The organism is Pseudoxanthomonas sp. J31 (assembly GCF_000510725.1).
Lineage (GTDB): Bacteria > Pseudomonadota > Gammaproteobacteria > Xanthomonadales > Xanthomonadaceae > Pseudoxanthomonas.
In genome coordinates this window covers 1-111,000 of sequence record NZ_AZNZ01000009.1, presented here as the reverse complement: position 1 = coordinate 111,000, position 111,000 = coordinate 1, and the positions used below count along the sequence as shown (strand labels likewise).

The following is a 111,000-nucleotide window of genomic DNA, read 5'->3' as shown; positions in this document are numbered from 1 at the left end:
CTCATCAACGGCGAGGCCGAGGACGCGCGCACGGTGCTGGGCCAGGTGCTGGCCAAGCGCTACACCCGCCCGGATCCGGCCCTGGACGTGGCCCACTACGCCGCCCTGCTGGAGCGCGAACACGCCCTGCGCCGCCAGGCCGAGCCGGCGCCGGACACCCGCGCGCGGCGCCCGGCCACGCGCCGCGAGGCCGCGGCGTTGCTCGGGATCTGGCGCGATCCGTGGTTCGGCGAGGTGGCGCTGTGCCCGCGCGCCGACGGCATCGGCTTCGCCTCGGTGCGCTCGCCACGCATGCGCGGGCGGCTGATGCGGGTGGGCGAGCGCTGGCTGCTGGACTGGGACGACGACGGCATCGACGCGGAGGCCTGGCTGCACCCGCCGGAGGCGGGCGGGGGTACCCTGCGCCTGTCCAAGGTCGATCCGGAAGCGGACTTCAGCTATGACTACCAGGACCTCCGTTTCGTGCGCGAGCGCGACTGCCCCTGAGCGCCTGTGCGCGCTGCTGGCGGCGCTGCTGCTGGCGCCGGCGGTGGCCGGCGGCGAACCGGTGCGGGTGTCGCCGGCACGCGACGCCGCCGCGGCCGGCCTGGTCGAGGTCCGCACCCTGGCCCCCGGCATCCGCGTGGAGGCGCGCTATGCCGGACCGGACAACTTCACCGGTGCGCCGGTACCCGGCTACGAAGGCAACGCCTGCCTGCTGCTGCGGCCGGTGGCCGAGGCCCTGGCCCGGGTGCAGCAGGACCTGCAGGCCGAGGGCCTGGGCCTGCTGGTCTACGACTGCTACCGCCCGGTGCGTGCGGTGCAGGCCTTCATGCACTGGGCGCGCGCCGACGACGACCCGGGACAGAAGGCACGTTGGTACCCGCGGGTGGACAAGGACGCGCTGGTGCCGGAGTACATCGCCGACAGTTCCGGCCACAGCCGCGGCGCCACCGTCGACCTGACCCTGGTGCGCTGCGACGGCGACGGCCGCTGCGAGCCGCTGGACATGGGCACCCCGTTCGACTTCTTCGACCCGTCCGCGCACACCGACGCCCCGGTGGCGCCGGCGCAGCAGGCCAACCGCCAGCGCCTGCGCGCGGCGATGGTGGCCGGCGGCTTCCGCAACTACACGCGGGAGTGGTGGCATTACACCCTGGACCCGGAACCGGATCCGACCCTCGCCTACGACGTCCCGGTGCGCTGACGGAGGTGCGCTGATGGAAGAGTGGCTGACCGTGCAATGCCCCTGGTGCGGGGAGAGCTTCGAGACCCCGGTGGATCCCAGTGGCGGCAACCAGCAGTACGTGGAGGACTGCCAGGTCTGCTGCCAGCCGATCCTGCTGGACGTGACGGTGGACGCGGACGGCCAGGTGGCGCTGGCCGCCCGCCGCGAGGGCGAGGACTGAGGCGACCGGCCCGGCTAGACTTGTCGGCCCGTTTGCCCAGGTCCCGCCCGCCCGATGAACCTTCCGCTGCACACCGGCCTGCTTGGCTGCCTCGAAGCCGGACTGATCGCCTTCCTCGTCGGCGTGCTGGTGTACGCCGGATGGGCCTGGCTCGGGCGACGCACCGGCATGCAGATCGGGCACGTGGTTGGCTGGGGCGCGGTCATCGCCACCGCCATCGCCGCGGGGCTGGATGCCTGGAACCTGTTCTACATCGGCATGGTGAAGCTGGAGTCGCCGCTGTACGCGCGCCTGGCCCTGGCCGGCATCCACGACGCCGACAACCTGGGCACCCGGGTCCTGCTGGAAGTGATCGGCGCCACCTCCGGCAGCGTGCTGGGCTGGTGGCTGTTCAGCCACCGGCGTGCCCCCGGCGGGAACTCCACCGGGCCCGACGAGGCCCGCTAAAGCGGTTACATGGCGTCCTTGAAGACGCCCCTAACCTGGCGTCCACGCGCCGCTAACCAGCGGCTACAACGCAGCGCGGACGCTGTGGTTAACGCCGCGTTCGCGGCGCGGCCGCGGCCCAAATCCGGTTCATCCGCGACGTTGCAAGGTGCGACCCGTGTTCTGCAAAGCAAGCAGTCACGTCCTTCCACCCGACGGAGTACGCCAATGAACAAGCACCACACCCGCACCCCGACCGGCCTGCTGTTCCTGGGCATGATTGCCGCCGCGCCGCTGGCGTTCGCGCAGAGCACCACGCCCACCGAGCAGCAGACCCCGACCCAGGCCCAGGCCCAGGCCGGCGCGGCACAGCAGTCGCAGGCCGGCGCCAGCGGCCAGGGCCAGAGCTGGGCCGACCTGGACACCGACGGCAACGGCAGCATCAGCCGCAGCGAGGCCCAGGCCCACTCCGCGCTGTCCAGCGTGTTCGCCACGGCCGACGCCGACGGCGATGGCGAACTGACCCCCGAGGAGTACCGCACCTTCATCCACAACCAGCAGCAGGGCGGCGCGCCGCAGGAGTAACGCGGCACCCCATGCATGACGGAAGCGGGCCCCGGCCCGCTTCCTTTCTCCCCGGGGCCGTCCCCGCTGCTATCCTGCACGTCCGCCGTGATGGCGCCCGCGTTCCGGATACCCCCATGCACGACATCCGCCTGGTCGGCTTCGATGGCGACGACACCCTGTGGCGCAGCGAGGACTACTACCGCGCCGCGGAGAAGCGCTACGAGGAAATCATCGGCCGCTACATCGACCTGCACGACGCCGGCACCCTGCGCCACCTGCTGGAGGTGGAGCGCCGCAACCTCAAGGTGTTCGGCTACGGCGTCAAGGGCATGACCCTGTCGATGATCGAGGCGGCGATCGAACTGACCGAAGCGCGCATCAGCGCCCGCGACCTGCAGCAGGTGGTCGACATCGGCCGCGACACCCTGGCCCACCCGGTGGAGCTGCTGGACGGCATCCGCGACGCGGTGGAGGCGGTGGCCGCGCGCTGGCAGGTGGTACTGGTGACCAAGGGCGACCTGTTCCACCAGGAGGACAAGATCGCCCGTTCCGGCCTGGCCGACCTGTTCCCGCGCATCGAGATCGTGTCCGAGAAGGACCCGCCGACCTATGCGCGGGTGCTGGCCGAGTTCGGCATCGCGCCGGAGCAGTTCGTGATGGTTGGCAACTCGTTGCGCTCGGACATCGAGCCGGTGGTGCGGCTGGGCGGCTGGGGCGTGCACATCCCCTACGCGCTCACCTGGGCCCACGAGGCCGACCATGGCCTGGCCGAGGCGCATCCGCGGGTGCGCACCGTGGCCAGCGCGGCGGAGCTGCCGGAAGCCATCACCCGGATCGCCGCCGGCACCGCCGCCTGATCCCGCACACGGCCCGCCGGCGGGAGCTGCGCGCGCCGCGCCCGCGGCCGCGGCACAATGCCGCCATGGCCCGCTTCCGCTTCCCGCACGCGACGTACCGCCGGATCCTGTTCGTAACCCTGTGCCTGGCCGCCTGCGGTGCGGGCATCCCGCTGCCGCTGGCGGCGCAGGCCCGCGCCACGGCCACCGCAACGCCGGAGCCCGGACCCCGTTACGACACGGGCGATGCCTGGATCGACGGCCGCCTGGCCGACATCGACCGCTACGCCCGCGCCTATCCGGAGAGCTTCGCCGCCGAGGTCGAGCGCTATGCCGGCGCCTCGCGCGCCTATGTGCGCGGACTGCTGGCGCAGCCGGGCTGGAATCCCGGCGACGCCTGGTATGCCTGCTTCCTGGCGCGCGCGCTGGACACCGACTGCCGCAGCGTGGTGCGCGCCCGCGCGCGCCTGGGCCGCGCCGGCAGCTGGGCCCAGGCGACCTCCGCGCTGCGCGGCGAGGACAAGCCGGATCCATATCCCGCGCTGCGCCTGGCCCTGGCCGACAGCTACCGCCGCTGGGATCGCTCCCTGCAACCGGACGCCGCCCTGCGCCGCGCCCTGCAGCAACGCCAGCGGGCGGCCGGCGAAGGGCGCTAGCCGGCGGTGCGTTGGCGGACTGGCGCCTAGCGGCTGTCCGGCTGCCCGGGCTTGCGTGCCGACAGCCTGCGCATCAGCGGATCGCGCTCGCCGTTGAGCGCGAAACGCCCGAACATCCAGGTGCCGCAGGCGGCGCCGGCCAGCACCGCGTATTCCAGTGCCGAGGCCTGTGCATCGCCCTGCACCAGCTGGATGAGCCGGGAGACCAGGACCACGACGCCGGCGAGGGACAGCATCGCGGCGAGGATGCGGATCACGACGCTTTTCATTGGCGGTCCCTCCTGGGGCCTGACGGGGCAATGCGACGGCCGGGAGCCACACCGCCGCGCATGCCGGCAACGGCGTACACCAGGTCGAAGGCCAGCTCGGCCAGCAGTATGCCCGGAAGCGCATAACCGCCGAACAGCAGGACCGCGCCGGCAAAGCCAAGCCACAGTACCAGCCGGATGCGGCGGGCATCCTTGCGGAAGACGGCAGGCAGGCGCCCGGCCAGATCGAGCAAGCCCAGGCCTGCGAACAGGACGCATAGGAAGACGTTGTCGAACCCGTCCATGGCGGTGGCCAGGGCGAGACGGGCTGCGGGGGAGTGCAGCGCGAGCGCCAGCACCAAGGCGGCCGAGGAAACGACGAGGAGATCCGCAATGCTCCTGCGGGTACCTGGGGCTGGTTGGCCGTGTGCAGTCATCGGTCTCGATGCCCCGCGCGCTTGCGCGCGCGGGGCCAGTGGCTCAGTTCAGCAGCCAATCCAATCCGGCCTGGATCTCATCGTCATAGGTCCGGTAGATGGCAGAGCCTATCGCCCAGCCGAGTGCGGCCGAGCCGGCCACCGCCCGTGCCGGCAGGCTTACCTGCCAGATGGTGCCGAGCACGGAAGCACCGCCATTCACGTCATGGAGCTCACGACAGGTCAGTTCGCGCATTTGCGTGTCCTCACTTGGTGATGTACTCGACGTACTTGAAGCCGGCGCGGGCGAACGTCACCCCGAGCATGGCGCTGCCAACCGGACCGCCCGCAGCGCCAAGGAGGGCGCCAACCATTCCCGCGGCACCCGCCATGATCAGGCCGGCGGCAAGTTCGCCGCCGGTGTCGATAACGCCGCCGGACGCAACCGCAACTTCGTTAGTGCTCAGTTCGCGCATATCAACCTTCCTTAGTGGACGCAGTGCCCCTGCGTTTGGGGCCAGATCACCCTGGCGGATGCATGAAGGCCCACACCTCGCGCGGGAGCGGGGATTCCGCGTCCGGTTCCCGTCCCGGGAGCTCGCCACGCAGTTGCGCGCCATCTCCCGCATTGCCCCCGCTAGAGAGCGACGACGATCGTGCGGCTGCCCGGATTGCATGGCGAGGTTTGCATTTGCGGTGAGGCGATTCAATGCCAAAACCACTTGCATCACGCGCGCTGATGTCAGGCCAGGTTGCGCAGGGTGTTCGCGCAAGTCCAACTGACTGGTCGACGCGTCGCATGACTGGGGCTGTGAGGCTGCGCGTGTCGCGTGAGGGACGCGGTCGTCCATTCGGCCACGACCTGCTGGCCGGGTCGGCCGTGGCCATGCAGCGGAGGCCGCCGCTCATTTCCTTTGGAGCAATCGTCATCAGTTCCGGGGTGTTGGCCTCTGGATTGCGCCGGCGGGCGCTGCCTACAGTCCATGAGCCGCCAGCGCAGCGCATCGACGGATGCAAGCCGGCGGAACCTTCCTCCGCCACGGGAACCGACATGAGGCATGCATACCGCTCCATCCTCCGCCACGGACTGGCCCTGCTGCTGGCGCTGTGCGCCGCGCATGCGCTGGCCGGCACGGTCGCGCCCGCCGAGGGCCTGTGGCGCGGCGAGTTCACCGTCAACGGCGAGGCGCTGCCGTTCAACTTCGAGTTGGCCGGGCTGGAAGGCGCGCAACCGCGCCTGGTGCTGCTCAACGGCAGCCGCCGCGACGAGTTCGAGGTCGAGAAGCTGGCCGGTGGCGGCATCCGCGCGGTGATGAACACCTACGACGCCGCGCTCGAGGCCACGGTGGAGGAGGGTTCCGGCGGCAAGCGCCTGGTCGGGCACTACCGCGACCTGGTCCCGAAGCGCAACGGCGCCAACGACCTGCCGTTCACCGCCGAGCATGGCCAGGCCTGGCGCTTCGTGCCGCCGGAGCGGGATGCCGGCAGCGCCGCCAACCTCGACGGCAAGTGGGCCATCCTCAACCGCGACCGCAGCGCCGGGCCCAACCAGGTCGCGCTGCTGCGGCAGGAAGGCACGCGCCTGACCGGGGTGTTCATGACCGTCGTGGGCGATACCCGCGAGCTGGAAGGCGTGGTCCAGGGCGACCGCTTCTGGCTGTCGCACTTCAGCGGGCCCAGCCCGGTGCTGGTCCGCGGCACCATCGAGGACGGCCAGATCCAGGGTGCGATCAGCTTCGGCATCTACAACGTGGCCAGGTTCGAGGGCCACCGCAGCGACGAGGTGGAACTGCCTGATCCTTACCGCCTCACCTACCTCAAGGATGGCCGCCGCAGCATCGACTTCAGCTTCCCCGACCTGGAGGGGCGGCCGGTGTCGCTGCGGGATGACAAGTACCGCGGCAAGGTGGTGATCGTCGAGGTGATCGGCACCTGGTGCCCCAACTGCACCGACCAGACCCGGTTCCTCGCGCCCTGGTTCCGCGAGAACCGGCAGCGCGGGGTGGAGGCCATCGCCGTGGCCTTCGAGCAGGAGGACAGCTTCGAGTACTTCCAGCAGCGCCTGCGCAAGTTCCGCGACTTTTTCGACATCCGCTACGACATCGTCCACGGCGGCGTGGCCGACAAGAAGCTGGCCACCGAGAAGCTGCAGGGCCTGAACTACATGGCCGCGTTCCCGACCACCATCGTGATCGACCGCCGCGGCGAGGTGCGCGAGATCTATACCGGCTTCACCGGCCCGGTCACCGGCGGCTACTACGAGGAGTACGTGGCCCGCTTCAACGCGTTGATGGACGAGCTGCTGGCCGAGCCGGATCCCTACGCGGCCACCGCGGGGCAGTGATGAGCCGCTGCCCGCCGCCGCCCTGCCGCCCCGCGCGATGTAGCCGCGCCGCGCGCGCGGCCTGACCCGGCGCCACCCCGGTCCCGCCAGGGCTGCCGTTCGCGGCGGCCATGGCCCCGCCTTGCCTGATGAAACCCCACAGGAATGTCCATGTCCGCATTGCATCCGCGCTCCACGCTCCCGCTTCCCCGTCCCATCGCCGCCCTGGCCCTGGCGCTGGCGCTTGCCGCCTGCGGCGGCCGCGATGCCGCCGCCGGGGCCGGTACTGCCGCCGCTCCCGCGCCGGAGCCCGCCGCCGACCCGGCCGCCGTCCACCAGGAGATCCTGGTGCTGGACGGGCACGCCGACGTGCTGCTGCCCGACACGCCGAAGCGCTACTGGCTGCCGGACGGCGGCAAGCGCACCAGTTTCGAGCGGGTGCGCCAAGGCGGGGTGGACGCGATCGTGTTCTCGATCGCGGTCGGCCCGGGCCCGGAGGACGCGCAGGGCCTGGCCAAGGCCCGCCAGGACGCCGAGGCCAAGCTGGCGGCGGTGCAGGAATGGATCGCCGGCAGCGGCGGCCAGGCGGAACTGGCGCGTAGCGCCGACGACATCGAGCGCCTGCACCGCGAGGGCAAGGTGGCGGTGCTGCTCGGCTTCCAGAACGCACGCATCCTCGGCACCGACCTGGCCGCGTTCGACCGCTTCCACCAGGCCGGCGTGCGCGTGGCCGGGCTCGCCCACGCCGGGCACAACGCGTTTGCCGACTCCTCGCGGCCGCAGGACGGCGTGGCCGAGCGCCACGGCGGGCTCAGCGAGCTGGGCCGCCGGGCGGTGGCGCGCTTCAACGACCTGGGCGTGCTGATCGACGTATCCCAGCTGACCCCGGCGGCGCTGAAGCAGACCGTGGAGCTGAGCCGGGTGCCGGTAGTGGCCACCCATTCCAACGCCCGCGCCCTGGTCGACAACAGCCGCAACCTCAGCGACGGGGAACTGGACCTGATCAAGGCCAAGAGCGGCGTGGTCCTGGTGACCCCGTTCAAGCCCTACCTGCGCGCGCCGGACGACGCCTGGCGCGCGAAGATCGCCCGCCTGCGCGCGGAGTTCGGCCTGCCGGAGCAGTTCGCGGTGGCCAACGAGGGCAGCGACGCGCTGGATGCGCCGACCCGCGAGCGCTTCCACGACGCGCTCAAGCAGAACGAGCAGCCGGCCACCCTCTCCGACCTGGTCGACCACCTGGACTACATCGCCAGGCGCATCGGCGTGGAGCACGTCGGGATCGGCAGCGACTTCGACCACGGCGCCGGCGTCACCGGCTTCGACAGCGAGGCCGACGCGGCCAACGTCACCGCCGAGCTGCTGCGCCGCGGCTACACGCGCGAGCAGGTCGCCGCGATTTGGGGCGGCAACTTCCTGCGGGTGGTGCGTGCCGCCGAAGCCGGCCGCCGCCAGGGCTGATCCCCTTCCCGGGCGGCCGCCGCGGCCCGCGCGGCGCCGCCCCCTGCCGAGGAATTCCCCCGCATGAGCAATTCCCCGCGGGCCAGCGTGCTGGCCCTTTCCATCAGCCTGCTCCTCGCCATCCCCGACCTGCACGCGGCCGGGGGCGGCGAACCGGCGCCCGGCGGCAGCGGCGCCGCCACCACCCTGGACCGGGTGACCGTCACTGGCGCCCGTGCCGCCGGCCGCACCATCGGCAACAGCCCCGCGCCGATCGACGTGATCAGCGCGCAGGAACTGGAGAGCACCACCCGCACCGACCTGTTCGAGGCGCTCAACGCCACCCTGCCGGCCTGGAACACGCCGGTGCGCGCCAACGCCACCGACCTGGGCAGCATGGTCCGCGTCGGCCAGCTGCGCGGCCTCAGCCCCAACCACACCCTGGTGCTGGTCAACGGCAAGCGCTGGCACACCACCGCCCTGTTCGGCGCCGGCGGCCTGACCGGGCAGGCGCCGGTGGACCTGGCCACCTTCCCGACCGGCGCGATCCAGCGGATCGAGGTCCTGCGCGACGGTGCCTCGGCGCTGTACGGCTCGGACGCCATCGCCGGCGTGGTCAACATCATCACCAGCCGCCAGGCCGAGGGCGGCGAGGTGGCCTACCGCTACGGGGTCAACGACGGCGGCGAGGGCGGGCTGCACACCCTCACCGCCAGGGCCGGGTTCGGCCTGGGCCGGGAGGGCTACATCAACTTCGCCCTCCAGTACGACGACCAGGACCCGACCATCACCAGCAGTCCGGTGCCGCTGGACTATCCGCTGTTCTTCCTGCGCGACGCCGACGGCAACCCGGTCGTGCCCGGCGGCTCGGTGTGGCGGCCGCAGATCCCCGCAGGCGCCAGCCTCGACCCGCGCGAGTACGAGGTCGACCGCGGCAAATGGCGCTGGCCGATCAATGGCCGCCGCAAGTCCCGGCTGCGCGGCTTCACCGCCAGTGCCGGCACCCCGCTGGGCGAGTCGCTGGAACTGTTCGCCTTCCTCAGCCATGCCGGCCGCCAGGCCTGGGCACCGCAGTTCTACCGGCCGGTGTGGCGCGACGAAGTGGTGCGCGCGATCCATCCGGACGGCTTCCAGCCGAAGGAGGAGATCAGGGAGCAGAGCGTGGGCGCCACCCTCGGCCTGCGCGGCACGCTGGCCGCGGACTGGGAATGGGAAGCCAGCGTCACCAACGGCCACGACGCGATCCGCGCCTACATCCACGACTCGATCAACCCGACCTTCGGCCTGGACAGCCAGACCAGCTTCTACCTGGGCAAGGTGCGCTACGAGGCCACCACCTGGAACCTGGACCTGCGCCGCGGCTTCGAGGTGGGCCTGGCCGGGCCGCTGGAACTGTCGCTGGGCGCCGAGGCGCGCCGGGAGTCCTACCGCAAGTGGGCCGGCGATCCGCAGTCCTACACCCATGGCGGCGCGGTGATCCTGGACGGCCCCAACGCCGGCAAGCCCTTCAGCCGCGCGGTGGGCTACTCGCAGGCGCTGGCCGGGTTCAGCCCGGAAGACGCGGTGCAGGTCGAGCGCGACAACTGGGCGGTGTACGCCGGCCTGTCGCTCAACCCGGTGCGGCGCTGGACCGTGGACCTGGCCGCGCGCCACGAGGACTACGAGGACTTCGGCACCGCCTCCACCTGGCGCGTTTCCTCGCGCGTGGAGCTGGGCCGGCGCTGGGCCGTGCGCGGCACCGCCAGCACCGGGTTCCAGGCGCCGGCGCTGGCCGCACAGGCGCACAAGTTCACCCAGAACTCGCCGGCCGGCGTGACCTACACCCTGCAGGTCGGTTCGCCGCAGGCGCAGGCCCTGGGCGCGCGCCCGCTGCGGCCGGAGGAATCGGAGAACTACAGCCTGGGCATCGTGTTCCAGCCCTGGGACGGCGCCACCGCGGCGGTGGACGTCTACCGCATCGACGTGGACAACCGCATCGCCACCTCCACCTCGATCTCCGGCGACAGCTACCCGGGCGCGCTGCCGTTGCTGCAGTCGCTCGGCTACGGCCCGGCCGACGCGGTGTCCTACCTGCTCAACGCCGCGCATACCCGCAACGAGGGCGTGGAAGCCACGTTCGAGGCCGCCAGCGACTTCGGCCGCTTCGGCAGCGTGCGCTGGACCGCGGCGGGCAACTGGACCCGCGGCGAGCTGCGCGGCGTGGCGCCCACCCCGGACGTGCTGGCCGACTACGGCGTGCCGGTGTTCAGCCGCAGCAACGCCAACCTCCTGCTGCTGCTGTCGCCGAAGAGCAAGCAGGTGCTCAGCGCCGACTGGCGCCTGGGACGCTGGAGCGCGCTGCTGCGCCTGACCCGCTACGGCTCGCTGGAGCGCTACGGCGTCCCGGTCGGGCGCCCGGCCTCGGAGGAGGTGGCGTACACCATCGACCCGATCTGGCTGACCGACCTGGACCTGGGCTTCCAGGCCAGCGAACGCCTGCGCCTGTCGCTGACCGCCAACAACCTGTTCAACCGCCTGCCGGAAAAACTGCCGCAGGCCCTGGTCCAGCCGGGCCAGTACTACGCGTACCCGGTCAACGGCCCGGTGTCCGGCGACGGCGGGTTCTATTCGGCCAGCGTGGAGTACCGCTGGTAGCGGCGGGTGCGCGGCGCCCCGCACCCGGCCGGCGGTTCCGTGGGGCGGCCGGGTGCGGCGGCGACCCGCCGTTCAGCCGGGCGGTTAGAACTGCCGCGGGCGATCGGGGACAATTCCCGCTCCCCACCGGTCCCCGCCATGCCTGCCGTTCCCGCTTCCTACGCCGCTTCCGCCCGCCTCTCCGTCGCCCCGATGATGGACTGGACCGACCGCCACTGCCGGGTGTTCCACCGCCTGCTGGCGCCGCATGCGCGGCTGTACACCGAGATGGTGCACGCCAACGCGGTGGTGCTCGGCGACCGCGGGCGACTGCTGGGCTTCGACCCGGCCGAGCACCCGGTGGCGCTGCAGCTGGGCGGCAGCGAGCCGGAGGTACTGGCGCAGGCCACCCGGATCGGCGTGGAGTGGGGCTACGACGAGGTCAACCTCAACTGCGGCTGCCCCTCCGACCGGGTCCAGGCCGGCCGCTTCGGTGCCTGCCTGATGCGCGAGCCGGGGCTGGTGGCCGAGTGCGTGGCGGCCATGATCGAGGGTGCCCGCGCCGACGGCCGCGAGGTGCCGGTAACGGTGAAGTGCCGGCTGGGCGTGGACGAGGACCACGAGTACGAGCGCTTCGCGGCCTTCGTCGAAGCGGTGGCCGCGGCCGGTTGCCGCACCTTCGTGGTGCATGCGCGCAATGCCTGGCTGCAGGGGCTGTCGCCCAGGGAGAACCGCGAGGTGCCGCCGCTGCGCTACGAATGGGCCTGGCGGCTCAAGCGCGAGCGTCCGGACCTGGAGGTGCTGGTCAACGGCGGCATCGCCTCCGAGCCACAGGTCCAGGAGCAGCTGGCGCACGTGGACGGGGTGATGCTGGGCCGCGCCGCCTACCACGATCCCTACCTGCTGCACCGGCTGGACGTGGCCCTGTACGGCGGCGAGCTGGCCGGACGCGCCACCCTGCTGCGCCGCCTGCGCCCCTACGTGGAGCGGCAGCTGGCCTCGGGCCTGCCGCTCAAGCACGTGGTGCGGCATGTCCTTGGCCTGTTCCATGGCCAGCCCGGCGGCCGCCTGTTCCGCCAGGTCCTCAGCGAGGGCGCGCACCGTCCTGGTGCAGGCTGGGAGCTGGTGGAGCAGGCGCTGGATGCCACCGCCGGCGCGACCGCGGTGGCCTGAGCGGATCCCGCGCGAACCGCCGGGAAAATGGCGGCTTGTTGCGCTGAACGGCCGCCGGTGGCATGTGGATAAGTTCAGACCGGATTCACTGCATTCTCACGAACATGCCTTTCCAGCCAAGGGTCTGGCCTCCACGCATGTTTTCGTGCGTGGAAGCCGTATCAAAGACCCACGCCGTTAGTTAGGATTGCAACGATGTTCGCTCCGCGCCGCCTCGTCACCGCCCTGCTGCTGGCCGGCCTGCCCCTCGTGGCGGCGGCCCGGCCGCCCGTGGTCGGGCCGGAGGCCGGCGCGCGCGCCGGCGGGCCGCCCCGTGCCGAGCGCCCGCAGCGGGACGCGCAGGAAGCCGGCGCCGCCGAGCTGCGGGCATCGCGCCGCTCGCTCTCGGAGGCAGTACGCTTCGTGCAGCGCTCCACCGGCGGCCAGATCCTGGGCGCCGAGCTGGTGCCCTACGAGGGGCGCAACATCACCCGCGTGAAGTACATGGACGATCGCGGCCGGGTCCGCTATATGGATGACCCGGGCCCCGGCGAGCGGGGCCGCCGCGCATCGCGACGCGACGATCACGAAACCCGCTAGACGATGGGGCCCCGGCCAAAGGCCGGTCCCACACTGCAACTCAGGGAGAGTGCATGCGAATCCTTCTGGTCGAAGACGAGGCCCCGCTGCGGGAGACCCTGGCCGCGCGCCTCAAGCGCGAGGGCTTCGCGGTGGATGCCGCGCAGGACGGCGAGGAAGGCCTGTACATGGGGCGCGAGGTCCCGTTCGACGTGGCCATCATTGACCTGGGCCTGCCCAAGATGTCGGGCATGGAACTGATCAAGGCGCTGCGCGACGAGGGCAAGAACTTCCCGGTGCTGATCCTGACCGCGCGCTCGAGCTGGCAGGACAAGGTCGAGGGCCTCAAGCAGGGCGCCGATGACTACCTGGTCAAGCCGTTCCACGTCGAGGAGCTGCTGGCGCGCCTCAACGCGCTGGTGCGCCGCGCCGCCGGCTGGAGCAAGCCGGTGCTGGAGTGCGGCCCGGTGGCGCTGGACCTGGCCGCGCAGACGGTCACCGTGCACGGCAGCAACGTCGACCTCACCAGCTACGAGTACAAGGTGCTGGAGTACCTGATGATGCACGCCGGGGAGCTGGTCTCGAAGGCCGACCTCACCGAGCACATCTACCAGCAGGACTTCGACCGCGACTCCAACGTGCTGGAAGTCTTCATCGGCCGCCTGCGCAAGAAGCTCGACCCGGAAGGCGAGCTGAAGCCGATCGAGACCGTGCGCGGCCGCGGCTACCGTTTCGCGATCCCGCGCAACGAAGGCTGAGCCGCGGTAGCCGGGTCTCGTGGAAGGGAGCACCAGGCCCCGGTTCCGCCCCTGGCGGCCGCGTTCGCTCAAGGCCCGCCAGCTCATGGCGGCCAGCATCGGCCTGGTCGCCTTCCTGATGCTGGCCGGCGTGGCCCTGGACCGATCCTTCGCCGAGACCGCCCAGAACAACCTGCGCCAGCGGCTGAAGAGCTACGCCATGGCGTACGCGGACAACATCGACTTCGGCCGCGACGGTTCGCTGTACACGCCCGAGGTCGGACCCGATCCGCGCTTCCACCGTCCCGGCAGCGGCCTGTACGCCGAAGTGGTGCTGCCCGACGGGCGCTGGGCCTCGATGTCGGCCGAAGGTCCGCTGCTGCCGGACCCGGGCGACATCCTCGAGCCGCGCGAGGAGCGCTTCGACGGCCCGCTGCAGGTGACCCAGATCGACGGCACCGCCGGCGAGGTCTACCGCTACGGCATCGGCCTGGTCTGGGGCGAGCGCGGGCCCGAGGCCGAGTTCCCGTACACCATCTACGTCATGGAGGACACGCAGACCCTGGATGCCCAGGTGCGCGTGTTCCGCGGCGCGCTGTGGATGAACCTCGGCAGCGCCGGCCTGATCCTGCTGCTGCTGCAGGCGCTGATCCTGCAGTGGAGCCTGCGCCCGCTGCAGCGGGTGATCGCCGAGCTGACCAAGGTCCAGCGCGGCCAGCTGCAGCGCATGAGCGAGCACCACCCGCGCGAGCTGGAGCCGCTGACCGAGAGCATCAACGCGCTGATCGACTCCGAGCGCGAGAACCTGGAGCGCCAGCGCAACACCCTGGCCGACCTGGCGCACAGCCTGAAGACGCCGCTGGCGGTGCTGCGCACCCAGCTGGATTCCGGCGGCCCGGAGGAGACCCTGCGCCAGGAACTGGACGTGCAGCTGCGGCGCATGAACGACCTGGTCTCCTACCAGCTGGCGCGCGCCGCCTCCAGCGGCCACAAGCTGTTCTCCGCGCCGGTGCCGATCGAGTCCACCGCCGAGGAGATCGTGCGCGGCCTGGAGAAGGTCTACGCGCGCAAGGGCGTGCTGTGCGAGTTCGACATCGCCCCGGACGCGCGTTTCTACGGCGAGGCCGGCGACCTGCAGGAACTGCTCGGCAACTTGCTGGAGAACGCGTTCAAGTGGGCCAACCGCCGCGTGGTGCTGACCGCGCGCCCGGGCCCGACCGCGCCCAACCGCCGCGCCGGCCTGCTGCTGGCGGTGGACGACGACGGCCCCGGCATCGCCCCGGAGGACGTGGCCAAGGTGCTGCAGCGCGGCGTGCGCGGCGACGAGCGCGTGCAGGGCCACGGCATCGGCCTGTCGATCGTGCAGGACCTGGTGCGCGACTACCGCGGCGAACTGCAGGTCACCCGTTCCCAGGAGCTGGGCGGGGCGCGCTTCGAGGTCACCTTGCCGCCGGGGCTTTGAGAGCCGGGATTCGGGATTGGTGATTCGGGATTCGCAAGGGCGTAGCCCGATGCGCTTCGCTTGTCCGGGCTACGCGGTGCGCAGGGGCGAGGGGCCGTAGAAGCGGGCCAGGTGCGCGGCCACTTCCGGCATCTCCTGCTCCAGCACTGCTGGTGCGGAGAAGTGGTACTCGGTGGCCACCGCGAAGAATTCCTCCGGTGCCTCGGCCGCGTACGGGTCGATCGCGGTCTCCGCGCCGGCGTCGACCTCGGCGCAGAAGCCGTCGTACGCGCGCTGGAAATCGCGCGCCCATTGCCGGTGCCAGGCGGCGGGCAGGGGCGGGGTGCCGTCCAGCTCGCCGTCCAGCACGTCCAGCTTGTGCGCCATCTCGTGCACGGCCACGCAGTAGCCGGTGTCAGGCTCCTCCAGATCGGCCTGCACGTCGGCCCAGGACAGCACCAGCGGGCCATGGTCCCAGGCCTCGCCGGCCAGTTCGTCGTCCCATTCGTGCAGTACGCCGGCCGCGTCGACATGGCTGCGGCGCACCCGGAACGCATCCGGGTAGACCAGCAGTTGCGACCAGCCACGCAGCCCGCCGGCGCCGAACTCCAGCAGCGGCAGGCAGCACAGCGCCGCCAGCAGCACCCGTTCGGCGGGCGCCAGCTCCAGCCCGCCCAGCGGGGTGATGGTCTTCTCGTGCAGGAAGCGGGTCGCCAGCGCGCGCAGGCATTCGCGGCGCTGCGGGTCCAGCCCGCGCGCCCACGGCAGGGCCTGGCAGGCGTGCTGCCAGAGGTCCTCGTCGATGGGTGCCGCGCCCAGGCGCAGCCAGCGCGAAAGCCTGCGGATCAGCGGAACATTCCCGGGAGGAAGCTGTGCCAGCGGCCGCCGCGGGCGCGCGGCATGACCGCGTCCGAATCGCCGCCGCCGCCACCAGTGCTGGCGCGCGGGGTGGTGCGTGCCGCCGCAGGCACCGTTGGCCGCGCCTGCGGCGCCTCGTCCCCGGCGGTTGCGGCCGCGGTGGTGTCCGGACGGGCATAGACGCAGGCACCGTGCTTCTGTTCCGGCCCCGGCAGCTCGGGGCTGGCCCAGCACAGGCTCGGGATGGTCAGCAGCAGGAGCGGGGCGAATCGGCGCATGGGTCGGTCCGGTTGGCCGGGCAAGATCCCGAATATAGCGCGGATCGGGACCGTGCGCCGGACGCGGGGGCGGCCGATGCCGGATAATCGCCCGCTACGCAGTATTCACGGAGCAGGGTGTGGACGATCGGGAGCTGCTGCGGCGGCTGGCCGCCGGCGGAAGTTCGGGCGACGTGCTGGCACGCGACGCCGGCATCACCCGCGCGGCGGTGTGGAAGCGCATCGAAGGCCTGCGGGCGGCCGGGGCGCGGATCGAGGCCCGGCCCGGGCGCGGTTACGTGCTCGACAGCCCGCTGGAGCTGCTGGATGCGGCGCGCCTGCGCGCCGGGCTGGCGCCGCGGGCCGCCGCTTCGCTGCACGCACTGGACGTGGCCTGGAGCCTGGATTCGACCAATACCGAACTGCTGCGGCGGCCGCCGCGTCCCGGGGTGGAGGTGCTGCTGGCCGAGCGCCAGAACGCCGGCCGCGGCCGGCTGGGCCGGCGCTGGGTGTCGCCGCTGGGTGGGCAGGTCTGCATGTCGGTGCGGCGTGGCTTCCAGGGCGGCCTGGCCCGCCTCGGCGGGCTGAGCCTGGTGGCCGGGGTGGCGGTGGCCGAGGCCCTGCGTGGCTGCGGCCATGCCGAGGTCGGACTGAAGTGGCCCAACGACCTGGTGGCCGACGGCCGCAAGCTGGGCGGCCTGCTGGTCGAGGGCGGCGGCGAGCACGGCGGTCCGGTGCACGCGGTGGTCGGGATCGGCATCAACGTCGACCTCGGGCCGGCCGACGGCATTGACCAGCCGTGGACCGACCTGGCCCGGCTTGGCGGCAGGGTACCGTCGCGCAATGCGGTGGCCATCGCCGTGCTGGACGCGTTGCTGCCGGCGCTGGAACTGTTCGACGAGGAGGGCCTGGCGCCGTTCCTGGACCGCTACGCCGCGCTGGACGTGCTGGCCGGGCATCCGGTGCGGGTGCTGGACAGCCGCGGCGACTTCGAGGGCCAGGCCCTGGGCCTGGCCGCGGATGGGGCCCTGCGGGTGGCCACCAGCGCCGGCGAGCGCCGCGTGCACGCCGGCGAGGTCAGCGTGAGAAGGCAATGAGCGACTGGCTGTTCGACCTGGGCAACACGCGCTTCAAGGCCGCCCCCTGGGACGGCGGCGCGCCGGGCGAGGCCCAGGCCTGGCCGCATGGCGAGGACCTGCACCGCGCCCCGGTCCCGCGCGGACGCCGGGCCTGGGTGGCCAGCGTCGCCGGTCCGGCCATGACCGCGGCGGTGCTGGAACGCCTGCACGCGGCCTTCGACGAGGTGCACCTGGCCCGCACCCAGGCCGAATGCGCCGGGGTGCGGGTGGCCTATCCGAACCCGGAGCGGTTTGGCGTGGACCGTTTCCTGGCGCTGCTGGCCGCGCACCGGGACGGCGGCGACGTGCTGCTGGCCGGGGTCGGCACCGCGCTGACCATCGATCTGCTTGACGCCGGCGGGCGCCACCACGGTGGCCGCATCGCGCCCTCGCCGACCCTGATGCGCGAGATGCTGCACGCGCGCGCGGCGCAGCTTCCGGCCAGCGGCGGTGCCTATGCCGAGTTCGCCGACGATACCGCCGACGCGCTGGCCTCCGGCTGCGACGGCGCCGCGGTGGCCCTGGTGCTGCGCTCGCTGGAGCAGGCGCGCCTGCGCCTGGGGCGCGAGCCGGCGCTGCTGCTGCATGGCGGCGGTGCCGGGGCGCTGGCGCCGCTGCTGCCGCAGGCACGGCTGCGGCCGGCGCTGGTGATCGAAGGCCTGGCGATCTGGGCGCGAGCGCAGCTGGACGCGGCGGCATCCTCCTGACCGCCGGCGGCCACCGCGCTGCGGTGCTCCCCTAGAATCGGGGCATGATCGCCCGCGCCCTCATCGTCGTCCTGGCCGTCCTCAACCTCGGCGTGGCCGCCTGGTGGCTGCTGCGCCCCGAACCAGCGCCGGCCTCGGCGCCGGCCACGCCGCCGGGCATCGCCCCGCTGGAAATCGTGCGCACCCTCGATGTCGCCGCGGCCGCGGCGCCTGCGCTGCAGCCGGCCGCGCCCGCACACACCTGCCTGCGCGCCGGCCCGTTCCGCAGCCGCGCCGCGGCCAACGGCATCAGCGCGCGGCTGCAGCCGCTGTTGCTGGGCCTGCAGGTCGAGGAGGAACCGGGCGATGCGGAGATGTACCGGGTGCTGTTGCCCCCGGTCCCCAGCCGCGAGGAGGCCGAAGCCACGGTGCGCCGCCTGCGGGGTGCCGGCTTCGACGACGTGCTGGTGCTGCACCAGGGCGGCGAGGCCAACGCGGTGGCGCTGGGCACCTTCCGCAACCGCGACATGGCCGAGCGCCGGGTCGCGGCCATGCGCCAGCTTGGCTTTCCGGCCGAGCTGCGCACTGCCGGCCGGGCTACGCCTCCGCGCTGGTGGCTGCTGCTGGCCACCGCACGGCCGGAGGAAGTGCGCGCCCAGGCGGGCGAAGCGCGCCAGATCGATTGCAGCCGCATCCCCGGCCTGGCGGACGATGGGCGGACGCCTGCGCTAGAATCGCCGGCCGCGCCGCTTTAGCTCAGCTGGTAGAGCAACCGCCTTGTAAGCGGTAGGTCGTCCGTTCGATCCGGACAAGCGGCACCACTTTCCGCTCCCGGCCGCTGCCGGGACGACGCTCAGGGCACCAGCCCGCAGGTCCGGTGCAACGGCGCCGGGACCGGCAACCGCACGCCATCCGGCAAGCCCGGCGGCCATGGCCGGTAGCCGGCCTGCCAGGCCACCACCTGCCACTGCCCGCTGGCTGGCAGGTCGTAGGCATACCAGGCCTCGCCGTCGTGGAACCCGTGGAAGATCTCGCTGCGGCCGTTGGCTTCGGCCAGTACGGTCAGGGGCACGTTGAACGGCGGCGGTTCGTCCGCGGTGGCCATGGCCGGCAGGAAACTGGCCGGCAGGGGTGGGGACGAAGGAGCGACGGGAGGCGTCAGGGTGGTCGGCATGTCCCTTCAATAGCACCGTGGGCGTGAATCCGGCGTCTGCTGCAGCGCGGCGCGTGTCCGTACGGTCACCCGGCTAGACTCGGGAAAGGTTTCAACGGATACCGTCATGGCCCGCAGTTATCCCCCTGTTTCCCTCATCGGCGTTCCCACCGACATCGGCGCCGGGCACCGCGGCGCGTCGCTTGGCCCGGATGCGCTGCGCATCGCCGGTATCGGCCAGGCCTTGGCCGCGCGCGGCGTGGACGTGCTCGACACCGGCAACCTCGCCGGCCCGCCCAACCCCTGGCAGCCACCGGTGGGCGGCTACCGCCACCTGGAGCAGGTGGTGGAATGGAACCGCGCGCTGATGCAGGCCACCCTGGCCGAGCTGCGGCGCGGACGCATGCCGGTGATGCTCGGCGGCGACCACTGCCTGGCGATCGGCTCGATCGCCGCGGTCGCCCAGCACTGCCGCCAGGCCGGGAAGAAGCTGCGGGTGCTGTGGCTGGACGCGCACGCGGACTTCAACACCAGCGAGGTCACCCCTTCGGGCAACGTGCACGGCATGCCGGTGGCCTGCCTGTGCGGCATCGGCCCGGACGCGCTCACCCGCCTCGGTGGCGAGGGCCCGGCCATCACCCCGGCGCAGGTGCGGCAGATCGGCATCCGCTCGGTGGATCCGGAGGAAAAGCGCCTGGTCAAGCAGCATGGCCTGGACATCTACGACATGCGCTACATCGACGAGGTCGGGATGAAGGCGGTGATGCAGCAGGCGCTGGAAGGCGTGGACGCGGACACCCACCTGCACGTGAGCTTCGACGTGGACTTCCTCGACCCGGGCATCGCCCCGGGCGTGGGCACCACCGTGCCCGGCGGGGTGAACTACCGCGAGGCGCAGCTGGTGATGGAAATGATCGCCGACACCGGGCGCATGGGTTCGCTGGACATCGTCGAGCTCAACCCGGTGCTGGACAACCGCAACGCCACCGCCGAGCTGGCGGTGGACCTGGTCGAGAGCCTGTTCGGCAAGTCCACGCTGATGCGCGACTGAGCACCAGTCGCGTCCGTCGCCGCGCGGTTTCACGCCGGTTCGACGGCGTTCCCGGAAAAGTGGGGCCCATCCCGTGCGTGGCGCGCGGGACCGAAAAGGGAGCCCACCATGAAGCGCATCGTTGCCCTGACCCTGCTGAGCCTGTTCTCGATTTCCGCGCTGACCGCGTGCAACACCATGGCCGGCGCGGGCAAGGACATCCAGCGGGGCGGGGAAAAGCTCGAGGACAAGGCCCAGGACTGCAAGGACGGCAAGTGCTGAGCGGGAAGCTCGAACGGATGCGGTGAGCGCAGGACGCGCCCGGCACAGGACGTGCGCAGATGGAGTTGCAGGCGGGGCCGCAAGGCCCCGCCTTTTTGTCTGCCTGAATGCTCCGCCGCGCGTGGCGCCGCGTAACCGCGCACTCACGGCGGCTGGACCGCCGGGAAACGCGCAACCGGCGATGCTGGCCCCAACCCGGCGACCGCCGGGTCCCGACCCCCAAACAAGGAGCACGCATGAACCGCGACATCATCGCCGGCAACTGGAAGCAGCTGAAGGGCCAGATGAAGGCCAAGTGGGGCGACCTCACCGACGACGTGTTCGACGTGGCCGAGGGCAATGCCGAGTACCTGGCCGGCAAGTTGCAGGAGCGCTATGGCTGGGAGAAGGACCGCGCCGAGCGCGAGGTCCGCGACTTCGAGACCACCCTGGACCAGCGCTACCGCCACTAAGGCCGGTGCCTTGGGCCCGGGCGCGGCGATCCGCCGCCCCGGGCCTTTCCGTGTCCGCCCGCCGCAACCGGGGCAGGGGGGTAGAATCGGCGTGTTTCTTCCCCTTGCCTGCACCATGACCGTCCGCGTCCTCACCGGCATCACCACCACCGGCACCCCGCACCTGGGCAACTACGCCGGGGCCATCCGTCCCGCCATCGCCGCCTCGCGCGCACCGGGCACGGAGAGCTTCTTCTTCCTGGCCGACTACCACGCCCTGATCAAGGCCGACGATCCGCAGCGGGTGGCACGCTCGCGCCTGGAGATCGCCGCGACCTGGCTGGCCTGCGGCCTGGATCCGCAGAAGGTCGTGTTCTACCGGCAGTCGGACATCCCCGAGATCCCGCAGCTGACCTGGCTGCTGACCTGCGTCACTGCCAAGGGCCTGCTCAACCGCGCCCATGCCTACAAGGCGGCGGTGGACAAGAACAACGAGGCGGGCGAGGACCCGGATGCCGGCGTCACCGCCGGCCTGTACATGTACCCGGTGCTGATGGCGGCCGACATCCTCGCCTTCGGCGCGCACCGCGTGCCGGTGGGCCGCGACCAGATCCAGCACATCGAAATGGCGCGCGACATCGGCCAGCGCTTCAACCACCTCTACGGCGAGGCCTGGCGCCAGGCCACCGGCCAGTCCGGCGAGCCGCTGGTGCTGCCGGAGGTGCAGATCGACGAGAACGTGGCCACCCTGCCGGGCCTGGATGGCCGCAAGATGTCCAAGAGCTACGACAACACCATCCCGCTGTTCGCACCGCCGGCCGAACTCAAGCGCCTGGTGATGTCGATCGTCACCGACTCGCGCGCGCCTGGCGAGCCCAAGGACACCGAGGGCTCGGCCCTGTTCCAGCTGTACCAGGCCTTCTCCACCCCGGAACAGGCCGAGGAGATGCGCCACGCCTTCGCCGAGGGCATCGGCTGGGGCGACGCCAAGCAGCGCCTGGTGCTGCGCATCGAGGAAGCGGTGGCGCCGCTGCGCGAGCAGTACGCGCAGCTGATCGCCAGGCCGGCGCAGCTGGAGGAGATCCTGCAGGAGGGCGCGCGCAAGGCGCGCGAGACCACCGTGCCGCTGCTCGACGGCCTGCAGCGCGCGGTCGGCCTGGGCGGCTTCCAGGCGGCGGCCGCCGCCGGCTCCGGCAAGCCGAAGAAGAAGCCGGCGGCGCGCCTGCCGCAGTTCAAGCAATACCGCGAGGCCGACGGCCGCTTCCACTTCAAGCTGGTCGACGCCGACGGCCGCGTGCTGCTGCAGGGTGATGGCTCCGAGTCCCCGCGCGAGGCCGGCGAGCGCATCGCCCGGCTGCGCCGCGAGGGCATCAATGCCCTGCACGCGCTGGAGCAGGGCGCGGTCGGGCTGATGGGCGAGCGCGTGGGCACCCTGGGCGCCGACGTGGCCGGGGTGGACGCGGTGGTCGAGGCCCTGCGCCAGCTGGCCGAGGCGGAGGCCGGCTGATGGCCTGGCTCTCGCTGCTGCTGTTCCTGCCCTGGTTCGCCGTGCTGGGCGGTCTTTACTGGTTCTTCCCGCGCACGCCGCGCCCGCGCGCGCGGCGTGCGTTCGACGCCATCGTGCTGGTCCTGGCGCTGGTGCTGAGCATCGGCGGCATGCACTGGGGCTACCACGAGGGGATGGCCTACAGCGGCGCCGGCCCGATCTGGCGCCAGGTGCTGGCCGTGCTTTACGCCTACGGCGCGTTCCTGGCGGTGCTGGCACTGGCGATCCCGCTGCGCATGCGCCTGTCCGCGCGCTGGGCGGCGCAGGGCTGAGCCGCGACCAAGGTGAACGGTGGCCTGCCGCCGGCGGCCGTCTACGACCAAAGCCGGATCGTGCGGGCAAGGGGGGCTGACTAGGCTCCCCTGCATCGCCCCCACATCCCCGCTCCCCGATGCAGCAACAGCAGCTGGCGGCCGCGCACGGCATCCATACCCTCGACACCGGCTACGTCCGGCCTGCCTTCGACGCCGCGTACCTGGTGGTCGAGCGGGGCCGGGCGGCGTTCGTCGACTGCGGCACCAACCACAGCGTGCCGGTGCTGATGCAGGCGCTGGCCGACGCCGGGCTCGGCGCCGAGGCGGTGGACTGGGTGGTGCTGACCCATGCCCACCTCGACCACGCCGGCGGCGCGGGCCTGCTGATGCGCCAGCTGCCGAACGCACGCCTGGTCGCGCATCCGCGCGCGGCGCCGCACATGGTCGATCCGCAGCGGCTGGTGGCCGGGGCCATGGCGGTGTACGGCGAGGAGCAGTTCGCGCGCCACTACGGCAGCCTGGAGCCGGTGCCGGAATCGCGCGTGGTGGTGGCCGCCGACGGCCATGCCATCGACCTGGCCGGGCGCATCCTGCGCTGCCTGGATACCCCCGGCCACGCGCGCCACCACATGTGCATCTGGGACGAGCGCAGCCGCGGCTGGTTCACCGGCGACACCTTCGGCCTGTCCTACCGGCAGCTGGACAGCGACGGCCGCGCCTTCGTCCTGCCCACCTCCTCGCCGGTGCAGTTCGAGCCGGAGGCGATGCAGGCCTCGATCCGGCGCATGCTGGAAAGCGCGCCGGAGCGCATGTACCTGACCCACTACGGCCCGGTGGGCGAGGTGCGCCGCCTGGCCGCGGACCTGCACGAGCAGATCGACGCCATGGTCTCGCTGGCCCAGGCCTGCGACGGCGGCCCGGACCGCCACCGCGCGCTGGTGGCGGCGCTGTCGGAGTACTACCTGGAGCGCGCCCAGGCCCACGGCGTGCCGCTGGACGAGGCCGGGGTGCTGGACCTGCTGGGCATGGACATCGAGCTCAACGCCCAGGGCCTGGAAGTGTGGCTGGACCGCAGCCGCCGGCGTGGCTGAGCGGCGGGGTCAATCCCAGGCATTGAGGTGCCGGCCGAAGCGCTCGCGCTGCGGCCGCACCACGCAGAAGCGGTGCCCGGTGGGCGCCTCCATCACCCACCAGCGCTTGACGAAGGCGATCTTGCGCGCGCCCAGGCGCTCGAGGCGGTCGGCCTCGGCGTCGACGTCGTCGCTCTCGATGTCCAGGTGCACGCGCGATTCGTGCGCCACCTTCTGCAGCAGGATGAGCGGCTCGTCCTCCTCGGTGGCCAGCACGCCGTAGCGGCCGTCGCCGTCCTCGTCCGGGTCGGCGATGGGCTTGCCCAGCGCCGCGCTCCAGAACTCCAGCGCGGGGCGCAGGTCATCGACGTTGCAGTCGATCACCAGGGTGCTGAGGCGGCTGTGGTGCGGCATGGCGGCTCTCTCCGGCGGGCATGGAGCCCGACGATAGCGCCGCGCGGGGCTGGTGCGGATGAAGCGGCGGAAGCGCCCGCCGCCTCCTGCCCCCGGCCACGCGCCACGCCCGGCCCCCGCGCATGGGGCGGGGGAGCCCGGGCGGCCGGCCTCAGTTCGGCAGGGCCATGTCGTCCAGCAGCGCGCGCAGGAAGCGCGCGGCCTCGCCGCCGGTGGCGGCGCGGTGGTCGAAGGTCAGCGAGATCGGCAGGCGGCGGTGCACCTCGATCCCGCCCATCACCGCGACCACGTCGTGCGACAGGCGGCCGGCGCCGACGATGGCCACGCACGGTGGCACCACCACCGGGGTGGCGTAGCGGCCGGCGAACATGCCGAAGTTGGACAGCGAGATGGTGTAGCCGGACAGCTCGCTGGCCGGGATGCTGCGGTCCTCCACCTGCGCGCGCAGGCGGTCGATGCCGGCGCGGATGCCGCGCGCGTCGAGCATGTCGGCATTGCGCAGGGCCGGCACGAACAGGCCGTCGTCGGTGTCCACGGCGATGCCCACGTCCACGTGCGGATGGCGGGTGACGCTGAGCGCCTCGCCGTCGAACCAGGCATTGAGCGCCGGTACCGCCTTGCACGCGGCGACGATCGCGCGGACCAGGCGCGCGGTGATGTCCTGCTTGCCGATCCAGGCATGCAGGTCGGCGTCGTCGACCAGTGTGGTCGGCACGACCTTGCTGTGCGCGTCGGCCATCACCCGCGCCATGTTGCGGCGCACGCCCTTGAGCTGCTCGGGCTGGCCGCTGGCGGCCACGCCGGCGTCGGCGCCCGGCGGGCGGGTGCGCATGGGACGGCCGGAGGCGGAGACGGGGGTGCGCTGGTGCACGGCAGGAGCGGGCGCGGAGGCGGCAGCCGCTGCGGTGGGCTGTGCCACCCCGGTGCCTCCCGCGCGGGAGGGGAGGAGACGGGATGGATCGGCCGCGGCCTGCTTCACGTCGGCCAGGGTCACGGTGCCCTCGGGCCCGGTGGGCGCAACGCGGGCCAGGTCCACGCCCAGCTTGCGCGCCAGCGCGCGCACTGCCGGCATCGCCTTGACCCCGCCGACCGCGATCGCACGCTCGGCATGCACGGCGTCGGAGCTCTGCATCGCGCCGACCACGGTGCCGGCGTCGCCACCGCGCGCCTCCGACGGCGCCGGCTGCACCGGCAGCTCGCCGCCGTCGTCGCTGGCGCTGGCCTTGGCCGGCTTCGCCGGTGCGCCGTGGTGGTGGCCGGTGTCCTGGCCCTCGGCGCGCTGCGGCAGGGCGGGATCGGGCTCGAACTCGGCCAGCATCGCGCCGGTGGCGATCACGTCGCCGGCCTTGCCGGCCAGGCGCAGGACCTTGCCGGACACCGGCGAGGGCACTTCCACCACCGCCTTGGCGGTCTCCATCGACACCAGCGGTTCGTCCAGGCGGATGGTGTCGCCTTCCTTGACGAACCACTCGACGATGGTCGCGTCCGGCAGGCCCTCGCCCAGGTCGGGCAGGTGGAAGGTCTTGGTCTGGCTCATCGTGTCGCTCTCTCAATCGGTCGGTCGATCGCGCGGATCGACGGGCGGGAGCGGGCCGCGGCACGCGGCCGCGGCATGCCGTCCCGGGGCATCAAGGTAACGGACCGCGCGCGACGGGGTCGCGCGCGGCACGGTTCAGCCGTGGGCCATCGCGGCGCGCGCGGCGGCGACGATCCGCTCCACGCTGGGCAGGTACTTCATCTCCAGGCGGAACAGCGGGATGTGGGTATCCCAGCCGGTCACGCGCTGCACCGGGGCAACCAGGTCGTACATGGACTCCTCGGCCAGGCGCGCGGCGATCTCCGCGCCGAAGCCGGCGGTGCGCGGGGCCTCCTGCACGATCACGCAACGGCCGGTGCGCGACACCGACTCGGCGATGGTGGCGAAGTCCAGCGGACGCAGGGTGGCCACGTCGATCACCTCGGCGCTGATGCCTTCGGCCGCCAGCGCCTCGGCCGCCTCCAGCGCCTCCTTCACCTGCGCGCCCCAGGCGACCAGGGTCACGTCGGTGCCGTCGCGCAGGACGAAGCACACGTCAAGCGGCAGCGCCTCGCCGTCGTCGGCCACCAGTTCCTTGTACTGGCGGTAGATGCGCTTGGGCTCCATGTAGATCACCGGATCCGGATCGCGGATCGCGGCCAGCAGCAGGCCGTAGGCGCGTTGCGGCGAGGACGGCATCACCACGCGCAGGCCGGGGACGTTGGTGAACATCGCCTCGTTGGCCTCGCTGTGGTGCTCCGGCGCGCGGATGCCGCCGCCCCACGGCACGCGCAGCACCATCGGGCAGTGCAGGCGGCCGCGGGTGCGGTTGCGCAGGCGCGCGGCGTGGCAGACCAGGTGGTCCAGCATCGGATAGACGAAGCCGTCGAACTGGGCCTCGGCCACCGGCTTCATGCCCTGCGCGGCCAGGCCCACCGACAGGCCGGCGATGGTGGTCTCGTCCAGCGGGGTGTCGAGCACGCGCTGCGGGCCGAACTTCTGCTGCAGGCCGGCGGTGGCGCGGAACACGCCGCCGTTGACGCCCACGTCCTCGCCCAGCACCAGCACCGACGGATCGTGCTCCAGTTCCCATGCCAGGGCGCGGGTGATCGCCTCGATCAGGGTGATCGGCGTCGCGGTCGGGGTCTGGCTCATGGGCTGTTCTCCACCACGACTGGCGTGGACGGGCGCCGAATCGCCCACGCCGGCGGCGGCGTGGGCGCCGGCCAGGCTGTTGCTTTCGGCGCGCTGGCTGCGGATGTCATCCATGGCGCTGCTCCAGGGCAATGGCCGCGGCGCGCTGCGCGAGCAGGTCCGGCGGCGGATCGGCGTAGAGGTAGTCGAACATCGCTTCCACCGGCTGCGCGGTGGTGGCCAGGTAGGCGTCGACCTCGGCGTTGACCTGGCGCTCGCACTCGGCCTTCCACTCGGCCTCCTCGGCCTCGCTCCAGGCGCCCTGCGCGGTGAGCCAGGTGCGCAGGCGCGCGATCGGCTCGCGCTGCCAGGCGGCCTTGACCTCGGCGTCGTCGCGGTAGCGGCGCGCGTCGTCGGCGGTGGTGTGGTCGGACAGGCGGTAGGTGAGGAACTCGATCACCGAGCCGCCCTCGCCGGCGCGCGCGCGGTCCATGGCCTGGCGCATCGCGTCGAGCACGGCGACCAGGTCGTTGCCGTCGACCTGCAGCACGTGCAGGCCGCCGGCGATGCCCTTCTGCGCCAGGGTCTGGGCGCCGGTCTGGGCCTTGCGCGGCACCGAGATCGCCCAGCCGTTGTTGATCACCCCCAGCACCAGCGGCAGCTGGTAGGCGCCGGCGGAGTTGAGCGCGGCGTAGAAGTCGGTCTTGGAGGTGCCGCCGTCGCCGCAGGTGGCCACGGCCACGTGCGGCTGCCCGCGCAGCTTGAACGCCAGCGCGGCGCCGGCCGCGTGCAGGCACTGGGTGGAGATCGGCACGCAGATCGGGAAGTCGGCCACCGCGTCGCTGTCGCGCGGGAAGTCGCTGCCGCGCTCGTCGCCGCCCCAGTACATCAGGATGTCGCGCGGGCGCACGCCGCGCTCGAACATGGTGCCGATCTCGCGGTACGACGGCGCGAACACGTCGCCGCGGCGCATCGACGCGCCGATGCCGACATGGGTGGCCTCGTGGCCCAGGCTGGGCGCATAGGTGCCCAGCTTGCCGGTGCGCTGCAGGGCGATGGCCTTGCTGTCGAAGGCGCGCACGAACAGCATGCGCTTGAACAGCGGCAGCAGCACGGCGGGGTCGCGCAGGTCCTGCGGGAAGTCGCGGACCTGGCGCCCGTCGGCGTCGAGGTACTGCAGGTAATGGACTTCAAAGCTGGCGGCGAGTGTCATCGGGGGAGTCACCCTTGCGCGCGATTGCGGACAGGAAAGTTGCACATGGTACGGACTCGGTCGAGAAAACCCGCCGTGCAGCGCAACAACGCTTGCAGTACATGGACTTGGACGCGGTCGTCGAGTTCCCCTGAATGGTGACAGGCTCGGCCGCGTTATCCCTGCTGCGCTGCGGTACGCTTTGCCCCCTTGCGCGCACTCCCGCGCGCGCCAGCCGCGACCGATGACCCTGAACAAGAACCAGCGCCCGCTCGAACCTGGCATCCACACCGACCTGCAGGGCCGCATGACCTATGCGGGCTACCTGCAGCTGGACCGCCTGCTGTCCGCGCAGCGGCCGCTGTCCGAGCCGGCGCACCACGACGAGATGCTGTTCATCATCCAGCACCAGGTCTCGGAACTGTGGCTGAAGCTGCTGATGCACGAGCTGCAGGCCGCGCGCGCGTTCATGCAGCAGGACCAGGTGTGGCAGTGCCGCAAGGTGATGGCGCGCGGCAAGCAGGTGCTGCGCCAGCTGGTGGAGCAGTGGTCGGTGCTGGAGACGATGACGCCGTCGGAGTACATGGGCTTCCGCGACCTGCTGGGCCCGTCCTCCGGCTTCCAGTCGCTGCAGTACCGCGCGATCGAGTTCCTGCTGGGCAACAAGAACGCCGAGATGGTGAAGGTGTTCGCCCACGACCCGGAAGGCCAGGCGGCGCTGCGCGCCGAGCTGGAGCGGCCCAGCCTGTACGAGGAGTTCCTGCTGTACCTGGCGCGCTTCGGCCACGCGGTGCCGGGCGAGTACCTGCGCCCGGGACGCGACTGGACCCAGCCGCACGTCAGCGACCCGGCGCTGCGCCCGGTGTTCGAGCGCATCTACGAGGACACCGACCGCTACTGGCGCGAGTACTCGCTCAGCGAGGACCTGGTGGACCTGGAAACCCAGTTCCAGACCTGGCGCTTCCGCCACATGCGCACGGTCATGCGCATCATCGGCTTCAAGCGCGGCACCGGCGGCTCCAGTGGCGTGGGCTTCCTGCGCGAGGCGCTGGACCTGACCTTCTTCCCGGAGCTGTTCGAGGTCCGCACCAGCATCGGAACCTGAACGGTTCCGGTCCGCCCACCGGACCGCTGCGTGGGCTTCAGCGGCCGTCCAGCCGGTTTCGGCCAGGGCGGCCGTTTCCAATGCAACACCTTGAACAGGAAGGGATTTTTCTTGCGGCTCGGCGGGGTTTGACCGCGGTTGCGCATTGACGGGCAAGGCCCGGTCGGTGATTCTCGCCCGGTTCCGGCGCCCGTGCGCCGTGCAGTCCCGTCCGTTCTTTGCAAGGAAATCCATGAGCGCCGACCTCGTCGAGCCCAAGGTCGCGGCCCCGCCGCACACGCCGTCCCTGCCCCAGTTCCCCCAGACCCTGGGCCATCCGCGTCCCCTGTGGATGCTGTTCATGACCGAGTTCTGGGAGCGCTTCGCCTTCTACGGCATGCGCTGGGCACTGGCGCTGTACATCGTCGCCGAGTTCTACAAGGGCAACCCCGCCGGCGAGGCCCCGGCCAGCGAGCTGTATGGCGCCTACCTGGCCCTGGTGTACGCCGCGGCGATCTTCGGCGGCTATGTCGCCGACCGGCTGATCGGCTACCAGCGCTCGATCCTGGTCGGCGCGGCCTTCATGTCCGCCGGCCTGTTCATGATCATGGTGCCGAGCCAGCCGATGCTGAAGCTGGGCCTGGCCACGGTGATCGTCGGCAACGGCCTGTTCAAGCCGATCATCTCGACCCTGGTCGGCAAGCTCTACGCCCCCGAGGACCAGCGCCGCGACTCGGGCTTCACCATCTTCTACATGGGCATCAACCTCGGCGCCTTCATCGCGCCGATCCTGACCGGCTGGCTGGCCGAGCGCATGTTCGGCGGCAGCCCGGAACTGCCGGCGTACAAGGTGGTGTTCATCGCCTCGGGCATCGGCATGCTGTTCAGCCTGTTCTGGTTCTGGCTGGGCCGCGCCCAGCTCAAGGGCATCGGCGCCGCCCCGGCCGAAGCGCCCGGCCTCGGCCGCGTGGCCATGGTGGTTGCCGGCGCGGTGGTCGCGATCCCGGTGTTCTACTCGCTGCTGACCATCGACGCCGGCCTGCTCAACTGGATCCTGATCGCGCTGTTCATCGCCCCGGCGATCATGCTGCTGGTCGAGGGCATCCGCGAGGGCAAGGTGCAGCGCGACATGGTCATCGCGATGCTGATCATCTTCGGCTTCAACGTGCTGTTCTGGATGTTCTTCGAACAGGCCGGCAGCTCGTTCAACTTCCTGGCCCAGAACATCGTCAACCGCGACTTCGGCGGCTGGATCTTCCCGGTCGGCTGGTTCCAGTCGGTCAACTCGATCGCCATCATCACCCTGGCCCCGGTGCTGGCCTGGCTGTGGGTGGCGATGGGGCGCGCCAATCCGTCGATCCCGCGCAAGTTCGGCCTGGGCCTGATCTTCAACGGCCTGGCCTTCCTGCTGCTGATGTTCGCCCTGTCCAGCCTGGTCGATCCGGAAACCCTGAAGATCCCGTTCTGGACCCTGTTCATGGTCTACGTCATCCAGTCGGTGGGCGAGCTGTGCCTGTCGCCGATCGGCCTGTCGATGACCACCAAGCTGGCCCCGGCCAAGCTGACCGGCCTGGCCATGGGTGGCTGGTTCCTGTCGATCGCCATCGGCAACAACCTGTCGGGCATCTTCGCCTCCAGCGTCAGCGGTGAAGGCGGCATGACCACCGCCTCCGCGCTGGCCGGGTATACCTTTGGCTTCTGGGCGCTGCTGGGTGCCGGCGTGCTGCTGTTCCTGGTCGCGCCGCTGATCCAGAAGCTGATGCACGGAGTGAAGTGAGATGAACGGCGGCCGCGGCGCGTTGCTGGCTTCGGCCCTGGCCCTGTGCGGATGCGGGGTTGATTCCCGGCACCCGGCCGGGCCGCCACAGCCGGTCGACACCACGCCGCAGCAGGCGCCGGCGCCGGACGCCACCGAGCCGGTGGCCTCCGGCAACACCCCGGCGGCGGCGGACGTCGCCGCCCTGGCCGGGTTGCGGGCCGCGTTCGACCCGGCCCGCAACCCCGCCGACGACCTGGAAACCGCCCAGGTCGAGGCGCGCCGCGGCAACCGCCGCATCGTGCTGGAGTTCGGCGAGCCGGACTGCGCGCCCTGCGAGGCGCTGGCCGCCGGGATCGAAGGCGACGCGGCGCTGCGTTCGCGCCGCAATTCGGCGTTCGTGTGGGTGCGGGTGGACCGCCGCGCGCCGGGCAATGCCGGCTTTGTCGCGGCCTACCCGGAAGCGGCCGACGCGCCGGCGCCGTACCTGGTGGTACTGGACGCCGACGCACAGGTCCTGCATGCCGGCCCGGGCGCCGCGTTGCTGCGTGACGACGCCCGCGCCGACGTGGCGCGCATCCGGGAATTCCTCGAGACCTGGGCGCCCCCGGCGCCCTGATCCGGCCCCTGGCCGGCTCCTTCCCCGATTCCAGTCCCCTGCCGCCTGTTCCGCGTTCCCCCGCGGCGGCGTTCAGTGCCCTTCGCGCAGGGCGGTCAGGCCCGGGCCGGCGAGCTTGGTCAGCAGGCGGTCGAGCATCTGCCGTTCGTTCTCGTCCAGCGTGGCCACCAGGCGCGCCTCGGCTGCCAGCGCCATCGGCGCGATCTCGTCGTAGACCGTGTACCCCACCTCCGACAGCGACAGCACCGAGCGGCGGCGGTCGTCGCTGTGGATGTCGCGCTTGATCAGGCTGCGCTCGAGCAGGCGCGCGACCGCGCGGCTGACCGCGACCTTGTCCATCGCCGTGCGTTCGGCGACCTCGTTGGCCGACAGGTCGGGGAAGCGCCCGAGCACGGCCATCACGCGCCATTCGGTGATCGCCAGTCCGAAACGCTTCTGGTACATGTCGGCGATCGTCTGGCTGACCCGGTTGGACAGCACGCTGAGGCGGTAGGGCAGGAAACGCTCGAGTTCGAGCTGGGCGTGGCCGGATGCGTCCTTGGCGGGAACGGACCCGGTGGCGTCTTGGCTGGCAGTAGCAGTCATTGCGGCAGGGTACCTTGCATGTGGTTGCACACGTAACTATAAAGGGTCTAATCCCAGACCCCCGTTCCCCGGCGGGGAGCGATCAGGAAGCCATCATGAGCGTGCAACCGCAAGTCCTTTCGTCCGCCACCGGTCCCGCCGTGGGCATGTCGGTAACGACCTTCGAGAACCCGATGGGCATCGACGGCTTCGAATTCGTCGAGTTCGCCGCGCCCGCCGGCCAGGCCGGACATCTCCACGACTATTTCCGCAAGCTGGGCTTCGTGCGCGTGGCCCGCCACCGCACCCGCCCGATCACCACCTACCGCCAGGGCGACTGCACCTTCCTGGTGAACGAAGACCCGGATTCCTTCGCCGCGCGCTTCGCCGAGAAGCACGGCCCCAGCGCCTGCGGCTTCGCCATCCGGGTGAAGAAGCTGGCCGACTGGGTGCGCACCCAGGCACTGAAGAACGGCGCCGAGGCGTTCGCCGCCGAGGACGAGCTGAGCAAGGCGGTGGCCGCGCCGGTGATCAAGGGCATCGGCGACTGCATGCTGTACCTGGTCGACCGCTACGACGCCAAGGGCACGATCCACGACCCGGACTACGAGTACGAAGCCGGCGTGGAGCTGAAGCCGGCCGGCTTCGGCCTGACCTTCATCGACCACCTGACCCACAACCTCTACCCGGGCAACATGGCCAAGTGGGCGGACTACTACGAGCGGCTGTTCAACTTCCGCGAGATCCGCTACTTCGACATCAAGGGCGCCAAGACCGGCCTGTTCTCCAAGGCGATGACCGCGCCGGACGGCATGGTGCGCATCCCGCTCAACGAATCTGCCGACCCCAAGTCGCAGATCAACGAGTTCCTGGAGGCGTACCACGGCGAAGGCATCCAGCACATTGCCTGCTTCACCGAGGACATCTACGCCACGGTGGAGAAGATGCGCGAGGCCGGGATCGAGTTCCTCGACACCCCGGACACCTACTTCGAGGTGATCGACCAGCGCATCCCGGACCACGGCGAGGACGTGGAGCGGCTGCGCCGCAACCGCATCCTGATCGACGCCGATCCGGAGACCGGCAAGCGCAAGCTGCTGCAGATCTTCACCCAGAACGCGATCGGCCCGATCTTCTTCGAGATCATCCAGCGCAAGGGCAACGAGGGCTTCGGCGAGGGCAACTTCAAGGCCCTGTTCGAGAGCATCGAGCGCGACCAGATGCGCCGCGGGGTCCTCTGACAGCGTGACAGGGAAGCCCCTCCCCGGGACGGGGAGGGGCTCGCAAGGGCGAACGAGGATGAACGCTGTGACTGAACTGCAGTACATGACCGGCTTCGGCAACGAGTTCGCCAGCGAAGCCATTCCCGGGACCCTGCCGGAAGGGCAGAACTCGCCGCAGCGGGTGGCGCACGGGCTCTATGCCGAGCAGATCTCCGGCACCGCGTTCACCACGCCGCGCGCGCACAACCGGCGCAGCTGGCTGTACCGGATCCGCCCGGCGTCGATGCACGGCAGCTTCGCCCCGTTCGCGCAACCGCGCTTCCACAACGACTTCGGCAGCGGCCCGGTGACCCCGGAACAGCTGCGCTGGGACCCGCTGCCGCTGCCGGCGCAGCCCACCGACTTCATCGAAGGCCTGTACACCGTGGCCGGCAACGGCTCGCCGGCGGCGCAGGCGGGCGTGGGCGTGCACCTGTACGCCGCCGACCGCGACATGGCCGGGCGCTACTTCTACGACGCCGACGGCGAGCTGCTGCTGGTGCCGCAGCAGGGCCGGCTGCGCATCGCCACCGAGCTGGGCGTGGTCGAGGTCGAGCCGCAGCAGGTGGCACTGGTGCCGCGCGGCATCCGCTTCCGGGTGGAGCTGCCGGACGGCGCCTCGCGCGGCTACGTGCTGGAGAACTTCGGCGCCCCGCTGCGCCTGCCGGACCTGGGACCGATCGGTTCCAACGGCCTGGCCAGCCCGCGCGACTTCCAGGCGCCGGTGGCCGCGTACGAGGACCTCGAGGGCGATTTCGAGCTGGTGGCCAAGTTCCAGGGCCACCTGTGGCGCGCGCCGATCGACCACAGCCCGCTGGACGTGGTCGCCTGGCACGGCAACCACGTGCCGTGGCGCTACGACCTGCGCCGCTTCAACACCATCGGCTCGATCAGCTTCGACCACCCCGATCCGTCGATCTTCACCGTGCTGACCTCGCCCAGCGACACGCCCGGCACGGCCAACGTCGACTTCGTGATCTTCCCGCCGCGCTGGCTGGTGGCGCAGCACACCTTCCGCCCGCCCTGGTTCCACCGCAACGTGGCCAGCGAGTTCATGGGCCTGGTGCACGGCGCCTACGACGCCAAGGCGGAAGGGTTCGTGCCGGGCGGCTGTTCGCTGCACAACTGCATGAGCGGGCATGGTCCGGACGCGGCCACCTTCGAGAAGGCCTCGGCCGCCGACCTGTCGAAGCCGGACGTGATCACCGGAACCATGGCCTTCATGTTCGAGACCCGCGCCGTGCTGCGTCCGACCGCGCAGGCCATGGACGCGCCGCACCGCCAGCGCGAGTACCTGCAGTGCTGGGCCGGGCTGCGCAAGCATTTCCGCGCCCCGGCCTGAGCCGGGGCCCGGACCCGGGCCCGTCTACCGGCGCTTTCGCCCGGCCTTGACGGGCGCTGGCGCAGCCTCCGGCCATGCGGACGCGTCCCGGGGGAACCATGTCGTCGTCGACCAGGAAGATCGATGCCTGCCTGCTGATGCTGGCGCTGGCCCTGGCCTCGTGCACGCGTCCGCCGGACACGGCGGCGCAGGCGGAGGAGCCGGACTGGGAGCCGATGGCCCGGTCCGCGCAGGACGAGGGCCACGACGGTCCCGAGGGCGCCGACGTGCCGCCGGCCACCGTGCCGCATGCAGCCTCCGCGCTGGCGACGCTGGCCACAAGCTTCGAGGGCTTCGGCCCAGTGCGCTTTGGCGAGGGCGCCGAGTCCCTGCGCGAACTCTGGAAGGGCGGGCTGGAGGGCGATGCCGATCCGCAGGCCTGCTACTACCTGTTCCCGCGGCCACGCCCGCAGCACGGCCATGGCACGGCCTTCATGATCGAGCGCGGCCGCTTCGTGCGGGTGGACGTGGACCAGGCCGGCGCGGTGGCCCCCGGTGGTGGCCGCATCGGCATGGACGCGGAACAGATCCATGCCCTGTACCCGGGGCAGGTGGAGGAAACCCCGCACAAGTACGTCGAGGGCGGGCGCTACCTGCGGGTGGTGGCCGACGGCAGCCCGGCGGTGCTGGTGTTCGAGGTGGATGCCGACGGCCAGGTACGGTCCTGGCGCGTGGGCCTGCCACCGCAGGTGGACTACGTCGAGGGCTGCGGCTGAGCGTCGCCGCGCCCGGCGCGTGCAGGCCCGCGCGCATGGAACCGGCCCGATGCGGGGGGGACTGCGATGGTGGCGACACTGGGGGGATTCGCGCTGGGCCTGCTGCTGCTGGCGCTGGGCGGCGACTCTGCGGTCAAGGGCGTGTCCGGGCTGGGGCAACGACTGGGCCTGCGCCCGTTCGTGGCCGGGGTGCTGCTGCTGGCGTTCGCCACCTCGATCCCGGAACTGGCGGTCAACCTGCGTGCGGTCGCGATCGGGCAGGGCCACCTGGCGCTGGGCAATGCAGTCGGCAGTACCCTGGCCAACCTCGGCCTGACCCTGGGCCTGGCCGCGCTGGCGGCGCCGCTGCTGCTGCACGCGCGCCTGCTGCTGCCGCAGCTGGTGCTGCTGGTGGCGGCGGTGCTGGTGCTGGTGCTGCTGGGCCTGGACGGCTACGTCGGCCGCATCGACGGCCTGGTGCTGGTGGCCGCCTTCATCGTGGCGCTGGCCCATGTCCTGCGCCGCGCCGCCCGCGAGGCGCCGGAGGTGCAACAGGGCATCGCCGGCTACGCCGCCACCCGCACCGTGCCGTGGCTCAACCTGCTGCGCCTGGCCATCGCCATCCCGCTGCTGTGGTTCGGCGCGCGCTGGGTGGTGTCCGCCGGCCTGGACCTGGGCTGGGCCTGGGGCCTGACTCCGCTGCTGGCGGGCCTGCTGCCGGTGGCCATCGGCAGCACCTTGCCGGAGATCGCCGCGGCCATCGCCGCCGCGCGGCGCGGCCAGGGCGACATGGTCGCCGGGCATGTGTTTGGCTCCAGCCTGTGCAACCTGCTGCTGGTCGTCGGCGGCACCGCGGCGGTGCAGCCGCTGGCCCTGCCGGCCTCGTTCGTGCGCCTGGAGCTGCCGGCGCTGCTGGTCCTGGCCGCCCTGGCCTGGCCGATGCTGCGCGGCGACCGCCGGCTGTCGCGCGGCGAGGGCGGCGTCCTGGTGGCGGTGTTCGCTGCCTGGATCGTGCTGGAGCTGGCGCTGCTCTGAACCGCGCTCAGGCGTCCTCGCCGGGCCCGCGACCTTCGCCCACCGGTTCGCTGCCCGGTTGCGCCGGGCGTTCGGCCATATGCAGCGACAGCGCCGCCTTGGCCATCAGGTGCGCGCCGATCGGCGCGGTGATGAACAGGAACGCGGTGATCAGCAGTTCGCGCGGCTGCGGGTCGGTCTCGCCCAGCCAGTGGTAGCCGATCGAGGCGGCCAGCACGCAGCCCACGCCCAGGGTGCTGGCCTTGGTCGGCGCGTGCAGGCGCTTGAAGAATTCCGAGAACTTCACCAGGCCGATCGAGCCGACCAGGATGAAGAAGGCGCCGGCCGCCAGCAGGAGGACCAGCAGGATGGCGATGACCCAGCTCATTCGACGATGTCCCTGCGCAGCACGTACTTGCTCAGCACCACGGTGCTGACGAAGCCGAGCATGGCGATGATCAGCGCGGCCTCGAAGTAGATCGCGGTATTGAGGTGCATGCCCAGCAGGATCAGCTGGGCGATCGCGGCCACCGAGAGGGTGTCCAGGGCCAGGATGCGGTCGGGCACCGAGGGGCCGCGCAGCAGGCGGTACAGCGCCAGCAGCATGGCGAAGGCGGTCACGTGCATGGTGCCGACGATGGCCCAGCCGACCAGTGCCTGCGGGGTCACGGGAAGATCTCCATCAGCGGGGCCTCGTAGCGGGTCTTGATCTCATGGATCACGGCGTCCGCGTCCTTGAGGTTGAGCACGTGCACCAGCAGGTAGCGGCGGTCGTCCGACAGCGCGGCCGACACCGTGCCGGGGGTCAGGGTGATCATGCTGGTCAGCGCGGCGATGCCGTGGATGTTGCCGATGTCCAGCGGCACCCAGATGAAGCCGGGGGTGATCTCCTCCTCCGGCCCCAGCACCTGGCGGGCCACGGTGATGTTGGAGCGGACCACGTCCAGCGCCAGCACGCACAGCATCCGCGGGATGCCGCTGATCCGGCCGATGCGGGCGAACTCGCGGTCCAGGCGCGCGGCGAACGGCGGGATGGCCAGCGCCAGCAGCAGCCCCATCAGCGCATGGCCGACGCTGACTTCCGAGTTCATCAGCAGCCAGAACACGAACACCGTCACCGCCAGCGGCAGCGACGGGACGATGCGGCGCAGCAGCGGCTTGCGCTCCCGGGTGCTCACGGGATCCTCCCTTGCGGCAGCGTCGCCCGCACCTGTTCGACGTAGGCTTCCGGTGCCTGCAGCTGGGTGCCGGTGGCGCGGGTGTATTCCAGCATCGGCGATGCGCCCAGGACCATGGCCACGCCGTAGGCGAGGAGGAGGACCGTGGCGGCCGTCTCCAGCGGGCGGCTCGGCGCCTCGCGCATCTGCTCGCGCGGCACGTATCGGGCGACCTGTTCGGGCGAAGCGTCGGGCCACGGCTCCTGGCGCCAGAACAGGCGGGTGCCGGCGCGCGCCAGTCCCACCAGCATCATGAAGCTGCTGCCCAGCACCAGCAGCCACACCCAGAAGGTACGCGGGCCATCGGGTACCGCCTCCAGCATCACCAGCTTGCCGATGAAGCCCGACAGCGGCGGCAGGCCGGCCAGCGATACCGCGGCCACCAGGTACAGGGCGGCCGGCACGGTGGAGCCGGGCAGGGCGGCGACCACGTCCTTGCGGTCGCTGGCCGCGCCGCGGCGGCGGCGCACCAGGTCGGCCAGCAGGAACAGGGCCGCGCCGGCGAAGGTGCTGTGCACCAGGTAGTAGAGGCCGGCGCCCACCGTGCCGGCGGTGTCCAGGGCGAAGGCGATGAACAGGGTCGCCGCCGAGGACAGCACCAGGTAGGCGGCCAGCGAGCGCAGCCGGCGCGCGGCCAGTACGCCCAGTGCCGCCAGTACCAGGGTGATCGCGCCCAGCACCAGCATCGCCGGCCAGGCGAAACCGGCCAGCGGCCCGGCCAGGCCGAACACCAGGCTGCCGACGCGCAGCACCGCGTACAGGCCGACCTTGGTCATCACCGCGAACAGCGCCGCCACCGCCGCCGGCGCGTGGGTATAGGTCTCGGGCAGCCACAGGTACATCGGCAGCAGCGCTGCCTTGGCGCAGAACACCACCAGCAGCAGGCCGCCGGCGGCCTGGACCAGGGCGCGGTCCTGCGGCGCCACCTCGGCCACGCGCACCGCAAGCTCGGCCATGTTGAGGGTGCCGAGCAGGCCGTACACCAGGCCCAGGGCGATCAGGAACAGGGTCGAGGCGGCGATGTTGAAGGACACGTAGTGCAGGCCGGCGCGCATGCGCTCGCCGCGGCCGCCGCTGAGCATCAGGCCGTAGGAGGCGATCAGCAGGATCTCGAAGAACACGAACAGGTTGAACACGTCGCCGGTGAGGAAGGCGCCGTTGATGCCCATCATCTGGAACTGGAAGAAGGCATGGAAATGCGGCGCGCGGCGGTCCCAGCCGGCGCAGGCGTGCAGCAGGCAGCCGATGCCGAGCAGCGCCGCCACCAGCAGCATCAGTGCCGCCAGCCGGTCCACCATCAGGGCGATGCCCAGCCGCGCCGGCCAGTCGCCGACCAGGTATACGCCGACCTCGCCGCCGGCTGCACCCCGCACCAGCAGCACGGCGAGCACCAGCATCAGGCCCATCGAGGTCCAGGCCACGATCCGCTGCGGCGCCATGCCGAAGCGGCGGTGCTCGAACATCAGTGCCAGGGCGGCGGCCACCAGCGGCACCAGGATCGGCAGCAGCGGCAGGTGCGCGATCATGCGCGGCCCTCGCGGTCGGGCGAGGCCACCGCGCCCTGGGCGGGCACCGATTCATTGCCCGCCACCAGCTCGGCCGCGTGCGCGGCCAGGCGTGCCTCGTCGTGGCGCAACTGCTCGCGGCGCTGGAATTCCGCCTCGGCGCGGCTGCCGTCCACGTGGTCGCTGTGGTTGTCGGCGCGGCTGCGGATGGCCAGCACGATGATCACCGCGGTCATGGCGAAGGCGATCACGATCGCGGTCAGCACCAGGGCCTGGGGCAGGGGATCGGTGTAGTACGCCGGCTCGGCGGGCATGCCCTCGCGCAGCACCGGCGGCTTGTCCGTCACCAGGCGCCCGCTGGAGAAGATCAACAGGTTGGTGGCGTAGGACAGCAGGGTCAGCCCCAGGATCACGTCGAAGCTGCGCGCCCGCAGCAGCAGGTACACGCCCGCGGCGGTGAGGATGCCGATCGCGCTCGCCATCGCCAGTTCCATCAGCCCAGTTCTCCGGTACGGGTCGAACGCTGGCCCGGCTCGATCACGCCCAGCCGCGCCACGGTGGTGCGCGAGGGCCGGATGGTGCCGAGCATCGACAGGATCAGCATGGCGCCGCCGAACACCACCAGGTACACGCCGGTGTCGAAGCCCATGGCGCTGGCCAGTTCCAACGTGCCGACCAGCGGCAGCTCCAGCTCCAGGTGGCCGCTGGTGAGGAACGGCACGCCGAACGTCAGCGAGGCCGCACCGCTGACCGCGGCCACGATCAGGCCCACGCCGATGCAGCGGATGTAGTCGAAGCCGAAGCGCGACTCGACCGAGGCCGCGCCCTGGATCACGTACTGGATCAGCAGCGGCACCGCCAGCACCAGGCCGGCGATGAAGCCACCGCCGGGCGCGTTGTGGCCGCGAAGGAACAGGAACACCGACACCGTCAGGGTCAGCGGGAACAGCAGCTGGGCCAGGTCGGCCGGGACCGGCAGCTTCACCGGGCCGCCGGACATGACCTTTTCCGGTGCCATCCGCGCGCGCCGCAGCAGGGCGTGCACGATCAGCGCGGCCACGCCGAACACGGTGATCTCGCCGAAGGTATCGAAGCCGCGGAAGTCGACCAGGATCACGTTGACCACGTTGCGGCCGTAGGCCTCCGGCAGGGAGCGCGCCAGCATCTCCACGCTGGCCGCGTCGGGGCTCGGGTCGCGGGTCATCATCGCGTACGCCAGCAGCGCAATGCCGAGGCCGGCCGCGGCGGCGATGCCGATGTCCCGGTAGCGGCGCGCGGGGCGGCGTTCCGGCGGCGAGCGCGGCGGCAGGTAGTGCAGGCCCAGCAGCAGCAGGGCCAGGCTGACCATCTCCACCAGCAGCTGGGTCAGGGCCAGGTCCGGGGCGGACAGGAACACGAAGGCCATGCTGACCATCAGGCCGATGCCGCCGACCACCAGCAGGGCCAGCAGGCGCTGGCGGTACAGGCGGATGGTCCAGGCGGTGCAGGCCACCATCACGAACCACAGGAACCAGCCCAGCAGCGGCATCGACGACGGCGCGCGCAGCGCCGGCAGGTCGCCACCGCCCAGCGAATCCACGAACGGGGCGGCGCCGGCGAACAGGGCCGCCAGCACCAGCAGCAGCATGCTGCGCTGGACGCTGCCGTTGGCGATCCGGGTGGTGAAGCGGTTGGCCAGCGCGTACAGCGCTTCCATGTTCCAGCGGAACACGTTGCGGCCGAGCGAGCCGCGCACGATGGCGTGCAGGTCGAACAGGCGGCGCAGGCCGAAGTACAGGGCGATGCCGCCGACGATGCCGCACAGGCTCATCAGCAGCGGCACGTTGAGCCCGTGCCACACCGCCAGGCTGTAGTCGGGCATGTCCGCGCCGAGGATGGCGCCGGCGCCGGCATGCAGCACCGGGGCGATGGTCCAGGCCGGGAACACGCCCACCGCGATGCACAGCACCACCAGCACCTCGACCGGGATCTTCATCCAGCGCGGCGGCTCGTGCGGCTCGCGGTCCAGGTTGCGCGGACCCTTGCCGAAGAAGGTCTCGTAGACGAAGCGCAGGCTGTAGGCCACGCCGAAGATGCCGTACAGCAGGGCGGCGACGGCGATGGCCAGGCGCATGTAGGCGTGGCCGCGGATCTCCAGCGCCTCGGTGAAGAACATCTCCTTGGACAGGAAGCCGTTGAGCAGCGGGATGCCGGCCATCGCCAGCGAGGCGATCACCGCCAGCGCGCTGGTCATCGGCATCGCCTTCCTCAGGTTGCCCAGGCGGCGGATGTCGCGGGTGCCGGTCTCGTGGTCGATGATGCCGGCGGCCATGAACAGCGAGGCCTTGAAGGTGGCGTGGTTGAGGATGTGGAACACGCCGGCGACCACCGCCATCGGCGTGGACAGGCCGAACAGCAGGGTGATCAGGCCCAGGTGGGAAATGGTCGAGTAGGCCAGCAGGCCCTTGAGGTCGTGCTGGAAGATCGCGAACCAGGCACCCAGCAGCAGGGTCGCGGCTCCGATGCCGCTGACCACGTAGAAGAACAGGTCGCTGCCGGCAAGCGCCGGATGCAGCCGCGCCAGCAGGAACACGCCGGCCTTCACCATGGTCGCCGAGTGCAGGTAGGCCGACACCGGGGTGGGCGCGGCCATCGCGTGCGGCAGCCAGAAGTGCAGCGGGAACTGCGCGCTCTTGGTGAACACGCCGGCCAGGACCAGGCCCAGCGCCCAGGGGTAGAGCGCGCTGTTGCGGATCAGCTCGCCGGAAGCCAGCACCGCGTCCAGGTCGTAGCTGCCGACGATGCGGCCGATCAGCAGCACGCCGCCAAGCAGGGCCAGGCCGCCGCCGCCGGTGATGGCCAGGGCCATGCGCGCGCCTTCGCGCGCGTCCTGGCGGTGGGTCCAGAAGCCGATCAGCAGGAACGAGCTGATGCTGGTCAGTTCCCAGAACACCAGCAGCAGGAGCAGGTTGCCGGCCAGCACCACGCCCAGCATCGAGCCCATGAACAGCAGCAGGTAGCTGAAGAAGCGCACCGCGCTGTCGCGCGCGGAGAGGTAGTAGTGCGCGTACAGCACCACCAGCGCGCCGATCGCCAGTACCAGCCCGGCGAACATCCAGGCCAGCCCGTCCAGGCGCAGGTCGAAGTCCAGGCCGATGTGCGGGATCCAGGCGTGTTCGCCGCGGACGATCCAGCCCTGCAGCACCGAAGGAGTCAGCCAGCCCAGCACCGCCAGGCCCAGCAGCGGGGCCGCGCCGGCCACCCACGCGGCGGCGGCCCGCGAACGGTGGCGCAGCAGGGCCAGCAGCGCCGCTGCCAGGAAGGGCAGGGCGAGGAGGACTTCCAGGAACGGGATCATCCGTGCGGTCGTGGGGGCCGTCGTGGTGAACCCGGGAGTTTAGCAGCGGGCGGCGTGCTCTCCGCGTGCTGCGCCGCGGCAGCGCCTAGTAACGCCAGCCCAGCCGGCGGTAGCACTTGGCCATGACCCAGGCCGGGCCGATCAGCAGGTAGACCAGGTCGGTGAGGAAGCTGGGACGCCGGCCCTCGTAGTGGTGGCCGACGAACTGCGCGACCCAGGCGAACACGAATACCGCCGCGGCGGCGGCCAGCAGCACGCCCGGGCCCAGGCGCATCTCGATCAGCCGGCACACGCAACCGCAGAAGAAGAACAGCGCCAGCATGCCCAGGCCCAGCCGCCGCGACAGGCGGTTGTAGAAAGACCAGGCGGCGAACATCGCCAGCGCCGCCCAGATCCCGGTGCGGGTCCAGGTGCCGAACACCGGCACGCACCAGACCAGGGCGACCACCGACCACAGGATGGCCGGCACCGCGACCACGTGGATGCGCTGGTTGAGCGGGTGGCGGTGGTCGGCCGAGTAGCTGGCGAAGTAGCGGTCGATCGCCCGCGTCGGCCCGGAATGCGGGGCTTGGCTCATGGGCTCACCTGCGGTGGGCGTGGCTGGCCCGCGAGCATAGCCATTTATGTGCCGCGCCTCCCGCCGCGTCGCGACACCGCCGGTAGAGTCCGGCCCGGCGCCGCGGCGCTGCGTCCGGGCCGGCGGCGCCTGCATCCGTTGGCAGGCGGCCGCATGTACGCACCCGCCCCGGGCCCGGAAAGCACGAGGCCCGCGGTTGCGGGCCTCGCGGGCGCGGTGCTGGCTTCAGTCCACGCTGATGCCGGCCAGCTTCTGCAGCGCCTCGGCGTAGCGGGCGCGGGTGCGCTCGATCACCTCGGCCGGCAGCTTCGGGCCCGGCGGGGTCTTGTCCCAGTCCAGGGTCTCCAGGTGGTCGCGCACGATCTGCTTGTCGTAGCTGGGCGGGCTGATGCCGACCTGGTACTCGTCCGCCGGCCAGTAGCGCGAGGAATCCGGGGTCAGCATCTCGTCCATGATGTACAGCCGGCCGTCGGCGTCGGTGCCGAACTCGAACTTGGTGTCGGCCAGCAGGATGCCGCGCTCGGCCGCGTAGGCGGCGGCGAACTTGTAGATGCGCAGGGTGGCGTCGCGCACGCGCTCGGCCAGGTCGGCGCCGACCGCGCGCACCATGGCATCGAAGTCGATGTTCTCGTCGTGGTCGCCGACGGCGGCCTTGGTCGAGGGGGTGAAGATCGGCTCGGGCAGCTGCTCGGCCTGGCGCAGGCCCGGGGGCAGGGCGATGCCGCTGACTTTGCCGGTGCGCTGGTAGTCCTTCCAGCCGCTGCCGATCAGGTAGCCGCGGGCGATGGCCTCCACCGGCACCGGCTTGAGCTTGCGGGTCACCACCGCGCGCCGGGCGTACAGCGCCGGGTCCACGCCCTCGGGCAGGACCGCGGCCACGTCGATGCCGGTGAGGTGGTTGGGCATCAGGTGGGCGGTCTTGGCGAACCAGAAGTTGGAGATCTGGCAAAGCATCTCGCCCTTGCCCGGGATCGGGTCGGGCAGGACCACGTCGAACGCCGACAGGCGGTCGGTCGCCACCATCAGCAGGTAGCCGTCGGGCGAGACGGCGCCGGGACCGGCGGCAGCCAGGGCTGCGTCGGGAATGCGTTCGCGGGGCAGGTCGAACACGTCGCGCACCTTGCCGCGGTGGCGCAGCGGCAGGCCGGGGAGGTCGGACTGGAGCAGGGTCGTGGACAACGCAGTCTCCGGGCAGTGCTCAGGTTGACAGGGGCCGCCGCGAACGGTACCCGGCCGGCGGCGGGTCGCACAGTGTACGGCGAGCCGGGGCGGCTGTGCCGTACAATCGCATGCTCCCCAACGTGGACCCCTCCGGGGCGCGCCGCCGCATGAATCGCTGGTACGGAAAACTGCTGGGGCTGGTGGCCGGGGCCCTGCTGTTCCGGCCCAATCCGCTGTTCGGCGCGGTCATCGGCCTGCTGGTCGGCCATGCCTTCGATACCGACTGGTTTGCCCTTCGCCGGCACGGCAACCCCTACGCCGAGCTGGGGCTGGAGCCGGATGCCAGCGACGCCGAGGTCGACCAGGCCTACCGCCGGCTGATGTCCCAGTACCACCCCGACCGCGTTGCCGGGGCCGCGCCGGAGCTGCGCGCCCAGGCCGAGGAGCGCGCCCGCGCCATCAACGCCGCCTACGACCGCATCCGCGCCCTGCGCAAGCGCCGCTGAGCGCCCGGGGCCCCGTCCGCCTTCATCCGCGAGCCGACCATGCAGCCCACCGTCATCGCCCCGTCCATCCTCTCGGCCGATTTCGCCCGCCTGGGCGAGGAGGTCGACAACGTCCTGGCCGCCGGCGCCGACTGGGTGCACTTCGACGTGATGGACAACCATTACGTGCCCAACCTGACGATCGGTCCGATGGTCTGCCAGGCGCTGCGCAAGCACGGGGTGCAGGCCTTCATCGACGTGCACCTGATGGTCGAGCCGGTGGACCGCATCGTCCCGGACTTCGCCGCCGCCGGCGCCAACCTCATCAGCTTCCACCCCGAGGCCAGTCGCCACGTCCACCGCACCATCCAGCTGATCAGGTCGCACGGCTGCCAGGCCGGCCTGGTGCTCAACCCCGCCACCCCGGTGGAGGTGCTGGACTGGGTGCTGGAGGACCTGGACCTGGTGATGCTGATGTCGGTCAACCCGGGCTTCGGCGGCCAGGCCTTCATTCCCTCCAGCCTGGACAAGCTGCGCGCGGTGCGGGCGATGATCGACAAGACCGGCAAGCCGATCCGGCTGGAGATCGACGGCGGGGTCAAGGCCGACAACATCGGCCAGATCGCCGCCGCCGGCGCCGATACCTTCGTCGCCGGCTCGGCGATCTTCGCCGAGCCGCGTACCCGCGCGCACTACGCCGAGGTGATCGGGCGGATGAAGGCCGCGGTGGAGTCCGCGCGCGGCTGAGCCAGGCAGCCGGCCACGCCCTGCCGGCGCCGCCGGCCCGGTTGGGGGGCCATCCCCGCCTGGCCTCCTGCACGGCCGAGCGTGCCCTGCACGCATGACCGGGGCATGACGGCCGCGGCTTCACGCCCGGCGGCGCGCGGTGTTGCTAGCGTGCGCACCTCTCCCACGGGTGTCCGCATGCCTGCAGCCGATCCGCATCCCCCCGCGTTGTGGCTGGTCCTCAACGGCAAGGCCGCCGGCGAGGACGCCGTGCGCGAGGCCGTGGCCGCGCTGCGCGGGCAGGGGCACGCGGTTGCCGTGCGGGTGACCTGGGAGGACGGCGACGCCGCCCGCTACGTGGCCGAGGCGCTGGAGGCCGGCGCCGCCACCCTCGTCGCCGGCGGCGGCGACGGCACCCTCAGCGAGGTCGCCCAGGCCCTGGCCGAACAGGACGCCGGTGCCGATGCCCTGCCGGCGCTGGCGCTGCTGCCGCTGGGCACGGCCAACGACTTCGCCAGCGCAGCCGGCATCCCCGCTGAGGCCGATGCCGCGCTTGACCTGGCCCTGCAGGCACCGGCGGCGAACGTGGACCTGCTCCGGATCGAGGCCGATGGCCGCCGCCACTGGTGCGCCAACCTGGCCAGCGGCGGCTTCGGCACCGAGGTGACGGTGGAAACCGACGAGGGCCTCAAGAGCCTGCTCGGCGGACTGGCCTACCTGGTGACCGGGATCGCGAAGCTGGGCCGGATCGAACCGGTGGAAGTACGCGTGCGCGGCCCGCGGTTCGCCTGGGAGGGCGGGCTGATCGCGCTGGGGCTGGGCAATGGCCGCCAGGCCGGCGGCGGGCGCGAGCTGTGCCCGGAGGCGCGGATCGACGACGGCCTGCTGGAGCTGACCGTGATCCCCGAGCTGTCCGGCGAGCTGGCCTCCACCCTCGGCACCCTGGTCAGGGACGGCCAGCGTGCCGCGCTGGAACGGATCGCGGTGCGCACGCGCCTGCCCTGGGTGGAGCTGGAAGGGCTGGCCGGGCCGTTCACCCTCAACCTCGACGGCGAACCGCTGCAGGCGCGCCGCTTCCGCGTCGAATGCGTGCCCGGGCGCCTGCGCATGCGCCTGCCGCCCGGCAGCCCGTTGCTCTCGCAACCTTCCTGAGCCACGCGCAGGCGCTGCGCGCGCGCGCCGATGCGGGTAAAGTGGGCGGCATGTTCGGCCAGACGATCAGGCTCCACCGCTCCTCCGCGCGCCAGGCTTGGCGATGGCGGCCCCATGCCGTCGTTTGCCATGCCCCGTATTGCCGGAAGGAAGCCTGCCTTGATCACGTCCGAACAGTTCCAGCGCCACGCCGCTGAAGCCCGCTACACCCGCGTTCCCGTCGTCCGCGAGGTCCTGTCCGACCTCGATACCCCGCTTTCTGTCTACCTGAAGCTGGCCGACGCGCCGCATACCTATCTCTTCGAATCGGTCGAGGGCGGCGAACGCTTCGGCCGCTATTCGATCATCGGCCTGCCGGCGCGCCGCACCGTCAGCTTCCGCGGGCACGCCATGGAAGTGCGCGAGGACGGGAAGGTGGTGGACAGCCGCCAGGTCGAGGACCCGTTCGCCGAGGTCGAGGCCCTGCGCAACTCCTACTCGGTGCCGCAGCTGGAAGGCCTGCCCGGTTTCACCGGCGGCCTGGTCGGCTGGTTCGGTTTCGAATGCATCGGCTATATCGAGCCGCGCCTGGCTGGCAACACCGCGCGCGACGAGATCGGCACCCCGGACATCTACCTGATGCTGTCCGAGGAACTGGCGGTGTTCGACAACCTCAAGGGGCGCCTGTACCTGATCGTGCATGCCGATCCGCGCCAGCCCGGTTCCTGGGATGCCGCGCAGGAGCGGCTGGATGCGCTGGTGGCCAAGCTGCGCCAACCCGGCCAGTACCCGGCCCCGATCAGCCGCGACGTGCTGGACGAGAGCCACTTCGTCTCCGGCTTCACCCGCGAAGGCTTCATCGAGGCGGTGGAGAAGTCCAAGGAATACATCCGCGCCGGCGACGTGTTCCAGGTGGTGCTGAGCCAGCGCCTGAGCGTGCCGTTCAACGCCCGTCCGGTGGACGTGTACCGCGCCCTGCGCGCGCTCAACCCGTCGCCGTACATGTATTTCCTCGATACCGGCGAGGTGCAGGTGGTCGGCTCCTCGCCGGAGATCCTGGTGCGGTTGCAGGGCGGGCAGGTCACCGTGCGCCCGATCGCCGGTACCCGCCCGCGCGGGCGCACGCCGGAGGAGGACCTGGCCCTGGAACAGGAGCTGCTGGCCGATCCCAAGGAGCGCGCCGAGCACGTGATGCTGATCGACCTGGGCCGCAACGACGTCGGCCGGGTGTCGGAGCCGGGCAGCGTCGAGGTCGGCGAGCGCTTCGTGATCGAGCGCTACAGCCACGTCATGCACATCGTCAGCGAGGTCACTGGCCGGCTGCTGCCGGGCCTGAGCTACGCCGACGTGCTGCGCGCCACCTTCCCGGCCGGCACCGTCAGCGGCGCGCCCAAGATCCGCGCCCTGGAAGTGATCCGCGAGCTGGAGCCGATCAAGCGCAACGTCTACGCCGGCAGCATCGGCTACATCGGCTGGCACGGCGACGCCGACACCGCCATCGCCATCCGCACCGCCGTGATCAAGGACGGCCGCCTGCACGTGCAGGCCGGCGCGGGCATCGTCTACGACTCCGACCCGCAGAAGGAGTGGGACGAGACCATGAACAAGGGCCGCGCGCTGTTCCGCGCCGTGGCGCAGGCGGCGCAGGGACTCTGAGGAATCCACCATGCTGTTGATGATCGACAACTACGACAGCTTCACCTTCAACCTCGTGCAGTACCTGCAGGCGCTGGGGGCGGAGGTGAAGGTGGTGCGCAACGACGCCATGAGCGTCGACCAGATCCGGAAGCTGGCGCCGGAGCGCATCGTGATCTCGCCCGGTCCGTGCACGCCCAACGAGGCGGGCGTGTCGCTGGAGGTGATCGAAGAGCTGGGCGCGACCACCCCGATCCTGGGCGTGTGCCTGGGCCACCAGAGCATCGGCCAGGCCTACGGCGGCAAGGTGGTGCGCGCCGGCAACATCATGCACGGCAAGACCTCGCCGATCCGGCACCAGGGCAAGGGCGTGTTCGCCGGCCTGCCGGACGGCTACGAGGCCACCCGCTACCACTCGCTGGTGGTGGAGAAGGATTCGCTGCCGGACTGCCTGGAGATCACCGCCTGGACCGAGAACCCGGACGGTTCGATGGAGGAGATCATGGGCCTGCGCCACCGCGAGCATCCGGTGGAGGGCGTGCAGTTCCACCCCGAGTCGATCCTGACCCAGCACGGCCACGCCCTGCTGCGCAACTTCCTCCAGCGCTAGAGGCGCCTCAGCGGTACACCACCCGGCGCAGCAGGAAGAAGGTCACCACCGCCAGGCCGCCCTCGACCACCGGCTTGGCCATCCACGCCCAGCGCAGGCCCAGCTGCTGCTCGACCGTGTTGACCAGCAGAGTGCTGGCGATGGTCATGGTGATCCACAGCAGGCCGAAGCGGCCGAAGCGGCGCCAGCCCAGGCGCGCGCCGTCGCCGCCGGCGAAGGTGTAGCGGCCGTTGAGCCAGAAGCCGAGCATGGCGCCGGTGGTGCGGCCCAGCAGGTTGGCCGGCACCGCATGCAGGCCCAGCGCGGTGGCGGCCACGAACACCGCCCAGTCGACCACCAGTTGCAGCAGTCCGAAGGCGATGTACTGGCTGCCCTGGCGCAGGAGGAGCGTTCGCACGGCGGATCCGGAGGCTGGAGACGGGGCGAAGTCTAAACCGGCGCCCTGCGCGGATCGTGAACCGTGGGGTCGCCGCGCCGCGAGGGATAGAATCATGGCCCTTTCCGCACAGTAGACGCCGCTCCATGACCCAGCCCCTGCACGTGGTGATCCTCGCCGCCGGCGAGGGCAAGCGCATGAAATCGGCCCTGCCCAAGGTGCTGCAGCCGGTAGGCGGGCGGCCGATGCTGGCGCACGTGATCGACACCGCGCGCCGGCTGCAGCCGGCCGGCATCCACGTGGTCTACGGGCACGGCGGCGACGCGGTGCGCGCGGCCTTCGCCGGCCAGGACGACCTGGCCTGGGCCGAGCAGGCCCGCCAGCTGGGCACGGGCCACGCCGTGCAGCAGGCCATGCCCGGCATCCCCGAGCTGGCCGACGTGCTGGTGCTGTACGGCGACGTGCCGCTGACCTCGGCCGACACCCTGCGCCGCCTGCTGCAGGCCGACGGCCTGCTGCGCGTGCTGGTGGCCGAGCCGGCCGACCCGACCGGCTACGGCCGCATCGTGCGCGACCCGCAGGGGCGGGTGGCGAAGATCGTCGAGCACCGCGACGCCAGCGACGAGGAGCGCCGCATCGGCATCGTCAACACCGGCATCATCGCCGCCGAGTCCGACGCGCTGAAGCGCTGGCTGGCGCGGCTGTCCAACGAGAACGCGCAGGGCGAGTACTACCTCACCGACGTGTTCGCCATGGCCGCGGCCGAGTACAACCCGGCGGAGATCGTGCTGGTCGAGGATCCGATCGAGGCCGAGGGCGCCAACGACCCCTGGCAGCTGGCGCAGCTGGAGCGCGCCTACCAGCTGCGGCGCGCGCGCGAACTTTGCCTGGCCGGCGCGCGCCTGCTGGACCCGGCGCGGGTCGAGCAGCGCGGCACGGTGAAGGTGGGGCGCGACGTGGAGATCGACGTCGACGTGGTGCTGGAGGGCGAGGTCGAGCTGGGCGACGGCGTGCGCATCGGTCCGTTCGTGCGCCTGAAGGACGTGCGCCTGGGCCCGGGCACCGAGGTGCTGGCGCACTGCGACCTGGAAGGCGTGGTCACCGAGGGCGCCGTGCACATCGGCCCGTTCGCGCGCCTGCGCCCGGGCACGGTGCTGGCCGACGGCGTGCGCATCGGCAACTTCGTGGAGACCAAGAAGGTGGTGCTGGGCGTGGGCAGCAAGGCCAACCACCTCACCTACCTGGGCGACACCACGGTGGGCGCGGGGGTGAACATCGGCGCCGGCACCATCACCTGCAACTACGACGGGGTGAACAAGTCGGCCACGGTGATCGGCGACGGCGCCTTCATCGGCTCCAATTCGGCCCTGGTGGCGCCGGTGGAGATCGGCGCCGGCGCGACGATCGGCGCCGGTTCGGTGATCACCCGCAACGCCCCGGCCGACGCCCTGACCGTCTCGCGCGCGCGCCAGACCACGGTCGAAGGCTGGAAGCGCCCGGTGAAGAAGCCGAAGGCGTAGAGGATCGCGCTTCAAGGTGGCCGGGCCGTGGCGACGGCCCGGGCCTCGCCACGGTCCAGGGGCGCGGCGGCACGGCCGGAAGCCGCATCCGGGGCCGCGCCCTCACTGCTCCGGCAGCATCACCGCCACGCACAGGCCGCCGTCGGCGCGGTTCTGCAGCGACAGGCGGCCGCCGTGGGCCTCGACGATCTCGCGGGTCAGGGCCAGGCCCAGGCCGGTGCCGTTGCGCTTGGTCGAGTAGAACGGCAGCAGCGCGTTCTGCAGCACCGCCTCGTTCATGCCCGGGCCGCGGTCCAGCACTTCCAGCCGGGTCCAGCCCGGCAACCGGCGCAGGCGCACCTGGACCTGGGTGTTGCCGGCTTCCTCGCCGGCCTCGTGCGCGTTCTTCAGCAGGTTGAGCAGGGCCTGCTCCATCTGCGCCGGATCCACCCGCGCGCGCAGGTCGGCGGCCATGCCGTCCAGCTCGAAACCGATCTGGCGCTGCAGCCGCGCCAGGAAGTCCTCCCAGTCCACCGCCTGCAGCTGCGGCTGCGGCAGCTTGGCGAAGCGCGCGTAGCCACGGATGAAGCCCTCCAGGTGGCGGGCACGGTCCTCGATGGTGGAGAACACCTCGGCCAGGCGCTCGTGGCGGCCGCGCCGCACCAGCTCGGCGCCGGAGTGGGCCAACGAGGCGATCGGCGCCAGCGAGTTGTTGAGCTCGTGGCTGATCACCCGGATCACCTTCTTCCAGGTCTGCACCTCCTGGCGGCGCAGTTCGGGGGTGAGCAGGCGCAGCAGCAGCAGTTCGTGGTGGCGGCCATTGAGGGTGAAGCGGCGGCGCGAGAGGTGGTAGACCTCTTCCCCGGCGTCGTCCTCCGCGCCTTCCGGGCTGACCCCGAACAGGCTGTCGCCGCCGCGCGCCACCGCCTCGCGCAGCTCCGCCGGCAGCCCCTCGAGCACGCTCTCCAGGCGCTGTCCTTCCAGCTTGCGGCCGTCGTTGAGCAGCTTGCGCGCGGCCAGGTTGGCGTAGACCACCCGGGCCACGCCGTCGCCGCCGTCGGCCCACAGCAGCATCGCCACCGGGGTGTTCTGGACCATGGTGTCCAGCAGCAGTTCGCGCTGCACCAGGTCCTGGCGCTGGCGGCGCAGGACCTCGCCCAGCTCGCGGTGGGCACGCACCAGGTTGCCGACCTCGTCGCGGCTGCTCCAGTGCACGCCGAAGTTGAACTCGCCGTCGCGGTAGGTGTTGACGCTGCCGGACAGGGCGCGGAACAGCGCCCGCAGCGGGGACAGGGCGCGGTAAAGGCTCAGCCACATCAGCCCCAGCAGCACGACCACCGACACGCTGGCCAGGACCCAGCCGTGGTCGATCCAGTAGGCCGCGGTCCAGGGCAGGGCGGCGGCCAGCGCCAGCACCGGCAGCAGGCGCAGGAACAGGTGCAGGGTGAGGGTGCGGCGGACCATCCGGATCAGGAACTCTTTAGTCCATGGCGCTCCATGCGCCGGTACAGCGCCTGGCGGCTCATGCCCAGTTCCGCGGCGGCCTGGGCGATCACCCCGCCGGCACGCTGCAGGGCGGCCTCGATCTGCTCGCGTTCCGGCTCCCGCGCCGGCGCCGGGCGCGCGGCCTGCGCGCGTGGCAGGGCCAGGTCGTCCGGCTCGATCCGCGGGCCGGTGGCCAGCAGCTGCGCGCGCTGGATCACGTTGCGCAGCTCGCGCACGTTGCCCGGCCAGGAATGGCGCTGCAGCGCCGCGACCGCCGCCGGCGACAGCGGCTTGCCGCCGGCGCCGAAGTGCTCGGCCAGCGGCAGCACGTCGCCGGGACGCTCGCCCAGCGGCGGCATCGACAGCTCGATGGTGTTGAGCCGGTAGTACAGGTCCTCGCGGAACCCGCCCTCGCGGATCATCGCCGGCAGGTCGGCATTGGTCGCGCTGACCACGCGTACCCGCACCTGGCGTTCGCGGTTGGAGCCGAGCCGGGCGAAGCGGCCGGTCTCCAGCACCCGCAGCAGCTTCATCTGCCCGGCCGGCGGCAGGTTCCCGATCTCGTCCAGGAACAGGGTGCCGCCGTCGGCGGCCTCGAACTTGCCCTCGCGCGCCTTGTTGGCGCCGGTGTAGGCCCCGGCCTCGGCGCCGAACAGCTCGGCCTCGATCAGGTCGGCCGGCAGCGCACCGCAGTTGACGGTCAAGAACGGGCCGTCGCGCACCGCGGAGTTGGCCTGGATGATCTCGGCGATCTTCTCCTTGCCGCTGCCGTTGGGGCCGGTGATCAGCACCGGCAGGTCCGAGCGCGCCACCTGGCAGGCCAGGGCCACCACGCGCTCGCTGGCCGGGTCGGCGAACACCGCCCCGCGCAGGTCGTAGCGGCGGGCCAGGTCCTCGCGCCGGCGGCGCTCGCCGCGGCGGCGCTGGTCCAGCTCGCGGCGGGCCTCGGACAGTTCCAGCAGGTTGTTGACCGTGGCCAGCAGCTTGGCGTCCTGCCAGGGTTTGGCCAGGTAGTCGGCGGCACCGGCCTTGACCAGCTCCACCGCGCTCTCCAGGTGGGTCCAGGCGGTCAGCAGGATCACCGGCAGGTCCGGGTGCCGCTCGCGGATGGCCGCGAACAGCGCCCGGCCCTCGTCGCCGGAGGTGGTATCTGCGGTGAAGTTCATGTCCTGGATCACCAGGTCCACCGGCTCGCGCTCCAGCAGCGCCAGTCCCTCCTCCGGGCCGATGGCGTGCACGGTGGCGATGTCGTGCAGGGAGAACAGCACTTCCAGCGCGGTGGCGACCGCGGGGTTGTCGTCGATGACCAGGATGGCGGACATGGAGGAGGGCGGGAGGGAAAGCGCCGATCGTAGCGCCCGCCGGAGGCCCCGGTGGAGGGCCGCCGGTCGGGAATCAGACGCTGCGGGTGGCGGTGGCCGGCGGGATCGAGGCCGCGCGCTTCGCCGGCGCGTACACCGCCAGCTGGCCCAGGCCCCAAAGCAGCAGCGCGCCCACCGGCAGGTAGTACAGCGGCAGCCGCGCCAGGTCGTACTTACCCATCAGCACCTGGTTGATCGCGAACGCCAGCAGCATGCCCAGGGCGATGCCGATGCTGGCCAGCAGGAAGTTCTCGGTCTGGAAGTAGCGCAGCACCTGGCCGCGGGTGGCGCCAAGCGCGCGGCGGATGCCGATCTGCTTGGTGCGCTGCTGCACCCAGAAGCTGGCCAGGCCGATGATGCCCAGCGCGGTGATCAGCAGCAGGGCCACGCACACCGTGCCCAGCAGCCAGGCCATCGAGCGCGGGCCGCTGTGGAAGTCGCGGCGCATCTCCTCCAGGGTGCGGCTGTTCTCCTCCAGCAGGATGCGGTCGTTGCCGCCGTCGCGCAGGACCTTCTTGGCCGCCTCCAGCACCTCGGCGCGGCGCTCGGGCGAGGTGCGCACCAGGTAGTTGCCGGCGAGGTTGTAGTGCGGGCGCAGCGGGAAGACGATCGAGTACTCGCGGCCGGTGGGGCCGCCCATGGTGTTGGGCCGCACCAGGTGCTCGAGCACGCCGATCACGCGGGTCGGGGATTCGGACCAGGAATAGAACTCCTTGCCGATCGGGTCCTGGCCCGGGAACAGGCGCTCGGCCAGGGCGCGGGTGATGATCGCGACCGGGACGGTGTCGTCGACGGCGCCGCGGTCCAGCAGGTCCACCGCCTCGCGGTACTCGTCGGCGTTGAAGTCGCGGCCGGCCACGAGCTTCAGGCCCAGGGTCTCCATGAACTGGTCCTCGGCCAGGTAGGTGGTGGCGTTGAGCATCGGCCGCTGGTCTTCCCGCTTCAGGCGCACGCCGCTGTTCCAGGACGACCAGCCGTAGGGCACCTGGTTGATCACCGTGGCGTCCTTGACCCCGGGGATGGCGCGCAGCGCGGCCAGGTCGGTGCGGGTGCGGGCCTGCTGGGAGGGGTCGTCGCCGATGCTGACGATCTGCAGCCGCACCAGCTCGTCCTCGGCCAGGCCGCTGACCTCGAACACCTGGCGGATGCGGTCGTTGATCATGAACAGCGAGTTGCAGATGATCGCGCAGGTCAGGGCGATCTCCACCACGATCAGCGCGGCGGCGGTCTTGTGCCGGCGCAGGGTGGACAGGATGGGACGGATTTCCATGGTCTGTCTCCGGGGAGGCCGCGCGGCCTTCCGTCGTGGAAGTGGGGGTTACTGGGACTTGAGCTGGATCGCCGGGGCGACCTGCATCGCGCGCCAGGCGGGCACCACGCCGGCCAGCACGCTGGAGGCGACCGCCAGCACGAAGGTGAGCAGCAGCATCCAGCCGTCCAGGTGGGCGAGGTTGGCGTAGCTGGCCGGCTGCTGGCGCACGCCCCACAGCCCAAGCATGGCCAGGCCCAGGCCCAGCACGCCGCCGAACAGGCCCACGGTGCCGGCCTCGACCAGGCACTGGGCGAAGATCGCCCCGCGCGAGGCGCCCAGGGCGCGGCGCACGCCGATCTCGCTGCCGCGCCGCAGGAACTTGGCCAGGAGCAGGCCGATGGTGTTGACCAGGCACACCAGCAGGAAGCCGAAGCCCAGCCACAGCTGCATCACCACGTCCTGCGGCACGACCCGGTTGTACTCCAGCAGCTCCATCACGTTGCGCAGGCGCACGTTGGTCGGCCGCTCGAAGCGCCCGGCCGCGCGCTGCTGGTCGGAGTAATTGACCAGGTAGTCGCGGTAGGCGGCGGCCTGCGCCGGGGACTCCAGCTCCACCCAGTACTGCATCCAGGCGCAGGGGGCGTTGGGGCCGGTGGAGTCGCCGCCGGTGTCGCCCCAGCAGTCGATGTTGCCCTGGCGGTCCAGGTTGAGGTCGCGCGAGGTGGAGAAGGGCAGGAACACGCCCTCGGTCTCGGCGAAGCGGTCGTTGGTCAGGTCGTAGAAGCGCGGGGTCGGGCGCCACTGGTCGACCACGCCGACCACGGTGAACTCGGTGCGGTCCAGCAGCACCCGCTGGCCGACGCTGTTGCCGCCGCCGAACAGGCGCTCGTTGGTCTCCTTGCCCAGCACCACCACGCGCGCGCGGGCGTCGTCGTCGCCGCTGCTCCAGCCGCTGCCGTACAGCATCGGCACCTCGAACATCGGGAAGAAGTCGGCGCTGGCGAAGCGCGCGGCGCTGGTGAACGGCGCCTGGCCGCTGCGCTCGGGCGTGATCTTGACGAAGCCGCCGGTGGTCAGCGCCTGGCGCGGCGCGCGCTTCTCCCGCAGCAGGGCTTCGGCGTCGTAGCGGGTCAGCTGGTCGTTGGGCTCCTCGCCGGGGGTGTAGCCGTCGCGGCTGGCCGCGTCCAGCTGCACGTAGAACAGCCGGTCGCTCTTGGACGGGATCGGGTCGCCGGACAGCACCCGGAACACGGTCAGGGTGGTCATGCACGCGCCGATGCCCAGGGCGACCGCCAGCACCATCAGCGCGGTCAGCGCCCGGTCGCGGCGGAAGCTGCGCAGGGCCAGGTTGAAGTAGTAGGCGAACATGGCGGTCTCCTCAGGCGACCGCGGCGCGGTGCAGCCGGCCCTGGGCGGGTTCCAGCGACAGGTCGGTGGCCACGCCGTCGACGATGTGCACGTTGCGCTGGGCGCGCGCGGCCAGCTCCGGGTCGTGGGTCACCATCACGATGGTGGTGCCTTCGGCGTTGATCTGCTCCAGCAGCTCCATCACCCCGCGCGCCATCTGCGAGTCCAGGTTGCCGGTCGGCTCGTCGGCCAGCAGCAGGCGCGGCTCGCCGGCCAGGGCGCGGGCGATGGCCACGCGCTGCTGCTGGCCGCCGGACAGCTCCGAGGGGTAGTGGTGCATGCGCGAGGCCAGGCCCACCTGCGACAGCGCCTTCTCGATCCGCTGCCTGCGCTCGGCCGCCGGCAGCCCGCGGTAGCGCAGCGGCACGTCGACGTTGTCGAACAGGTTGAGGTCCGGGATCAGGTTGAAGCCCTGGAAGATGAAGCCGATCTTGCGGTTGCGCAGGCGGCTGCGGGCGTCGTCGGACAGGCCGCGGACGTTCTCGCCGTCCAGCAGGTAGTCGCCGGAGTCGAAGGTCTCCAGCAGCCCGGCGATGTTGAGGAAGGTGGTCTTTCCGGATCCGGAGGGGCCGGTGACCGCGACGAACTCGCCCTCGCGCACGTGCAGGTCGAGCGAGCGCAGGGCATGGGTTTCGACCATCGCGGTGCGGTAGACCTTGGAGACCTGGCGCATTTCCAGCATGGCGTTGTCCTCGTGACTGGTGATTGGTGATTGGTGATTGGTGATTGGTGGTTCGACTGGTGATTCGATTGGTGGCCCGGGTTGGCTGGTGACCGGGTTGCGCCATTGCCTGCGCCCCTTCGAATCACCCGTCACCAATGACGGATCACCGGCCATCAACGGATGGCTACTTTCTCGGCATCGCCGAACTGGTCGGCGCCGGAGACCACGATGCGGTCGCCTTCCCTGGCGCCGGAGACGATCTCCACGTAGCCCAGGCTGCTGACGCCGGTCTGCACCGGGCGGCGTTCGGCGCTGCGGCCGTTGACCACCCAGGCGTAGCCGCCGCCGCCCTGCTCCAGGAACGGGCCGCGCTCGACCATCAGCACGTCCTCGCGGGTGTCCAGCACGATCCGCACCGACAGGCGCTGGTTCTGGCGCAGGCCCGGCGGCTGCTGGCCCTCGTCGAAGCGCAGGCGCGCGGTGACCTCGCCGTTGACCACCTCCGGCGACACCGCCGAAACCTTGGCCGGCCACGGCTTGCCCTGGCTGGTGACCTGCGCCGGCACGCCGATGCCCAGGTCGCGGGCGAAGCTCTCCGGCACCCGGATCTCGACCTCGAACTCGCTCAGGTCCACCACGCTCAGGATCGGCGCGTTGATCGCCACGTTGGTGCCCTGCGCGACCTGCACCTGGCCGACCTGGCCGTCGAACGGGGCGCGCACGGTCAGCAGCTCGACCTGGCGCTGCAGCTCGGCCACCACCGCCTTCTGGCGGTCGGCCAGCAGGCGCTTGTTGCGTGCGTCCAGGGCCGCGGCCTGTTCCTGCAGGCGGGCGTCGCTGCGCGCCGCCTCCAGGCCGATGCGCGCCTTTTCCAGCTCGTCCTGCGCGCGGGCCAGCTCGTTGTTGGACACCGCACCGCCGGCATGGGCGCGCTCGTAGCGCTCCAGGTCGCGCTGGGCGGCGACATGGTCGATCTGCGCCTGGTCGCGCGCCTTGCTCGCGTTGAGGCTGGCGATGCGCGCGTCCAGCTGGGCGCGGCTGGCCTCGGCCTCCATGCCGGCCAGGGTGGATTCCTCCTGGGCCAGGCGGCTGCGCAGCTCGGGGCTGTCGATCACCGCCAGCACCTGGCCCTTCTCGACCACGTCGCCGGCCACCACCTTCAGCGACACGGTGCCGCCGGCCACCGCGTACAGCACCGGGCTGTTGGCGGTGATCACTTTGCCGTCGGCCGACAGGTCGCGGACCAGGTCGCCGCGCTTGACCTCGGCGATGCGGATGCGCGAGGCATCATAGGAACGGGAGCCGGCGCTCCAGCCGGAAACCACCCAGCCGCCGAGCGCGAGCAGGACCAGGGCGCCGGCGCCCGCCGGCAGCCAGCGGCGCAGGGCCGCGGCGCGGCCGGTGTGGGAGAGGGGACGGTCCTGGGCAGAGGTGTCGCGGATCATCGTGTGGTGGCGGATGTGTTGGGTACGCGCTACCAAAGCAGGACGCGTGCCAATCGCAACCCATTGATCCGTAAGCGTGTCTTCGCTGGCGCGGGTGTCCGCTGTGTCCGCCGGACAGCTGTCCGGACACTGCTCCCGGAGCGCGGACACCCGGACGCGCGCCGCGGCCGGAGCGGCACGCGCGGGATCCAGGGCCGGGCCCGGGCTGCCGCGGTCGGCCCCGCGCGGATGCGACCGCCGCCACGGCGCGCACTGCGGGCGCAGGGCCGGCGCGCCAGCGGCAGCCGTGCGCCTTACCGCCGCCTGACTGCGCCCGTGCGCGGCGGACGGGGCCAGCGCCGGCCGGACCGTACGCTCCGGTAGAATCGCGGGCCTGTTTCTGCTTGGAAGAACGGCATGTGCGGCATCGTTGGCGCGATCGCGGATCGCGATGTGGTTCCGGTCCTGGTCGAGGGCCTCAAGCGCCTGGAGTACCGCGGCTATGACTCTTCCGGCATCGCCGTCGCCGATCCGGACAGCGTGCGCCGGGTGCGTCGCACCGGCCGCGTGGCGGAGATGGAGCAGGCGGCCCTCGCCGAGGGCTTCCACGGCGTGCTCGGCATCGGCCACACCCGCTGGGCCACCCACGGCGGGGTGACCGAGGCCAATGCCCACCCGCACATCAGCCACGGCGAGCTGGCGCTGGTCCACAACGGCATCATCGAGAACCACGAGGAACAGCGCGAGCGGCTCAAGGCGCTGGGCTACCAGTTCGAGTCGCAGACCGATACCGAGGTCATCGCCCACCTGATCCACCACCACATGGCCCAGGGCCGCGACCTGCTGGGCGCGCTGCAGGCCGCGGTGAAGGAGCTCACCGGTGCCTACGCCCTGGCCGTGCTCAGCCGCCGCGAGCCGGACCGCCTGGTCGGCGCGCGCATGGGCTGCCCGCTGCTGGTCGGCCTGGGCGAGGGCGAGAACTTCCTGGCCTCGGACGTGTCGGCCATCGTCCAGGCGACCCGCCGGGTGGTCTTCCTGGAGGAGGGCGACACCGCCGAGATCCGCCGCGAGGGCGTGCGCGTGTTCGACGCGGCCGACCGCGAGGTGGCCCGCGAGGTGCACGTGTCCGACGTCTCGCTGGCCTCGCTGGAACTGGGGCCGTACCGGCACTTCATGCAGAAGGAGATCCACGAGCAGCCGCGCGCCATCGCCGACACCGTCGAGGCGGTGATCGACGCCGGCAGCTTCCAGCCGACCCTGTTCGGCGCCAATGCCGAACAGGTGCTGCGCAAGGTCAAGGGCGTGCAGATCCTGGCCTGCGGCACCAGCTACTACGCCGGCCTGACCGCGCGCTACTGGATCGAGGCCATCGCCGGCCTGCCCTGCAACGTGGAGATCGCCAGCGAGTACCGCTACCGCGACGCCTACGCCGACCCGGACTACCTGGTGGTCACCATCTCCCAGTCCGGCGAGACCCTGGACACGATGGAGGCGCTCAAGTACGCCAAGTCGCTGGGCCACCGCCACACGCTGTCGATCTGCAACGTGCCCGAGAGCGCGATCCCGCGCGCCAGCGAGCTGGTCTGCTACACCCGCGCCGGCGCCGAGATCGGCGTGGCCTCGACCAAGGCCTTCACCACCCAGCTGGCGGCGCTGTTCCAGCTGACCGTGGTGCTGGGCAAGCTGCACGGCCGGGTCACCGCCGAACAGGAGGCCGGCTACCTGGAGCAACTGCGCATGCTGCCGGGCAGCGTGCAGCACGCGCTGAACCTGGAGCCGCAGATCCAGGTCTGGGCCGAGCGCTTCGCCGCCAAGCAGAACGCCCTGTTCCTGGGCCGCGGCCTGCACTACCCGATCGCCCTGGAAGGCGCGCTCAAGCTCAAGGAAATCTCCTACATCCACGCCGAGGCCTATCCGGCCGGCGAGCTCAAGCACGGCCCGCTGGCGCTGGTGGACGCGGCCATGCCGGTGGTGGTGATCGCCCCGAACGACCGCCTGCTGGAAAAGGTCAAGTCCAACATGCAGGAAGTGCGCGCCCGCGGCGGCGAGCTGTTCGTGTTCGCCGACCAGGACAGCAACTTCACCGCCTCCGAGGGCGTGCACGTGATCCGCACCCCGCGCCATGCCGGCGTGCTGAGCCCGGTGATCCACACCATCCCGGTGCAGCTGCTGGCCTACCACACCGCCCTGGCCCGCGGCACCGACGTGGACAAGCCGCGCAACCTGGCCAAGTCGGTCACGGTCGAGTAGCCGGCATCGGCCGGGGCGGCGCGGGTGCGCTGCACCGCGCCGGGCGCCATGGCCCCCGGCGCGGCCCGCGGCAGGGTGGCGCGGTGACGCCACCCCGCCGCGTCACCGGGCGGCCGATTCGCGCATGACCATGGCCGCCTCGACCATCCTGCGCAGCGCCAGGTCCGTTTCCTCCCAGCCGCGTGTCTTCAGCCCGCAGTCCGGGTTCACCCACAGCTGGTCCGGCGCCAGCACCTCCCGCGCCTTGCCGAGCAGTTCCACCATCTCGGCGGTGGTGGGGATGCGCGGGGAGTGGATGTCGTACACGCCCGGGCCGATCTGGTTGGGGTAGCGGAACCTGGCGAAGGCATCCAGCAGCTCCATCCGCGAGCGCGAGGTCTCGATCGAGATCACGTCCGCGTCCATCGCCGCCACCGCCTGGATGATGTCGTTGAATTCGGCGTAGCACATGTGGGTGTGGATCTGGGTGGCATCGTCCACCCCGGACGCGCACAGGCGGAAGCATTCGACCGCCCATTCCAGGTAGGCGTCCCAGTGCGCGCGCCGCAGTGGCAGCCCCTCGCGCAGGGCCGGTTCGTCGATCTGGATCACCCGGATGCCGGCCGCCTCCAGGTCCAGGACTTCGTCGCGCAGGGCCAGTGCGATCTGCCTGCAGGTGTCCGCGCGCGGCTGGTCGTCGCGCACGAACGACCACTGCATCAGGGTCACCGGGCCGGTGAGCATGCCCTTGACCGGGCGCGAGGTCAGCGACTGGGCGTACCGCGCCCAGCGCACCGTCATCGGCGCCGGCCGCGCCACGTCACCGAAGATCACCGGGGGTTTCACGCAACGGCTGCCGTAGCTCTGCACCCAGCCCCGCCTGGTGAACGCGAAGCCGTCCAGCTGTTCGCCGAAATACTCGACCATGTCGTTGCGCTCGAACTCGCCGTGGACCAGGACGTCGATCCCGACCTGCTCCTGGAAGCGCACGCACTGTTCGGTCTGCGCCTCCAGGAACGCCTCATAGGCCGCCCCCTCCAGCTTGCCCGACTTGAACTTCGCCCGCGCCTCGCGCACCTGGCGGGTCTGCGGGAAGGAGCCGATGGTCGTGGTCGGGTACGGCGGCAATGCCAGGGCCGCCTGCTGGGCCTGGCGGCGCGCCGGGTAGGGCGAGCCACGTTGTGCCAGGGCCGGGCTGATCGTGGCCAGGCGCTGCGCCACCTCCGGCCGGTGCACGCGCGTGGAGGCGCGGCGCGAGGCGTGGCGCAGGCGTGCGTCCTCCAGCGCGGCCTCGGCACCGGGGTGGCCATCCAGGGCATCGGCCAGCACCCGGATCTCGCCGAGCTTCTGCTTGGCGAAGGACAGCCAGGAGCGCAGTTCCGGATCCAGGCCGTTCTCGGCGTCCAGGTCCACCGGCACGTGCAGCAGCGAACACGACGGCGCCAGGCACACGTTGTCCGCGCCGAGCCGGGTGCGCGCGTACCGCGCCAGCAGCAGCGCGTTGTCCAGGCGCGTGCGCCATACGTTGCGCCCGTCCACCAGGCCCAGCGACAGCATGCGCCCGGGCGGCAGCGCATCCAGCGCCGCTTCCAGCTGCTCGGGGGCGCGGACCAGGTCCAGGTGCAGGCCGTCCACCGGCAGCGATGCGGCCAGCTGCAGGTTGTCGCCGAGCGCGCCGAAGTAGGAGGCGAGCATCAGTTTCGGCCGGGGGCCGGCTGCCAGAGCCGCATAGGCCCGGCGGCAGGCGTCGCGAACCGGCTCCGGCAGGTCCAGCACCAGGGCCGGCTCGTCGACCTGGACCCAGCCCGCGCCCGCCGCGTGCAGTTTCTCCAGCAGCTGCACATAGGCCGGGACCAGCCGGTCCAGCAGCGCGAAGCGGTCGCTGCCGTCGACCGTCTTGGACAGCCACAGGAAGGTGACCGGCCCGATCAGGACCGGCCGGGTCTCGATGCCGAGCCTGCGCGCCTCCAGGTACTGCGCCACCGGCGTGTCGCCGCGCAGGGCGAAGTCCTGGCCGGCCTCCAGCTCGGGCACGAGGTAGTGGTAGTTGGTGTCGAACCACTTGGTCATCTCCAGCGCGTGCAGGTCGATGCCCGGGCGCTGCAGTCCGCGCGCCATGGCGAAGTAGCCGGCCAGCGGTGCCGCCTCGACCACGGCGCGGTAGCGCCGGGGGATCGCGTCGAACAGCAACGCCGTGTCCAGGACCTGGTCGTACAGCGAGAAGTCGTTGGAGGGCGGCAGGTCGATGCCGGCCTCCCGTTGCAGCCGCCAGTGGCGGGCGCGCAGCTCCCGCGCGGTGTCGAGCAGTTGCGTGGCGGGCAGCTCGCCGCGCCAGTGGGCTTCCAGGGCCTGCTTCAGTTCGCGGCGTGGCCCGATGCGGGGAAAGCCGAGGTTGGTGGTCAGTGTCATCGATGTGATTCCTCATGCGTGGACGATGAGGAACGAAGGACCGGCGGCGTGCGCGGCTGGACACCGCGCACGCCGCCATGGCGACCTTCGCCCCCGCGGGCGAGCCGGAGCAGCCAGGGGGACGGGCGCGGGAACACTGCGTGGCCACGGCCACGCGATGCCTCCGGCCACCTCCCCGCGGAGGCTCCAGGTCAGGCGGAAGACGGACGCGTCTTCCGGCCGGGGCAGGTCTTCGGGCTCATGGACGGGCGGCCGGGGCCGCGTGCCTACTGTCCGCCGCTTCCCGGCCGGTGGGCCAGTGCGATGGCGGGGTTCGTTTCCAATTACCGCTGCGGGGCAGCGCCGGAATTGTCCTGCAGGGCAGGACGCACCGGACTTCCCTTTTAATTCATCGCTACATCTGGATGAAGCGATGAAACCTCCGGCGCGGAGAAGGTAGCCGGTCCACCGGCGACCGGTCAACCGCCGCCGCCTGCGCGGGCATGGCGCCGATCTGGGAAAATGGCGGCCGATCCGGGCCTGGCGCCCGGCAGGATTCCCGCTTGAGCAGTACCGCGTTCCCGTCCCTGTTCGCGCACGTGCCGGCCGGCGCCTTCGGGCCGCTGGCCTCGCCCAACCGCGAGCGCTACTGGCGCCTGCTGTGCCGGCTGTTCGACGAGTACTTCGGCCCGGACGCGCCGCTGCCGCCCAGCCACGGCTTCGCCCGGCGCGAGATCGTCGCCGCGCTGGAGCGCTACCTGCTAGCCGAGGAAACCTGGGAGGACGAGGGCGAGACCCCGCTCCAGGGCGGCCTGGCCGCGCGCGCGGCGGCGGTGTACGAGCGCCTGCGCCAAGCCGGCTGGCTGCGCCAGGACAAGCTCGGCGCGCGCGAGATGGTGCTGATGCCGCCGGCCCTGGCCCAGCTGCTGGGCACCCTGGTGGAGTTCGCCGACCGCGGTCCCACTTTCGTTTCGGCCAAGATCCGTTCGATCGAGCTGCAGCTGCAGCAGGTGGCCGACGGCCGCGCCGGCGGCGAGGCGCTGGACGAGGCCGCCGAGCAGGCGCGCCGGCTGCTGTCCTCGCTGGCCTCGATGAGCCTGCAGGTGCGCGACCTGATGCCCGAGCTGGTGCGCTCGGAGACCACCGCCCAGTTCGCGCGGCAGTGGTTCGAGCGCTACGTGGCCCAGTTCTTCATCCGCGACTACGCCGACCTGCACCGCGCCGACCACCCGCTGGCGCGGCGCGCGCAGATCCTGCTGATGGTGCAGGAGATCGAGAACGGCCCGCTGCGCGAGGACATCGCCGCCTGGTACCGCGAGCACGTGGCCGAGGGCGACGATGCCCGTGCCCGCCAGCTGCTGCAGCGCAGCCTGATGCGCCTGCGCGAGCTGGAGCGCATCGATGAGTACCTCGCACGCCTGGACGAGGACATGCGCCAGGCCAACCGCCGCGCGCTGGCCTTCCTCGACTACCGCCTGCGCGCGCCGGACCGCCTGGACGTGCTGCTGCACCGCGCCGCCAGGGGTGCGCTGGCCGCCGACGAGAACGCGCTGCGCATGCCGGTCGGTCCGGGTGGGCTGATGGACGAGACCCAGCTGCGTGCGCCGCGCCGCCGTCCGCAGCCGATCCCGCGCAGCGCAAACAGCAATGCCCAGCCCAGCGCCGAGCAGATCGCGCGGCTGAGCCTGCTGCGGCGGATGAAGCGGGTGCGCCTGGTCACCGCCGAGGACATGGCCTCCTACGTCGGCCGCCAGCTGCCGCCCGGCGGCAGCGTGGATTCCGGCGCGCTGGAGATCTCCAGCATCCAGGACCTGCGCGCCTACCAGACCCTGCTGACCCTGGCCCTGCGTGGCAGCCGCCCCGGCGGCCTGCGTCGCGACGACCCGCTGGGCCGCTTGTTGCGCGGCTTCCGGGTCGAACTGGTCGACCGCGGCGAACCGGGCGACAACGGCTGGCTGCGCGCCCCGCGCTTCGTCGTCCACCACGCCGCAGGCCGCGGTCCCTCCGCTTCCAATGCCGCGCGCGCCAGCGCGCAGGCCGAGCCCGATCCCGCATGAAACGTTCCTGGAACACCCTCAGCCAGCAGTCCAACGGCATGTATGCCGTGGCCGACTTCGAACGCGCCGCCTACCGCCTGGTCACCGAGCAGGTGCTGTATGCCAGCGATGCCCGCTCGCGCAGCGCCTACCACCTGGTGGAGGCCTACCTGGAGGACTTCGCCGCGGCGCTGGACCCGCTGGGCATCCGCCTGGAGCGCAACGCCCACCACCGCTACGTCGTGGCCCTGCCCAAGCACGGCGAGGGCACCCCGGTGCGCCTGGACGAGACCCTGTTCCTGCTGGTCCTGCGCCAGCGCTACGACGAGGGCATGAAGCAAGGCCTGGTCGAGGAGCTGGGCGAGGTGGTGGTGGAGCTGCCCGAGCTGCAGGAGGCCTGGCCGGCACTGACCGGGCGGCCGATGCCTGAGGTCGGCGCGCTGCGCGCGCTGGCCGCCACCGCCCGCCGCTGGGGCGTGTGCCGCCTGGTCGAGGGCGAGCCGGACGACCTGCAGCCGTTCCATCTGGTGGTGCGCCCGGCGATCGTGGACATCGTCGGCGAGCAGTGGCTGCACCGGCTGGACCAGCACAACCTGGGCGGCGCCGACGCGGAAGCCGATGCCGGCGACGACGCCGGGGACACGGAGGACGACCATGCAGCTGCTTGAGCGCATGCACCTGGTGCAGTACTTCCTGTTCGAGGCCAAGACCCTGCAGCTGGACCGCACCAGCGCCATCATCGCGCCCAACGGCGCGGGCAAGAGCGCGCTGCTGGACGCGCTGCAGCTGGTCCTGCTGGGCGGCGACCGCCGCCACATCCACTTCAACGCCCAGGCCGGCGGCAAGGCGCGCGCGCGCAGCATCCGCGACTACTGCCTGGGCGTGTACCGCAGCGGCGAGGACGGCCGCAAGCGGCGCACCGCCACCACCTACATCAGCCTGGTGTTCCGCGACGAGGAGACCGGCGCCCCGCTGACGGCCGGCATCTCGCTGGGCGCCTCGGCCGACGAGCCCGAGCACCGCCAGCACGGCCTGTACCTGCTGCCGGGCGTGGCCCTGGAGCTGGACGAGCACCTGGAGAAGGTCGACGGCCGCGAACTGCCGCTGGAGTGGAGCCGGTTCCGCGAGCTGGCCGCAAAGCGCTGCCGCAAGGCCGGCACCACCCCGGAGTTCCACGCCAGCGGCGAGCGCTTCGTCAAGGACCTGCTGCACCGCCTGCGCGCCAACCCCGGCGGGGGCGTGGACTTCAACGCCTACCGCAAGGCCTTCCAGAACGCGCTGAACCTGCAGCGGGTCGAGGACGTGGACCTGTTCGTGCGCACCCTGGTGGCCGAGGACCGGCCCACCGACATCGCCCGCTTCAAGGCGCTGCTGGACAGCTTCCGCCAGATCAAGGAGCGGATCGAGCAGCTGGAGCGGCGGATCGCCGAGGCCGAGGCGGTGGACGCGCAGTACGGCAAGGTCGCCGCGCAGGCCCAGCGTGCCGCCTCCTACCGCGCGCTGGCGGCCGAATACGCCCGCGACCTGCTCGGCGAGCAGGTCGAGCAGGCGCAGTCGGACTGCGATGCCGGCCGCGAGGAGCTGGCCGCCGCCGGCCTGGCGCTGGAGCAGGCGCGCGCCGAGCGGCGCAGCCTGCAGGAGGAATACGAACGCGTCCGCGAGCAGCTGCAGGGCAGCGCCGGCTATGGCGAACAGGCCTCGTTCCGCGAACTGGCCGGGCGCGACCGCGAACAGCTGCAGCGCCTGCAGACCGACCTGCAGCGTCGCCTCGAACAGCTGCGCGAGCCGCTGCAGGAACTGGTCGCGCTGCGCCTGCCGGGCGTCGACGAGGCCGGCCTGGGCAAGGCGCTGGCGCCGCTGGAGGAGCTGCATGCCGAAGTCGCCGCCGCGCCCGGGGGCGATGGCGAAGGCCCCGCGCCGGACGCGTTCCATGCGCGCCTGAAGCAGGCGCTGGCCGCGGCCGCGCCGGTGCAGGCCACGGTCGCCGCCTGGGCACGGCAGTCGCACGAGGCCTGGCAGCTGGCGCGCGCGCGTCGCGACGCCCTGCGCGGCAACCAGCAGCGCCTGGGCGCCGGCCAGGCCAACCTGCGCGACGAGGTCATGCGCCTGCTCAACCACCTGCGCGAGGCCGGGATCGAGGCGCGCCCGGTATGCGACCTGGTGCGGGTGACCGACAAGCGCTGGCAGCCGGCGATCGAGGCCTACCTGCGCAGCCATGTCGAGGCCCTGCTGGTCCCGGCCGGGCAGGAGGAGGACGCGGTGCGGGTGTACCGCTCGCTGCAGGGCGCGCGCGCGGTGTACGGGGTCAAGCTGGCCCTGCCCAGCCAGGCCCGCGCCCACCGCCAGGACCGCCTGGCCGAGGACAGCGTCGCCGCCCTGGTCGAGGGCGAGGACGCCGACGCGGTGGCTTACCTGCGCCGCCAGCTCGGCGACCTGCGCTGCGTGGAGACCGAGGCGGAGGTGGTGCGCAGCCGCCAGGGCCTGACCCGCGACGGCCTGGTGGCCAAAGGCGGCGGCATCGAGCGCCGGCGCCTGCCGTCCAGCGGCGAGCTGAAGATCGGCGTGGCCCAGGACGGCGAGCGCCTGCGCCTGCTGCGCGCCGAGCTGGAGAACGCCGAGCGCGAGCTGCGCCAGTGCGAGCCGGAGGCGCGCCGGGCCGAGGGCCTGCGCCAGAAGCTGGCGCGGCTGGAGGGCGAGGACGTGGCCCGCGGCCTGCACGAGCTGCTGCTGCAGTACCGCCAGGTGCTGGCGCGCTACCAGGCGCTGGAGCGCAGCCAGGCCGAGGCGGTCGACCCGGACCTGCTGCGCCTGGGCGAGCGCGCCACCGCGCTGAAGGCGCAGGTGCAGAAGGCCGAGGCCACCATCGAGGCCCTGGTGCGCGCCGAGGCCCTGGCCCAGGGCGAGCTGGAGCGCCGCCAGGCGCTGCTGCGCGCGCTGCAGGCGCAGGAGGAGATCGTCGCCCGCAACGCGGTGGAGGCCTTCCGCGACCCGCACGTCGATCCCAACCGGGTCGAACAGCTGCGCGAGGAGCTGGAGGCCAAGGGCACCGGCCTGGAGGAGGCGCGCAACCTGTGCGAGCGGCGTGCCCAGGACAACGACCGCCAGCTGGCCGCGCTGCTGCCGGAGGCCTGGAGCCAGCTGCAGCGCTATGCCGGCGCCCACGGCCTGGACCTGGACTTCGCCGCCGACGCCTGGAAGCCGGCGCGCGCGCTGATGCAGCGCGAGCTGGTGCAGCTGCGCGAGACCGAGCTGGTCAACTACCGCGCCGAGGCCGAGCGCGCCTACGAGACCGCGGTGGAGACCTTCCGCTCCAACGTCGCCAACACCCTGCACGACAACTTCGTGCGGTTGAAGGCGCAGATCGACGCGCTCAACCGCACCTTGCGCAACAGCCCGGCGTTCTCCAACAACGAGCGCTACCGCTTCCACTACGAGGTGGTGGCCGAGTACAGAGACCTGCACCGCTTCATCCAGAAGGTGGCTGACGTCGGCGCCGAGGACACCCTGTTCGGCACTGCCGGCGAGGTGCCGGAGGCGTTCCGCCAGCTGATCGAGGACAGCGCCAGCGCGAAGCTGGCTGCCTCGCCGCTGGACGACTACCGCCGCTTCTTCCACTTCGGCGTGGAGATCCGCCAGGACGACCGCGTGGTCGGCACCCTCAGCGAGCGCATGCGCTCGGGCTCCGGCGGCGAGCACCGCGCGCCGCTGTACGTGATCGCCGGCGCCGCACTGGCCGCGGCCTACGGCAAGAGCGAGGCGCACCCGGGCGGCATGGGCGTGATCCTGCTGGATGAGTTCGGCGACAAGATCGACGCCCAGAACGCGCGCGCCACCACCAACTACCTGCGCTCGCTGGGGCTGCAGCTGGTGCTGGCGGCGCCGGACACCGCGCAGGGCACGCTGTCGGGCGTGCTGGACAGCTATATCGAGCTGTTCCGCGACGGCGACCTGCTCCAGGCCGAGCGGGTGGAGGTGAAGGAGGCGGCGCGCGAGCTGCTGCTGTCCGACCAGTTCGACCTGCACCCGGAGCTGCTGGCCGAGGAACTGGAGCGGCTGGCGCGGGAGACCGGCGCCACGGCCTGACCAGGTCGCTGGACGGAACGCCTGCCTGGCTGGCACTCGTCCCCGGCGGCTGCCAGCACGGCGCGCCGGACCGTACTAGTCTCGAAGCTGTCTTCATGGCAGGAGGAAGACATGTTCGAGATGAAGCAGGGCGCGCCGGCCGAGCTGTGGCAGGCGCTGGTGCGGGAAGCAGCCGGGCGCGCCGGCCACCCGCTGGACGAATCGCGCGAGGCCTACCTGGTGTTCGTGCTGCTGCGCTACCAGGGCGACGCGCAGCTGCTGGCGCACACCCATGCCTTGGACTGGTTCCGCGCCCAGGAGCAGGTGGGGCGGCTGCGCGCCGATGCCCTGCGCGACGTGGGCGACCGCTGCCTGCTGGTGGCCGGGCTGTTCCCGGGCCTGGCCGCGCGCCGTCGGGTGAGCGTGGACTACTTCGTGGAACTGGGCCGCGGCGCCTACCGCGGGGTGGCCGAGGCCAGCCGCGCCGCCTATGGCGCCCTGTTCGGCCAGCTGGCCGAGGGCTACCGCGAACTGGTGCAGGTGTTGCGCGGCCTGCGTGGCGAGCCGCAGTTCCGGCACGCCTGGCCGGCACCGGCGGGGCAGACCCGCCACTGAACGCGCTGGCGGGCCGCCGCGCGGCGGCCCGGCCCGGTTCCGGTCCCCGGGGCCGAGGGGGATAATCGGGTCTTTCCGTTCCCGTGCACCGCCATGTCGCAGCGCGAGTGGGTGGCCGCCGCCATCCGCAAGATCGAGGCCGACTTCAACCGTTCGGCCGATACCCACCTGATCCCGATGCCGCTGCCCGGCTACCCGGGCATCGACGTCTACCTCAAGGACGAATCCAGCCACCCGACCGGCAGCCTCAAGCACCGTCTGGCGCGCTCGCTGTTCCTGTACGCGCTGGCCAACGGCTGGCTGCACGAGGGCAGCACCGTGGTGGAGGCCTCCAGCGGTTCGACCGCGGTGTCGGAGGCCTATTTCGCCCGCCTGCTGGGCCTGCCGTTCATCGCCGTGATCCCGGCCTCGACCTCGCCGGAGAAGATCGCCGCGATCGAGTTCCAGGGCGGCCGCTGCCACCTGGTCGAGAGCGCCTGCTCGCTCAATGCCGAGTCCGAGCGGGTCGCGCGCGAGACCGGCGGGCACTTCATGGACCAGTTCACCTACGCCGAGCGGGCCACCGACTGGCGCGCGAACAACAACATCGCCGAGGCCATCTTCAAGCAGATGGCGCAGGAGCCGCACCCGGTGCCGGCCTGGATCGTGTGCGGCCCGGGCACCGGCGGCACCAGTGCCACCCTCGGCCGCTACGTGCGCTACCGCCGCCACGCCACCCGGGTGCTGTGCGCCGACCCGGAGGACTCGGTGTTCTTCGACTACTACCGCGGCGCGCGCGAGGGCCGCGGCGACCCGGGCCTGTCGCTGCCGCGCGGCTCGCGCATCGAGGGCATCGGCCGGCCGCGGGTGGAGGCCAGCTTCATCCCCTCCTGCGTGGACGCGATGGTCAAGGTGCCCGACGCCCTGAGCCTGGCGGCCATGCGCCACGTCAGCGCGGTGCTGGGGCGCCGCGTCGGCGGCTCCACCGGCACCAACTTCGTCGGCGTGCTGCGCGCGGCCCAGGCGATGCACGAGGCGGGGCAGGGCGGCTCGATCGTCACCATCCTGTGCGACAGCGGCGACCGCTACGCGCACAGCTACTACAACCCGGACTGGTACCGCCGCCACGGCATCGAGGTGGAGCAGGCGGACCGCGCCATCGCCGCCGCGGTGGCCGGGGAACCGCTGCCGCTGGAGGCCTGCGGCGAGCTGTGAACCGCCCCGGCGCGGGTTGAATTCCGCGCCGCCGGGGCCATCTGTCATGACATGCGCGGCGCCGCCGCATCGCCCCCCGAGGTCCCATGGACAATCCGCTGCTCGACTTCTCCGGCCTGCCCCGCTTCGACCAGATCCGGCCCGGGCACATCGGCCCGGCCATCGATGCCCTGCTGGCGCAGGCCGAGGCCGCGGTGAAGCACGCCGAGACCGTCAGCCCGGTGACCTGGGACGGCTTCGTCGCCCCGCTGGAGGACGCCACCGAGCGCCTGTGGCGGGCCTGGGGCCAGGTCCAGCACCTGCAGGCGGTGGTGAACACGCCGGAGCTGCGCGAGGCCTACAACGCCAACCTGCCCAAGGTGACCCGCTTTGGCGCGGCGCTGGGCCAGAACCTGGCGCTGTACTCGCAGTACAAGGCCCTGGCCGCCTCGCCCGAGTACGCCGGCTACGACCCGGTGCGGCGCAAGGTGGTGGAGAACGCGCTGCGTGACTTCCGCCTGGGGGGCGCCGAGCTGGACGAGGCGGCCAAGCAGCGCTTTGCCGCCATCCAGGAGGAACTGGCCGCGCTGTCGGCGAAGTTCGCGCAGAACGTGCTGGATGCCACCGACGCCTTCGCCCTGTACGTGGAGGACGAGTCGCGCCTGGCCGGGCTGCCGGCCGAGGTGGTCGCCGCCGCGCGCGCCGCCGCGGAGAAGGACGGCAAGCCAGGCTGGAAGCTGACCCTGCAGATGCCGTGCTACCTGCCGGTGCAGACCTACGCCGAGGACCGCGGCCTGCGCGAGGCGCTGTACCGCGCCCACGGCCTGCGTGCCTCCGAGGCCGGCCCGGCCGAGTGGGACAACAGCGGCAACATCGACCGGATCGTCGCCCTGCGCGGCGAGCTGGCGGCCCTGCTGGGCTTTTCCAGCTACGCCGAGTATTCCCTGGCGACCAAGATGGCGCAGAGCCCGGACGAGGTGCTGGCCTTCCTGCGCGACCTGGCCGCGCGCGCGCTGCCGTACGCGCGCCGCGACCGCGCCGAGCTGGAGGCCTTCGCCCGCGACGAGCTGGGCCTGGATGAGCTGCAGCCCTGGGACATCGCCTGGGCCAGCGAGAAGCTCAAGCAGGCCCGCTACAGTTACTCCGAGCAGGAGGTGAAGCAGTACTTCACCGAGCCGAAGGTGCTGGGCGGCCTGTTCGCCGTGATCGAGTCGCTGTACGGGGTGAAGGTGAAGCCGGACAGCGCGCCGGTGTGGCACGAGGACGTGCGCTTCTACCGGGTGGAGGACGCGCACGGCCGCCTGCTCGGCCAGTTCTACCTTGATCCGTACGCGCGCGAGGGCAAGCGCGGCGGCGCGTGGATGGACGACTGCCGCAACCGCCGCATGCGCGCCGACGGCGTGCAGACGCCGCTGGTGTACCTGGTGTGCAACTTCGGCAAGGGCGTGGACGGCAAGCCGGCCACCCTGGGCTTCAACGAGGTCACCACCCTGTTCCACGAGATGGGCCATGGCCTGCACCAGCTGCTGACCGCGATCGGCGAGTTGCCGGTGGCCGGCATCAATGGCGTGGAATGGGACGCGGTGGAGCTGCCCAGCCAGTTCATGGAGAACTTCTGCTGGGAGTGGGAGCGGGTGCAGGCGATGACCGCGCACGTGGACAGTGGCGCGCCGCTGCCGCGCGCGCTGTTCGAGCGGATGCTGGCGGCGAAGAACTTCCAGGCCGGCATGTTCACCGTGCGCCAGCTGGAGTTCGGCCTGTTCGACATGGAGCTGCACAGCCGCTTCGATCCGGCGCAGGACAGCGTGCTGCAGCTGCTGGAGCGGATCCGCGACGAGGTCGCGGTCAACCGCGCCCCGGCCTGGCACCGCTTCCCGCACCAGTTCAGCCACATCTTCGCCGGTGGTTACGCGGCCGGGTACTACAGCTACAAGTGGGCCGAGGTGCTCAGCGCCGACGCCTATGCCGCGTTCGAGGAAGCGCCTGGCCAGCTTGCCGAGACCGGCGCGCGCTTCCTGCGCGAGATCCTCTCCCGCGGCGGCAGCCGCAGCGCGCTGGAGAACTTCAAGGCCTTCCGCGGCCGCGAGCCGAGCATCGACGCCCTGTTGCGCCACAACGGCATGGCGGCGTGAGAGCTCCTCTCCCTCTTTCCGGACGGGAGAGGGGACGGGTGTGAGGGCGGGCTTCGGGCACGTTTTGGTGTGTGGCTTCGCTTGGCTTTTGCGCGTGGCCCGGCAAGGCCGGAGGCCGCCTCCGCACTGGGTTGGTGCCGGTCCCTTGCCTGGCCACCCAATCGGGCGGCGACCCTGTCCCACCAATCACGAATCCCGAATCCCGAATCACGAATCCCGAACACAAAAAAGCCCGGCGAAAGCCGGGCTTTTTTGTGTTCGTCAGCGCGTCGCTTACACCCGCGCGAACACCAGGGTGGCGTTGGTACCGCCGAAGCCGAAGCTGTTGGACATCACCACGTCCAGCTGCGCATCGCGACTCTCGCGCGCGATCGGGAAGCCCTCGGCCTTCGGGTCCAGGGTCTCGATGTTGGCCGAGCCGGCGATGAAGCCGTCGCGCATCATCAGCAGGCTGTAGATCGCCTCGTGCACGCTGGCCGCACCGAGCGAGTGGCCGGACAGCGCCTTGGTCGAGGAGATCGGCGGCATGTCCTCGCCGAACACCTCGCGCACCGCGTTGAGCTCGACGATGTCGCCCAGCGGGGTCGAGGTGCCGTGGGTGTTGAGGTAGTCGATCTTGCGCCCGCCCAGGCCTTCCAGCGCCATGCGCATGCAACGCACCGCGCCTTCGCCGGACGGGGCCACCATGTCGGCGCCGTCGGAGGTCACGCCGTAGCCCACCAGCTCGGCGTGGATGCGCGCGCCGCGGGCCACCGCGTGGTCCCAGTCCTCCAGTACCAGCATGCCGCCGCCGCCGGCGATGACGAAGCCGTCGCGGCCGGCATCGTACGGGCGCGAGGCCTTCTCCGGGGTCTCGTTGTACGAGGACGACAGCGCGCCCATGGCGTCGAACATCACGCTCATGGTCCAGTCCAGGTCCTCGCCGCCACCGGCGAACACGATGTCCTGCGCGCCGTGGCGGATCAGGTCCGCGGCCGCGCCGATGCAGTGCGCCGAGGTCGCGCAGGCGGCGCTGATCGAATAGCTGACGCCCTTGATCTTGAACGCGGTCGCCAGGTTGGCGGACACCGTCGAGCACATCGTGCGCGGGACCATGTACGGGCCGACCTTGCGCACGCCCTTGGCGCGCAGCAGGTCGGCGGTCTCCACCTGCCAGTGGCTGGAACCGCCGCCGGAACCGGCGACCAGGCCGGTGCGCGGATGGCTCACCAGGGCCTCGTCCAGGCCGGCGTCGGCGATGGCGTCGCGCAGGGAGACGTAGCTGTAGGCCGCCGCGTCGCTCATGAAGCGCTTGAGCTTGCGGTCGATCACCGCGTCCAGGTCCAGGTCCACCGCACCGCCGACCTGGCTGCGCAGGCCGTGCTCGGCGGCGTCGGGCAGGTGGCGGATTCCGGCGCGTCCTTCGCGCAGCGCGGCCGAGACGGTGTCCAGGTCGTTGCCCAGGCAGGAAGCGATGCCCATGCCGGTAATGGCGACGCGACGCATGGTCAGAAATCCTCCGTCGAGGTGAACAGGCCCACGCGCAGGTCCTTGGCGGTGTAGATCTCGCGACCGTCCACCAGCATGCGCGCATCGGCCTGGGCCATCACCAGCTTGCGGTTGATCACGCGGCTGATGTCGATCTCGTAGGTGACCAGCCTGGCGGTCGGCAGCACTTGGCCGAAGAACTTGACCTCGCCGCAGCCCAGGGCGCGGCCGCGGCCCGGGGCGCCCAGCCAGGTCAGGTAGAAGCCGACCAGCTGCCACATGGCGTCAAGGCCCAGGCAGCCGGGCATCACCGGATCGCCGATGAAATGGCACTGGAAGAACCAGAGGTCCGGGCGGATGTCGAGCTCGGCGCGGATGAAGCCCTTGCCGTACTTGCCGCCGTCCTCGTTGATCTCGACGATGCGGTCGAACATCAGCATCGGGTCGGCGGGCAGGCGGGCGTCGCCGGTGGCGAACAGCTCACCACGGGCGCTGGCTTCCAGCTGCTCGCGGGTGAACGAAGAAGCGCGGTTCATGCGGAATCCGGTGGAGAAAGCACTAAAAGCGTGCCCGAGGGCGGCGTTTCAATCAAATGTTTGACACCGGCGCGCCCGGCGACCACCCGCCGCCGGCCCATCCATCCGCGCGCGGCGGGCTGCCTGGCGGGCCGCGGGCGCCGGGTCGCGCCGGGTGCGCCGCGGCGGTCCACAATGGCGGGCGATGCAGTCCCCGCCCGTTCCCGCCCAGCGCAAGATCATCCACGTGGACATGGACGCGTTCTACGCGTCGGTCGAGCAGCGCGACGATCCCTCCCTGCGCGGCCGCCCGGTGGTGGTGGCCTGGCGCGGGGCGCGCTCGGTGGTGTGCGCGGCCTCCTACGAGGCGCGCAGGTGCGGGGTGCGCTCGGCCATGCCGGCCCTGCGCGCCGAGCGCCTGTGCCCGGACGCGGTGTTCGTGCCGCCGGACTTCCCGCGCTACCGCGCGGTCTCCCGCCAGGTGCGGCAGATCATGCTCGAGCACACCGACCTGGTGGAGCCGTTGTCGCTGGACGAGGCCTACCTGGACGTGACCGTGAACAAGACCGGCCTGCCCAGCGCCACCGCGGTGGCCGAGGCGATCCGCGCCAGGATCCGCGCCGAGACCGGGCTGACCGCCTCGGCCGGGGTGGCGCCGAACAAGTTCCTGGCCAAGATCGCCTCGGACTGGAACAAGCCCGACGGCCTGTTCGTGATCCGCCCGCAGCACGTGGAGCGGTTCCTGACCCCGCTGCCGGTGGAACGCATCCCCGGGGTGGGCAGGGTGATGCAGGGCAAGCTGGCGCAGTTGGGCATCGCCACCGTCGGCGACCTGCGCCAGCGCCCGCTGGAGGAACTGCAGCGGCGCTTCGGCAGCTTCGGCGCGGCCCTGTACCGGCGCGCGCGCGGCATCGACGAGCGCCCGGTGGAACCGGAGCAGCCGGTGCGCTCGGTTTCCTCCGAGGACACCTTCGCCCAGGACCTGCCGCTGGAAGCGCTGGAGCCGGCGATCCGGCAGCTGGCGGAAAAGACCTGGAACGCCTCCCGCCGCGCCGGCCGCGCCGGGCACACCGTGGTGCTCAAGCTCAAGACCGCGCAGTTCCGCATCCTTACCCGCAGCCTGACCCTGGAGCGGCCGCCGGCCTCGGCCGCCGAACTGGGCGAGCTGGCCTGCGCCCTGCGCGCGCGGGTGGCGCTGCCGGCCGACACCCGCTACCGGCTGGTAGGCGTGGGCCTGTCCGGCTTCCGCGACGCCGAGGAAGTGGCGCCGCAGGGCGACCTGTTCGGCGAGCTGGCCGTGCCCGCGGACGCGCCGGCGCGCTAGCCCCTTTGGCAGGGGCGGGGGTGTGGACCGCCGGCTACCATCCGCCATCCGCGCCTGCCGGCGCGATCGGCGTCGCCGCGGCCTTGCGCGAACATCGGCCGTGGACGGCGCCGCCCAGCCGCCAATCCGGAGCCTTCATGTCCCAGCTGTCCCGCGCCTCCGTCCTCGCCCTGTCCCTGCTGCTGGCCCCGGGCCTGGCCGCCGCCAGCCCGGCCGCCGCTGCCAACCGCCCGGCCGCCGAAGCCAGCGCCGCCGCGCAGGCCCTGCGCGAGCTGTACACGGCCGAGTGGGAATGGCGCCAGCGCGAGTACGGCTACGAGTACGTCGAGGGTCGCTGGCAGCCGGGCAGCCGCCTGCCCGCGGTCGCCCCGCGCGACTGGGAGCGGCGCGTGGCCTACTGGGAGCAGGTGCTGCGCAGGCTCGACGCGATCCCGGCCGCGGCGCTGCCGCCGGAGGAGCGGATCAACGCCGAGGTGTTCCGGGCGATGGTGGAGGCCGACCTCAACAACGCCCGCTGGCGCACCTGGGAGGCGCCGTTCAACAGCGACAGCTTCTTCTGGGCCGAGATCGTGCCCTGGACGCCGTACCGCAGCGAGGCCGAGTGGCGCCGCTTCATCGCGCGCCTGCGCGACGTGCCGCGCTACTTCGCCGACCAGCGCGCCAACATGGAAGCCGGCCTGGCCCGCGGCTGGAGCGTGCCGCGCGCCTCGCTGGACGGCCGTGACCGCACCATCGAGCCGTACACCCGCACCGGCGCCGGCAACCCGGCGCTGGACGTGTTCGACGCGATCCCCGCCTCGGTCCCGGAGGAGGTGCGCCGCGCCCTGCGCGAGGAAGGCCGCAAGGTGGTGCTGGAACAGGTGGTGCCGGCCTACGCCGGGCTGCTGGACTACTTCCGCAACCAGTACCTGCCGCGCACCCGTACCACGGTCTCGGCGCGCGACCTGCCCGGCGGCGCGGAGTTCTACCGCAGCCAGATCCGCGAATACGTGACCTTGGACATGACCCCGGAGCAGGTCCACCAGCTGGGCCTGGCCGAGGTCGAGCGGATCTCGGCGGAAATGCGCCAGGTGATGGCGCGCGCAGGCTTCCAGGGCAGCTTCGCCGAGTTCCTGCAGTTCCTGCGCACCGATCCGCGGTTCTACGCCAGGACCCCGCGCGAGCTGCTGGCGGCGGCCTCGTACCACGCCAAGCGCATCGACGGCGAGCTCAACCACGTGATCGGCACCCTGCCGCGCTACCGCTTCACCATCCGCCCGGTGCCGGACGACATCGCGCCCAACTACACCTCCGGCCGCGGCGGCCTGGAGTCGTGCCTGTTCAATACCTGGGACCTGCCGTCGCGGCCGCTGTACAACCTGCCGGCGCTGGTGCTGCACGAGTGCGCCCCCGGCCACAGCCTGCAGGCCGCGCTGGCGCTGGAGGCGCCGGCGCGCCCCGAGTTCCGCCAGCAGGTGTACTTCTCCGGCTACGGCGAGGGCTGGGGCCTGTACACCGAATGGCTCGGCACCCAGATGGGGATCTACGAGACCCCGTACGAGGAGTTCGGCCGCCTGACTTTCGAGATGTGGCGCGCCGCGCGCCTGGTGATCGACACCGGCCTGCACGAGTACGGCTGGAGCCGGCAGCAGGCGATCGACTACCTCGCCAGCCACACCGCGCTGGCGCACATCGACATCGTCAACGAGGTCGACCGCTACATCTCGTGGCCGGGGCAGGCGCTGTCCTACTACGTCGGCTACCGCACCCTGCTGGACCTGCGCCGCGAGGCCGAGCGCGAACTGGGCGCAGGGTTCGACCAGAAGGCCTTCCACGACCGCGTGCTGGGCCTGGGCGCGGTACCGCTGGGCACCCTGGAGCGGGAGATCCGCGGCTTCATCGCCGAGGGTGGACGCAGGCCGGAAGCGGCCACGCCCGGCGGCTGAGGCCGGGCGAGATACCGGCGGCGACCGTGGCCGCCGGTATCCGTGGGGCGGAAACCCCGCAGGGGGCTTGCGCCGGTTGCCGTCACAGGCTGCGGTAGCGCACCGACACCTGGTACTCGCGGCCGGGCTGGTTGTACCAGGAGACCGTCTCGTACTGGCGGTCGAACACGTTGGCGGCCCTGGCCTGCAGCGACCAGGCCGGCGAGACGTTCCATTCCAGGCGCAGGTCGACGGTGCCGTAACCGGCCAGCCGGGTGCTGTTGGCCGCGTTGTCGTAACGGTAGCCGGTGCCATTGGCGGTCAGCCCCAGCTTCAGCGCACCGAAGGCGCGGTCCACGTCCAGCCGGCCGCTGTTGCGCGCGCGCCGTGGCAGCAGGTTGCCATGGGCGCTGGTGTCGCCGTCGTTGCGCGGGTCCAGGTGGGTCAGCTCGAGGTTGAGGTCGAACCCGGCCAGCGACGCGTAGCCGGTGAACTCCACGCCGCGGATGCGGGCCTTGTCGATGTTCACCAGGTTGAAGCCGCTGTCGTAGCCGATCATGTCCTCGATCCGGGTCTGGAACAGGTTCACCGTCCAGTCCCAGCCCGCGCCCTCCTGGGCCAGGCCCAGGTTCACGCTCCTGGAGGTCTCAGGCTCCAGGGCCGGGTTGCTGAAGCCCGGGTAATAGAGGTCGTTGAAGGTCGGCGCCTTGAAGCCGGTGCCGGCGCCGGCGGTCAGGCGCAGGCCGTGGCCCAGCCCCACGCCGTAGGCGAGGCTGCCGGTGGTGTGGTTGCCGAACTGCTCGTTGTCGTCGTTGCGGGCACTGGCCTGCAGCGCGTGTGCGCCAAAGCGGCCCTGGTACTCGACGAACACGCCCAGGTTGTCGCGCGAGTCCACGTCGAACGGCGTGCTGCTGTTGACGCGGTCGTCCTGCCAGTCGGCCCCGCCGGTCAGCTGCTGGCCCTGCGCCAGGGCCAGGTCGGCCTGGATGCTGGCCGTATCCCGGCGGGTGTCGAACTCGCTGGCGAACGTGCGGCTGCCTTCGCTGGCGAAGAAGTTCTCCGAGCGGTCGCGGGTACGGGCGGCCTGGGTCGTCAGCTTCACGCGGTTGCCAGCGTCCCAGTCCAGGCGCGCGCCGTACACCTGCTGGCGGTTCTCGGCCTCGTTGCCGCCGAAGATGCTGCCGTCGTATTCGTTGAAGCTGTCCACGTCCAGCGCGTGCGCTTCGAGCTTGGCCGAGTCGCCCAAGGCCACGCCGCCGCGGAGGTTGTAGGAGGTGTTGCGGTAGCCGTCGCGGTCCGGCTCGTCGGCGAAGCAGCCGGCGCCCCAGCCGGCGGCGGTGCCGCGGCAGGCATTGATGCCGTCGGTGCGCTGGCGCGCGGCGCGCAGGGACACCCAGCCGCGCTCGCCGCGCTGGCTGATGCTGCCGGCGACCTGGCGGTAGCCATTGCTGCCGATGCCGGACATGGCGTCGTGGTGGAGGCCCTCGGGCGCCGAGCGGGTGAACACCTGGATAACGCCGCCGATCGCCTCCGAGCCGTACAGGCTCGAGTGCGGGCCGCGCACGATCTCGATGCGCTCGATCTGCTCGACCGGCAGGTCCTGGAAGGTCGGCATGCCGGAGGTGGCTGAGCCGATGCGCACCCCGTCCACCAGCACCAGCACCTGGTTGGAGGCGGTGCCGCGCACGAACAGCGAGCTGAGCTTGCCCAGGCCACCCTGGTTGGTCAGGTTGATGCCGGCACGGCCGCGCAGCAGGTCCTGCAGCGAAGTAGCCTGGCTGCGCTCGATGGCCGCGCGGTCGATGACCTGGATCGGGACCAGGCTGTCTCGCAGCGAGACCTCGGTGCGGGTCGCGGTGACCACGACCTGGTCCAGGTCGGTCGCCGCACCGGTGGCGGCCGCGGCGAACGGGGCCGCGGCCAGGGCCACGCCCAGTGCCAGCGGAAGGGGATGCAGATTGGACTTCATGGTGTCTCCTGGCGTCCACGCACGCCCGCGCGGACAAAGCGGTGGGGGCTGCGGTCAGGAGAGGGAAGCGACGGAAGGGACGTGCGTGCACGGCGCGCTACCGCCACGACGCCCTCCGCATCGCAACCAGTCGTCTCCCAGGCCGGTCTCCGGGCTTGCAGGCGCAGGCGCGATGCCTGCCCCGTCGGGCGCCTTCCCGTGCAGTGCACAGTGGCGTTTGCCCAGGGTTTCCTGCTTACCGTTGCGGGGGCAGCGCCGGAATGTCCGCGTGGCCTTGGGCCACGCGGGGTTCACCGGCTTCCCGTTTCAACCGCGGCCCATGCCGCGGTCACCTGAAAGTGCGCGCAGTCTATGCCATCGCGGCGGCGGGGCAAAGGAGGCCCGGCCGGCGGGAGCGGCTCAGCGCAGCGACTGCACGAAGGCGGCGGCGATGGCTTCCAGGCCGGCCTGGTCCTCGGCATCGAAGCGGCCAGGCTCGGGGCTGTCCAGGTCGAACACGCCGACCAGGGTGTCGCCATCGACCAGCGGCACCACCAGCTCCGAGCGCGAGGCCGAATCGCAGGCGATATGGCCCGGGAAGGCATGCACGTCGGCCACGCGCTGGGTCTGGCGGGTACGCGCGGCCGCGCCGCACACGCCCTTGTCCAGCGGGATGCGCACGCAGGCCGGCAGGCCCTGGAACGGACCCACGACAAGTTCCTTGCCGTCGTAGAAGTAGAAGCCGACCCAGTTGAGCGCGGGCAGGGCGTGGTAGACCAGCGAGGACAGGTTGGCGGCGTTGGCGACGCGGTCGCGCTCGCCGTGCAGCAGGCCGCGCACCTGGGCCAGGAGCTGTTCGTACTGTTCCGGCTTGCTGCCGGTAAGCGGGATGGCGGAGAAGGACATGCGCGCATGTTACCCGCAGCGCTGGCCGGGCATCGCCCGGATCGCGGGATGCTGCGTGGCGCGTATGATCCGCCGGCCGCATCGTGCGGCCGCCTGGAGTTGGACATGGACCTGCGCAGCCTCGACCGCCTCTACGTCACCGGCACCGATACCGGCGCCGGCAAGACCGTCGCCAGCTGCAGCCTGCTGCATGCGCTGCGCCGGACCGGGCGGCGCGCGGTGGGGATGAAGCCGGTGGCCAGCGGTTGCGCGCTGGTGGATGGCGCCTGGCGCAACGAGGATGCGCTGGCGCTGCAGGCGGCCAGCGCGCCGCGCCCGGCCTACGCCGACCTCAACCCGTTCGCGTTGCCGCAACCGCTGGCGCCGGAACTGGCCGCGCGCGCCGCGGGCATCGAGGTCGCGCTGCCACCGCTGCTGGAGGCCTTCGCCCGCCTGCGCGCGCAGGCCGACGTGGTCGTGGTCGAAGGCGTGGGCGGCTGGACCGCGCCGTTGGCCGGCGACCTGGACCAGGCCGACCTGGTGCGTGCGCTGCGCGCGCCGGTGGTGCTGGTGGTCGGGATGCGCCTGGGCTGCCTCAACCATGCGCGGCTGACCGCGCGCGCCATCGCCGCCGACGGCCTGCGCCTGGCCGGCTGGATCGCCAGCGAGGTCGATCCGGACATGGCCTGCCGCGAGGACAACCTGGAGCTGCTGTCCGCGCGCCTGGACGCGCCCTGCCTGGGACGGCTGCCGTACGTGCCGGCGCCCGATCCAGAACGCATGGCGGCAGGATTGGCGCTGGCCGGCTGAACCCGCCGGGCCAGCGCCAGGGGCAGCATCAGTCGAAGCCGGCCAGGGTGGTCTTGCCGATCGCCGTGCCGCTCTCCAGCAGCGCGTGCGCCTTGCGCAGGTTGGCTGCGTTGATCGTGCCCAGCGAGCCGGTGCGGGTGGTGGCGATGGTCCCGGCGTCCGCCAGGCGCGCCACCTCGCGCAGGATCTCCTGCTGGCGCTGCAGGTCGGCGGTGCCGAACAGCGGGCGGGTGAACATCAGCTCCCAGTGCAGCGACAGGCTCTTGCGCTTGAGCGGCATCACGTCCAGCGCGGCCGGGTCGTCGATCAACGCGATCCGGCCCTGTGGCGCGATCAGCTCCACGACATCGGCCAGGTAGCGGTCGGTATGGGTGGTGGAGAACACGAACGCCGGCGCGCCGAGGCCCAGCGCCGCGACCTGCGGCGCCAGCGGCTGGCGGTGGTCGAGCACGTGGTGGGCGCCCATCTTCTTCATCCACTCCACCGTTTCCGGGCGCGAGGCGGTGGCGATCACGGTCAGCCCGGTCAGGGCCCGCGCCAGCTGCACGGTGATCGAGCCGACGCCGCCGGCGCCGCCGATCACCAGCAGGGCATTGGCCGCGCCCGGCACCGGGTCGTCCACGCGCAGGCGGTCGAACAGGGTTTCCCAGGCGGTCAGCGAGGTCAGCGGCAGCGCCGCGGCGTCCTCGTCGCCCAGGGTCTGCGGCGCATGCGCGGCGATCCGCGCGTCCACCGCCTGCAGCTGGGCATTGCTGCCGGGACGGTCGATCTGGCCGGCGTAGAACACGCGGTCGCCGGGCTGGAATCCCTGCACCTGGCTGCCCACCGCGCGCACCCGGCCCACGGCATCCCAGCCCAGGATGCGGTGCTCGCCCGGCTCGGGCCGCGCCGAGAGACGCACCTTCACGTCCACCGGGTTGACCGAGATCGCCTGCACTTCGACCAGCAGGTCGTGCGCCGCGTACTCCGGATCGGGCATTTCCAGGTCCAGCAGCGAGCGCGGGTCGGAAACAGGCAGGGGTTGTGCGGTACCGATCGCTTTCATGGCGTGCTCCACGCTGTCGGGGGAGCGCAATTTCGCGCTTCTCCCGTTGCCATGGAAGTGCCCGCCGGGCGTGCGCACGGTGATGGCGCCGGCGATCCCACCGCCGAGGGCCTGGGACGTCGCGCATGCCTCGCGCACCCCGGTTGCCGGGGCCGGCCGCCCTGGGCGGCGGCGCCAACCGGGGGAAAAAAAAGGCCCGGCAGCGGGAGGGGATGCTGCCGGGCCCGGGTTTGCGCGGGGGAGGGAACCGCGCAAAGACTTGAATCGTGGTCCGGGCCGCGGCCCGGGATGGCTCAGCGCTTGCGCGCGGCCTTGGCGACGGTCGCCTGCACCTGGCTGGTGGCGCTCTCGAACTGGCTCTTGGCCAGTTCGCCCAGCGCCTCGCCGGTCTTGAGGGTCAGGCCGATGACTTCCTGGCCGGCGGCGGCAACGCGCTCGGCGTTGTCGCGGGCCACCTGCAGGCCCTTCGGCAGCAGGGTGCGGTAAGCATCCAGGTCGCGCGCCTCGGCGAGTTCGCCCAGGTAGCTGGTGGTCGCCTCGACGTTCTTCTCCAGGGTGCGCAGCTGCACGCCGAACAGCGACTCGGCGTTCTCGAGGGCCAGGCGGTTCACCCGCGCGGCCACGGCCGCAAACTGGTGGGTATAGGCGCTGAGCTGCTCGTTGAACTGGTAGGACATGGCTGGCTCCAGTACGGATCACCTCTATGGTGCGATGCAGCATACCCCGTCCTTTTGTGCGATGCAACATCGCCCGCAACCGTTGTTCTGCTTTGTGAAGGCGCGCACGAAAACGCCGCCGGCACGGGCCGGCGGCGCGGAAGGAGGGCAGGGGCGGCCCGGCAGGTCGCCGGCTCAGCCGCGGTAGCGGCAACCGGAGGTGCAGGTCTCGTGGACCACGACCTCGCTCAGCAGCGGCACCGAGGGCTTGAGCCGGGCCCAGATCCAGGCGGCCAGGTTCTCGCTGGTCGGGTTTTCCAGGCCTGGGATCTCGTTGAGGTAGTGGTGGTCCAGCTGCTCGTACAGCGGCTTGAACGCCGCCTTGAGGTCGGCGAAGTCCATCACCCAGCCGGCCTGCGGGTCGACCGGCCCTTCCGCGTGCAGTTCCACCCGGAACGAGTGCCCGTGCAGGCGCGCGCATTTGTGGCCCTCGGGCACGTTGGGCAGGCGGTGCGCCGCCTCGAGGGTGAAGACCTTGAAGATTTCCATGGCGTGGATTGTCGTTCGTGGCCGGGCGGGCGGGCAATGCCACGGGCTGGGCCCGTTGCGGGCCCCGGGACGGGAACGGCAGCCGTGGCTGCCGTTCCATCCTGCGCGTTATCCGTGGATATCAGCGGTTGGCGTCGCGGCGCGGGCCGCCGCCATTGCGCTGCTGGTTGCGCTGCTGGGCATGGGTGGCGGCCGCCGGCGCGCGGTTGCCGCGACCATTGCCGCCGCGGTTGCCGGCGCGATTGCCGGCATGGGCGTGGGCCTGGCCTTCGCCGCCGCCATGCGGACGCCGGCCGCGGCCGCCGCCGGGCTTGCGCGGCGGGCGCTGGCCGCCCGGCTGCTCGGCCTTGCCCGGGGCGCTGTTGCCCCAGCGGATCGGCACCTGCGGCTCGAACCCGGGCAGGTCGCGGATCTCCATGTCGCGGCCGAGCAGGCGCACGATCTGGCGCAGCAGCTTGGCGTCGTCCTGCGAGACCAGCGACAGCGCCTCGCCGTTGGCGCCGTTGCGGCCGGTGCGGCCGATCCGGTGCACGTAGTCCTCGGCGACCATCGGCAGGTCGTAGTTGATCACCCGCGGCAGCTGGTCGATGTCGATGCCGCGCGCGGCGATGTCGGTGGCCACCAGCACGTTGACCTTGCCGGACTTGAAGTCGCCCAGCGCGCGCAGGCGCTGGCTCTGGCTCTTGTTGCCGTGGATCGCCGCGGCGCGGATGCCGGCCTTCTCCAGGTGCGTGGCCAGCTTGTCGCTGCCGTGCTTGGTCTTGGCGAACACCAGGGTCTGCACCCGGGTGTCCTGGCCCAGCAGGTGCAGCAGCAGCTCGCGCTTGCGCGCCGCGTCGACTGGGTGCACGCGGTGGGCGATGGTCTCGGCCACGGTGTTCTGCGGGGTGACCTGGACCTCGCGCGGGTTGCGCATGAACTCCATCGCCAGCTGCTTGATCGACTCGGGGAAGGTGGCCGAGAACAGCAGGGTCTGGCGGTTCTGCTTCGGCAGCTTGGCCAGGATGCGCTTGATCGAGGGCAGGAAGCCCATGTCGAGCATGCGGTCGGCCTCGTCCAGGACCAGGATCTCGATCCCGGACAGGTCGATGCTGCGGCGTTCGATATGGTCGATCAGGCGGCCCGGGCAGGCGATCACCAGGTCCACGCCGCGGCGCAGCGCATCCAGCTGGTTGCCCATGCCCACGCCGCCGTAGACCACGGCGCTGGGGATGCGCAGGTACTTGCTGTAGCCGCGCAGGCTGTCGTGCACCTGGGTGGCCAGCTCGCGGGTGGGCGCCAGGACCAGGGCGCGCGGCTTGCGCGGCCCGCTGACCTTCTGCGGCGCGGTGCCCAGGTGCTGCAGCAGCGGCAGGCCGAAGGCGGCGGTCTTGCCGGTGCCGGTCTGGGCGCCGGCCAGCAGGTCGTGGCCGGCCAGCGCCAGCGGGATGGCCTGCTGCTGGATCGGGGTAGGGGTTTCGTAGCCCTGCTCGGCAAGCGCGCGCAGCAGGAAGGGCGCAAGGCCCAGGGATTCGAACGACATCGGGGAACACTCCATGGATGACCCGCGGCGGCTGCCGCCGGGTGGCCGTCAAGGCCGATGACTCGGAGCGTTCCCGTGAATCCGCGCTGCGAGAAGGGATGGGCCGGAAAGGTCCGGCGCGAATGCCAGGCGGAAGGCGTCGGGGATGGAGCGGGACGCCGGAGCTGTTCCGGCGCTGCCGGTCCCTGGGGGAAACGGACGGCCGCTGGCAATCGGTGCGCGCATTCTACGGCAAGAGCGCCGGCGGCGTCCGGCGCGGCCGCGGGAAGCATTCAGGCGCGTCCCGCGGCGATGATTTCGGGTGAAACCGTCCGTGCCGAGCCGCTACAATCCGCCATCCACAGCCAGCAGGAGCGCGCAATGAAGCTCGGAACCCTCAAGGAAGGCGGCCGCGACGGCACCCTGGTCGTGGTCTCCCGCGACCTGTCCCGCGCCGTGCGCGCCACCGGCATCGCCGCCACCCTGCAGCAGGCCCTGGACGACTGGCAGCGTGCCGCGCCGCGCCTGGTGGCGCTGGCCGAGGCGCTGGAGCAGGGCCAGGCCGCGGACGCGTTCGAGCTGGACCACGCCACCCTGGCCGCGCCGCTGCCGCGCGCCTACGAATTCGTCGACGGCAGCGCCTACCTGCCGCACGTGGAGCGGGTGCGCCGCGCCCGCGGCGCCGAGGTGCCGGAGAGCTTCTACACCGACCCGCTGATGTACCAGGCTACCAGCGCCGGCTTCCTCGGCCCGCGTGACCCGGTGCGCGTGGTCAGCGAGGACTACGGCATCGACCTGGAGGCCGAGATCGTGGTGGTCACCGACGACGTGCCGATGGCGGTGACGCCGGAGCAGGCCGCCGGCCATATCCAGCTCGTCGGCCTGGTCAACGACGTGTCCCTGCGCAACCTGATCCCGGCCGAGCTGGCCAAGGGCTTCGGCTTCCTGCAGTCCAAGCCGCGCTCGGCGCTGGGCCCGGTGTTCGTGACCCCCGACGAGCTGGGCGATGCCTGGCGCGGCAACAAGCTGCACCTGCCGCTGGTCACCCACTACAACGGCGAGTGGTTCGGCGCCCCGGAGGCGGGCGAGGACATGCAGTTCGATTTCGCCCAGCTGGTCGCGCACGCGGCCAGGACCCGGCCGCTGGCGGCCGGCACCATCGTCGGCTCCGGCACCATCGCCAACCAGGACGTGTCCCGGGGGGCCTCGTGCTTCGCCGAGCGGCGCACGGTCGAGGCCCTGCGCGACGGCAAGCCGTCCACGCCGTTCATGAAGTTCGGCGACCGCATCCGCATCGAGATGTTCGACCGCCAGGGCAACAGCATCTTCGGCGCGATCGAGCAGCGCATCGAACCGCAGCCGCCGGCGGCCTGAGGCCGGCCCACGCAGGCGCGCCGCACCGGGAGGCAGGATGTCCGCGCAACTGACGCTTTACACCTACTGGCGTTCCAGCGCCGCCTACCGCGTGCGCATCGGCCTGGCGCTCAAGGGCCTGGACTACGCCAGCGAGCCGGTGCACCTGGTCCGGGATGGCGGCCAGCAGCACGCGCCCGCGTTCGCCGCGCTCAACCCGCAGGAGCTGGTGCCTGTGCTCAGGCACGGCGATCTGGTGCTGCGGCAGTCGCTGGCCATCCTCGAGTACCTCGACGAGACCTGGCCCGAGCCGGCATTGCTGCCGGCCGACGCCGCCGGCCGCGCGCGGGTGCGCGCGCTGGCCCAGGCGATCGCCTGCGACGTGCATCCGCTCAACAACCTGCGCGTGCTGCAGTACCTGGAGCACGGGCTGGAACAGGCCCAGCCGGCGCGCGAGGCCTGGGTCCGGCACTGGATCGGGCTGGGCCTGGACGCGCTGGAACGGCTGCTGGCCGGCGATCCGGCCACCGGCCGCTTCTGCCACGGCGATGCGCCCGGCATGGCCGACTGCGTGCTGGTGCCGCAGCTGTACAACGCCCGCCGCTTTGGCCTGGACCTGGCGGCGTGGCCGGCGATCGCCCGGATCGGGGCCGCCTGCGCCGCGCTGCCGGCGTTCGCCGCGGCGGCGCCGGAGGCGCAGCCGGACGCGCCGCGTTCCTGAGCCTGCAAAGGCAAGGGGCCGCGCAGTGCGCGGCCCCCGGGTCCACCGCGGCCAGGCTTCAGACGAAGCCGTGGCTGATGCCGGCGCTGGGCTGGTTGAGGTCGGCGTAGGGATCGTGCTCGCCCTCGGCGCCCTCGGACAGGCGGAACTTCAGCGCCAGGCCGTCGCGCGAGTCGGCCGCGCGCAGCGCTTCCTCCTGGTCGATCCGGCCCTGCTTGACCAGCCGGAACAGGCACTGGTCGAAGGTCTGCATGCCTTCCTCCAGCGAGGCCTCCATCGCCGCCTTGATCTCGTGCACCTGGCCGCGGCGCAGCAGGTCGCGGATCATCGGCGTGTTCAGCAGCACCTCGGTGGCCGGCAGGCGGCGCCCGTCCACGCCCTTGACCAGGCGCAGCGAAACAACCGCGCGCAGGTTCAGGGCCAGGTTCATCAGCACGTTCTTGTGCGCGCTCTCGGGGAAGAAGTTGAGGATGCGCTCGATGGTCTGGTCGGCGTTGTTGGAGTGCAGGGTGGCCAGGCACAGGTGGCCGGTCTCGGCGAACGCGATCGCTGCCTCCATGGTCTCCGCGTCGAGGATCTCGCCGATCAGGATCACGTCCGGCGCCTCGCGCATGGCGTTCTTCAGCGCGTTGTGGAAGGCGTGGGTGTCCAGGCCCACCTCGCGCTGGTTGACGATCGACTTCTTGTGCTTGTGCAGGTACTCGATCGGGTCCTCGATGGTGAGGATGTGTCCGGTCATGTTGCTGTTGCGGTAGTCGATCATCGACGCCAGCGAGGTCGACTTGCCCGAGCCGGTGGAGCCGACGATCAGCACCAGCCCGCGCGGGGTCATGATGATGTCCTTCAGCACCTCCGGCAGGTTCAGTTCCTCGATGGACGGGATCACGCTGCGGATCGCGCGGATCACCATGCCCACCTCGCCGCGCTGCTTGAACACGTTGACGCGGAAGCGGCCGGCGTCGGCCACGGCGATGGCCATGTTCAGCTCCAGGTCGCGCTCGAACTGCGGCACCTGGCCCTCGTCCATCAGGGAATAGGCGATCTTCTTGACCATGCCCGGCGGCAGCCCGGTGTTGCCGAGCGGGTAGAGCTTCCCTTCGATCTTGATGTAGACCGGCGCCCCGGTGGTCAGGAACATGTCCGAGGCATTCTTCTCGGTCATCAGCTTCAGGAAGTAGCCGATATCCATTAAGTGACGTTCCCCAATAGCAAGGTGCCCGGGCATCCATTTGCATGGACGCCTCCGGCTTCCGACAATGGCCGCGACCCCAAGGGACGCGACTTTCCCCGATGAACGATCCTAGCTTCGCATACTTCCGCAGGACCCTGTACGCGCTGGTATGCACTTTCGGGCTGGTTGTCACGGCCCAGGCGCAGACCGCCCTGCCGGCCGTGCAGCAGGCCGAGCGCGCGGTACTGGAGGCCCAGCAGGCCGACGCCGACCATTACGCCCCGGACCTGATCGAGGCCGCCCGCCAGGGGCTGATCGAGGCCCAGGCGCTGGCCGCCTCGCGCTCGCGCAGTGACCAGCGCAACGCCGAGGCCCGCGCCCGCCGGGTGGCGGCCGATGCCGACCTGGCCCGGGCCCGCAGCGAGCTGGCCAGGGCCGAGGCGGACGTGTTGCAGCGCCGGCAGGAGGTCGATGGCCTGCGCCGGCAGCTGGGCCTGGCCCGGCTGGAGGGCGCCGAATGAGCGCGCGCCGCCTGTCCGGTCCACTGGCCGCCTGCCTGCTGCTGGCCCTGGCCGCCCCCGCGCTGGCCGCCGAGGACGCCGACGCGGCGCGCCTGCGCGCGCGGCTGGAGGCGCTGCAGGCCGATCCGTCGCTGGCGCGGGGCGCCGGCCTGGAGCTGCTGCAGGCCCAGCAGGCGATTGCCGCCCTGGAGCAGGCCCGCCGCAGCGACCGCCCCGAGGCCCTGTACCTGGCCGAGCGCCGGGTCGAGATCGCCGAGACCATGGGCCGCGCCGCGGCCGCCCGCGGCGAGCTGGCGCGGCTGGAGTTGCAGCGCAGCGAACTGCTGGTGGAAGCCAGTCGGCGCGAGGTCGAGAGGGCCCGCCGCGAGGCCGAGCAGCTGCGCATCCAGGCCCAGATCCAGGCCGAGGAGGCCGAGCGCCTGCGCCTGGCCGCCGAGGCCGAGGCGCTGGCGCGCAGCGAGGCCGAGGCGGCGCTGGGCAAGGCCGCCGGCCGGCAGAGCGCGCAGGTGAGCGCGGCGCGGCGCAAGGAAGCCGAGCTGGCCCGCCAGGAGGCGGAGCTGGTGTCCGGAAAGAAGCTGCCGGCCTCGACCTTCGGCAGCCAGGGCGAGGTCTTCGTGCTGCCCGGCGCGGTCTTCGCCAGCGGCAAGTCCAGCCTCACCGCCGCCGGCAAGGACGCGGCGGAAGCGCTGGCCGCGTACCTGCAGATCGGTGCCCGGCGCTCGGTGCGCATCCGTGCCTGGGACAGCGACCCGAAGGTGGCGATGGCCCGCGCCTCGGCCCTGCGCGACGCCCTGGTGGCGGCCGGGGTGGACAAGGGCAGGATCAAGGCCGACGGCGTCAAGGATCCGGCCACCAGCAAGCGCGCGGCCGAGGTCACCGTGGCCCTCTGACTTCATTTAGGTTTGTAAAATCAATGGCTTGCAGCCGGCGTCTCGCCCTGGTGCGGGACGCCGGGTGGCGCGGTTAACACTTCCGGCGCCTTCACGCCGCGGCCCCTTGAAGGCCCCCGGGCTTGGGAGTAGGGTCGGAATCGAGCCGGCAGCACACCCCCGTGCCGCCGCTCAGATCCGGAGTACGCGCCGATGCTGCATTCCGCCGCTCCCGTCCCTGTCGAAGCCGGGCATCCGCCGCGGCGGCGGCTTGGGGAGCGGAAAATCCCGCATCTGCCATTCCGGCAATCCTGCGCCCTGGGCTCCCGGCCCGGGGCGTTTGTTTTTCCGGCGCCGGCCAGGACCGCCGGCAGTACGCCGTCAGGGACGTAACGACCCAGGAGGTGCACAGATGTTCGAAGGGCAATCGCAGGCCGAAATCGACGCGCTGATCAAGAGCAACCCCGAATTCAAGCAGCTCTACCAGCGACACCGGCTGCTGGACAAGAAGTGCATGCAGGCCGAACTCGGGGTGCTCCCCATCGACGACATGACCCTGGGGCAGATGAAGCGCGAGAAGCTTGCCGCCAAGGAGCGCCTGTTGCGCATCTACGAACGGTCGCACTGACCGCGATCTCCCGCGTTTCACCGCCGCGGGCGGTGGTGGCCTCCTCGTCGGCCACTGCCGCCCGCGCAATTCTTTCCGGCGCCGGTGCCGCCGCGATGCCCGCCGGCGCCCTTACCGGCGCCGGCGATCCGGCCGATAATCCGGGCTCCGCCGCGACGCGGCGCCCAGGAAACGGACCCGAGAATGGCCCTGCACGCTTCCGTGCTCGAACTCATCGGCCGCACCCCGATCGTCAAGGCGCGCCGCCTGGACACCGGCCCGTGCGAGCTCTACCTCAAGCTCGAGAACTTCAACCCCGGAGGCTCGATCAAGGACCGCATCGGCCTGTCGATGATCGAGGCGGCCGAGCGCCGCGGCGACCTCAAGCCAGGCGCCACCTTGGTCGAGGGCACCGCCGGCAACACCGGCCTGGGCCTGGCGCTGGTGGCCCAGCAGAAGGGTTACAAGCTGATCCTGGTGGTCCCGGACAAGATGAGCCGGGAGAAGATCTTCAACCTCAAGGCCATGGGCGCGGAGGTGGTGCTGACCCGCTCGGACGTGGGCAAGGGCCACCCGGAGTACTACCAGGACCTGGCCGCGCGGATCGCCGCCGAGACCCCGGGGGCGTACTTCATCAACCAGTTCGGCAACCCTGACAACCCGGCCGCGCACGAGTTCGGCACCGGCCCGGAGATCATCGAGCAGATGGCCGCGGCCGGTGGCTTAGACGCGATCGTGTTCGGCTGCGGCAGCTCCGGCACCATGACCGGCCTGTCGCGCTGCTTCGAGAAGCACGCCCCGCACGTGGAGATGGTGCTGGCCGACCCGGTCGGCTCGATCCTGGCCCAGTACATCAACGAGGGCGTGCTCAGCGACAAGTCCGGCAGCTGGCTGGTGGAGGGCATCGGCGAGGACTTCCTGCCCTCGATCTCCGACTTCAGCCGGGTGAAGAAGGCCTATGCCATCCCCGACGCGGAGAGCTTCCACACCGCGCGCGAACTGCTGGAGAAGGAGGGCATCCTCGGCGGCTCGTCCACCGGCACCCTGCTGGCCGCCGCGCTGCGCTACTGCCGCGAGCAGAGCCGGCCGAAGAAGGTCGTGGTGCTGGTGCCGGACACCGGCAACAAGTACCTGTCGAAGATGTACAACGACTACTGGATGCTGGACAACGGCTTCCTGGAGCGCCCGCACCACGGCGACCTGCGCGACCTGATCATGCGCCCGTACGCGCAGCGCGACACCGTGGTGGTCGCCCCGACCGACCTGCTGACCACCGCCTACCAGCGGATGAAGCTGTACGACGTGTCGCAGCTGCCGGTGATGGAAGGCGACCGCCTGGCCGGCATCATCGACGAGAGCGACGTGCTGCTGCACGTGTACGGCGACGAGGCGCGCTTCCGCGACCCGGTCTCGGTGGCCATGGTCACCAAGCTGGAGAAGCTGGACGTGAAGTCGCCGATCGAGGCCCTGCTGCCGGTGTTCGACCGCGGCCAGGTGGCGATCGTCATCGACGGCGACCGCTTCCTGGGCCTGGTCACCCGCATCGACCTGCTCAACTACCTGCGCCGGCGGGCGCAGTGAGGGCCGGGCGCCGGTTCCTGGCCGGGACGGGACCGGCGCCAAGGTTTGGTTAAGGGGCGGTTGCTAGAATCCGCGGCTACCTCGAGAGAGCCGCCATGCCCGACCACACCACCCGCGACGGCCTGTCCCCGGACGTTCACGCGTTCGCCACCCTGGCCATCCACGGTGGCCAGGCGCCCGATCCGTCCACCGGGGCGGTGATGCCGCCAATCTACGCCACCTCGACCTACGCGCAGTCCGCGCCGGGCGAGCACCAGGGCTTCGAGTACTCGCGCACCCACAACCCCACCCGGTTCGCCTGGGAGCGCTGCGTGGCCGCGCTGGAGGGTGGCAGCCGCGGCTTCGCCTTCGCCTCCGGCATGGCCGCCAGCTCCACCGTGCTGGAACTGCTGGACAGCGGCGACCACGTGGTCGCCATGGACGACCTCTACGGCGGCAGCTACCGCCTGTTCGAGCGCGTGCGCCGGCGCAGCGCGGCGCTGGACTTCAGCTTCGTCGACCTGGCCGACCTGGACGCGTTCGCCGCGGCGATCACCCCGCGCACGCGCATGGTCTGGATCGAGACCCCGACCAACCCGATGCTCAAGCTGGTGGACATCGCCGCGGTGGCGGAGATCGCCCATCGCCACGGCCTGCTGGTGGTGGTCGACAACACCTTCGCCTCGCCGGCGCTGCAGCGTCCGCTGCAGCTGGGTGCGGACCTGGTCCTGCACTCGGCCACCAAGTACCTCAACGGCCATTCGGACATGGTCGGCGGCGTGGTGGTTGCCGCCAGCGACGAGCTGGGCGAGCGCATGGCCTTCCTGCAGAACTCGGTCGGCGCGGTGCAGGGGCCGTTCGACAGCTTCCTGGCCCTGCGCGGCGCCAAGACCCTGCCGCTGCGCATGCGCGCGCACTGCGAAAACGCCCTGGCGCTGGCGCAGTGGCTGCAGTCGCACCCGAAGGTGGAAAAGGTCATTTACCCGGGCCTGGAATCGCACCCGCAGCACGCCCTGGCGGCGCGGCAGATGTCCGGCTTTGGCGGCATCGTCTCGGTGGTGCTCAAGGGCGGCTTCGAGGCCGCCAGCCGCTTCTGCTCGCGTACCCGGCTGTTCACCCTGGCCGAATCGCTGGGCGGGGTGGAAAGCCTGCTCAACCACCCGGCGGTGATGACCCACGCCTCGGTCCCGCCGGAGCGCCGCGCGCGCCTGGGCATCAGCGATTCGCTGGTGCGCCTGAGCGTGGGCATCGAGGACGTCGGCGACCTGCGGCGCGACCTGGAGGAGGCGCTCCGATGAGCCCCTGGCATGCCGTCGGGGCCCGGCTCCCGACGGCGCGTCTCCTCAACCCGCTCGCGCCCTACCTCGGTTTCGCCGCCCACGGCCGGCTGATCCTGGACCTGGTGCGGCGCGACGTGGCCGGGCGCTACCGCGGCGCCATGGGCGGCAAGTTGTGGGCCTTCCTCACCCCGCTGCTGATGCTGGCGGTCTACTCGTTCGTTTTTGGCTACATCTTCCAGGCGCGCTGGACCGCGGCGCAGACCGGGAACGTCGCCTTCCCGATCGTGCTGTTCGTTGGCCTGATCTTCGCCAACTTCTTCACCGAGTGCCTCAACCGCGCGCCGGCCTTGGTGGTGTCCAACCCCAACTACGTCAAGAAGGTGGTGTTCCCGCTGGACGTGCTGGCCTGGGTGGCGGTTGGCACCTCGCTGTTCCACGCCTGCGTCGGCGTGGCGGTGCTGCTGCTGGCGATGGTGGCCACCGGCACCCACCTGCCGGCCACCGCGCTGCTGCTGCCGCTGGTGTTCGTGCTGTTCGTGCCGATGGTGGCCGGCCTGACCTGGTTCCTCGCGGCCATGGGCGTTTACTTCCGCGACCTGCTGCAGTTCGTCACCGTGCTGTCCACCGCGCTGGTGTTCCTGGCGCCGATCTTCTACCCGCGCACCATGCTCCCGGAGGAATACCGCTGGGTGCTGCTGCTCAATCCGCTGAGCTACATCGTGGAAACGGCGCACAACCTGCTGCTGTGGGGGCGGCTGCCCGACTGGAGGCTGGCGCTGGCCTACCTGGTCGTGGCGCTGGCCACGGCGTGGCTGGGCTGGCTGGCGTTCCAGCTCACCAGGAAGGGTTTCGCCGATGTCATCTGACGCGAACCTTTCCATCCGGGCCGATGGCGTGTCCAAGTGCTACGCCATCTACGACCGTCCGGCCGACCGCCTGCGGCAGATGCTGGCCTCGGGCATGGCGCGCCTGACCCGCGGCAGCCCGCGTCGCTACTACAGCGAGTTCTGGGCGCTGCGCGACGTCTCGCTGCAGGTGCGCAAGGGCGAGTGCGTGGCCCTGATCGGGCGCAACGGCTCCGGCAAGTCCACCCTCCTGCAGATCATCACCGGCACCCTGGCCCCGACCTCGGGGCGGATCGCGGTGGACGGGCGGGTGGCCGCGCTGCTGGAGCTGGGCTCGGGCTTCAACCCGGAGTTCACCGGCCTGGAGAACGTCTACCTCAACGCCTCGCTGCTGGGCATGCGCCGCGAGGAGGTCGACGCCAAGCTCGACGACATCCTCGCCTTCGCCGACATCGGCGAGTTCGTGCGCCAGCCGGTGAAGACCTACTCCAGCGGCATGGTCGTGCGCCTGGCCTTCGCGGTGCAGGCGCAGATCGACCCGGACGTGCTGATCGTGGACGAGGCGCTGGCCGTGGGCGACGCCCGCTTCCAGGCCAAGTGCTTCGCGCGCCTGAAGGCGCTACGCGAGCGCGGCACCTCGATCCTGCTGGTGACCCATTCCACCGAGCAGGTGGTCACCCATTGCGACCGCGCGGTGCTGCTCGACCGCGGCCACAAGCTGGACGAAGGCGAGCCGCGGCCGATCGTCAACCGCTACCTGGACCTGCTCTACGGGCGCAAGCCCGCCGCTGCCGCCGGCGGCGCGGCGGAGGCCGCCCCGGCGGCCGGCACCGGACGCGAGGCGGGCCTGCCGGAGCAGCTGCAGGCGCTGGACCCGGAATTCGCCACCCGCGCCGATCCGCTGTTCGCCACCCGCCCGCTGTACAACCCGTACGAGCACCGTTGGGGTGACCGCCGCGCCGAGATCACCGACTTCGCCGTGTTCGCCGCGGGCGAGACCTACCCGCAGCAGGTGCGCGCCCGCACCCGGGTCGACTGCTACGTGCGCTACCGCCTGCACGCGCCGGTGGTGCGGCCGATCTTCGGCATCACCCTCAAGACCAAGGAGGGGCTGACGGTGTACGGCACCAACAGCGAGATGGCCGGGATGGGCGACGCGCTGGCGGCCGGCGACGGCGTGGTCGCGTGCAGCTTCGAACTCAACTGCGCGCCGGGCGACTACTTCCTTTCCTTCGGCATCGCCAGCCGCGACGGCAATGGCGAGGTGGTGCCGCACGACCGCCGCTATGACTCGGTCCACCTGTGCGTCGAGTCGTCCGACGCGTTCCTGGGTATCACCGATCTGAAGGCCGAACTCCAGGTCCTATGATGAATCACGAGAATCCGGTCCCTCCGTCCTACGCGCGCGACGAGGCGAGCGGGCTGTGGATGCGCGAGGGAACGCCCGTCTCCTGGGGTTACAGCGACGGAGACCAGGTGGAGCAGGCGCTTTTGCAGGCAGTGGAAGCCTGCACGGACCGCTCGGCGCTGTCGCCCGAGCTGGCCCGCAGGATCCACGACTGGCCGACGATGTACTACTTCAGCCCGCGCCGCGCCAACCTGCTGCGCCCATTCGCCGGCCTGCTGCGCGGACGGGTGCTGGAGATCGGCGCCGGCTGCGGCGCGGTCACCCGCTACCTGGGCGAGACCGCGGCCGAGGTCGTGGCGCTGGAGCCCTCGGCGCAGCGCGCACGGGTGGCCGCGGCGCGCTGCCGCGGGCTGGCGTCGGTGAAGGTGGTGGTGGACGAGCTGGAATCGTTCGCCCGGACCGGCGAGACCTTCGACGCGATCACCCTCATTGGCGTGCTCGAGTACGCCCACCGCTTCTGCGAGCGCCCGGACGCGGCGCTGCACTGGCTGCGGCTGGCCAGGGGCATGCTGCGCCCGGGCGGCGCGCTGCTGCTGGCCATCGAGAACAAGCTGGGCCTGAAGTACTTCGCCGGTGCGCCCGAGGACCACCTGGGCCGGCCCATGCTCGGCATCGGCGACCTGTACGAGGCCCATGGCCCGCGCACCTGGGGCCGCGCCGAACTGGAGGCGATGCTGCACCAGGCCGGTTTCGCGCGCACCGGCTTCGCCGTGCCGCTGCCGGACTACAAGCTGCCCAGCTCGGTGTTGCTGTCCGAGGGCGACGACGCCATGCCCGGGTTCGACGGCGGCGCGGCGCTGGCCGAGGCATCGGTCGCGCGCGACGCCAGCCTGGAGGGCCTGCCCCTGTTCCCGCTCGACCGCACCTGGCGGGTGCTGGCCGAGAACGGCCTGCTGGTGGACATGGCCAATTCGTTCCTCGTGGTGGCCCGGGTCGACGCCCAGGGGCATGTGTACGGCGACGACAACGCCGACCGATCCGCGTACCACTATTCGGTCGACCGCCGCCCGGCCTACTGCAAGGAGGCGGCCTTCGTCCGCGCAGCGGAAGGCCCGATGGTGGTGCGCCGCGCGCTGGCCCCGGACGCCGGTGAGGACGGCGCGCCGTTGCGCTTCCACCCGGCCAGCGAGCCGTACGTGGCCGGCGAAGCGTGGAGCTCTTCGCTCTACCGGCGGCTGCGGCGCGACGGTTGGCGCGCGGCGGACTGCGGCGACTGGCTGCAAGGCTGGATGGAGCAGGTATGCGCATCCGCCGGCGTGGCCGGCAGCAGCGCCGCGCACTGGAATGCCGACCTGGTGCTGCCCGGCAGCAGCATCGACCTGCTCCCGCACAACCTGATCCTGGCCGGCGACGGCACGGCGCGCTTCATCGACCATGAATGGGCGCGCGAGGGTGGGGTGCCGCTCGGCTACCTCGTGTTCCGTGGCCTGTTCGAGACCCTGTCCGCCTGCCCGCCGGTGGCGCGGCCGCACGACGAGGGCGAGCTTTCGTTCCTGGCCTTCATCACCCGGTTGATGGCCACCGCCGGCGCGGGCTTCGAACTTTCCGCGCAGCGGCTGCAGGCCTACCTGGAGCTGGAGTCCGGCTTCCAGCGCGCCGTGGCCGGCCGCGAGGGCACCACGCGCGCGGAACTGGAGGCGGCGCGGTTGCACCGCGCGCCGTTCGCGACGGTGGAGGGCGCCGCCGGCGCCGCGGTCGAACGCGCCCTTGCCCAGGGCGCCGACCTGGAACACCTGCGCTGCGTCTATGCCCAGCTGGAAGCCGACCACGAGAAGGTCGCAGCCTGGGCGCACTCGCTGGACAAAGCGCTGGCCGACAGGGAGCGCGAGCTCCAGGGCAGCGGGGAACTGCGGCACCACGCGGAAGAGCTGGAGGCCGGCAACCGCGAGCTGCAAGCGCGGACCACCAAGCTGCAGGCGCGGCTGGACGAGGCGCAGGTGCGTGCCGCCGAGCTGCAGGCGCGTGCCGCGGAACTGCAGGCGCGCAGCTGCGATGCCGAACAGCACCTGCAGCGCGTGCGCGAGCTGGAGCAGCAGCTGGCGGTGATCACCCGCTCGCGCTCCTGGCGCATCACCAGGCCGCTGCGCCTGGCCGGGCGCTTGCTGCATGGCGACTGGGACTCCGTGGCTGCCTCCCTGCGCGGCCGCGGCCTGGCTTCGCATCCGCTGCTGGCGCCGCTGGCCGCTCCCGCCCGCCGCTGGCTGCAGGCCAGGCTCGAGCGCCAGCGCGCCTCCGCCTTCGTGGTTCCCGCCGTCAAGGACGTGGAGCGCCTGCTCGACGGCCTGGTGGTGCCGCAGTTCGAGGCGCCCAGGGTCTCGGTGGTGATCCCGGCCTACGGCAACCTGGGCTACACCGCCGCGGCGGTGCGCTCGATCGTCGAGTCGGCGCCGCGCGTGCCCTACGAGATCATCGTCGCCGAGGACGCCTCCGGCGACACCGAGATCGGACGCCTGGCCGGGGTGCCGGGGCTGCGCTACCACGAGCATCCGCAGAACCTCGGTTTCATCCGTTCCTGCAACGCCGCGGCCGAACTGGCGCGCGGCGAGTACGTGTGCTTCCTCAACAACGACACCCAGGTGATGCCCGGCTGGCTGGACGGCCTGCTGGACGTGTTCGCCGACCATCCGGACGCCGGCATGGCCGGCTCGCGCCTGGTGTACCCCGATGGCCGCCTGCAGGAGGCCGGCGGCATCGTCTGGCGCGACGGCTCGGCCTGGAACTACGGCCGCCTGCGCGACCCGGGCGAGCACGAGTTCAACTATGTGCGCCCGGCCGACTACTGCTCCGGCGCGAGCATCCTGTTGCCGCTGGCCCTGTTCCGCGAGCTGGGCGGGTTCGACGAGCACTATTGCCCGGCGTACTGCGAGGACTCGGACCTGGCGTTCAAGGTGCGGCAGTCCGGGCGCGAGGTCTACTACACCCCGTTCTCCACCGTGGTGCACTTCGAGGGCATCTCCCACGGCACCGACACCTCCGGTGGCGTGAAGGCCTACCAGGTCGCCAACCAGGAGAAGCTGCGCCGGCGCTGGGAGGCGGAACTGGCGGCGCACTACCCCAACGGCGAGCAGGTGATGCGGGCGCGCGACCGCGCCTGGGGCCGCAAGGTCGTGCTGATCGTCGACCACTACGTGCCGCAGCCGGACCGCGACGCCGGCTCGCGCACGATGGTGGCCTTCATCGATTCCCTGCTGGCCGCCGGCTGGGTGGTCAAGTTCTGGCCGGACAACCTGCACCAGGATCCGGTGTATACGCCGCCGCTGCAGCGGCGCGGGGTGGAGGTGATCTACGGCAGCCGGCGCATGGGCGGCTTCGCCGACTACCTGCGCGAGTGCGGGGCCGGGCTGGACGCGGTGCTGCTGTCGCGGCCGCACATCTCGCTGCCCTACCTGCAGGCGCTGCGCAAGCAGGCGCCGGGGGTGCCGGTGGCCTATTACGGGCACGACCTGCATTTCCGCCGCCTGGCGCGCGAGGCGGACGTGGCCGGGCGCGATGACCTGCGCCACGAGGCGCGCCGCATCGAGGCGCTGGAACGGCAACTGTGGCAGGGGGCGGACATCGTCCTCTACCCGTCGCAGGAGGAGGCCGACGAGGTCGCGGCGCTGGCGCCCGGAACCCCGGTCCGCGCCATCTCGCCGTATGCCTTCGACCACTTCGTCGACGACGCCGAGCCGGACGGGCGTTCGGGGCTGGTGTTCGTCGCCGGCTTCGCGCATTCGCCCAACGTCGACGCCGCGCTGTGGCTGGTCCAGGAAGTGATGCCGCGGCTGTGGCGCGAACATCCGCAGCTGACGCTGTCGCTGGTCGGCTCCAATCCCACCGACGTGGTCAAGGGCCTGGCCGGGCGCCAGGTCGAGGTCACCGGCTACGTGAGCGACGCCGAACTTTGCCGCCGCTACCGCCAGGCGCGGGTGGCGGTGGTGCCGCTGCGCTACGGCGCCGGGGTGAAGGGCAAGGTGGTGGAGGCGCTGCAGAACGGATTGCCGCTGGCGACGACCTCCGTGGGTGCCCAGGGCCTGCCGGGCCTGGAACAGGTGGCCGCCGTGGCCGACGACGCCGTGGAACTGGCCGAGGCCATCGCCCGCCTGCTGGCCGACGACGGCCTGTGGCGCCGGCGCTCGCGCGAGGGCGCGCGCCTGGCCCGTTCGCTGTTCTCGCGCCAGGCGCTGACCGCGCAGCTGCTGGACGCGCTTTCGACCAATCGCGACAAGGAAAACCGGGCATGATCATCCGTTCCCGCGCGCCGCTGCGCCTGGGCCTGGCCGGCGGTGGCACCGACGTCTCGCCGTACAGCGAGCAGCACGGTGGTTTCGTCATGAACGTCACCATCGACAAGTTCGCGTACGCCACCCTCGACCGTTCCCCGACCGGCAAGCTCGAACTGCATGCGCTCGACGCCGGTTCGGTGCAGGTGCTCGACCCGGAGGAGGTGGACCGCTCGCCGGGCCCGCAGCAGCTGATGCGCGGCGTGTACCTGCACGTGGCCGACCGCCTGCTCGGCGGGCGCCGCCCGGCGCTGCGCATCCGCGCGCATTCGGACGCCCCGCCCGGATCCGGCCTGGGCTCGTCCTCGACCATGGTCGTGGCCCTGGTCACCGCGTTCAACGAGTATTTCAGCCTGGCCCTGGGCGAGTACGAGATCGCGCAGATCGCCTATGACATCGAGCGCAAGGACCTGGCCCTGGCCGGCGGCAAGCAGGACCAGTACGCGGCGGCGTTCGGTGGCTTCAACTTCATGGAGTTCTACGCCGGCGACCGGGTCATCGTGAACCCGCTGCGGATCAAGGAATGGATCTGGAACGAGCTGGAGGCCAGCCTGGTGCTGTACTTCACCGGCGTGTCGCGGGCCTCGGCCAAGATCATCGACGAGCAGTCGCGCAACATCCGGGAGGGCCGCACCGATTCGCTGGAGGCGATGCACCGGCTCAAGCAGGAGGCGGTGCAGATGAAGGAGGCGCTGCTGCGCGGCGACCTGGCGCGCTTCGCCCAGGTCATGCAGTCCGGCTGGGAAGCCAAGAAGCAGAGCGCATCCAGCATCACCAACCCGATGATCGACGAACTGGAGGCGCTGGCCTTCGCCAACGGCGCCCTCGCCACCAAGGTCTCCGGCGCCGGCGGCGGCGGCTTCATGATGTTCGTGTGCGACCCGGCCGAACGCGTGCGCCTGGTGCGCGCGCTGTCCGGCGCCGGCGGCACCGTCTACGACACCCACTTCACTCCGCACGGAGCGTCCTCATGGAAAATCGGTTGAATACCTTCGTCCAGGCGGAGTTCGACAAGACCCTGGCCAACTTCAACGCGATGGCCGCCGACGCGCGGCTGCGCGAGCAGATCGCGCAGGCGGTGCGGCTGTGCGTCGACGCCCTGCGCGCAGGCAGGAAGCTGCTGTTCGCCGGCAACGGCGGCAGCGCCGCCGACGCCCAGCACTGGGCCGGCGAACTGGTCAGCCGCTTCTACTACGACCGCCCGGGCCTGCCGGCGATCGCGCTGACCACCGACACCTCGATCCTCACCGCGATCGGCAACGACTACGGCTACGACTACACCTTCGCCCGCCAGGTCGAGGCGCTGGGCCAGGAGGGCGACGTGTTCATCGCCATCTCCACCTCCGGGCGCTCGAAGAACATCCTGCGCGCGCTCGACGCGGCCGAGGCCAAGGGCGTGAAGGTGATCGGCTTCACTGGCGCGGGCGGCGGCGACATGGCCGGCCGTTGCGACGTCTGCTTCCAGGTCCCATCGAACGAGACCCCGCGCATCCAGGAAGGCCACGAGTTCATCGGCCACCTGCTGTGCGCCCTGATCGAGTCGGAGATCTTCCCCAAAGATGGCCGCTGAGGAAGCGATCGTCCTGGTCGGCGGCCTCGGCACGCGCCTGCGTGCGGTGGTCAGCGACGTGCCCAAGCCGCTGGCCCCGGTGGCCGGCCGCCCGTTCCTGGCCTGGCTGCTGGACGCCTATGCGGCGGCCGGGCTGCGCCGGGTGATCCTCGCCACGGGCTATCGCGCCGCGCAGGTCGAGGACGCGGTCGGGCGCCGCTGGCAGGGCATGGAGATCGCCTATTCGGTGGAGGACGCGCCGCTGGGCACCGGCGGCGCCATCCGCCAAGCGCTGGCCCTGGCCCAGGGCGACGGCGTGCACCTGGCCAATGGCGACACCTTCCTGCGCTACGACCCGGCCGCGCTGGAAGCGGCCACCCGCGGGCACGGCTGCGCGCTGGGCATCGCCCTGGCGGCGGTGGACGACGTAGGGCGCTACGGCGCGGTCGAAGTGGCCGGCGGGCGCGTGGTCGGCTTCCGCGAGAAGGGTGGCGCCGGGCCTGGCCTGATCAACGCCGGCAGCTATTTCCTGGACGCGGCCGCGTTCGCGCGGCTGCCCGCGCCGCAGGGCGCCTGGTCGTTCGAGGAGCTGGTGCTGCGGCCATGGAGCGAGTCCGGCCAGGTGGCCGCGTTCGAGCGCACCGCGGATTTCATCGACATCGGCGTGCCGGAGGACTACGTCCGCGCCCAGCACCTGTTCCGGGAAGGCGCGGCGTGAGCGGGGTCCGCGAGCCCGTGGTGACGGTGCCGCCGGAAGCGGCGGGGCTGGTCGGTGGCGGGCCGCACCGGGCGCTGTTCCTGGACCGCGACGGCGTGGTCAACGTCGACCACGGCTACGTGCATACCCCCGGGCGCACCGAGTGGGTCCCCGGGATCTTCGAGCTGGCGCGCGCCGCGCGCGCGGCCGGCTACGTGCTCGTGGTGGCCACCAACCAGGCCGGCATCGCCCGCGGCTACTACGACGAGGAGCAGTTCCGCGCCTACACGCGCTGGGTGCACGCGCGCTTCGCCGAGGAGGGCGCGCCGCTGCTGGCGACCTATTACTGCCCGCACCACCCGGAGGCGGGGCAGGGCGCGTACAAGGTGGCCTGCGCCTGCCGCAAGCCGGAGCCGGGGATGCTGCTGGAGGCCATTGGCCGGCACGGGCTGGATCCGGCCGGGTCGGTGATGGTCGGCGACACGCCCAAGGACATGGAGGCGGCCGCGGCTGCGGGGGTCGTCCGCCGGTTCCTGCTGTGCGGCCCCGGGGCGGAGCCGGGCGAGCGTGCGGCGGGGATCGCGGTCGCCAGCCTGGACGAGGTTGCCAGGACGCTGGTGGCCGGCGCCGGGGAGGCCGCTCCGGCGGCCGGCCGTCACGGTTCGCGCGCGCCGCTGGCGTGAAAGCTTGAAGTGCATGGGCAATGCCCGGATCATCGGCGCCCGATGCGGCCGGTCGTCGCCAGGCACGGGCCCGGCGGACCGCGCGACGCAAAGCGGCTTGCCATCCATGGATCCGCCGACAGTGCCGGTGGAGTAACGAGGTTCGAATTGCCTGCGGGAATCCCGCGGGTCTTTTCCTGAAAGGCGAGTCCGGTAACACATGATGCGAACTGCCATCGTTGGCACCCTGGCGGTGCTGGCCCTCCCGCTCCTGTCCGCCTGCGGGCGGATCGAGCCGGTGCAGGACGGCGTGCCCCCCCATCCGACCTCGGTGGAGAACGAGGATGCCGTGCTCAGCGTCGAGCCCGGCGCCGTCGGCGCCTGCGAGGGCCAGCGGGTCGCGGCGCGGATCGCGTGGAAGGTGAAGGATCCGGCGGTGCAGTCGGTCCTGGTCCAGGTGCGCGGCGACGATGGCGGGCGCAAGGTGTTCGCCTCAGGCGCGGCGCAGGGCGAGGCGGAAACCGGGCAGTGGGTCGCCGGGGGCACGCGCTTCCATCTGGTCGATGCCGACAGCCGCCGGGACCTCGCCGCCTTCGAGGTCGCGGGCCTGGCCTGCCTCGGACCGACTGACGGAGCAATGGAATGAACCAGCAGGTGTTGCGGTCCGGCCTGCGCGGGGGGGCGGAGTTCCTCCTCGTGCTGTTCTTCGTGGTCGTCGGCTATGCCGCATGGCGGAAGGGCCTGTTCCCGGCCAGCGCCAATGGCTACCTCGGTGGCTACCTGCAGGCGGCGCTCGCCGCCGCGGCCGGGGCACTGCTCGTCAACCTCGTGGCCGCCCGTTCCGGGCGCCCGGGCGGGGCAGCGCTGGTGCTCGGCTTCCTCGCGGTGCTGGGCGTGGCCTACTACTGCGGGCTTTCCGCGCTTGCCGCGGCGGCCCTGCTGCTGGCCGTGTCCTGGGGCGTCGGCAGCCTGTTCCACACCGGCTCCGGGTCCGATCCCTGGCTGACCAGCCTGGTCGGCCTCGCGGTGGTCGCGGCGGTGGTCGGCTGGCTGCTGCCGTTCCAGGTGCACGACGGCCGCATCCACCTGGCCGCGGCGGTGCTGCTGGTCGCCTGGCGCCGGGAAGCGGTCCTCGAGCAGGCCCGTGCGGTGGCTGCCGGGTTCGGCCAGCTGCGCCGCCAGCACCCGTGGTGGAGCTCGCTGCTGGCGGGCGTCGCCGGCTTCGCCTCGATCGCGCTGTGGTTGCCGAGCCTCAACTACGACGACAACGCCGCCCACCTGGGCATGGTCGGCCAGCTGCTGGAGGGCGGCTATTACCGGCTGGACGTCTCCAGCCAGGTCTGGGCGGTCGCGCCCTGGGCCAACAACGTCCTGCATTCCCTCGCCGCCCTGCTGGCGGGCCAGGAGTCGCGGGCCTCGATGGGCCTGCTGTGGCTGTTGCTCGGCATCTCCGGCGCCTACCGCCTGGCCCTGGCGCTGGACGGGCGCCGCGAGGTCGCGCTGGCCGCGGCGGCGGTATTCGCCTCGCACCCGCTGACGGTTTATTTCGGCTCGACCATGCAGGTCGACGGCTGCGTGGCCGCGGTGGTGCTGCACCTGGCGGCGCTGCTCGCCGGCAGGTGCGACCTGTCGCGCGGCGCGCTGGCGATCGGCGCGCTGTTCGGCCTGCTGGCCGGGCTGAAGGCGTCGAACGTGGTCTATGCCCTGCCGGCGCTGGCCTGGATCGGCTGGCAGGCGCTGCGGCACCGGCAGTGGTGGGGGCTGGCCAGGCTGGTGGTCGCCGCCAGCGTGGTGGGCGGGAGCAGCTATTTCTACGCTTTGCTCGTCACCGGCAACCCGGTGTTCCCGCTGTTCAACTCGATCTTCCAGTCGCCGTACATGCCGCCGGTCGACTTCCTCGATGCGCGCTGGCGCGCGGGCATCGACGCCTCGCTCCTGTGGGACCTGACCTTCCACAGCCCGCGCTTCGGCGAGCACGCCCCCGGTGCGGCCGGACTGGCGTTCCTGGTGCTGCTGCCGGGTTGCATCTACGCCATGTCCTGCTCGCGTGCCGCCTGCGCCGTGGGCCTGTGGGCGCTGGCCTCCGGCCTGCTGCTGTTCGCCCAGCTGCAGTACCTGCGCTACGTCTTCCCGGCGCTGGCCCTGCTGGGCACGGTCGGCGTGGTGGGCGCCGCCGGCTGCCTCCGCCGGGCCGGCTTCGCGGCCGGCATCCCGCTGCTGGCCGCGGCCAACCTGGCGCTGGTGCCCACCACGATCTGGATCTTCAAGGAGAACCCGTGGCAGGCGCTGCTGCTCGAGGGCAGGGGCGCCAGGACGCAGCTGGTCGCGGAGATGATCCCGCAGCGCGCGCTGATCGAGCGCTACTTGGCGCGGGATCCGGATACCTGCGTGCTCAATTCCGACACCAGCGCGCCGTTCGTCGCCGGCGGCAAGGGGCGCGCGCACTCGATGGCCTGGTACGACCAGCGCCTGAAGCTGGCCAAGGAGTGGGCCGACGAGGACCCCAGTGGCGAACGCTGGCGCGAAGTGCTCAGGGCCACCGGCACCTCCGGCATCGTGGTGCCGGCCGAGGCCAGTCCCGGCCAGCGCGCGGCGATGCAGGCACTGGGCTACGTCCCGGTCGACCGGGAGCGCGGGGTCGAACTGTGGTCGCTGCCCGGCAACCGCCAGGGCGAATGCCGCCTCGGCGCAGTACGCGACCAGGCCAGGCGGATCCTCCAGAGGAACAACCGATGAAACCGACCGATTCCTCGCCGCCCAGCGTGGCGGTGGTGATCCCCAGCTACAAGGTGACGCGCCATATCCTGCAGGTCATCGCCGCGATCGACAACGACGTCGACCACATCATCGTCGTCGACGATGCCTGCCCGGAGGGGTCCGGCAAGCTGGTGGAATCTGGCTGCAGCGACCCGCGGGTGTGCGTGGTCTACCACGCGCAGAACCAGGGCGTGGGCGGCGCGGTCCTGACCGGCTACCAGCGCGCGCTGGAGCTGGGCGCGGACATCATCGTCAAGATCGACGGCGACGGGCAGATGGATCCGGCGCTGCTGCCCAACTTCGTCGCCCCGATCGCCGCGCTGGAGGCCGACTACACCAAGGGCAACCGCTTCTACGACCTGCGCAACATCGGCCGGATGCCCGCGATCCGGCTGTTCGGCAACGCGGTGCTGTCGTTCATGGCCAAGGTCTCCACCGGCTACTGGGACCTGTTCGACCCGACCAACGGCTACACTGCCATTTCCGCCCGGGTCGCGGCGCTGCTGCCGTTCGAGCGGATCAGCCGCCGCTATTTCTTCGAGACCGACCTGCTGTTCCGGCTCGGGACCTTCCGCGCGGTCGTGGTCGACATCCCGATGGACGCCCGCTACGGCGACGAGGTGAGCAACCTCAGGATCGGCAAGGTGCTCACCGAGTTCCTGCTCAAGCACGGCCGCAACTTCTTCAAGCGGGTGTTCTACAGCTACTTCCTGCGCGACATGTCGCTGGCGTCGCTGGAGCTGCTGGCCGGCTGCGCGCTGGTGCTGTTCGGCGCCGTGTTCGGCCTCTACCACTGGGGGCTGTCGGTCTCGACCGGCGCGCCCGCCAGTACCGGCACCGTGATGCTGGCCGCCCTCCCGCTGCTGGTCGGCCTGCAGCTGCTGCTGGCATTCCTGGCCTATGACATCGCCTCCGTGCCGCGCAAGGTACTGAGCGGCCGCCTGGGGCGCAGGTTGCGCGGCCACTAGCCCGGCGCAGTGGACCTCCCGCCGCCCCGGTCCGTGCCGTGGCGGCTCCGGCGCCCGGGTTTTGCCGGGATTGGCCGTTCCCGGCCCTTTCCCGGCAGCGCCGGCGCCGGGTGCTAGACTGCCCCCTGCCAGTTGTCAGCCCCGGGGGGGCGGTAGCTGGATCCGTCGGCCCTCGCCGACGGGTCCGGGAGGGGCAAGTGGAAAGATTCCCGACATCGGAAATCGCGGTCCGGCGCCAGCCGGATGGCCCGGTGGCATGAGGCAGGCGTTGCCTGTTGCGGTCCCGGCAAGCGACGCGTGGCAGGGGCGGGTACCCCGGCACTGGCTGTGCGCGTGCCTCGGGTTAGTGCTGTACGTGCCGCTGCTGTGGGGCATGGACCGCTGGGTCCTGGGCGTGGCGGCCAGCGCCTATCGCACCCCGGCGGCGATGCTGCTCAACGCCGCGGTCGCGGTGCCGTTCGTGCTGGTGCTGTGGAGCCTGAGCCGGCGCCTGCTGTCCTCGCTGCTGCTGGTCCTGCTGCTGCAGGTGCTGTTGTACAAGGTGTCGGCGGTGAAGCTGCAGGTGCTGGGCGCGCCGCTGGCGCTGCAGGACTTCTATTTCCTGACCAGCTTCAACCGCGCCAGCCTGGAGCTGCTCGGCTCCTACCTCGAGGATGCCGCGGCCGTCTGGGCCTGGACCGGCGGCGGGGCCTTGCTGCTGGCCCTGGCCTTCTGGGCCGAGCGGCCGTGGATGGGCCGCGCCCGCCTGGCCAGGGTGGTGGTCTTCGGCGCCGGCGCGGCGCTGGTGGCCGCGCTGTACCTGGCAGCCTGGCCATGGACCGCGTTCTATACCCGGGACGCCGTGCGGCCCTCGCCGCTGGGGCCGGGGCCGGGCGCACTCCACGCCGGGCTGATGAGCAGCCTGGTGTTCAAGCACCTGGACCTTTCCAACGCCGTGCATGCGGTGGACGAGGCGGCTTTGCGCGCGCTGCTGGAGGCCACCGCTGAGGAGCGCGCGGGCATCGTGCCGGCGCAGGCCGGCGCGGAGGCATTGCCGGACATCGTGGTGATCCTCAGCGAGTCGTTCATGGATCCGCGGATCCTGGCCGGCATGGACCAGGTCGCCGACCCGATTCCCGCCACCCGCGCGCTGCTGGAGCGGGGCGCGGGCGGGCCGATGCGGGTGCCGACCTACGGTGGCGGCACCGTGCGCACCGAGTTCGAGGTGCTGACCGGGATGCCGGTCAGCGCCTTCCCCTCGGTGATGTATCCCTACGTGGACATGGCCAGGCCGCGGATGCCCGGACTGCCTGCATTGCTGCGCGACCTCGGCTACGCCACGGTGGCGGTGCACGGCAATTCCGGCGCGTTCTGGAACCGCACCGATACCTTCCGCGCCATGGGCATCCAGCGCTTCCTGACCGAGAAGGCATTCCGCGGGCAGGGCGTGCGCGACGGCGTCTGGTACTCCGACGCCTCGATGACCGACCTGGTGCTGCAGGAGCTTGAGGCGGCCGACGCGCCGCTGTTCGTGGCGGCCATCAGCATCGAGAACCACGGCCCTTACGAAAGCGAGGCCCCGGTTCGCGATGCCGCCGCCAAGGAGGCGGTGCCGGTGCCCGACGTCCTGCCGGCGCGCGCTGCCGGCAGCCTGCGCAACTACCTCTACCACCTGGGCAACGCCGACCGCGAACTGGAGCGCCTGCTACGGCGGATGGAGCAGCGCGGGCGTCCGTTCGTGGTGGTGTTCTTCGGCGACCACCTGCCGGCCCTGCCGGAGGTCTACAACACCTTGCAGTTCGCCGACGGCGGCCAGGCGGAGGAGCAGATGGTGCCGTGGCTGGTCGTGGGCGACGGCGGGCGCCGGGCCGGGGCGCGGCCGTTGCACTCCTGGGAGCTGGCGGCCGAAGCGCTGGAAGTGGCCGGGCTGGCCGGGGACCCGTACTTCGACCTGGTGCGGGTGGCTGGGCGCAGGTTGGCCGCGCTGCCGCCCGATTCGCCGGAGGCGGATGAACTGCGCCGCGGCGTGGAGGCCGCGGCGGTGGCGCGCATGCAGGGCCGGTTCGAGGAGTTCCTGCGATGAGCGCGCGCCTGCGTGGCTGCATCGGCGGGGCGTTGCTGGCCGCTGCGACGGCGGCCGCGGCCTGGCTCAACGTCGACCATGGCAGCGCGCGGCTGGTGCTGGAGCCCGGCCGGGTCGGCGCCTGCACCACGCCGGCGGCCACCGCGGTGGAGTGGGACGCCGGCAAGGCCGGCGAGGGAGGCGTGCGGCTGGAGGTCAACAACCTCGGCAAGCCGCCCAAGCTGTGGGTGCTGGAGGGCCCGCGCGGCCGCGCCGAGGCCGGGGCCTGGGCGCACGACGGCTACACAGTGACCCTGCGGACCGCCGGCGGCCGCCTGCTTGCCCGGCGCACCCTGGCCACCGAACCGTGCAGCCCGTAGGCCCGGGTGCGGCCCTCAGAGGGCCGCTTCCAGCTCCGGCAGGATGGTGAAGAGGTCACCCACCAGGCCGATGTCGGCGATCTCGAAGATCGGCGCTTCCGGGTCCTTGTTGATGGCCACGATGGTGCCGGCGTCCTTGATGCCGGTCAGGTGCTGGATCGCGCCGGAAATGCCGATGGCCACGTACAGCTCCGGGGCGATGATCTTGCCGGTCTGGCCGACCTGCATCTCGTTCGGGCAGTAGCCGGCGTCCACCGCCGCGCGCGAGGCGCCCACCGCCGCGCCGAGCTTGTCGGCCAGCGAGTAGATGTGGCGGAAGTTCTCCTCCGAGCCGACGCCGCGGCCGCCGGAGACGACCCGGCGCGCGGACTGCAGGTCCGGGCGGTCGGAAGCACCGGCGGCCAGGCCCACGTAGCGGGTATGCGAGGGCAGGGCGGCCTCGACCTGCACCGCCTCCACCGGGGCGCTGTTGCCGCCGGCGGCCTGCGGCCAGGAGGCGGTGCGTACGGTGGCGACCACGACCTGCCCGGCCGGGGCCTCGACGGTGACGATGGCGTTGCCGGCGTAGATCGGGCGCTTGAAGGTGTACTCGCCCTCCACCGCCATCAGGTCGGAGACCTGGTTGACGCCCAGCAGGGCGGCGACCACCGGCATCAGGTCCTTGCCGAAGGTGGTCGAGGGGCCGAACACGTGGCTGTAGCCGGCGGCCAGCTTCGCCACCTGCGGGCCCAGCACCTGGGCGATGGCCTGGGCATTGGCCGGGTTGGCCACGGCGAGCACGCGGGTCACGCCGGCGATCTGCGCGGCCTCGGCCGCGACCGCCGCAGGGTCGGCGGCCAGCACGAGCACGTCGATGGCCTCCGGGTTCAGCGCCTGTGCGGCGCTGACGGTGCGCGCGGTGGCGGGGTTGAGCTTGCCGTCCAGGTGTTCGGCGACGACGAGGATCTTGGACATTGGAGCGTTCTCCGGAATCAGGGGGCCGCACGGCGCGGGGCGCCCGGCGCGGCCGGGAGGATCAGAGCAGGCCCTTGGCCTTGAGCGTGGCGACCAGTTCGGCCGCGTCCTTGACCATCACGCCGCGGCTGCGCTTGGGCGGCGGGGCGTAGGCGGTGGTCTTCAGCTCCGGGCCGGCGTCCACGCCGAGGTCGGCCAGCTGCAGGGTCTCCAGCGGCTTGCTCTTGGCCTTCATGATGTCCGGCAGCTTGATGAAGCGCGGTTCGTTCAGGCGCAGGTCGGTGGTCACCACCGCCGGCAGGTCCACTTCCAGGGTCTCCAGGCCGGCGTCGACCTCGCGGGTCACCGTGGCCTTGCCATCGGCCACTTCCAGCTTGCTGGCGAAGGTGGCCTGCGGGCGGCCCCACAGGGTGGCCAGCATCTGGCCGGTCTGGTTGGCGTCGTCGTCGATCGCCTGCTTGCCCAGGATCACCAGGTCCGGCTGCTCCTTCTCCACCAGCTTCAGCAGGGTGCGGGCGGCCGCCAGCGGCTGCACCGGCTGGTCGGTGACCACGTGGATGGCGCGGTTGGCGCCCATCGCCAGGCCGTTGCGCAGGTGCGCCTGGGCGTCGGCCGGAGCGATCGTGGCCACCACCACCTCGGTGGCGATGCCCTTGTCGCGCAGGCGCAGGGCCTCCTCGAGCGCGATCTCGTCGAACGGGTTGGGCGAGAGCTTGACGCCCTCGGTCACCACGCCGGAGCCGTCCGGCTTGACCTGGATGCGGACGTTGTAGTCCACCACGCGCTTGTAGGCGACGAGGATCTTCATCGTTTGCGGAATCCTTGAGCTGGAACGGGAACGGCCCGGTTCGCGGCGGCCAATCCGGGGCGGAGTCACCGATTCTACCGGGCCCGGGGCCACCATGCGATCACGTATGGTGGCCGGGCGGCCCGCTCCGATCCACCTGAACAGCTCCGATTCAAGGGGCATCGGTATGCTTGCCGGCTCGGGCGCGAAAAGCGCCAATGAACAGGAGAATCGGCTTGGCCACTTGGCTCGTCACCGGCGGTGCCGGTTTCATCGGCGGCAATTTCGTCCTGGAGGCCGTGGCCCGCGGGGTGCGGGTGGTCAACCTGGACGCGCTGACCTACGCCGGCAACCTCGACACCCTGGCCTCGCTGCAGGGCAA

At 71.7% G+C, this 111,000-nt stretch carries 104 protein-coding genes, 1 tRNA gene, 1 pseudogene and 2 riboswitches (1 of these 108 only partly in view); of the genes and pseudogenes, 67 read left to right on the top strand and 39 right to left on the bottom strand.

The features are described from left to right. The 7 genes from PSEJ31_RS0111085 to PSEJ31_RS0111055 all read left to right on the top strand — a co-directional run. Positions 1-486, top strand: the end of a protein-coding gene (locus PSEJ31_RS0111085; protein ID WP_028915486.1) for a serine hydrolase domain-containing protein. Its footprint begins 1,074 nt before the window's first position; only the last 486 of its 1,560 coding nucleotides appear in the window; its start codon lies beyond the left edge, outside the window; the stop codon is at positions 484-486. Then, entirely contained in the window at positions 440-1,186 is a 747-nt protein-coding gene (locus PSEJ31_RS0111080; RefSeq protein ID WP_028915485.1) for a M15 family metallopeptidase, read from the top strand. Before PSEJ31_RS0111085 ends, PSEJ31_RS0111080 begins: the two co-directional genes overlap by 47 nt. Positions 1,187-1,199: 13 nt before the next feature. Beyond that, complete coding sequence (locus PSEJ31_RS0111075; protein ID WP_019397223.1) at positions 1,200-1,388, top strand: CPXCG motif-containing cysteine-rich protein; 189 nt, start codon at positions 1,200-1,202, stop codon at positions 1,386-1,388. Positions 1,389-1,442: 54 nt separating this feature from the next. Continuing rightward, positions 1,443-1,835, top strand: coding sequence for a hypothetical protein (locus tag PSEJ31_RS0111070; RefSeq protein ID WP_019397224.1), 393 nt, complete (start codon positions 1,443-1,445; stop codon positions 1,833-1,835). 207 nt (positions 1,836-2,042) lie between these two features. Further along, positions 2,043-2,399: an EF-hand domain-containing protein gene (locus PSEJ31_RS0111065; protein WP_028915484.1), complete on the top strand. Its 357-nt coding sequence runs from the start codon at positions 2,043-2,045 to the stop codon at positions 2,397-2,399. A 116-nt stretch (positions 2,400-2,515) separates the two neighbouring features. Continuing rightward, positions 2,516-3,238, top strand: a complete 723-nt coding sequence (locus PSEJ31_RS0111060; protein WP_019397226.1) for an HAD family hydrolase — start codon at positions 2,516-2,518, stop codon at positions 3,236-3,238. 65 nt (positions 3,239-3,303) lie between these two features. Further along, positions 3,304-3,873 carry a hypothetical protein gene (locus PSEJ31_RS0111055; RefSeq protein ID WP_019397227.1) on the top strand — a complete coding sequence of 190 codons (570 nt, stop codon included), beginning with the start codon at positions 3,304-3,306 and terminating at the stop codon, positions 3,871-3,873. Positions 3,874-3,899: 26 nt separating this feature from the next. Here PSEJ31_RS0111055 and PSEJ31_RS0111050 read toward each other — a convergent pair whose 3' ends face one another. The 4 genes from PSEJ31_RS0111050 to PSEJ31_RS0111035 are packed head-to-tail and all read right to left on the bottom strand — an operon-like array spanning position 3,900 to position 5,013. Beyond that, positions 3,900-4,142, bottom strand: a complete 243-nt coding sequence (locus PSEJ31_RS0111050; RefSeq protein WP_019397228.1) for a hypothetical protein — start codon at positions 4,140-4,142, stop codon at positions 3,900-3,902. Next, positions 4,139-4,558, bottom strand: a complete 420-nt coding sequence (locus tag PSEJ31_RS0111045; protein ID WP_156924944.1) for a hypothetical protein — start codon at positions 4,556-4,558, stop codon at positions 4,139-4,141. Before PSEJ31_RS0111045 ends, PSEJ31_RS0111050 begins: the two co-directional genes overlap by 4 nt. Before the next feature lie 43 nt (positions 4,559-4,601). Further along, positions 4,602-4,793, bottom strand: a complete 192-nt coding sequence (locus PSEJ31_RS0111040) for a hypothetical protein (protein WP_028915483.1) — start codon at positions 4,791-4,793, stop codon at positions 4,602-4,604. Between the two features lie 10 nt (positions 4,794-4,803). Next, positions 4,804-5,013, bottom strand: coding sequence for a hypothetical protein (locus PSEJ31_RS0111035; protein WP_028915482.1), 210 nt, complete (start codon positions 5,011-5,013; stop codon positions 4,804-4,806). A 575-nt stretch (positions 5,014-5,588) separates the two neighbouring features. Here PSEJ31_RS0111035 and PSEJ31_RS0111030 point away from each other — a divergent pair. The 7 genes from PSEJ31_RS0111030 (at position 5,589) to PSEJ31_RS0111000 (ending at position 14,840) form a co-directional block, all read left to right on the top strand. Further along, entirely contained in the window at positions 5,589-6,881 is a 1,293-nt protein-coding gene (locus PSEJ31_RS0111030) for a TlpA disulfide reductase family protein (protein WP_028915481.1), read from the top strand. A 150-nt stretch (positions 6,882-7,031) separates the two neighbouring features. Beyond that, on the top strand, positions 7,032-8,318 hold the full coding sequence (locus PSEJ31_RS0111025; RefSeq protein ID WP_028915480.1) for a dipeptidase: 1,287 nt from the start codon (positions 7,032-7,034) through the stop codon (positions 8,316-8,318). A gap of 63 nt (positions 8,319-8,381) precedes the next feature. Then, positions 8,382-10,931 carry a TonB-dependent receptor gene (locus PSEJ31_RS0111020; RefSeq protein ID WP_028915479.1) on the top strand — a complete coding sequence of 850 codons (2,550 nt, stop codon included), beginning with the start codon at positions 8,382-8,384 and terminating at the stop codon, positions 10,929-10,931. Positions 10,932-11,069: 138 nt separating this feature from the next. Next, entirely contained in the window at positions 11,070-12,083 is a 1,014-nt protein-coding gene (gene dusA, locus PSEJ31_RS0111015; protein ID WP_028915478.1) for a tRNA dihydrouridine(20/20a) synthase DusA, read from the top strand. Between the two features lie 360 nt (positions 12,084-12,443). Beyond that, complete coding sequence (locus tag PSEJ31_RS16335) at positions 12,444-12,662, top strand: hypothetical protein (protein ID WP_051403725.1); 219 nt, start codon at positions 12,444-12,446, stop codon at positions 12,660-12,662. 53 nt (positions 12,663-12,715) lie between these two features. Further along, positions 12,716-13,399, top strand: a complete 684-nt coding sequence (locus PSEJ31_RS0111005) for a response regulator transcription factor (RefSeq protein ID WP_019398028.1) — start codon at positions 12,716-12,718, stop codon at positions 13,397-13,399. A gap of 19 nt (positions 13,400-13,418) precedes the next feature. Beyond that, positions 13,419-14,840: an ATP-binding protein gene (locus PSEJ31_RS0111000; RefSeq protein ID WP_037035041.1), complete on the top strand. Its 1,422-nt coding sequence runs from the start codon at positions 13,419-13,421 to the stop codon at positions 14,838-14,840. Positions 14,841-14,909: 69 nt separating this feature from the next. On the opposite strand, the gene PSEJ31_RS0110995 is transcribed toward PSEJ31_RS0111000, so the two are convergent. Beyond that, entirely contained in the window at positions 14,910-15,698 is a 789-nt protein-coding gene (locus tag PSEJ31_RS0110995; protein WP_028915477.1) for a M90 family metallopeptidase, read from the bottom strand. Beyond that, positions 15,665-15,955, bottom strand: a complete 291-nt coding sequence (locus PSEJ31_RS0110990) for a hypothetical protein (protein WP_051403722.1) — start codon at positions 15,953-15,955, stop codon at positions 15,665-15,667. Before PSEJ31_RS0110990 ends, PSEJ31_RS0110995 begins: the two co-directional genes overlap by 34 nt. A 119-nt stretch (positions 15,956-16,074) precedes the next feature. Here PSEJ31_RS0110990 and birA point away from each other — a divergent pair, with 119 nt between their 5' ends. From birA to PSEJ31_RS0110970, 4 genes are all read left to right on the top strand, one after another. Next, positions 16,075-17,031 (top strand): bifunctional biotin--[acetyl-CoA-carboxylase] ligase/biotin operon repressor BirA, encoded by a 957-nt coding sequence (gene birA / locus PSEJ31_RS0110985; RefSeq protein ID WP_028915475.1) that lies wholly within the window; start codon positions 16,075-16,077, stop codon positions 17,029-17,031. Continuing rightward, positions 17,028-17,759, top strand: coding sequence for a type III pantothenate kinase (locus PSEJ31_RS0110980; RefSeq protein WP_019398023.1), 732 nt, complete (start codon positions 17,028-17,030; stop codon positions 17,757-17,759). Before birA ends, PSEJ31_RS0110980 begins: the two co-directional genes overlap by 4 nt. 44 nt (positions 17,760-17,803) lie before the next feature. Continuing rightward, on the top strand, positions 17,804-18,493 hold the full coding sequence (locus PSEJ31_RS16565) for an SPOR domain-containing protein (RefSeq protein ID WP_028915474.1): 690 nt from the start codon (positions 17,804-17,806) through the stop codon (positions 18,491-18,493). Next, a tRNA-Thr gene (locus tag PSEJ31_RS0110970) sits at positions 18,484-18,559 on the top strand. The genes PSEJ31_RS16565 and PSEJ31_RS0110970 overlap by 10 nt, the downstream gene beginning before the upstream one ends. A 32-nt stretch (positions 18,560-18,591) precedes the next feature. Here PSEJ31_RS0110970 and PSEJ31_RS15990 read toward each other — a convergent pair. Beyond that, on the bottom strand, positions 18,592-18,912 hold the full coding sequence (locus PSEJ31_RS15990) for a hypothetical protein (protein ID WP_037035032.1): 321 nt from the start codon (positions 18,910-18,912) through the stop codon (positions 18,592-18,594). Positions 18,913-19,018: 106 nt separating this feature from the next. Here PSEJ31_RS15990 and rocF point away from each other — a divergent pair, with 106 nt between their 5' ends. The 6 genes from rocF to PSEJ31_RS0110935 all read left to right on the top strand — a co-directional run bounded on the left by rocF (position 19,019) and on the right by PSEJ31_RS0110935 (position 23,525). After that, on the top strand, positions 19,019-19,942 hold the full coding sequence (gene rocF / locus PSEJ31_RS0110960) for an arginase (RefSeq protein WP_019398021.1): 924 nt from the start codon (positions 19,019-19,021) through the stop codon (positions 19,940-19,942). A 108-nt stretch (positions 19,943-20,050) separates the two neighbouring features. After that, positions 20,051-20,203, top strand: a complete 153-nt coding sequence (locus PSEJ31_RS0110955; RefSeq protein ID WP_019398020.1) for an entericidin A/B family lipoprotein — start codon at positions 20,051-20,053, stop codon at positions 20,201-20,203. Between the two features lie 236 nt (positions 20,204-20,439). After that, a complete protein-coding gene (locus PSEJ31_RS0110950) occupies positions 20,440-20,655 on the top strand; it encodes a CsbD family protein (RefSeq protein ID WP_019398019.1) in 216 nt (71 codons plus the stop codon). After that, entirely contained in the window at positions 20,579-22,141 is a 1,563-nt protein-coding gene (locus PSEJ31_RS0110945) for a tryptophan--tRNA ligase (protein ID WP_306460563.1), read from the top strand. Before PSEJ31_RS0110950 ends, PSEJ31_RS0110945 begins: the two co-directional genes overlap by 77 nt. Continuing rightward, positions 22,141-22,452 carry a hypothetical protein gene (locus tag PSEJ31_RS0110940; protein ID WP_028915473.1) on the top strand — a complete coding sequence of 104 codons (312 nt, stop codon included), beginning with the start codon at positions 22,141-22,143 and terminating at the stop codon, positions 22,450-22,452. Before PSEJ31_RS0110945 ends, PSEJ31_RS0110940 begins: the two co-directional genes overlap by 1 nt. 119 nt (positions 22,453-22,571) lie before the next feature. Further along, entirely contained in the window at positions 22,572-23,525 is a 954-nt protein-coding gene (locus PSEJ31_RS0110935) for an MBL fold metallo-hydrolase (RefSeq protein WP_019398016.1), read from the top strand. 9 nt (positions 23,526-23,534) lie between these two features. Here the strand turns inward: PSEJ31_RS0110935 and PSEJ31_RS0110930 are convergent, their stop codons facing one another. From PSEJ31_RS0110930 to pdhA, 4 genes are all read right to left on the bottom strand, one after another. Continuing rightward, positions 23,535-23,918: a VOC family protein gene (locus tag PSEJ31_RS0110930; RefSeq protein ID WP_019398015.1), complete on the bottom strand. Its 384-nt coding sequence runs from the start codon at positions 23,916-23,918 to the stop codon at positions 23,535-23,537. A 151-nt stretch (positions 23,919-24,069) separates the two neighbouring features. After that, the gene (locus tag PSEJ31_RS0110925) at positions 24,070-25,455 is read right to left on the bottom strand and encodes a dihydrolipoamide acetyltransferase family protein (RefSeq protein WP_028915472.1); all 1,386 of its coding nucleotides are present in this window, start codon (positions 25,453-25,455) and stop codon (positions 24,070-24,072) included. A gap of 135 nt (positions 25,456-25,590) precedes the next feature. Next, on the bottom strand, positions 25,591-26,589 hold the full coding sequence (locus PSEJ31_RS0110920; protein ID WP_125108864.1) for an alpha-ketoacid dehydrogenase subunit beta: 999 nt from the start codon (positions 26,587-26,589) through the stop codon (positions 25,591-25,593). A gap of 106 nt (positions 26,590-26,695) precedes the next feature. Further along, on the bottom strand, positions 26,696-27,781 hold the full coding sequence (pdhA, locus tag PSEJ31_RS0110915; RefSeq protein ID WP_028915470.1) for a pyruvate dehydrogenase (acetyl-transferring) E1 component subunit alpha: 1,086 nt from the start codon (positions 27,779-27,781) through the stop codon (positions 26,696-26,698). A gap of 223 nt (positions 27,782-28,004) precedes the next feature. Between pdhA and PSEJ31_RS0110910 the strand changes: the two genes are divergently transcribed. From PSEJ31_RS0110910 to PSEJ31_RS0110900, 3 genes are all read left to right on the top strand, one after another. Then, positions 28,005-28,865 carry a tryptophan 2,3-dioxygenase family protein gene (locus PSEJ31_RS0110910; RefSeq protein ID WP_028915469.1) on the top strand — a complete coding sequence of 287 codons (861 nt, stop codon included), beginning with the start codon at positions 28,005-28,007 and terminating at the stop codon, positions 28,863-28,865. Positions 28,866-29,097: 232 nt separating this feature from the next. Further along, positions 29,098-30,621, top strand: a complete 1,524-nt coding sequence (locus PSEJ31_RS0110905) for an oligopeptide:H+ symporter (RefSeq protein ID WP_028915468.1) — start codon at positions 29,098-29,100, stop codon at positions 30,619-30,621. Position 30,622: 1 nt separating this feature from the next. Continuing rightward, on the top strand, positions 30,623-31,219 hold the full coding sequence (locus PSEJ31_RS0110900) for a hypothetical protein (RefSeq protein WP_028915467.1): 597 nt from the start codon (positions 30,623-30,625) through the stop codon (positions 31,217-31,219). Between the two features lie 72 nt (positions 31,220-31,291). Here PSEJ31_RS0110900 and PSEJ31_RS0110895 read toward each other — a convergent pair whose 3' ends face one another. Beyond that, positions 31,292-31,804 carry a MarR family winged helix-turn-helix transcriptional regulator gene (locus tag PSEJ31_RS0110895; protein ID WP_019398008.1) on the bottom strand — a complete coding sequence of 171 codons (513 nt, stop codon included), beginning with the start codon at positions 31,802-31,804 and terminating at the stop codon, positions 31,292-31,294. 95 nt (positions 31,805-31,899) lie between these two features. Between PSEJ31_RS0110895 and hppD the strand changes: the two genes are divergently transcribed. From hppD to PSEJ31_RS0110875, 4 genes are all read left to right on the top strand, one after another. Then, the gene (gene hppD / locus PSEJ31_RS0110890; protein ID WP_028915466.1) at positions 31,900-33,024 is read left to right on the top strand and encodes a 4-hydroxyphenylpyruvate dioxygenase; all 1,125 of its coding nucleotides are present in this window, start codon (positions 31,900-31,902) and stop codon (positions 33,022-33,024) included. A gap of 58 nt (positions 33,025-33,082) precedes the next feature. Further along, positions 33,083-34,387, top strand: coding sequence for a homogentisate 1,2-dioxygenase (gene hmgA, locus PSEJ31_RS0110885; RefSeq protein WP_037035030.1), 1,305 nt, complete (start codon positions 33,083-33,085; stop codon positions 34,385-34,387). A gap of 98 nt (positions 34,388-34,485) precedes the next feature. After that, positions 34,486-35,142, top strand: a complete 657-nt coding sequence (locus PSEJ31_RS0110880) for a hypothetical protein (RefSeq protein WP_028915465.1) — start codon at positions 34,486-34,488, stop codon at positions 35,140-35,142. Between the two features lie 66 nt (positions 35,143-35,208). Then, positions 35,209-36,156 (top strand): sodium:calcium antiporter, encoded by a 948-nt coding sequence (locus tag PSEJ31_RS0110875; protein WP_028915464.1) that lies wholly within the window; start codon positions 35,209-35,211, stop codon positions 36,154-36,156. 7 nt (positions 36,157-36,163) lie between these two features. Here PSEJ31_RS0110875 and PSEJ31_RS0110870 read toward each other — a convergent pair whose 3' ends face one another. The 8 genes and pseudogenes from PSEJ31_RS0110870 to PSEJ31_RS0110835 all read right to left on the bottom strand — a co-directional run bounded on the left by PSEJ31_RS0110870 (position 36,164) and on the right by PSEJ31_RS0110835 (position 43,950). After that, entirely contained in the window at positions 36,164-36,523 is a 360-nt protein-coding gene (locus PSEJ31_RS0110870) for a Na+/H+ antiporter subunit G (protein ID WP_019398003.1), read from the bottom strand. Then, complete coding sequence (locus PSEJ31_RS0110865) at positions 36,520-36,762, bottom strand: K+/H+ antiporter subunit F (protein ID WP_232207892.1); 243 nt, start codon at positions 36,760-36,762, stop codon at positions 36,520-36,522. Before PSEJ31_RS0110865 ends, PSEJ31_RS0110870 begins: the two co-directional genes overlap by 4 nt. Positions 36,763-36,800: 38 nt before the next feature. Further along, on the bottom strand, positions 36,801-37,313 hold the full coding sequence (locus PSEJ31_RS0110860) for a Na+/H+ antiporter subunit E (protein ID WP_028915463.1): 513 nt from the start codon (positions 37,311-37,313) through the stop codon (positions 36,801-36,803). After that, on the bottom strand, positions 37,310-38,875 hold the full coding sequence (locus tag PSEJ31_RS0110855) for a monovalent cation/H+ antiporter subunit D (RefSeq protein ID WP_028915462.1): 1,566 nt from the start codon (positions 38,873-38,875) through the stop codon (positions 37,310-37,312). Before PSEJ31_RS0110855 ends, PSEJ31_RS0110860 begins: the two co-directional genes overlap by 4 nt. Before the next feature lie 152 nt (positions 38,876-39,027). Continuing rightward, positions 39,028-39,351 (bottom strand): annotated as a pseudogene (locus PSEJ31_RS0110850) (Na+/H+ antiporter subunit C); the annotation flags it as partial. Then, positions 39,351-42,194: a monovalent cation/H+ antiporter subunit A gene (locus PSEJ31_RS0110845; RefSeq protein WP_028915461.1), complete on the bottom strand. Its 2,844-nt coding sequence runs from the start codon at positions 42,192-42,194 to the stop codon at positions 39,351-39,353. The gene PSEJ31_RS0110845 and the pseudogene PSEJ31_RS0110850, both read right to left, overlap by 1 nt. Positions 42,195-42,279: 85 nt before the next feature. Beyond that, positions 42,280-42,771 (bottom strand): Mpo1-like protein, encoded by a 492-nt coding sequence (locus PSEJ31_RS0110840; RefSeq protein ID WP_019397997.1) that lies wholly within the window; start codon positions 42,769-42,771, stop codon positions 42,280-42,282. 225 nt (positions 42,772-42,996) lie between these two features. Beyond that, complete coding sequence (locus PSEJ31_RS0110835) at positions 42,997-43,950, bottom strand: phosphoribosylaminoimidazolesuccinocarboxamide synthase (RefSeq protein ID WP_019397996.1); 954 nt, start codon at positions 43,948-43,950, stop codon at positions 42,997-42,999. 149 nt (positions 43,951-44,099) lie between these two features. Between PSEJ31_RS0110835 and PSEJ31_RS0110830 the strand changes: the two genes are divergently transcribed. From PSEJ31_RS0110830 to PSEJ31_RS0110810, 5 genes are all read left to right on the top strand, one after another. Continuing rightward, positions 44,100-44,438, top strand: coding sequence for a DnaJ domain-containing protein (locus PSEJ31_RS0110830; RefSeq protein WP_026010389.1), 339 nt, complete (start codon positions 44,100-44,102; stop codon positions 44,436-44,438). 39 nt (positions 44,439-44,477) lie between these two features. Next, positions 44,478-45,164 (top strand): ribulose-phosphate 3-epimerase, encoded by a 687-nt coding sequence (rpe, locus tag PSEJ31_RS0110825; RefSeq protein ID WP_028915460.1) that lies wholly within the window; start codon positions 44,478-44,480, stop codon positions 45,162-45,164. Between the two features lie 177 nt (positions 45,165-45,341). Next, complete coding sequence (gene yegS / locus PSEJ31_RS0110820) at positions 45,342-46,295, top strand: lipid kinase YegS (protein ID WP_037035027.1); 954 nt, start codon at positions 45,342-45,344, stop codon at positions 46,293-46,295. A 159-nt stretch (positions 46,296-46,454) separates the two neighbouring features. Further along, positions 46,455-47,930: an anthranilate synthase component I gene (trpE, locus tag PSEJ31_RS0110815; protein ID WP_028915459.1), complete on the top strand. Its 1,476-nt coding sequence runs from the start codon at positions 46,455-46,457 to the stop codon at positions 47,928-47,930. Positions 47,931-47,940: 10 nt separating this feature from the next. Then, the gene (locus tag PSEJ31_RS0110810; protein WP_028915458.1) at positions 47,941-48,519 is read left to right on the top strand and encodes an aminodeoxychorismate/anthranilate synthase component II; all 579 of its coding nucleotides are present in this window, start codon (positions 47,941-47,943) and stop codon (positions 48,517-48,519) included. Positions 48,520-48,526: 7 nt separating this feature from the next. On the opposite strand, the gene PSEJ31_RS0110805 is transcribed toward PSEJ31_RS0110810, so the two are convergent. Beyond that, the gene (locus PSEJ31_RS0110805; RefSeq protein WP_019397990.1) at positions 48,527-48,916 is read right to left on the bottom strand and encodes a GtrA family protein; all 390 of its coding nucleotides are present in this window, start codon (positions 48,914-48,916) and stop codon (positions 48,527-48,529) included. A gap of 125 nt (positions 48,917-49,041) precedes the next feature. On the opposite strand from PSEJ31_RS0110805, the gene glmU reads away from it, so the two are divergent. Continuing rightward, positions 49,042-50,415: a bifunctional UDP-N-acetylglucosamine diphosphorylase/glucosamine-1-phosphate N-acetyltransferase GlmU gene (glmU, locus tag PSEJ31_RS0110800; RefSeq protein WP_019397989.1), complete on the top strand. Its 1,374-nt coding sequence runs from the start codon at positions 49,042-49,044 to the stop codon at positions 50,413-50,415. A 102-nt stretch (positions 50,416-50,517) separates the two neighbouring features. Here the strand turns inward: glmU and PSEJ31_RS0110795 are convergent, their stop codons facing one another. From PSEJ31_RS0110795 to PSEJ31_RS0110770, 6 genes are all read right to left on the bottom strand, one after another. Further along, on the bottom strand, positions 50,518-51,858 hold the full coding sequence (locus PSEJ31_RS0110795; RefSeq protein WP_028915457.1) for an ATP-binding protein: 1,341 nt from the start codon (positions 51,856-51,858) through the stop codon (positions 50,518-50,520). Positions 51,859-51,863: 5 nt separating this feature from the next. Then, complete coding sequence (locus tag PSEJ31_RS0110790; RefSeq protein ID WP_028915456.1) at positions 51,864-53,201, bottom strand: sigma-54 dependent transcriptional regulator; 1,338 nt, start codon at positions 53,199-53,201, stop codon at positions 51,864-51,866. A gap of 73 nt (positions 53,202-53,274) precedes the next feature. Then, entirely contained in the window at positions 53,275-54,510 is a 1,236-nt protein-coding gene (locus PSEJ31_RS0110785) for an FtsX-like permease family protein (protein ID WP_019397986.1), read from the bottom strand. 48 nt (positions 54,511-54,558) lie between these two features. Next, positions 54,559-55,860, bottom strand: coding sequence for an ABC transporter permease (locus tag PSEJ31_RS0110780; protein ID WP_019397985.1), 1,302 nt, complete (start codon positions 55,858-55,860; stop codon positions 54,559-54,561). Between the two features lie 10 nt (positions 55,861-55,870). Continuing rightward, positions 55,871-56,581, bottom strand: coding sequence for an ABC transporter ATP-binding protein (locus tag PSEJ31_RS0110775; RefSeq protein ID WP_019397984.1), 711 nt, complete (start codon positions 56,579-56,581; stop codon positions 55,871-55,873). 155 nt (positions 56,582-56,736) lie between these two features. Further along, a complete protein-coding gene (locus PSEJ31_RS0110770; RefSeq protein ID WP_019397983.1) occupies positions 56,737-58,008 on the bottom strand; it encodes an efflux RND transporter periplasmic adaptor subunit in 1,272 nt (423 codons plus the stop codon). 396 nt (positions 58,009-58,404) lie between these two features. Between PSEJ31_RS0110770 and glmS the strand changes: the two genes are divergently transcribed. After that, entirely contained in the window at positions 58,405-60,237 is a 1,833-nt protein-coding gene (gene glmS, locus PSEJ31_RS0110765) for a glutamine--fructose-6-phosphate transaminase (isomerizing) (protein ID WP_019397982.1), read from the top strand. 102 nt (positions 60,238-60,339) lie between these two features. Here the strand turns inward: glmS and metE are convergent, their stop codons facing one another. Next, positions 60,340-62,625: a 5-methyltetrahydropteroyltriglutamate--homocysteine S-methyltransferase gene (gene metE, locus PSEJ31_RS0110760; protein ID WP_028915455.1), complete on the bottom strand. Its 2,286-nt coding sequence runs from the start codon at positions 62,623-62,625 to the stop codon at positions 60,340-60,342. A 205-nt stretch (positions 62,626-62,830) separates the two neighbouring features. Then, positions 62,831-63,063, bottom strand: a riboswitch (cobalamin riboswitch). 104 nt (positions 63,064-63,167) lie between these two features. Here metE and PSEJ31_RS0110755 point away from each other — a divergent pair. From PSEJ31_RS0110755 to PSEJ31_RS0110730, 6 genes are all read left to right on the top strand, one after another. Beyond that, positions 63,168-64,661 (top strand): Wadjet anti-phage system protein JetA family protein, encoded by a 1,494-nt coding sequence (locus tag PSEJ31_RS0110755; protein ID WP_028915454.1) that lies wholly within the window; start codon positions 63,168-63,170, stop codon positions 64,659-64,661. After that, entirely contained in the window at positions 64,658-65,308 is a 651-nt protein-coding gene (locus PSEJ31_RS0110750; RefSeq protein ID WP_019398479.1) for a DUF4194 domain-containing protein, read from the top strand. Before PSEJ31_RS0110755 ends, PSEJ31_RS0110750 begins: the two co-directional genes overlap by 4 nt. Next, positions 65,295-68,723: an SbcC/MukB-like Walker B domain-containing protein gene (locus PSEJ31_RS0110745; RefSeq protein WP_028915453.1), complete on the top strand. Its 3,429-nt coding sequence runs from the start codon at positions 65,295-65,297 to the stop codon at positions 68,721-68,723. Before PSEJ31_RS0110750 ends, PSEJ31_RS0110745 begins: the two co-directional genes overlap by 14 nt. Positions 68,724-68,834: 111 nt before the next feature. Further along, complete coding sequence (locus tag PSEJ31_RS0110740) at positions 68,835-69,317, top strand: hypothetical protein (RefSeq protein ID WP_028915452.1); 483 nt, start codon at positions 68,835-68,837, stop codon at positions 69,315-69,317. A gap of 93 nt (positions 69,318-69,410) precedes the next feature. After that, positions 69,411-70,511, top strand: coding sequence for a PLP-dependent cysteine synthase family protein (locus PSEJ31_RS0110735; RefSeq protein WP_019398574.1), 1,101 nt, complete (start codon positions 69,411-69,413; stop codon positions 70,509-70,511). Positions 70,512-70,597: 86 nt separating this feature from the next. After that, entirely contained in the window at positions 70,598-72,622 is a 2,025-nt protein-coding gene (locus tag PSEJ31_RS0110730; RefSeq protein ID WP_028915451.1) for a M3 family metallopeptidase, read from the top strand. 273 nt (positions 72,623-72,895) lie between these two features. Here PSEJ31_RS0110730 and fabB read toward each other — a convergent pair whose 3' ends face one another. Both fabB and fabA read right to left on the bottom strand, forming a co-directional pair. Beyond that, positions 72,896-74,107 carry a beta-ketoacyl-ACP synthase I gene (gene fabB, locus PSEJ31_RS0110725; protein ID WP_028915450.1) on the bottom strand — a complete coding sequence of 404 codons (1,212 nt, stop codon included), beginning with the start codon at positions 74,105-74,107 and terminating at the stop codon, positions 72,896-72,898. Between the two features lie 2 nt (positions 74,108-74,109). Then, the gene (fabA, locus tag PSEJ31_RS0110720) at positions 74,110-74,625 is read right to left on the bottom strand and encodes a 3-hydroxyacyl-[acyl-carrier-protein] dehydratase FabA (RefSeq protein WP_019398577.1); all 516 of its coding nucleotides are present in this window, start codon (positions 74,623-74,625) and stop codon (positions 74,110-74,112) included. A gap of 184 nt (positions 74,626-74,809) precedes the next feature. Here fabA and dinB point away from each other — a divergent pair, with 184 nt between their 5' ends. Both dinB and PSEJ31_RS0110710 read left to right on the top strand, forming a co-directional pair. Further along, complete coding sequence (gene dinB / locus PSEJ31_RS0110715) at positions 74,810-75,928, top strand: DNA polymerase IV (RefSeq protein WP_028915449.1); 1,119 nt, start codon at positions 74,810-74,812, stop codon at positions 75,926-75,928. Positions 75,929-76,065: 137 nt separating this feature from the next. Beyond that, a complete protein-coding gene (locus PSEJ31_RS0110710; RefSeq protein ID WP_037035024.1) occupies positions 76,066-77,853 on the top strand; it encodes a DUF885 family protein in 1,788 nt (595 codons plus the stop codon). 82 nt (positions 77,854-77,935) lie between these two features. Here the strand turns inward: PSEJ31_RS0110710 and btuB are convergent, their stop codons facing one another. Further along, complete coding sequence (btuB, locus tag PSEJ31_RS0110705; protein WP_028915447.1) at positions 77,936-79,801, bottom strand: TonB-dependent vitamin B12 receptor; 1,866 nt, start codon at positions 79,799-79,801, stop codon at positions 77,936-77,938. 122 nt (positions 79,802-79,923) lie between these two features. After that, positions 79,924-80,152: riboswitch (cobalamin riboswitch) on the bottom strand. Positions 80,153-80,200: 48 nt separating this feature from the next. Further along, the gene (locus tag PSEJ31_RS0110700) at positions 80,201-80,686 is read right to left on the bottom strand and encodes a GAF domain-containing protein (protein WP_028915446.1); all 486 of its coding nucleotides are present in this window, start codon (positions 80,684-80,686) and stop codon (positions 80,201-80,203) included. A 105-nt stretch (positions 80,687-80,791) separates the two neighbouring features. On the opposite strand from PSEJ31_RS0110700, the gene bioD reads away from it, so the two are divergent. Next, the gene (gene bioD / locus PSEJ31_RS0110695; protein WP_028915445.1) at positions 80,792-81,475 is read left to right on the top strand and encodes a dethiobiotin synthase; all 684 of its coding nucleotides are present in this window, start codon (positions 80,792-80,794) and stop codon (positions 81,473-81,475) included. A gap of 28 nt (positions 81,476-81,503) precedes the next feature. Here the strand turns inward: bioD and PSEJ31_RS0110690 are convergent, their stop codons facing one another. From PSEJ31_RS0110690 to PSEJ31_RS0110675, 4 genes are all read right to left on the bottom strand, one after another. Continuing rightward, positions 81,504-82,520, bottom strand: coding sequence for a zinc-binding alcohol dehydrogenase family protein (locus PSEJ31_RS0110690; RefSeq protein ID WP_028915444.1), 1,017 nt, complete (start codon positions 82,518-82,520; stop codon positions 81,504-81,506). 293 nt (positions 82,521-82,813) lie between these two features. Beyond that, a complete protein-coding gene (locus tag PSEJ31_RS0110685; protein WP_019398584.1) occupies positions 82,814-83,197 on the bottom strand; it encodes a phasin family protein in 384 nt (127 codons plus the stop codon). A 174-nt stretch (positions 83,198-83,371) separates the two neighbouring features. Continuing rightward, positions 83,372-83,725, bottom strand: a complete 354-nt coding sequence (gene queD, locus PSEJ31_RS0110680) for a 6-carboxytetrahydropterin synthase QueD (protein ID WP_028915443.1) — start codon at positions 83,723-83,725, stop codon at positions 83,372-83,374. A 121-nt stretch (positions 83,726-83,846) separates the two neighbouring features. Then, the gene (locus tag PSEJ31_RS0110675) at positions 83,847-85,247 is read right to left on the bottom strand and encodes a DEAD/DEAH box helicase (RefSeq protein ID WP_019398586.1); all 1,401 of its coding nucleotides are present in this window, start codon (positions 85,245-85,247) and stop codon (positions 83,847-83,849) included. 360 nt (positions 85,248-85,607) lie between these two features. On the opposite strand from PSEJ31_RS0110675, the gene PSEJ31_RS0110670 reads away from it, so the two are divergent. Together PSEJ31_RS0110670 and maiA are read left to right on the top strand one after the other, a co-directional pair. After that, on the top strand, positions 85,608-86,600 hold the full coding sequence (locus PSEJ31_RS0110670) for a fumarylacetoacetate hydrolase family protein (RefSeq protein ID WP_019398587.1): 993 nt from the start codon (positions 85,608-85,610) through the stop codon (positions 86,598-86,600). Positions 86,601-86,637: 37 nt separating this feature from the next. Continuing rightward, positions 86,638-87,300 (top strand): maleylacetoacetate isomerase, encoded by a 663-nt coding sequence (gene maiA / locus PSEJ31_RS0110665; protein ID WP_019398588.1) that lies wholly within the window; start codon positions 86,638-86,640, stop codon positions 87,298-87,300. Positions 87,301-87,358: 58 nt separating this feature from the next. Here maiA and PSEJ31_RS0110660 read toward each other — a convergent pair whose 3' ends face one another. Beyond that, a complete protein-coding gene (locus tag PSEJ31_RS0110660) occupies positions 87,359-88,489 on the bottom strand; it encodes a PilT/PilU family type 4a pilus ATPase (protein ID WP_028915442.1) in 1,131 nt (376 codons plus the stop codon). A 101-nt stretch (positions 88,490-88,590) separates the two neighbouring features. Here PSEJ31_RS0110660 and PSEJ31_RS0110655 point away from each other — a divergent pair, with 101 nt between their 5' ends. From PSEJ31_RS0110655 to PSEJ31_RS0110575, 17 genes are all read left to right on the top strand, one after another. Then, entirely contained in the window at positions 88,591-88,992 is a 402-nt protein-coding gene (locus tag PSEJ31_RS0110655) for a DUF4398 domain-containing protein (RefSeq protein WP_019398590.1), read from the top strand. Next, positions 88,989-89,882, top strand: coding sequence for an OmpA family protein (locus PSEJ31_RS0110650; RefSeq protein WP_019398591.1), 894 nt, complete (start codon positions 88,989-88,991; stop codon positions 89,880-89,882). The genes PSEJ31_RS0110655 and PSEJ31_RS0110650 overlap by 4 nt, the downstream gene beginning before the upstream one ends. 391 nt (positions 89,883-90,273) lie before the next feature. Further along, a complete protein-coding gene (locus PSEJ31_RS0110645) occupies positions 90,274-90,489 on the top strand; it encodes a YdcH family protein (RefSeq protein WP_019398592.1) in 216 nt (71 codons plus the stop codon). 183 nt (positions 90,490-90,672) lie between these two features. Beyond that, positions 90,673-92,049 (top strand): pyridoxal-phosphate dependent enzyme, encoded by a 1,377-nt coding sequence (locus PSEJ31_RS0110640; RefSeq protein ID WP_028915441.1) that lies wholly within the window; start codon positions 90,673-90,675, stop codon positions 92,047-92,049. A gap of 95 nt (positions 92,050-92,144) precedes the next feature. After that, a complete protein-coding gene (locus PSEJ31_RS0110635) occupies positions 92,145-93,326 on the top strand; it encodes a cystathionine gamma-synthase (protein WP_019398594.1) in 1,182 nt (393 codons plus the stop codon). After that, positions 93,323-94,174 carry an ABC transporter permease gene (locus tag PSEJ31_RS0110630; protein WP_028915440.1) on the top strand — a complete coding sequence of 284 codons (852 nt, stop codon included), beginning with the start codon at positions 93,323-93,325 and terminating at the stop codon, positions 94,172-94,174. Before PSEJ31_RS0110635 ends, PSEJ31_RS0110630 begins: the two co-directional genes overlap by 4 nt. Beyond that, positions 94,164-95,522: an ABC transporter ATP-binding protein gene (locus PSEJ31_RS0110625; protein ID WP_026010720.1), complete on the top strand. Its 1,359-nt coding sequence runs from the start codon at positions 94,164-94,166 to the stop codon at positions 95,520-95,522. Before PSEJ31_RS0110630 ends, PSEJ31_RS0110625 begins: the two co-directional genes overlap by 11 nt. Beyond that, on the top strand, positions 95,522-99,784 hold the full coding sequence (locus tag PSEJ31_RS16330; protein WP_051403721.1) for a glycosyltransferase: 4,263 nt from the start codon (positions 95,522-95,524) through the stop codon (positions 99,782-99,784). Before PSEJ31_RS0110625 ends, PSEJ31_RS16330 begins: the two co-directional genes overlap by 1 nt. Beyond that, the gene (locus PSEJ31_RS0110615; RefSeq protein ID WP_019399584.1) at positions 99,781-100,809 is read left to right on the top strand and encodes a hypothetical protein; all 1,029 of its coding nucleotides are present in this window, start codon (positions 99,781-99,783) and stop codon (positions 100,807-100,809) included. The genes PSEJ31_RS16330 and PSEJ31_RS0110615 overlap by 4 nt, the downstream gene beginning before the upstream one ends. Further along, positions 100,806-101,393 carry a D-sedoheptulose 7-phosphate isomerase gene (locus tag PSEJ31_RS0110610; RefSeq protein WP_019399583.1) on the top strand — a complete coding sequence of 196 codons (588 nt, stop codon included), beginning with the start codon at positions 100,806-100,808 and terminating at the stop codon, positions 101,391-101,393. Before PSEJ31_RS0110615 ends, PSEJ31_RS0110610 begins: the two co-directional genes overlap by 4 nt. After that, complete coding sequence (locus PSEJ31_RS0110605) at positions 101,383-102,090, top strand: nucleotidyltransferase family protein (protein ID WP_019399582.1); 708 nt, start codon at positions 101,383-101,385, stop codon at positions 102,088-102,090. The genes PSEJ31_RS0110610 and PSEJ31_RS0110605 overlap by 11 nt, the downstream gene beginning before the upstream one ends. Next, on the top strand, positions 102,087-102,752 hold the full coding sequence (locus PSEJ31_RS15980) for an HAD family hydrolase (RefSeq protein ID WP_019399581.1): 666 nt from the start codon (positions 102,087-102,089) through the stop codon (positions 102,750-102,752). Before PSEJ31_RS0110605 ends, PSEJ31_RS15980 begins: the two co-directional genes overlap by 4 nt. 202 nt (positions 102,753-102,954) lie before the next feature. Next, on the top strand, positions 102,955-103,377 hold the full coding sequence (locus tag PSEJ31_RS0110595; protein ID WP_125111402.1) for a hypothetical protein: 423 nt from the start codon (positions 102,955-102,957) through the stop codon (positions 103,375-103,377). After that, positions 103,374-105,467: a hypothetical protein gene (locus tag PSEJ31_RS0110590; RefSeq protein ID WP_028915438.1), complete on the top strand. Its 2,094-nt coding sequence runs from the start codon at positions 103,374-103,376 to the stop codon at positions 105,465-105,467. Before PSEJ31_RS0110595 ends, PSEJ31_RS0110590 begins: the two co-directional genes overlap by 4 nt. Further along, positions 105,464-106,456, top strand: coding sequence for a glycosyltransferase family 2 protein (locus tag PSEJ31_RS0110585; RefSeq protein ID WP_028915437.1), 993 nt, complete (start codon positions 105,464-105,466; stop codon positions 106,454-106,456). Before PSEJ31_RS0110590 ends, PSEJ31_RS0110585 begins: the two co-directional genes overlap by 4 nt. Positions 106,457-106,802: 346 nt before the next feature. Continuing rightward, positions 106,803-108,518: an LTA synthase family protein gene (locus tag PSEJ31_RS0110580; protein WP_028915436.1), complete on the top strand. Its 1,716-nt coding sequence runs from the start codon at positions 106,803-106,805 to the stop codon at positions 108,516-108,518. Continuing rightward, the gene (locus PSEJ31_RS0110575) at positions 108,515-108,877 is read left to right on the top strand and encodes a hypothetical protein (protein WP_019399576.1); all 363 of its coding nucleotides are present in this window, start codon (positions 108,515-108,517) and stop codon (positions 108,875-108,877) included. Before PSEJ31_RS0110580 ends, PSEJ31_RS0110575 begins: the two co-directional genes overlap by 4 nt. Before the next feature lie 15 nt (positions 108,878-108,892). On the opposite strand, the gene PSEJ31_RS0110570 is transcribed toward PSEJ31_RS0110575, so the two are convergent. Together PSEJ31_RS0110570 and PSEJ31_RS0110565 are read right to left on the bottom strand one after the other, a co-directional pair. Beyond that, a complete protein-coding gene (locus PSEJ31_RS0110570; RefSeq protein ID WP_019399575.1) occupies positions 108,893-109,831 on the bottom strand; it encodes an electron transfer flavoprotein subunit alpha/FixB family protein in 939 nt (312 codons plus the stop codon). 61 nt (positions 109,832-109,892) lie between these two features. Next, positions 109,893-110,639 (bottom strand): electron transfer flavoprotein subunit beta/FixA family protein, encoded by a 747-nt coding sequence (locus PSEJ31_RS0110565; protein WP_019399574.1) that lies wholly within the window; start codon positions 110,637-110,639, stop codon positions 109,893-109,895. A gap of 215 nt (positions 110,640-110,854) precedes the next feature. On the opposite strand from PSEJ31_RS0110565, the gene PSEJ31_RS16920 reads away from it, so the two are divergent. Further along, on the top strand, positions 110,855-111,000 hold a 146-nt coding region (locus tag PSEJ31_RS16920; RefSeq protein ID WP_156924943.1), incomplete at its 3' end, for an NAD-dependent epimerase/dehydratase family protein.

Excerpts from the sequence above, each read along its gene's own strand:
- PSEJ31_RS0111040 (WP_028915483.1), bottom strand. The coding sequence starts at position 4,793 with ATGCGCGAACTGACCTGTCGTGAGCTCCATGACGTGAATGGCGGTGCT.
- PSEJ31_RS0110940 (WP_028915473.1), top strand. The coding sequence starts at position 22,141 with ATGGCCTGGCTCTCGCTGCTGCTGTTCCTGCCCTGGTTCGCCGTGCTG.
- dinB (WP_028915449.1), top strand. The coding sequence starts at position 74,810 with ATGCAGTCCCCGCCCGTTCCCGCCCAGCGCAAGATCATCCACGTGGAC.
- PSEJ31_RS0110615 (WP_019399584.1), top strand. The coding sequence starts at position 99,781 with ATGATCATCCGTTCCCGCGCGCCGCTGCGCCTGGGCCTGGCCGGCGGT.
- PSEJ31_RS0110830 (WP_026010389.1), top strand. The coding sequence starts at position 44,100 with ATGAATCGCTGGTACGGAAAACTGCTGGGGCTGGTGGCCGGGGCCCTG.
- rpe (WP_028915460.1), top strand. The coding sequence starts at position 44,478 with ATGCAGCCCACCGTCATCGCCCCGTCCATCCTCTCGGCCGATTTCGCC.
- PSEJ31_RS0110745 (WP_028915453.1), top strand. The coding sequence starts at position 65,295 with ATGCAGCTGCTTGAGCGCATGCACCTGGTGCAGTACTTCCTGTTCGAG.
- PSEJ31_RS0110750 (WP_019398479.1), top strand. The coding sequence starts at position 64,658 with ATGAAACGTTCCTGGAACACCCTCAGCCAGCAGTCCAACGGCATGTAT.
- PSEJ31_RS0110770 (WP_019397983.1), bottom strand. The coding sequence starts at position 58,008 with ATGATCCGCGACACCTCTGCCCAGGACCGTCCCCTCTCCCACACCGGC.
- PSEJ31_RS0111020 (WP_028915479.1), top strand. The coding sequence starts at position 8,382 with ATGAGCAATTCCCCGCGGGCCAGCGTGCTGGCCCTTTCCATCAGCCTG.
- PSEJ31_RS0110625 (WP_026010720.1), top strand. The coding sequence starts at position 94,164 with ATGTCATCTGACGCGAACCTTTCCATCCGGGCCGATGGCGTGTCCAAG.
- PSEJ31_RS0110575 (WP_019399576.1), top strand. The coding sequence starts at position 108,515 with ATGAGCGCGCGCCTGCGTGGCTGCATCGGCGGGGCGTTGCTGGCCGCT.
- PSEJ31_RS0110675 (WP_019398586.1), bottom strand. The coding sequence starts at position 85,247 with ATGTCGTTCGAATCCCTGGGCCTTGCGCCCTTCCTGCTGCGCGCGCTT.
- PSEJ31_RS0110700 (WP_028915446.1), bottom strand. The coding sequence starts at position 80,686 with ATGTCCTTCTCCGCCATCCCGCTTACCGGCAGCAAGCCGGAACAGTAC.
- dusA (WP_028915478.1), top strand. The coding sequence starts at position 11,070 with ATGCCTGCCGTTCCCGCTTCCTACGCCGCTTCCGCCCGCCTCTCCGTC.
- PSEJ31_RS0110920 (WP_125108864.1), bottom strand. The coding sequence starts at position 26,589 with ATGAGCCAGACCCCGACCGCGACGCCGATCACCCTGATCGAGGCGATC.
- PSEJ31_RS0110645 (WP_019398592.1), top strand. The coding sequence starts at position 90,274 with ATGTTCGAAGGGCAATCGCAGGCCGAAATCGACGCGCTGATCAAGAGC.
- PSEJ31_RS0110635 (WP_019398594.1), top strand. The coding sequence starts at position 92,145 with ATGCCCGACCACACCACCCGCGACGGCCTGTCCCCGGACGTTCACGCG.
- PSEJ31_RS0111035 (WP_028915482.1), bottom strand. The coding sequence starts at position 5,013 with ATGCGCGAACTGAGCACTAACGAAGTTGCGGTTGCGTCCGGCGGCGTT.
- PSEJ31_RS0110950 (WP_019398019.1), top strand. The coding sequence starts at position 20,440 with ATGAACCGCGACATCATCGCCGGCAACTGGAAGCAGCTGAAGGGCCAG.
- hppD (WP_028915466.1), top strand. The coding sequence starts at position 31,900 with ATGAGCGTGCAACCGCAAGTCCTTTCGTCCGCCACCGGTCCCGCCGTG.
- btuB (WP_028915447.1), bottom strand. The coding sequence starts at position 79,801 with ATGAAGTCCAATCTGCATCCCCTTCCGCTGGCACTGGGCGTGGCCCTG.
- PSEJ31_RS0110925 (WP_028915472.1), bottom strand. The coding sequence starts at position 25,455 with ATGAGCCAGACCAAGACCTTCCACCTGCCCGACCTGGGCGAGGGCCTG.
- PSEJ31_RS0110655 (WP_019398590.1), top strand. The coding sequence starts at position 88,591 with ATGAACGATCCTAGCTTCGCATACTTCCGCAGGACCCTGTACGCGCTG.
- PSEJ31_RS0110865 (WP_232207892.1), bottom strand. The coding sequence starts at position 36,762 with ATGCACGTGACCGCCTTCGCCATGCTGCTGGCGCTGTACCGCCTGCTG.
- PSEJ31_RS0111050 (WP_019397228.1), bottom strand. The coding sequence starts at position 4,142 with ATGAAAAGCGTCGTGATCCGCATCCTCGCCGCGATGCTGTCCCTCGCC.
- PSEJ31_RS0110780 (WP_019397985.1), bottom strand. The coding sequence starts at position 55,860 with ATGTTCGCCTACTACTTCAACCTGGCCCTGCGCAGCTTCCGCCGCGAC.
- PSEJ31_RS16565 (WP_028915474.1), top strand. The coding sequence starts at position 17,804 with ATGATCGCCCGCGCCCTCATCGTCGTCCTGGCCGTCCTCAACCTCGGC.
- glmS (WP_019397982.1), top strand. The coding sequence starts at position 58,405 with ATGTGCGGCATCGTTGGCGCGATCGCGGATCGCGATGTGGTTCCGGTC.
- PSEJ31_RS0110595 (WP_125111402.1), top strand. The coding sequence starts at position 102,955 with ATGCGAACTGCCATCGTTGGCACCCTGGCGGTGCTGGCCCTCCCGCTC.
- PSEJ31_RS0110640 (WP_028915441.1), top strand. The coding sequence starts at position 90,673 with ATGGCCCTGCACGCTTCCGTGCTCGAACTCATCGGCCGCACCCCGATC.
- PSEJ31_RS0110730 (WP_028915451.1), top strand. The coding sequence starts at position 70,598 with ATGGACAATCCGCTGCTCGACTTCTCCGGCCTGCCCCGCTTCGACCAG.
- PSEJ31_RS0110840 (WP_019397997.1), bottom strand. The coding sequence starts at position 42,771 with ATGAGCCAAGCCCCGCATTCCGGGCCGACGCGGGCGATCGACCGCTAC.
- PSEJ31_RS0110775 (WP_019397984.1), bottom strand. The coding sequence starts at position 56,581 with ATGCTGGAAATGCGCCAGGTCTCCAAGGTCTACCGCACCGCGATGGTC.
- PSEJ31_RS15990 (WP_037035032.1), bottom strand. The coding sequence starts at position 18,912 with ATGCCGACCACCCTGACGCCTCCCGTCGCTCCTTCGTCCCCACCCCTG.
- PSEJ31_RS0110980 (WP_019398023.1), top strand. The coding sequence starts at position 17,028 with ATGAGCGACTGGCTGTTCGACCTGGGCAACACGCGCTTCAAGGCCGCC.
- PSEJ31_RS0111005 (WP_019398028.1), top strand. The coding sequence starts at position 12,716 with ATGCGAATCCTTCTGGTCGAAGACGAGGCCCCGCTGCGGGAGACCCTG.
- PSEJ31_RS0110930 (WP_019398015.1), bottom strand. The coding sequence starts at position 23,918 with ATGCCGCACCACAGCCGCCTCAGCACCCTGGTGATCGACTGCAACGTC.
- PSEJ31_RS0111065 (WP_028915484.1), top strand. The coding sequence starts at position 2,043 with ATGAACAAGCACCACACCCGCACCCCGACCGGCCTGCTGTTCCTGGGC.
- PSEJ31_RS0110955 (WP_019398020.1), top strand. The coding sequence starts at position 20,051 with ATGAAGCGCATCGTTGCCCTGACCCTGCTGAGCCTGTTCTCGATTTCC.
- bioD (WP_028915445.1), top strand. The coding sequence starts at position 80,792 with ATGGACCTGCGCAGCCTCGACCGCCTCTACGTCACCGGCACCGATACC.
- PSEJ31_RS0110785 (WP_019397986.1), bottom strand. The coding sequence starts at position 54,510 with ATGGAAATCCGTCCCATCCTGTCCACCCTGCGCCGGCACAAGACCGCC.
- PSEJ31_RS0110945 (WP_306460563.1), top strand. The coding sequence starts at position 20,579 with ATGGCTGGGAGAAGGACCGCGCCGAGCGCGAGGTCCGCGACTTCGAGA.
- PSEJ31_RS0110710 (WP_037035024.1), top strand. The coding sequence starts at position 76,066 with ATGTCCCAGCTGTCCCGCGCCTCCGTCCTCGCCCTGTCCCTGCTGCTG.
- PSEJ31_RS16330 (WP_051403721.1), top strand. The coding sequence starts at position 95,522 with ATGAATCACGAGAATCCGGTCCCTCCGTCCTACGCGCGCGACGAGGCG.
- PSEJ31_RS0110900 (WP_028915467.1), top strand. The coding sequence starts at position 30,623 with ATGAACGGCGGCCGCGGCGCGTTGCTGGCTTCGGCCCTGGCCCTGTGC.
- PSEJ31_RS0111030 (WP_028915481.1), top strand. The coding sequence starts at position 5,589 with ATGAGGCATGCATACCGCTCCATCCTCCGCCACGGACTGGCCCTGCTG.
- PSEJ31_RS0110935 (WP_019398016.1), top strand. The coding sequence starts at position 22,572 with ATGCAGCAACAGCAGCTGGCGGCCGCGCACGGCATCCATACCCTCGAC.
- PSEJ31_RS0110795 (WP_028915457.1), bottom strand. The coding sequence starts at position 51,858 with ATGGTCCGCCGCACCCTCACCCTGCACCTGTTCCTGCGCCTGCTGCCG.
- PSEJ31_RS0111060 (WP_019397226.1), top strand. The coding sequence starts at position 2,516 with ATGCACGACATCCGCCTGGTCGGCTTCGATGGCGACGACACCCTGTGG.
- PSEJ31_RS0110905 (WP_028915468.1), top strand. The coding sequence starts at position 29,098 with ATGAGCGCCGACCTCGTCGAGCCCAAGGTCGCGGCCCCGCCGCACACG.
- PSEJ31_RS0110660 (WP_028915442.1), bottom strand. The coding sequence starts at position 88,489 with ATGGATATCGGCTACTTCCTGAAGCTGATGACCGAGAAGAATGCCTCG.
- PSEJ31_RS0110670 (WP_019398587.1), top strand. The coding sequence starts at position 85,608 with ATGAAGCTCGGAACCCTCAAGGAAGGCGGCCGCGACGGCACCCTGGTC.
- PSEJ31_RS0111075 (WP_019397223.1), top strand. The coding sequence starts at position 1,200 with ATGGAAGAGTGGCTGACCGTGCAATGCCCCTGGTGCGGGGAGAGCTTC.
- queD (WP_028915443.1), bottom strand. The coding sequence starts at position 83,725 with ATGGAAATCTTCAAGGTCTTCACCCTCGAGGCGGCGCACCGCCTGCCC.
- PSEJ31_RS0110740 (WP_028915452.1), top strand. The coding sequence starts at position 68,835 with ATGTTCGAGATGAAGCAGGGCGCGCCGGCCGAGCTGTGGCAGGCGCTG.
- hmgA (WP_037035030.1), top strand. The coding sequence starts at position 33,083 with ATGAACGCTGTGACTGAACTGCAGTACATGACCGGCTTCGGCAACGAG.
- PSEJ31_RS0111055 (WP_019397227.1), top strand. The coding sequence starts at position 3,304 with ATGGCCCGCTTCCGCTTCCCGCACGCGACGTACCGCCGGATCCTGTTC.
- PSEJ31_RS0110870 (WP_019398003.1), bottom strand. The coding sequence starts at position 36,523 with ATGAGCTGGGTCATCGCCATCCTGCTGGTCCTCCTGCTGGCGGCCGGC.
- rocF (WP_019398021.1), top strand. The coding sequence starts at position 19,019 with ATGGCCCGCAGTTATCCCCCTGTTTCCCTCATCGGCGTTCCCACCGAC.
- PSEJ31_RS0110735 (WP_019398574.1), top strand. The coding sequence starts at position 69,411 with ATGTCGCAGCGCGAGTGGGTGGCCGCCGCCATCCGCAAGATCGAGGCC.
- PSEJ31_RS0110910 (WP_028915469.1), top strand. The coding sequence starts at position 28,005 with ATGACCCTGAACAAGAACCAGCGCCCGCTCGAACCTGGCATCCACACC.
- pdhA (WP_028915470.1), bottom strand. The coding sequence starts at position 27,781 with ATGACACTCGCCGCCAGCTTTGAAGTCCATTACCTGCAGTACCTCGAC.
- PSEJ31_RS0111025 (WP_028915480.1), top strand. The coding sequence starts at position 7,032 with ATGTCCGCATTGCATCCGCGCTCCACGCTCCCGCTTCCCCGTCCCATC.
- fabA (WP_019398577.1), bottom strand. The coding sequence starts at position 74,625 with ATGAACCGCGCTTCTTCGTTCACCCGCGAGCAGCTGGAAGCCAGCGCC.
- PSEJ31_RS0111045 (WP_156924944.1), bottom strand. The coding sequence starts at position 4,558 with ATGACTGCACACGGCCAACCAGCCCCAGGTACCCGCAGGAGCATTGCG.
- PSEJ31_RS0110650 (WP_019398591.1), top strand. The coding sequence starts at position 88,989 with ATGAGCGCGCGCCGCCTGTCCGGTCCACTGGCCGCCTGCCTGCTGCTG.
- PSEJ31_RS0111070 (WP_019397224.1), top strand. The coding sequence starts at position 1,443 with ATGAACCTTCCGCTGCACACCGGCCTGCTTGGCTGCCTCGAAGCCGGA.
- PSEJ31_RS0110810 (WP_028915458.1), top strand. The coding sequence starts at position 47,941 with ATGCTGTTGATGATCGACAACTACGACAGCTTCACCTTCAACCTCGTG.
- PSEJ31_RS0110685 (WP_019398584.1), bottom strand. The coding sequence starts at position 83,197 with ATGTCCTACCAGTTCAACGAGCAGCTCAGCGCCTATACCCACCAGTTT.
- PSEJ31_RS0110990 (WP_051403722.1), bottom strand. The coding sequence starts at position 15,955 with ATGCGCCGATTCGCCCCGCTCCTGCTGCTGACCATCCCGAGCCTGTGC.
- PSEJ31_RS0110790 (WP_028915456.1), bottom strand. The coding sequence starts at position 53,201 with ATGTCCGCCATCCTGGTCATCGACGACAACCCCGCGGTCGCCACCGCG.
- fabB (WP_028915450.1), bottom strand. The coding sequence starts at position 74,107 with ATGCGTCGCGTCGCCATTACCGGCATGGGCATCGCTTCCTGCCTGGGC.
- PSEJ31_RS0110895 (WP_019398008.1), bottom strand. The coding sequence starts at position 31,804 with ATGACTGCTACTGCCAGCCAAGACGCCACCGGGTCCGTTCCCGCCAAG.
- PSEJ31_RS0111080 (WP_028915485.1), top strand. The coding sequence starts at position 440 with ATGACTACCAGGACCTCCGTTTCGTGCGCGAGCGCGACTGCCCCTGAG.
- PSEJ31_RS0110585 (WP_028915437.1), top strand. The coding sequence starts at position 105,464 with ATGAAACCGACCGATTCCTCGCCGCCCAGCGTGGCGGTGGTGATCCCC.
- yegS (WP_037035027.1), top strand. The coding sequence starts at position 45,342 with ATGCCTGCAGCCGATCCGCATCCCCCCGCGTTGTGGCTGGTCCTCAAC.
- PSEJ31_RS0110690 (WP_028915444.1), bottom strand. The coding sequence starts at position 82,520 with ATGAAAGCGATCGGTACCGCACAACCCCTGCCTGTTTCCGACCCGCGC.
- PSEJ31_RS0110570 (WP_019399575.1), bottom strand. The coding sequence starts at position 109,831 with ATGTCCAAGATCCTCGTCGTCGCCGAACACCTGGACGGCAAGCTCAAC.
- PSEJ31_RS0110590 (WP_028915438.1), top strand. The coding sequence starts at position 103,374 with ATGAACCAGCAGGTGTTGCGGTCCGGCCTGCGCGGGGGGGCGGAGTTC.
- glmU (WP_019397989.1), top strand. The coding sequence starts at position 49,042 with ATGACCCAGCCCCTGCACGTGGTGATCCTCGCCGCCGGCGAGGGCAAG.
- PSEJ31_RS0110875 (WP_028915464.1), top strand. The coding sequence starts at position 35,209 with ATGGTGGCGACACTGGGGGGATTCGCGCTGGGCCTGCTGCTGCTGGCG.
- PSEJ31_RS0110605 (WP_019399582.1), top strand. The coding sequence starts at position 101,383 with ATGGCCGCTGAGGAAGCGATCGTCCTGGTCGGCGGCCTCGGCACGCGC.
- metE (WP_028915455.1), bottom strand. The coding sequence starts at position 62,625 with ATGACACTGACCACCAACCTCGGCTTTCCCCGCATCGGGCCACGCCGC.
- PSEJ31_RS0110845 (WP_028915461.1), bottom strand. The coding sequence starts at position 42,194 with ATGATCCCGTTCCTGGAAGTCCTCCTCGCCCTGCCCTTCCTGGCAGCG.
- PSEJ31_RS0110565 (WP_019399574.1), bottom strand. The coding sequence starts at position 110,639 with ATGAAGATCCTCGTCGCCTACAAGCGCGTGGTGGACTACAACGTCCGC.
- maiA (WP_019398588.1), top strand. The coding sequence starts at position 86,638 with ATGTCCGCGCAACTGACGCTTTACACCTACTGGCGTTCCAGCGCCGCC.
- PSEJ31_RS0110630 (WP_028915440.1), top strand. The coding sequence starts at position 93,323 with ATGAGCCCCTGGCATGCCGTCGGGGCCCGGCTCCCGACGGCGCGTCTC.
- PSEJ31_RS0110880 (WP_028915465.1), top strand. The coding sequence starts at position 34,486 with ATGTCGTCGTCGACCAGGAAGATCGATGCCTGCCTGCTGATGCTGGCG.